The organism is Citrobacter sp. Cpo065 (genome assembly GCF_030332805.1).
GTDB lineage: Bacteria > Pseudomonadota > Gammaproteobacteria > Enterobacterales > Enterobacteriaceae > Citrobacter > Citrobacter portucalensis.
In genome coordinates this window covers 185,032-300,374 of the sequence record NZ_JAOWHC010000031.1, presented here as the reverse complement: position 1 = coordinate 300,374, position 115,343 = coordinate 185,032, and the positions used below count along the sequence as shown (strand labels likewise).

Below are 115,343 nucleotides of genomic sequence, written 5' to 3'. Positions count from 1 at the left end.
CCAGAATGCTATCCAGTTCAGATTCGTTAGATTCGGCAAACAGCACCACGTCCAGCGCGTGGTCAGAAACTTTACAGCCGTGAGCCGCGAAGTGATCCAGACGTTTGGTCAGTGCAGCTTGCAGATCGCTGAAGCGGCGGATATCCGTGTCAGACACTTCACCGAGCTTCGCCATGTAGTCATTAAAGGTCGCCAGCTCAATGTTAAAGGCTTTATCCGGACGCCAGCTCGGCAGCACTTTCACATCAAAGCTTCCGTCTTTAGCAACGGCCGCATGGTGCTCCAGAGAGTCGATCGGGTCATCGGTAGTGCCGACCATTTTCACATTCATCTGCTGCATGATGCCGCGCGCGGAGAATTTATCCTGCGCCAGCAGCTCGTTGCATTGGTTCCAGATTTCATCAGCAGTCGCAGGAGAAAGCAGCTTACCTGTAATACCAAACGGGCGGCGTAATTCGAGGTGGGTCCAGTGGTACAGCGGGTTACCGATAGTGTGCGGAACCGTGGCGGCCCATGCGTCAAACTTCTCGCGATCGGACGCATCGCCGGTACACAAGCGCTCAGCGACGCCATTGGTACGCATCGCACGCCATTTGTAGTGATCACCCTTCAGCCAGATGTCATACAGGTTATTAAAACGGTAGTTTTCAGCGATTTGTTGCGGTGGTAAATGGCAGTGGTAATCGAAGATCGGCTGGTCTTTGGCGTAATCATGGTACAGACGGCGGGCAAATTCGGTGTCCAGCAGGAAATCTTCAGTCATAAACGGGGTCATTATCGTCTTCCTCTCAACGAGTGCGTCAGATTGCTTATGTTTTGATGTTGACAAAGTTATCACACCAATTTCCATACACTGAAGATATTTTCGTGAGTTAGATCAACAAATGGTGACAAAAAAATTACTCTCAAAGAGGTAAATCACGCGTCAAGCCGCGCCAGTGCTGGCTTTGCTGAATCGAAATAATGACCACACGAAGATTCACACTTTTGTGATGGCACTCACCTTTTAAAGCTGTATGACAAGTTATCTTTTGGCCGTCGCGATACATAAGCCGACGGAATGCAAATTACCGATGTATCACCATCGGATTGACCGGTACGGAAACCGAATTAGCACAATTATTGACATGGCAAAGTTCGGGGAGTACCGGCTTTTTTTCGGTCCCCCCTCGTAAAAGAACATCCTCCGCCCTGAACTGGAAGATGACCGCTCGTTCGCGGACATAACAAAACGATGAGGTTTTACATGCGTAAAATTAAAGGGTTACGTTGGTACATGATTGCACTGGTGACGCTTGGCACCGTGCTGGGTTACCTGACACGTAACACTGTGGCGGCAGCTGCGCCAACTCTGATGGAAGAGTTACACATCTCCACTCAACAGTATTCCTATATCATCGCAGCGTATTCTGCTGCTTACACCGTAATGCAACCCGTTGCCGGCTACGTGCTCGATGTGCTCGGCACAAAAGTTGGTTACGCGATGTTCGCCGTTCTGTGGGCCGTCTTCTGCGGCGCGACCGCACTGGCTGGCAGTTGGGGTGGACTGGCGCTGGCGCGTGGCGCGGTAGGTGCCGCTGAAGCCGCAATGATCCCTGCGGGTTTGAAAGCCAGTTCTGAATGGTTCCCGGCAAAAGAACGTTCAATTGCCGTGGGGTACTTTAACGTCGGCTCTTCTATCGGTGCGATGATTGCTCCGCCGCTGGTCGTCTGGGCAATCGTCATGCACAGCTGGCAGATGGCATTCATTATTTCCGGTGCGCTGAGCTTCATCTGGGCGATGTGCTGGCTTGTGTTCTACAAACACCCGCGCGACCAGAAAAAACTGTCTGATGAAGAACGTGATTACATTCTGAATGGTCAGGAATCACAGCATAAAAACGCGACCTCGAAAAAAATGTCGCTCGGTCAGATCCTGCGTAACCGCCAGTTCTGGGGCATCGCGCTGCCGCGTTTCCTGGCAGAGCCAGCCTGGGGTACCTTCAACGCCTGGATCCCGCTGTTCATGTTTAAAGTCTACGGCTTTAACCTGAAAGAGATTGCGATGTTTGCCTGGATGCCGATGCTGTTTGCTGACCTGGGCTGTATCGTTGGGGGCTACTTACCGCCGCTGTTCCAGCGCTGGTTCGGCGTTAACCTGATCGTTTCACGTAAAATGGTCGTCACCATGGGCGCATTGCTGATGATTGGCCCAGGGATGATTGGTCTGTTCACCAGCCCGTACATTGCTATCGCCCTGCTGTGCGTCGGAGGCTTTGCTCACCAGGCGCTGTCCGGTGCGCTGATTACGCTTTCTTCTGACGTATTTGGTCGTAATGAAGTGGCAACGGCAAACGGCCTGACCGGTATGTCCGCCTGGCTTGCAAGTACGCTGTTTGCACTGGTTGTTGGCGCACTGGCTGACACTATCGGCTTTAGCCCGCTGTTCGCCGTACTGGCGGTATTCGACCTGCTCGGCGCACTCGTTATCTGGACGGTCTTGCAAAACAAATCGGCCAGCGAGGTCGACTCGGGATCACAGACTGGCGATCCCGCTCCGCAAAATTAACCCGCTGTTTTTCATCAAGGGTATATAATGCGAAGCCGCCAGTTATCTGGCGGCTTTTTTATCGCCGCGAGTGGAGCAGTAATCGCAAAAGTGGTATAACAAATATAGTCTGCCGTATCATGCCTGGAGCGCATATGGAAATCACCGAACCACGACGTTTGTACCAACAACTTGCAGCTGATCTGAAAGAACGCATTGAGCAAGGCGTCTATCTGGTGGGTGACAAACTCCCTGCCGAGCGCTTTATCGCCGATGAAAAAAATGTCAGCCGTACCGTGGTTCGTGAAGCAATTATCATGCTCGAGGTAGAGGGTTACGTTGAGGTGCGCAAAGGATCGGGGATCCACGTCATTTCCAACCAACCCAGACATTATGTTGCGCCAGATGAAAACCTGGAATTTGCCAGCTACGGTCCTTTCGAGCTGCTCCAGGCGCGTCAGCTCATTGAGAGTAACATTGCCGAGTTTGCCGCCACGCAGGTGACCAAACAGGACATCATGAAGCTGATGGAGATTCAGGAGAAATCACGTAACGAAAAAAGCTTTCGTGACTCCGAGTGGGATCTCCAGTTCCATGTGCAGGTCGCCCTGGCAACGCAGAACTCGGCTCTGGCCGCGATTGTTGAAAAAATGTGGACTCAGCGTATTCACAACCCCTACTGGAAGAAATTGCACGACCACATCGACCTGCGCACGGTTGATAACTGGTGTGATGACCATGACCAGATCCTTCGGGCGCTGATTCGCAAAGATCCTCATGCCGCCAAACTGGCGATGTGGCAGCATCTTGAGAACACGAAGCAGATGCTGTTTAACGAAACCAGCGATGATTTTGAGTTCAATGCGGACCGTTATCTATTTACCGAAAATCCGGTCGTTCACCTCGATACAGCGGCTAACAGCGCAAAATAAACAATCTTATCAATGCAGGCGCGACCACGCGCCTGTTTCTGACACTTGGTAAGCGTTAGGTATAAAGTGTCAGCCTGTGTAAATCCTCTCGCCTCCCTCCATTGCGATAAGCAAAATCACAGTTCAACAACCGTAATTTCTATAACGGACTACGTTGACCTTTGTTACAATTAGATGCTGTTTGAATTTTTGTGTTTAAGAGCTTGCTAACTTCACAACTTTACAGGGAATAGTTCAGGCCGTGAATTTGTATCAAACCGCGAGTCATGTAAAAAATATTAATAAAATCGTGGTGTTACAAAACCCAGAAAACCGGCATGACGATAACCGATTCTCCAGGAATATTGAATGGAACTACTGACTCAATTACTAAATGCTTTATGGGCTCAGGATTTTGAAACGCTGGCCAATCCTTCCATGATTGGCATGCTCTATTTTGTACTCTTTACCATTTTGTTTCTGGAAAACGGACTGCTGCCAGCAGCCTTTTTACCTGGCGACAGTTTGCTGGTACTGGTCGGCGTACTTATTGCCAAAGGCGCAATGGGTTTTCCGCAAACGGTGCTATTACTCACCACCGCAGCCAGCCTCGGTTGCTGGCTCAGCTATATACAAGGTCGATGGTTGGGCAATACCCGCACAGTGCAAAACTGGTTATCTCATCTTCCTGCACATTACCATCAGCGTGCGCATCATCTGTTCCATAAGCATGGCTTGTCTGCGCTGCTGGTCGGTCGCTTTATCGCGTTTGTCAGAACATTACTGCCGACCATCGCAGGATTGTCCGGCCTGAACAATGCGCGCTTTCAGTTCTTCAACTGGATGAGCGGACTGCTTTGGGTCCTTATTCTCACATCGTTGGGCTATCTGCTTGGCAAAACACCGGTGTTTCTCAAATATGAAGATCAACTGATGTCTTGCCTGATGCTGCTTCCTGTGGTGTTACTGGTGTTTGGTCTGGCAGGTTCACTGGTTGTTCTTTGGAAAAAGAAATACGGGAACCGAGGGTAAATTATGCTGAAATCATGCATAACGCTCCGACGACTTGCCTGGTCCACCACTTTTATGTTGTTCATCGGCGCATTGCTCCTGACCTGGTCGGTCATTCGCCAGCAGGAGTCAACGCTTGCCATTCGTGCCGTAAACCAGGGAGCCAGCATGCCTGATGGCTTCTCTATCTGGCATCACCTGGATGCCAACGGCATTCGTTTTAAAAGCATCACTCCGCAAAATGACGCCCTGCTGATTACCTTTGATTCCAGTGCACAGAGCGCAGCGGCAAAGGTCGTACTGGATCGAACGTTACCGCACGGTTTCGTTATCGCTCAGCAGGATGATAATAATCAGGCGGTTCAGTGGTTATCCCGCTTACGTGAGACCCCACACCGTTTTGGTTAATTTCCAGGAATCTGAATTAGATCACTCACTTTGGTGATTTCACCGTTTAGCGCCTATGATTAATAAACTGGGTTTATGACCCAACGCTTTATTATTCTGGAGCATCGACCCTAAACGACGAGGTCGAATCACAATGGAAGGTTCAAGAATGAAATACCGCATCGCTTTGGCAATTAACCTTTTCGCTCTCAGTGCCGGCAGCTACGCCACCACCCTCTGTCAGGAAAAAGAACAAGACATTCAGCGGGAGATTAGCTATGCCGAAAAACACAACAATCAGAGCCGTATCAATGGGCTGAACAAAGCGCTGAGCGAAGTCAGAGCAAACTGTACTGACAGCAAACTGCGCGCCAACCATCAGAAAAAAATCGCCGAGCAGAAAAATGAGATTGCCGAGCGTCAACGTGACTTAGCCGAAGCTAAGCAAAAAGGCGATGCGGATAAGGTAGCAAAGCGTGAACACAAGCTTGCTGAAGCCCAGCAAGAGCTAAAAGAACTCGAGACCCGCGATTACTAAGTACGGTAACTAGCCACTCAACTGGAGAAAACTATGTCGAAAGATAATGCTACGGAAAACCTGCGCGCTGAGCTGAAATCTCTTGCGGATACGCTTGAAGAAGTACTTAGCTCCTCTGGCGATAAGTCGAAGGAAGAGATGAGTAAAATTCGCAGCAAAGCCGAACATGCGCTGCGCGAGAGCCGCCATCGTCTGAGTGAAACCAGCGATGTAATCGCCAAACAGACCCGTGAGGCCGCGGCTAAAGCCGATAACTACGTGCGCGAAAACCCATGGACAGGCGTCGGCATTGGCGCTGCAGTCGGTGTGGTGCTTGGTGTACTGCTGTCGCGCCGTTAACAATGGCTGATTCTCAACACGCACAAGGTCCAGGCAAAGGCGTACTGGGTATTGGACAGCGGATCCTGACGATTCTCGTTGAGATCGTAGAAACACGGCTGCGGCTGGCCGTCGTTGAGCTGGAAGAGGAAAAAGCCAATCTCATCCAGATCCTGCTGATGCTTGGGCTGACTATGCTGTTCGCGGCGTTTGGCCTGATGAGCCTGATGGTGCTTATCATCTGGGCCATTGACCCTCAATACCGCCTGAACGCCATGATTGCCACCACCGTTGTGCTGTTGCTGTTAGCGCTGATTGGCGGGATATGGACGCTGCGTAAAGCACGTAAAACAACGCTGCTACGCCATACACGCCAGGAACTCGCTAATGACAGGCAAGCCCTGGAGGATGATGCATAATGAGCAGCAAAGTCGAACGTCAAAAGCGTAAGGCGCAACTGCTTGGACAGATCCAGCAGCAACGGCTGGATCTGTCTGCTACTCGCCGCGACTGGCTGGAAGCCACCGAGGTCTACGATCGTGGCTGGAAGACGCTACTGAACCTGCGTGGCTGGGTGTTGGTCGGGAGCAGTATTATGGCGGTTCGCACCATCCGCAACCCGAATCTGCTGGTACGCTGGGCTAAGCGCGGCTTTAGCGTCTGGAGTATCTGGCGTCTGGTGAAATCGACCATCAGACAGCAGCAACTGCGCGGCTAATCCTTTCCTTACCCCCAACCTCAAAAATTTTGAAAAATACTGACAGTTTTCCTTGCTAACAATTCTCATTAAGCACGTTTATGATTCTCTCCATCGACAGCAACGACGCGCTCTGCAGCGTCGATGCACAAAAAAACACAATAAGCCGCCTGAGTGGTTTCCTGGAGAGTATGATGAAGAAATTAGAAGATGTTGGTGTACTGGTAGCGCGCATTCTGATGCCAATCCTGTTTATTACCGCAGGTTGGGGAAAAATCACCGGATATGCGGGTACCCAACAGTACATGGAAGCCATGGGCGTCCCAGGATTTATGCTGCCGCTGGTGATTCTGCTTGAGTTTGGCGGCGGTCTGGCAATTCTGTTCGGTTTCCTGACTCGTACAACCGCGCTGTTCACCGCAGGCTTCACATTGCTGACGGCGTTCCTCTTCCACAGCAACTTTGCGGAAGGTGTGAACTCTCTGATGTTCATGAAAAACCTGACCATCGCAGGCGGTTTCCTGCTGCTGGCTATCACCGGTCCAGGCGCATTTAGTATCGACCGTGTACTGAATAAAAAGTGGTAATCAAACTATACCCGTCATTCTTCAAGTTGCAGGTGTGTTGGCTTCACTCAGAAACCCCAGTCACATAGTTATCTATGCTCCTGGGAGTTTCTTCCCTTGCCGCCTTCCTGCAACTCGAATTATTTAGGGTATATACTTATTAAAAGACGAGGGGGTTTACTCCTCGTTTTGCTATCCGGGAGAGAGATAATGGGACAACTGATTGACGGCGTCTGGCATGACACCTGGTACGATACCAAATCAACCGGTGGAAAATTTCAACGTTCAGCATCGGCTTTCCGTAACTGGCTCACCGCGGATGGCGCGCCTGGCCCTACCGGTGAAGGTGGCTTTGCTGCCGAAAAAGACCGCTATCATCTGTACGTTTCTCTGGCCTGTCCGTGGGCGCATCGCACGCTGATTTTGCGCAAACTCAAAGGGCTGGAACCGTTTATTTCCGTTTCTGTTGTGCATCCGCTGATGCTGGAAAACGGCTGGACCTTTGACGATAACTTCCCGGCGGCAACCGGCGATACCCTGTATCAACACGAATTTCTTTATCAGCTCTATTTACACGCCGATCCGCACTACAGTGGTCGGGTCACCGTTCCGGTGCTGTGGGATAAAAAGAACCACACCATTGTCAGCAACGAATCTGCAGAAATCATCCGCATGTTTAACACCGCGTTTGATGCGCTGGGCGCCAAAGCCGGAGATTACTATCCCCCAGCCCTGCAAAGCAAAATCGACGAGCTGAACGGCTGGATTTATGACAACGTTAATAACGGCGTGTATAAAGCCGGATTTGCCACCAGTCAGGAAGCCTACGACGACGCCGTGGATAACGTCTTTCAATCTCTGGCACGACTGGAGCAGATCCTTGGGCAACATCGCTACCTGACCGGCGACCAGTTAACCGAGGCCGACATTCGCCTGTGGACCACGCTGGTACGCTTTGATCCCGTGTATGTCACCCACTTCAAGTGCGACAAACACCGGATTAGCGACTATCTGAACCTGTACGGTTTCCTGCGTGATATCTACCAGATGCCGGGTATTGCGGAAACCGTCAATTTCGATCATATCCGCAATCACTACTTCCGTAGCCATAAAACCATTAACCCGACCGGCATTATTTCTGTTGGGCCGTGGCAGGACCTCAACGAACCTCATGGGCGTGACGAGCGTTTCGCATGATTTACACAGGCCCCCATTTGGGGGCTAAATAATTAATACCGTAAATATTTACCATCATTTCATTCACAGCTATTCTTAATTTGATTACTTTAAAAACAAGTAATTGAATGCAGAACGAGGCAAAAATGGATTGGTATTTAAACGTATTAAAGAATTACTTTGGTTTTGGTGGCCGCGCACGTCGTAAAGAATACTGGATGTTTGTGCTGGTCAACATCATCTTCACATTCGTGCTGGGTATTCTGGACAGAATGTTTGGCTGGGAGCGAGCCGGTGGAGAAGGCATATTAACGACGATTTACGGGGTTCTGGTCTTTATTCCGTGGTGGGCGGTACAGTTCCGGCGTTTACATGACACCGATCGTTCAGCCTGGTGGCTACTGGTGCTGCTGATCCCGATCGTAGGATGGCTGGTGATCATCATTTTCAACTGTCAAAACGGGACTCAGGGGAGTAACCGCTTCGGGCCCGATCCCAAACAGTTATCCTGACGTAGCATATGTAGATGCCTGATGGCGCTGCGCTTATCAGGCCTACAACATACTCCGTCTTCCAGGCCGGATAAGGTGCTTCGCACCGCATCCGGCGTAACAGTCAGGCTATTTACCCGCAAACAGCTTGGGGATTTCCCGCAGACACCAGGATTTCGCCTCGCCCATGCTGTCACGACGCCAGGCCATAATAATATCTATCTCGCTTGTCGATTCCGGACTAACGACCCGCAGCCGACCAGCCGCAATATCCTCTTCCACCAGCGGGTACGGCATCGTCGCCACGCCAAGTCCTGCCAACAGCGCCTGACGTTTATCTTCTATCGTACTCACCGTCAGACGCGGCTGCTTATCAAGCAGTTGAACCGTCAGCACCGGACGTTCACGGGCGGTATCCGCCACCGCGATCCCACGGTATTTAACGCGGGTGACTTCCGATAACGGTTCCGGCTCCTGATGGATGGGATGATCCGGGGCCGCTACATAGACGTTCATCAGCGAGTACAGCTTGCGCGAGTTGATTTCTGAGGATGAGCGAAAATGCATATCCGGCGCAATCACGATATCCGCCCGCCCCTGCTCAAGACGCTCCCACGCCCCCGCCAGAACTTCGGTAATAACGGAAAGCTGGGTATTGGCCTTCCCGGCAAGCCTGTCGATCAGCGGGAAAAACGCCGCCGTCGGCACCAGCGCTTCGGTAACGATAGTCAGATGCGTTTCCCAACCGCGAGCCAATGCTTCGGCATCGGTAGTCAGTTTATCCGCAGCTTCCAGCAGTACGCGCCCGCGCTCCAGCAACATACGCCCAACGTTAGTGAATTTTGTGCGGTGGCCTGAACGGTCAAACAGCACCACGTCCAGCTCTTCCTCCAGCTTCTGCATGGTATAGCTAAGTGCGGAAGGAACGCGTCCCAGTTCGTCTGCCGCAGCAGCAAAACTACCGCGTCTGTCTATTGCGTCCATGACGCGTAACGCTTCAAGCGTTAAAGCCCTTTCTTTGGCCATCTCGTTCTCATTCAGGAAATTTGAACATACCGGGCAGAATATCTGGCTAACAATGCAGCGTCTAGCCATTTAACATAAAAGGAAGTAAAGAGAGGTCAAGAACTATGATTACTACCCGTACAGCCAAACAATGCGGGCAAGCAGACTACGGCTGGCTGCAGGCCCGTTATACCTTCTCCTTTGGACACTATTTTGATCCTAAACTGCTGGGTTATGCCTCGCTGCGTGTTCTGAACCAGGAAGTTCTGGCACCGGGGGCCTCTTTCCAGCCACGGACCTATCCGAAGGTGGATATCGTCAATCTGATCCTCGAAGGGGAAGCGGAGTACCGAGACAGCGAAGGCAACCATATCAAGGCCAAAGCAGGTGAAGTTTTGCTGCTCGCGACACAGCCCGGGATTAGCTATAGCGAACACAATATCAGCAAAGACAAACCGTTAACCCGGATGCAGCTCTGGCTGGACGCCTGCCCGCAGCGTGAAAACGCCTGTGTACAGAAAGCCATGCTGAGCACCGGTAAGCATCAGTTGCTGGCCTCGCCGGACGGTGAACAAGGCAGCCTGCATCTGCGCCAACAGGTATGGGTACACCACGTTGAGCTGCAGCAAGGTGAATCGTTGAGTTTTCAGTTACATGGGCCACGTGCTTATTTACAGTCGATTCACGGCAGATTCCATGCGGTGACGTCTGGCGCCGAAAAAGAAGCGCTCACCTGTGGCGATGGGGCATTTATTCGTGACGAAACTAACATAACGTTAGTCGCCGATACCCCGCTGCGCGCTTTGCTGATAGATTTGCCCGTATAGTCAGGGAAAACAATGGAGTACGACTATTGAGCAAGAAATCATCAAAAAAACGCCAACCTCAGGTTGAGCCGAAAAAACAGGAAACAGTTACCTTCGGCTATGAAGAAATGTTGACAGAGCTGGAAGCGATTGTGGCCGATGCCGAACTACGGCTGGAAGACGAAGAAGCCGCCTGAACAGGCGGCTTAGACTTATGCCGGGTGGCGGCAATGCCTTACCCGGCCTACAGATTAATGTGCCTTACTGGCCATGATCTCAATAATCTGCTTGTCGGTTTCCTGCATTGAACGACACGCCAGCGCACACAGGTTAGCGATAGATTGCTCCACGTTATGTGCCACAATCCCTTCGTTGCCGGTTACAGCAGTATCATCCAGCGCCATCAGTACCGCTTTCCACGCCGCGGAAGCACTGGTTGAGACTTTCATCGCGCAGCTGTTTGAAGCGCCATCGCATATCATTCCGCTCACGTCACCAATCATGCTGCTGATCGCCATCGCGATGGTGTTGTAGCGACCATCTACGATCCATGCCATCCCCGCAGCTGCCCCCATCGCCGCCGTGGTTGCTGCACACAGTGCAGACAAACGCGGAAGCTGATGATGGATGTAGATAGCGCTCAGATGAGACAACATTAGCGCACGTGCCAGTTTCTCCTCATCCGCGCCAAAGTGCTCGGCCACCACCATCACCGGAACAGTCGCGGTAATGCCCTGATTACCGGAGCCGGAGTTGCTCATGGCCGGCAGCGTCGCCCCGCCCATTCGCGCATCCGACGCCGCACTGGTACGGATCAGAATAGAGGTGGAGAGATCGTTCGCCAGCAGGCCACGCGCACACTGCTTCTCAAGCGTGGTTCCGATGTGCAAGCCCCAGTTACCGCGCAGCCCTTCCTGAGACAGCGCACCGTTCAGTTTTGCCGCATCGAGGATAAAGCGGATCGACTCAAACGGTACCGCATTCACGAACGCCAGAATCTCTTCCAGCGAGGTGTGAGACAGTATCGCCAGCGGCGACTCCTGTTCCTCTTCCTGAGCATTCTGTTCTGTGGTGAACACTACGCCCTTATTGGTCTCGATGTGCACAATGTTGGTATGACCGCCCACAATCGTCACGCACGCCCATCCTTCAGCGCTGTAAACCTTCGCGCGGGAAAAGAGGATGTCCTCGCAAGGCTCCTGCAGCATCACCGCAACCTTGCCAGCGCTCAGCATCGCTTTCGCATCGGCGATCGCTTGTGGCGACGCATCTTTCAGTACCTCTAAACCGGCACGGGCATTTCCCCCCAGCGCACCCAGCGCCGCCGCGACAGGTAACCCGACCATTCCGGTACCCGGCACGGTAACACCCATGCCGTTTTTCATCAGGTTCGGTGAGACCCACGCGTCAATGCGTTCAACCGCGCCGTCCAGCTCAGAGGATGCAACCGCCGCCGCCAGAGCCAGAGAGATAGGTTCTGTACAGCCCAACGCAGGCTTAACTTCTTCCTGCACCGCGCGGATAAAACTATCCCATAATGGATTCAATGTAGTCTCAAACATAACAACAACCTTTGCTCAAATATCTCAGGAAAATGCCAGGAACGGAGAAACGCACAACAGCAGGCCCGTGAAAATAATCAGATACAGGGAAGCGCCTTTGTATTTGTGCAGTGCAGGAACTTTGTAGACCAGCCAGGCCGGGATCAGACAACCCACCATGCCGAAGATAGGGCTACAAATAGAGGTGAAGCTCAGCACCGGCGCGTTGAGCACAATTGCGCTCCAGGCCAGCAGGATGGCAAAAATCATAATGCCGCGCTGAACAAAGGTTTCGTTGATTTTCTCAGCAGGCATATAGCGGCGCAGAATGTTCATCACGATCCCTTGAGTCGCTTCACGGAAACCTAAGTAGACACCGAAGAAAGCGGTCATAACGGCGAATATGTTCAGAATAACGCTGACGATTTTCACCCAGCCAGCACCCGCACCATTGATAAATTGCGCGGCAATAGCCAGAGCGGAAATGTTCTGCTCATAAGCTTTAACCGCTTCGTCGTGGCCCATCGCCAACGTGAAGGAAACAGCGTAGAAAAAGACGGTAACAAACAGAATACCGAACGCGATGTTCATGGCACGCAGGGCTTTATGGCGCGCCACTTCGATGGATTTGTTGCGTGAACGGTATGAGATAACCATCGGGCTTAAGGTCTGAATAAACAGAATCGAGGTCAGCGTAAACGGCAGAGTGATGATCGCATTTTTGATCAGCAGCGCCATCGGCGGCAGTGAACCTGCGTTATGCAGATGCCACATCCCTACCATCGACACGCCAAGCGCTGCCACAACCAGCAGCTTGGTCATTACCATGCCGGTGGAGATTTTAAACAGCATTTGTTCCCCGCGTGACGAGATAGCCACCAGGATGCAAATCAGTACCAAGCCATAGAACGGGCTGTCGGACAGTAAACCTTCCGTCACACCAAACGTGTGCAGATAGGAGGCGCTGTCATTGGTGATGGCGGTGGAATAAACGAACATCCAGATAACCAGCATCACAAAATACAACGCACCTAACAGGATGCCCCAGTTCTTACCCAGATAGCCGCTGATCACGCTCGGGTAGTCTTTACACTCTGGGGACTCAGCCAGCGTGTTGATAAACAGGCGCTGGAACAGGTACATGGCAGGGTAGCCGATGATAGAGGAGAGCAAGAACACCCACAGCCCCATCAATCCTACCTGGACAGGAAGAAAAACAATCCCCGCGCCAATTGCCATACCGATACTCATAATGACCCAGCCGGTGTCCGTGCTGTCGAACTTAATGGCTTCACGCCATTCGCTTTCGGTCATTCCCGCCCGACGTGCCGGAGCAGATGCGTCGAGTATTACGCTACTATTCGTTGCCGTTTCCATAATTTCCCGCTCAATGTGTAGGTAGAGGTTTTTATATTTTTTTCTTACTGCATCAATGCGATACGCAGTACTTAGGTGCAGGTGAGCTATTGGAGTAATGAAGAAATCATACGCGCAGGATCAGAGAAAAACTTCACAAACAAACCCCTGTAATTTCTAAAAGTTAAGAAATATTTTCTCTTTTATATGCATATATAGTATTTAAATTCTATTTTTGAAGCAGATCACAACAAAAAATGCGCGCTAAAGTGCTAATGCTGATCAGTTAACACCTCACCTTCTGCGTTTTTTGTTAAAACAGCAAAACAGATTTAACTGGAAGTCAGAGGGTTGAAGCGATGACCCCGGTCCGGCTGAAAATCGATGAGGCGTTGACGGCTGACCGGGACTGCCCGCAGGGATGCGGGCAGAGGGGACGGCCTGCATGGATGCAGGCTCGGCCCCGACCCGACAGGCAGACGGAATAAGACGAATAGCTCGCGCAGCGACGATTTTCCCGCCGGGAGCCTGGGATGCAAGGGAGGCGGCGGCGCTTACGCCTTATCCGGCCTACAAACGCACCCTTTCATCTCAGGTACAGACCACTTTAATCGCCAGACCACCGCGTGACGTTTCGCGATATTTGTCGTTCATATCTTTGCCCGTTTCATACATGGTCTCGATCACTTTATCGAGCGAAACGCGTGGCTCAGATGTGCGACGTAGCGCCATACGCGCGGCGTTGACGGCTTTTACCGCGTTTATCGCATTACGTTCAATACACGGTATTTGCACCTGTCCAGCAACCGGATCGCAGGTCAGCCCCAGGTTATGCTCCATGGCGATTTCAGCCGCAATACAAACCTGCGACGGGCTACCGCCGAGCAACTCGGTCAGCCCGGCTGCCGCCATTGAACAGGCTACGCCAATTTCACCCTGGCAGCCGACTTCGGCACCAGAAATAGAGGCGTTCATTTTATACAGCGCCCCTATCGCCCCCGCGGCCAGCAAGTAGCGGGCAATGGAGTTTGCATTCACCGGACGGCGGAACTTGTCGTAATAGGCCAATACGGCAGGGATAATTCCACATGCGCCGTTGGTCGGTGCCGTCACAACCCGGCATCCGGCGGCGTTTTCTTCGCTCACGGCCAGCGCGAACATGTTGATCCAGTCGATAACGTTCATCGGGTCGCTGGACAGGTTATCGCTGGAAACCAGCAACCGGCGTAATGCCACGGCGCGGCGCGGGACGTTAAGCGGGCCAGGCAGAACGCCTTCGGTGTTCATGCCGCGCTCAATCCCGGCGTGCATGACATCCCAGATGGCGGCAAAACCAGCATCGATTTCTTCTTTACTGCGCATCGCCAGCTCGTTTTGCATCATCAGGCCGGAAACAGACAGCCCGTTGCGCTCACACAGTTTCAGCAGTTCGCTGGCGGAATGAAAATTGTAGGGCACGTGTGCTTCAACATCATGCGCCTGACCAAATTGCTCCTCTTCAACGATAAAACCACCGCCGACGGAGTAATAGGTTTTGCTTAATAGCGTCTCGGTGCCGTTCCATGCGGTGATACGCATGCCATTTTCATGGCGCGGCAGCGTTTCGGCGTGAAAGAGGATATTTTTGTCTGGGGAGAAATCGACAATATGCGTGCCCTCTGCAACCGGTAAACGTCCGGTACGGGCCACTTCCTGAGTAAAACCAGCGATAGAATCTATATTAACGTTTTGCGGACTGTTACCGGCCAGTCCCATCATGATGGCGACATCTGTCGCATGACCTTTTCCGGTCAGGGAAAGTGATCCATAAAGATCGACCACAATATGCGTAGCCTTGGGGAGTTCCCCGCTGCTGACCAACAGATCGATAAAGCTTTTACCTGCGTTCATTGGCCCCACGGTATGGGAGCTGGAAGGTCCAATGCCAATCTTAAAAATATCGAATGCGCTAATCATATCCACACCCTCGGATTGCCGTTCAGTGAAGACCAGGTTTCACACTCATTAAGGATCGGGGCGATCCTGAGATCGCCCCGCAAGGGATTACAGCGTGTCGCCACGTACGGCGATGGCTTCAATCTCCAGCTTCACATCCTTTGGTAAGCGGGCGACCTGCACGCAACTGCGCGTGGGGTAGATTGCCTTATGCTCATCAAAGAACTGCTGGTACACCTGATTAATGGTGGCGAAGTCGTTCAGGTCAGAAACGAAAACGGTCGTCTTCACGATATCGCTCACTTTCAAACCTGCGGACTCGACGATCGCTTTCACGTTTTCCAGGCTTTGACGCGCCTGATCGGCCACGTTTTCAGCCACTTCACCGGTCTGTGGACACACCGGGATTTGACCTGACGTCAACACCATGCTGCCCAGATCCACACCCTGTACGTAAGGCCCAATCGCCCCTGGCGCACATTCGGTTGCAATTACTTTTCTCATAGTCCCTCCGGCGTCAGAGCGCCTGGGTGAAAGTACGTGAAATAACATCCTGCTGCTGTTCGCGGGTCAGCGCGTTGAAGCGCACCGCATAACCAGATACGCGGATCGTCAGGTTCGGATAGTTTTCCGGGTGCTCAATGGCATCCATCAACATTTCACGGTTCATAACGTTAACGTTTAGATGCTGACCACCTTCCACATGTGCTTCATGGTGGAAGTAACCGTCCAGCAGACCGACCAGGTTGGTTTTACGCACTCCATCCTCTTTGCCCAGCGCTGCCGGCACAATGGAGAAGGTGTACGAGATACCGTCTTTGGCATAGGTGAACGGCAGTTTGGCAACCGAGGTTAACGACGCCACCGCACCTTTACGATCGCGGCCGTGCATCGGGTTCGCCCCTGGCGCAAACGGCGTACCTGCGCGACGTCCGTCAGGCGTGTTACCGGTTTTCTGTCCGTACACCACGTTGGAGGTAATGGTCAGAATGGACTGCGTCGGCACCGCGTTACGGTAGGTTGGCAACACCTTAATTTTCTTCATAAAGCGTTCGACCAGGTCGCAGGCAATGCTGTCTACGCGCTCGTCGTTGTTGCCGTATTGCGGATAGTCGCCTTCGATTTCGAAATCAACTGCCAGACCATTTTCATCACGAATCGGTTTCACGCGAGCATATTTGATAGCCGACAGAGAATCCGCCGCCACGGACAGACCCGCCATACCACAGGCCATCGTGCGATAGACATCACGATCGTGCAGCGCCATCAGAGAAGCTTCGTAGCTGTACTTGTCGTGCATGTAGTGGATGATGTTCAGCGCGCTGATGTACTGCACGGCCAGCCAGTCCATAAAGTGGTCCAGGCTCTCCATCACCGTGTCGTAGTCCAACACGTCACCCATCAGCGGTGCCGTTTTCGGCCCGACCTGGATTTTCAGCTTCTCATCCACGCCGCCGTTGATTGCATACAGCAACGTTTTGGCGAGGTTGGCACGCGCCCCGAAGAACTGCATTTGCTTGCCGATAACCATCGGGCTGACGCAGCAGGCAATGGCATAGTCATCGCTGTCAAAGTCGGCACGCATCAAATCGTCGTTTTCATACTGCAAAGACGAAGTGATGATAGACACCTGGGCGGCGTACTTTTTGAAGGCTATCGGTAGCTGCTCAGACCACAGCACCGTCAGGTTCGGCTCAGGTGCCGGGCCCATGGTGTGTAGCGTATGCAGGTAGCGGAACGAGTTTTTCGTCACCAGCGTGCGGCCATCCAGTCCCATACCGCCGATAACTTCGGTCGCCCAGATTGGGTCGCCTGAGAACAGGGTGTCGAATTCCGGCGTACGCAGGAAGCGCACCATACGGATCTTCATAATGAAGTGGTCGATCAGCTCCTGCGCCTGCTGCTCGTTTAAAATTCCCGCTTTGAAATCGCGCTCAATGTAGATGTCGAGGAACGATGCGGTACGGCCCAGCGACATAGCGCCACCGTTCTGAGATTTCACCGCAGCCAGGTAAGCAAAGTACACCCACTGCACCGCTTCCTGCGCATTACGCGCCGGACGGGAGATATCGCAGCCGTATTTCGCCGCCATTTCCTGCATTTGCAGCAGGGCGCGACGGTGTTCAGACAGCTCTTCGCGCAGACGAATCGTGGCTTCAAGATTCTGGCCCCACTCCAGGTTCGACTGGAGATCGGCAAACTGCAGTTCACGCTCACGCACCAGATAGCGGATACCGTACAGCGCGACGCGGCGGTAGTCACCGATGATACGGCCACGACCGTAACCATCCGGCAGACCGGTCAGCACGCCGGATTTACGGCAGCGCAGCATATCCGGAGAGTAGGCATCGAATACGCCCTGGTTATGGGTTTTACGCAGTTCAGTAAACTGGTATTCAAAATCAGCATCCATCTCACGACCATAAGCATCAAAAGAGCTTTTGATCATGTTGATGCCGCCAAACGGATGCAGAGCACGCTTGAGCGGCTTATCCGTTTGCAGACCGACGATTTTTTCCAGTTCTTGTTCAATATAACCCGCATCATGCGCGGTTATCGTGGTAGCAATATTGGTATCGAAATCAACCGGCGCGTGCGTCGAGTTTTCAATACGGATGCCCGCCATGACTTTTTCCCACAATGCAGTGGTCGCAGGCGTTGCTTCGGCGAGGAAAGATTCATCCCCTTCATAAGGCGTATAGTTGTGCTGAATAAAATCACGGACATTAATTTCTTCTTTCCAGTCCGTACCTTTAAAGCCATTCCAGGCTTCGGCATACAGCATATCGCTGGTATCGATATTTACCTTCATGAAAAATAATCTCTCTGCTGAAATTTAATTATGCAAATTCTACTGGTGTATTAATTTTGCCTAAGGCAATGGCATCACGCGCAATCATTTTCTCTTCATTTGTGGGAATAACCGCACAAATAACATGAGCATCTTTATTAGAGATAATTCTTTCGCCATGGGAATTTGGCAGGCTATTCATTTCGCTGTCGATATTCACCCCCAAAACGGCGAGATGTTCAATAACCAGACGACGAATTAATACCGAGTTCTCACCAATTCCGCCGGTGAAAATAATCCCATCAAGACGATGCAGCGATGCGGCATGTCCGGCGATATGGCGAGCAATACGATGCACAAACGTTTTAATCGCCAGCTGCGCACGCTCATGTCCTTCGTGCCAGGCTTTTTCTAACGTACGTAAGTCAGAGGACAAACCGGAAATACCCAGTAAACCGGACTCTTTATTCACTACGCGCTCAAGGTCGCTCAGCGTCTGGTTGGTTTCGCTGGCAATCCACGCCATCGCGCCGAAATCGACGTCGCCGCTGCGTGTGCCCATCATCAGCCCTTCCAGCGGCGTCATGCCCATTGAGGTATCAACGCTCTGTCCATTACGTACCGCACAGATTGACGCGCCGTTCCCCAGGTGCGCCACAACCAGACCGGAGTCATCATGTTGCAGCTCGAGAAGCTCATGCGCTCGCTGAGAAACATAGCGGTGCGACGTGCCGTGGAAGCCATAACGACGAACGCCCAACTCCTCAAAATATTTCCATGGTAAACCGTACAGATAGGCTTCTGGGGCCATCGTCTGGTGGAAGCTGGTATCAAATACCGCGACCTGCTGCACGCCTGGGAAAAGGTGCTGAGCAGATTCGATCCCACTCAGGTTCGCATAATTATGTAACGGAGCTAGCGGCGATACCCGACGAATATTATCGATAACTTCGTCAGTAATAATTGCTGATTCGGTAAAGATATTTCCGCCGTGGGCAATGCGGTGGCCAATTAAGGCCACACTGTCCATTAAATTACGTTTCTCTAGTTCAACGGCAATTGCTTTTAATGCGTCTTCGTAGCTGTGGTGAGCCAGCTTAGCTGGCTCTCCCCCATTAATTGCTATGAACGCATTTTCAGAGTTAATACCGTCTGCGATCCCCGCCATTAAAACTTCACAGTTTGCTGCATCCAACACTGAGAATTTAATGGAAGACGAACCACAGTTAATAACCAGTACTACCGGAAACTCATTCATTTCACTACTCCGCTCATCCTGAGCTTAAGGATTAAAACAGTTTGTAGACGATGTTCAGGATGGTCAGCAGACCAATCACGGTAACAAACACGTTATCCAGACGGCCACGGTATTTCGCCAGTGATGGCGCTTTACGGATGGCATACATCGGCAGCAGGCAGAGCAGAGAGGCAATAATCGGCGCGCCCATTGCTTCAATCAGGTCCAGGATGTTCGGGTTGGCGTAAGCCACAACCCAGGTGGATCCCATGATGAAGATCATGCTGATGGTATTAAGTTTGCCGGCAGAAACTTTCGTTTTATCGCCTTTGTAACCAAACTTCAGCACCAGACCGTTCAGACCTTCCAGCGTGCCCAGATAGTGGCCGAAGAAAGATTTGAAGATAGCAACCAGGGCGATGATTGAAGCACCGTACTCCAGAACAGTTGCGAAGGTGGACTTCGTACCGGACAGTGAAGCGAAGTGGTTTGCCAGGTAAGACAGCACAGGAATGTTTTGCGCTTTCGCATCCGCCATGTTTGCCGGAGAGAGCGTGAACAGGCAGCTAAAGGCGAAGAACATTACTACCGCAACCATCAGCATACTGGCGCGGGAGATGATTTTAGAACATTTCTGCTCGGTGAATTCGCGACCGTAATCTTTCTCATACTCTTCGCGTTTAGAGACGACGAAGGAAGAAACGATTGGCGAGAAGTTGAAAGAGAACACCATGATGGAAATACCCAGCCATACGGTAACCAGGATGCCGTCATGGCCAGTCAGGGCGATATTGCTGAGATCAACCTGATCGATAACCGCAGAGTTCCAGTAAGGGATCAGGGACAGAGAGATAAGCACCAGGCTGGCAATGAACGGCCATACCAGGTAGCTCATCACTTTAACCATCAGATCTTTACCAAACCAGATGACGAATGCCATCAGCAGCAGCAGGAACAACGCCACGAAGCCACGGTTCAGCGCGGGCATCTGCAGCTGGTTTTCCCAGAAGGTCATAAAGGTGTTGGTAATGGTGACGCCATAAATCCACAGCAGCGGACAAATCGCAAAGAAGTAGAGGAACGTGATAACCACGCCGCCCGTTTTACCAAAGTGCTCTTCAACCGTTTCTGTGATGTTGCCGGAAGGGTTAGAACCGGAAAGACACAGGCGTGCCAGCGCACGGTGGCAATAGAAAGCGATGGGGTATGCTAACACCAGCATGATCAGAATGGGGATCAGTCCGCCAAAACCTGCGCGGATAGGGAAGAACAGCACCCCAGCGCCGATGGCTGTACCAAATAAACCCAGTGTCCAGGTGGTGTCCGATTTGCGCCAGGACGACTGTTTTGTCTGGCTGGATACAATGCTATCAGTAGTACTCATATCCTATCCTCAACGAAGTATATTAAGCGTCAACTAAACCAGTAATTTGAGATACACGAGAAAGGTCGATATTACCGCCAGAAATAATGCTGACTGTTTTTCTGTTCTGGATATAGCTATCTAATTTCCCGCTTAATAATGCTGCGCATGCCAGCGCGCCGGCACCTTCAGTCACAACTTTATTTCGCTGAATTAATGCCACCATGCTGTTGCGAATTTCATCTTCGCTGACCAGGACAATGTCATCCACCAACTCACGAACAATTTCATACGTTAAAGTACCCGGGCGGGAAACGTCACAACCATCCGCCAGGGTGCCGGTCGTTCGGTGCGTGGTTATTTCTCCAGCGTGGAAAGAAGCCGCCATGCCGTGAACGTTTTCAGACTGTACGCCAATAATTTTAATGGTCGGGTTAATAGATTTAATTGCCACCGCAATACCAGCAATCAGTCCACCACCGCCAATTGGCACAATCACGTTATCGACATCGTACAAGTCTTCCAGAATTTCCAGACCAATAGTGCCCTGACCAGCAATAACTTTTGGGTCATCATAGGGTGGAATAAAGATGCGGCCTTCAGTTTCCACAATCTCGCTAACCTTAGCGATGGTGTCGTTGAAGTTGTCGCCGTGCAGCACAACTTCTGCGGAATAATCGCAGGTTGCCGCTACTTTAGACTTCGGTGCGCCTTTCGGCATCACCACTTTGCCGTCGATTCCGAGCATAGCGCAGGAGAGAGAGACACCTTGCGCATGGTTACCTGCAGAGCAAGCCACCACGCCCTTACATCTTTCAGCTTCGGTTAATGAACTGAGCTTGTTAAAAGCACCACGGATTTTAAATGAACCGGTACGCTGCATGTTTTCAAACTTGAGGAAAATTTCCCCTTTGCAACGTTCACTAAAATAGTTAGAGCGAGGCATTCCCGTTTTATAAATTTTCCCCGCAAGTCTTTTTTTCGCTTCGAGGATATCTTCAATTGCAACTGGGAGATCGTATGTAATGTGCATTAGAACCTCTTACCTGGGTATTAAAGTAAATAGATAGCCGTGACCATTGTCAGATATAGACAAATGGCGTTTATTTCGTGTTAAAACAAATTCAATCTTTAATCAATTTCAATTAATTGCCTTCGTCTCCGACAATTATATGATGAATACTCTTTGGCTAATTCCACCAAAATAGATGCTGCTTTTTTAATTCGATAATTTTTCGACCACACGGCGGCATAACGCGCGACGGGTAAGGTTTCTTCTACCGGGATAGTAATAAACTGGTTTGAGCCAAACGGTGTGGTCATATCGCAGGGAATTACTGTTAAGAAATCAGCATTGAGAACAAGATTATAAATCGTAACGACAGAGTCTGTTTTAACGATGTTTTCACTGCTGATGCCATTATTCTGTAACGTGGTAAGAAGTTCGCTGTAGTACCCCATATTCGTTTGTGGCAACACCCACTGTTCGTTTTTCAACGCGCTCAGCGAGGTGATGCCGGTGCATGTTCGGGACTTGCTGGCAACCAGGATAAAGTCTGACTCAAAGAGCGGCTCAACATGCAGATCGTGCAGTTTCATCTCATCACTCAGCGTACCGATGGCGAAATCCAGCCGTCCGTCACGAATCGCCGGTAAGAAGGAGGAGAGCTGAGCTTCATACATAGAAACCTGCGCTTTCGGGAACACTTCTTTGAATTTTTTAATCATGCCGGACATGATGGTGAAGGCAATCAGTGAAGGAAAGCCAAACGACACATCAACGACCGCATTGCTCGTCATACTGTTCATCTCATCAACCATGTTTTTCATTTCACGGGTAATAGATTCAGACCATGAGAGCATCACCTGACCTGCCTGAGTCAATGTCACACCAGTATTTTTACGTACAACTAACTCAATACCAAAATAAGCCTCAACATCATTGATGATTTTACTGACAGCGGGTTGGGTTAAACCTAATTCTTTTGCAGCTGAGCCGATAGAACCGCTTCTAATGACTTCCTGAAAGACCACTAAGTGCTGTGTTTTAGGGAGTGTAATAGTATTCATATCGACCTGCGTTAATTACTTTGTTGACGGCAGGAAGTGTACCAAATTAAGCGAACAAGGATATGTGCTACCCCTCACAAATCCCCTTGACTTACATTTTGTAAGACTATCGTTAAAATTTAAATCACTTAATAATCATATAGATATGAATTATCGATCTCACTTTATCCTGATTTTAGTCAAAAAAAGATGGGGGGGTAACGATTTTTTATGGCTATAACCCCCCCATTTTTCCCACTATTTTTTAAAACCATGAAAGGCTATATTTCAATCAATTACAGAACAATTATCAGGCAAGATGGCGCTTAAATTTAATAAACAACTTATCAAATTTAATTATATTTTAATGATTATGGCGATTAAATAACGTTATGCATCACATTTTTTCGCCATATTTGTTTGTAAAGAAACATTGCATTTATTAAAATTCAATCTAAAAAACACAAACAATTATCATATGCAACATTATATTAACACTGATTTTGTGCAATTTATTAGCAAGTAATTTTGTGACGGCGATCGATTGCGTTCGATTATTCTCGAGAAAAACGTATCGCACAGTGTTTTGTGTTGGTCGTCACAAAATTAGAAATATCCACCGACACATTCCCCTCAGATAAAAGAAATTCGGTGCATAAATAATAGGGATATAAAAATTAGATAAGAAGGAAATAAGCGCCTGCATCCTCGAAAACCAATCTCAATGCTCGCTGTAAAACCTCTGCCGGATGGCGGTGTAAACACCTTATCCGGCCTACAAAACCAGTCTCTCCCCCAGTAGGCCTGATAAGCGCAGCGCCATCAGGCATGGCAACCTGCCCAGAAAGCAAAAAAACCACCGAGGCGGAGTTTTATTAAAGAGTGAAGCTGACCGATAAGGCGCGTTCTTTTGAGCATAACGTCGTGGACAGTCATTCATCTGGCTTACCCAGAAAGCAAAAACCCCGCCGAAGCGGGGTTTTATAAAGAGTGAAGCTGACCGATAAGCCGGGTTCTGTCGTGGACAGTCATTCATCTAGGCCAGCAATCGCTCACTGGCTCAAGCAGCCTACCCGGGTTCAGTACGGGCCGTACCTTGTGAACCCCTATTTGGCCTTGCTCCGGGTGGAGTTTACCGTGCCACGGACTGTTACCAGCCGCGCGGTGCGCTCTTACCGCACCCTTTCACCCTTACCTGATCCCACTTGCGTGGGCCATCGGCGGTTTGCTCTCTGTTGCACTGGTCGTGGGTTTCCCCCCCAGGCGTTACCTGGCACCCTGCCCTATGGAGCCCGGACTTTCCTCCCCTCCGCCCGTCTCCCCCGAAGAGGACGACGACGAAGCGGCGACTGTCTGGTCAGCTTCGGCGCGCAGTATAGAGGGTTTGCGGGGCAATGTCACCCCGCACTGCGCATTCCTATCGCTAACGTGGCAGCGATGTTTCTTGAGGCGCGATAAATATTATCAAATGCCCCACGGAAGGCCTCTTCCAGCGTGCTGATGCTGGTCAATACGCTAAACACCGCATCGATACCATATTGATGCACTATCTCCACATCGCGCGTCAGGCTGCCGCCAATACCAATAACCGGCTTGTGGTACTTCTTCGCGACATTCGCCACGCCTACCGGCACTTTGCCGTGAATGCTCTGGCTGTCGATCCGCCCTTCGCCGGTCACCACCAGCGTACAGTCGTGAATATGCTCTTCCAGATTGAGCGCCTGGGTCACAATCTCGATACCGCTGCGTAGCTCGGCGCCTAAAAAAGCCATTAATGCCGCGCCCATTCCGCCTGCCGCACCGGAGCCTGGCACATCTTTCACATCAACCCGCAGAGACTTTTTAATAATGTCGGCATAATGAGACAGATTACGGTCCAGTTCGAGAATGCGTTCTTCCGTCGCCCCTTTCTGCGGGCCAAAAATGCGCGAAGCGCCAGAATCGCCGATGAGTGGATTAGTCACATCACAGGCCACGCGAATGGAACAGGTTTTTAAGCGCGGATCCAGACCCGAGATATCGATGGAGTTCAGACTCATCAGGCTTCCACCACCATAGCCAATTTCTGTCCCGTTGGCGTCGCAAAGTTTTGCCCCCAGCGCCTGCACCATACCCGCGCCACCGTCGTTGGTGGCACTGCCGCCGATGCCAATAATGATGCTCTGCGCACCGCTATCCAGCGCCTGTAAAATCAGCTCTCCGGTACCGCGTGACGTAGTGACTAAAGGGTTGCGCTTTTCAGGAGGCACCAACGCCAGACCGCTGGCTGCCGCCATTTCGATAAACGCAGTTTTACCATCTCCAGACATGCCCCAGCAGGCATTCACTTTTTCGCCCAGCGGCCCCGTTACTTGCGCTGAATGTTCACTCCCTTGCGTCGCGGCAATCATGGCTTCAACCGTTCCTTCGCCGCCATCGGCAACCGGAACAGAAACATATTGCGCATCGGGGAAAATTTCCCGAAATCCTTTTTCTATTGCCTGAGCTACCTCGGTGGCAGAAAGGCTTTCTTTATAAGAGTCTGGGGCAATTACGATTTTCATAGTTATGTAGCCTGACTGTGCCGCGCAAGGCAAGAAATACAGGGCGCACATCCGCGCCCTTCTTGTTAGCGAGTGACTTCCACTTTCGCCAGTTTTTCGTAGTAGCATGCGAGCGCACTGTGATCGGCAGTACCCAATCCATCTGCGCGTAGCGCCTGCATCATCTCCATGACTGCTGCAGTCAGCGGCAACTGAGCGCCAACGCCATGAGAGGTATCCAGCGCGTTCGCCAGGTCTTTGATATGCAGGTCAATACGGAAACCTGGTTTAAAGTTGCGATCCATCACCATCGGCGCTTTCGCATCCAGCACGGTGCTGCCTGCCAGCCCGCCACGGATCGCCTGATACACCAGATCCGGATTCACACCCGCTTTGGTCGCCAGCGTCAGCGCTTCAGACATCGCGGCAATGTTCAGCGCCACAATCACCTGATTCGCCAGCTTGGTGACGTTACCCGCGCCAATTTCACCGGTATGTACCACGGAGCCTGCCATCGCTTTCAGCAGATCGTAGTACTTGTCGAAAATCGCTTTATCGCCGCCGACCATCACCGACAACGTGCCGTCAATCGCTTTTGGCTCGCCGCCGCTGACCGGCGCATCCAGCATATCCACGCCTTTCGCTTTCAGCGCATCGCTAATTTCACGGCTGGCTAACGGCGCGATGGAGCTCATGTCGATAAGCACTGTGCCCGGTTTCGCCCCTTCAATAATGCCGCCTTCACCCAGTGCTACTTCCTTAACATGCGGAGAGTTCGGCAGCATGGTGATGATCACATCACACTGCTCAGCGATATCTTTCGCCGTGGCGGCAGTTTCAGCGCCTGCGGCAATCACTTCCGCAATGGATTCCGGGTTACGGTCAGCAACCACCAGCGAGTAACCTGCCTTGAGGAGGTTTTTACTCATTGGTTTACCCATAATACCGAGGCCAATAAAACCAACTTTCATTGTCATGTCTTTATCTCTCTCTACTGTCGATGGTGGTTATTTCTTAAAAGAATCAGCCAGTTTCTGCGTGGCTGAACGGAACACGCCAAGGTCGCTGCCAACGGCAACAAACGTCGCGCCCCACTCCAGATAACGACGCGCATCCGCCTCTACCGGGGCCAGAATGCCGCTTGGTTTGCCGTGTGCTTTCGCGCGGGCAAAAATGTGCTGGATAGCTTTCTGCACATCAGGATGTGACGCATTGCCGAGGTGACCTAGCGCCGCAGCCAGATCGCTTGGTCCGACGAAGACACCGTCAACGCCTTCTGTCGCCGCGATTGCGTCAACGTTATCAACGCCCTGCTGACTTTCGATCTGCACGATGATGGTGATGTTCTTATTCGACTGCGCAAAGTAGTCCGGTACGGTGCCAAACATATTGGCGCGATGGGATACGGACACGCCGCGAATACCTTCCGGCGGATAGCGGGTCGACGCCACAGCGTTAACCGCTTCTTCTTCCGTCTCAACGAACGGGATCAGGAAGTTGTAAAACCCGATATCCAGCAGGCGCTTGATAATCACCGGTTCGTTGGTTGGTACACGCACTACCGCCGCGCTGTCGCTGCCTTTCAGCGCCATCAATTGCGGAATAAACGTCGAGATATCATTCGGCGCATGTTCGCCATCCAGTACCAGCCAGTCAAAACCTGCCAGACCTAAAACTTCGGTACTGATTGGGCTGGCCAATGCAGACCAGCAGCCAATCTGAATTTGTTGCGCCGCAAGGGCCGCTTTAAACTTATTCGGGAAAATCGTGTTATTCATCGCCTATACCTTTGTTTATTTCTGCAATTCCATACGTTTAATGTCACCGACAATAAACAGGTAGCAAACCATTGCCATCAGTGCCGAGCACCCTACAAACATCAGCGCAGCATTAAATGAGTGCAGCTCGCTCACCAGATACCCAATCACCAGCGGGGTGACGATGGAAGCCACGTTGCCAAATACGTTAAATACCCCACCGCACAGACCGACAATCTCTTTCGGCGCGGTATCGGAAATCACCGGCCAACCCAGCGCGCCGAAACCTTTACCGAAGAACGCCAGCGCCATCAGCGCCACCACAAGAGCGGTATTATCGGTGTAGTTACACAGAATAATGGTCGATGCGAGCAACATGCCGAGCACTATCGGCAGCTTACGCGCCAGGGTAATGCTGAAACCACGTTTAATCAGATAATCAGAGAACACGCCGCCGAGCACGCCACCGAAAAACCCGCACAGTGCCGGAATCGAAGCCACCAGGCCCACTTTCAGAATCGACATACCTTTTTCCTGAACCAGGTAAATCGGGAACCAGGTGAGAAAAAACCAGGTAATTGTGTTGATAAAATACTGGCCAAAGAACACACCAAGCATCATACGATTTGTCAGCAACTGCTTGATATAATGCAGTTTAGGACCACCTGACTTCACATCGCCCGGTTTTTTATGGTCCATATCCACGACCGCGCCGTTTTCAGAGATAAACTTCAACTCTTCTTGCGACATGCGCGGGTGATCGGTTGGGTTATGAATAAACTTTACCCACAGTCCGGTAAGCACAAAACCAATCACGCCCATCACGGTAAAGACGTGCTCCCAGCCCCAGGCGAAGGTCAGCCAGCCGAGCAGCGGGGAAAACAGCGCCAGGGAGAAATACTGTGCGGAGTTAAAAATCGCGGATGCCGTGCCGCGCTCTTTCGTTGGGAACCAGGCTGCCACGATACGGGCATTAGCCGGGAAGGATGGCGCTTCCGAGAAGCCCAGCATAAAGCGCATGATGAACATTGAAATACCCGCCCAGGCCAGCGGGAACATGTCCACAAAGCCCTGCAGGAAGGTAAACAGTGACCAGAAGAACAAACTGTAGGTGTAGACTTTCTTCGAGCCGAATTTATCCAGCAGCCAGCCGCCGGGGATTTGCATCAACAGGTAAGCCCAGCCGAAGGCGGAGAAAATGTAACCCATTGAGATGGCGCTGAGATGTAACTCTTTCGCCACTTCAGTTCCGGCAATAGACAGCGTCGCACGGTCCGCATAGTTAACGGCTGTAACAATAAATATTATCAGCAATATTAAATAACGGGTGTGCGTACCTTTCTTTTTCTCGACAACTGTATCCAATATCATTCTATTTACCTCGGGCACATAAAAGGTTTTTATTATTATTTTGTGGGTATTTCTCGTGATAAATTACCGATAATAAAAATAGATAATAATTTATCAGACGTTATGAAACCGTGATTTAGTATAATCATCAGCACAACGTTAATCATTGTGCAAGCGCTCATTAAATACACGTTATTAAATTAATGTTTTGGGCATATGCACACAAGCATGGGCGCTAATGCACACATTTACGTATTGCTACCACTGGTGACGCGGCCTTGCTGAGTTTAAGTGATCATCGTCACATTCTTCACGTTAAACTCCTGACATTCTTATTTCACGATACCGAATCTTTATTACTTACAATTAGATTCAAAATATAAATATCCACACTATTATCACCACCTTGTTGGAGAATACTGGACAATGGCCGACATCGAAATCAGACAAGAATCGCCAACGGCGTTTTATATTAAAGTTCACGAAACAGATAATGTGGCGATAATTGTCAATGACAATGGTCTGAAAGCCGGAACGCGTTTTCCGGACGGACTGGAACTCATTGAACATATTCCCCAGGGTCATAAAGTGGCGCTATTGGATATTCCTGTTCATGGCGAAATCGTGCGTTATGGCGAAGTGATAGGCTATGCCGTTCGCGATATCCCACGCGGCAGCTGGATTGATGAATCAATGGTTGAGCTGCCCAAAGCCCCGCCGCTGGAGACGCTGCCGCTGGCAACTAAAGTACCAGAGCCGCTGCCGCCTCTTGAGGGTTATACCTTTGAAGGTTACCGCAATGCTGACGGTAGCGTAGGTACCAAAAATCTACTCGGTATCTCCACCAGCGTGCACTGCGTAGCGGGCGTGGTGGACTATGTGGTGAAAATCATTGAGCGCGATCTGCTGCCTAAATACCCGAACGTCGACGGTGTGGTGGGGCTCAATCATCTGTACGGCTGCGGCGTGGCGATCAATGCTCCAGCCGCCATCGTGCCGATTCGCACCATTCACAATATTGCGCTTAACCCAAATTTTGGCGGTGAAGTGATGGTCATCGGCCTCGGTTGCGAAAAACTGCAGCCTGAGCGGCTGCTGGAAGGCACGCACGATGTGAAAAGTATTCCGGTCGACAGCGCCAGTATCGTCAGCCTGCAGGATGAAAAGCACGTCGGCTTTCAATCGATGGTCACCGATATTCTGCAGGTGGCCGAACGTCATCTGGCAAAACTCAATCAGCGCCAACGTGAAACCTGCCCGGCTTCAGAACTGGTGGTCGGCATGCAGTGCGGCGGTAGCGATGCGTTCTCCGGCGTGACGGCCAACCCGGCGGTGGGTTATGCCTCCGACCTGTTAGTACGCTGCGGCGCGACCGTAATGTTCTCTGAAGTAACCGAAGTGCGCGATGCCATCCACCTTCTGACCCCACGTGCGATTAACGAAGAAGTAGGTAAACGCCTGCTCGAAGAGATGGCCTGGTACGATAACTACCTTGATATGGGCAAAACGGATCGCAGCGCTAACCCTTCTCCGGGCAACAAGAAAGGCGGTCTAGCAAACGTGGTGGAAAAGGCGCTGGGTTCGATTGCCAAGTCTGGCAAGAGCGCGATTGTCGAAGTATTGTCGCCGGGTCAGCGTCCAACCAAACGTGGCCTGATTTACGCTGCAACCCCCGCCAGTGATTTTGTTTGCGGTACACAACAGGTCGCTTCCGGGATCACCGTGCAGGTGTTCACTACCGGTCGCGGTACGCCATATGGCCTGATGGCCGTGCCGGTGATTAAAATGGCGACACGCACCGAGCTGGCCAACCGTTGGTTTGACCTGATGGACATTAACGCGGGCACCATCGCCACCGGAGAAGAAACCATTGAAGATGTGGGTCTGAAACTGTTCGAATTTATTCTCGACGTCGCCAGCGGGCGTAAGAAAACCTTCTCGGATCAGTGGGGACTGCATAATCAGCTGGCAGTGTTTAACCCGGCGCCAGTGACCTGATTATCGAAACGAAAGCCAACGAAAAAACGGGGATTTATCCCCGTTTGTTATGTCTATGTAACAACAAATAAAGTGATAACGTTCGCATTTTAAGAGGTTTTTTCAAACATCTGTTTTTTTCGATTCAAACCTACAAAATGAACCTAACAATATGAAATTAAACGAAATAATGTCACCATTGTTTTATGTTATATTTTCGTTTTGATAAAAGAGAAACCTACCGAAAGACGACCTTGTTTTAATGCGATAATCCCCTATTTTTTACCGCTTTGACTTTCTCCGATGTAAAACAGATTATTCATAGGCTCCTGTAATTTACCTCATAAGCATTCTGACCTGAATAAAGAGGGAAGTTATGTATACCCTGAATAAAAATAATGTCGCATTGGCCTGTCTTATTTCCTGTTTACTGGCAACTCCTGTCGTCGCGAGTGCTGAAGGCCAATCGGACGCAAAGCCTGTTAAATTACGCTACACGTTATGGGACCGTAATCAACTCCCTGGCGAACAACAGCTCGTTAATGAATTCGAAAAAAACAACCCTGGCATCAAAGTCGAAATTGAATTAACACCTTATGACCAATATTTTATCAAGCTAAGTTCAGCAGTCGGCGGAAATGTAGCACCGGATGTATTCTGGATGAATATGCCTAATTTCCAGCAATATGTTAAAAATGGCATGCTGGAACCACTGAGTAATTATCTGAAAGAGAAATCAGCGCCGAAACTGGATGATTTTGTTAAAAGTTCAGTCGATGCCTATCAATACCAGTCGCAGCAATATGCCATCCCAAGGGATATTGATGCAATTGCCGTCTGGTACAACAAAAAAATGTTCGATCAGGCTGGCGTGAGCTATCCCGATAAAAACTGGACATGGGACGATTTAAAACAAAAATCAGTGCAGTTGCGTAAAGGGCTGGATAAACAGTCTTATCCACTGGCAATGGAATTCAGCAGCGGACAGGACAGTTATTTTAACCTGCTATTACAGGCTGGCGATAAGATTGTCCTGCCTGAGGGCAAAACGGATGTTGCCAATGACAAAGCCATCGCCGTCTATCGCGATGTTCAAGGCATGCTGAACGCGGGACTAATCCAACCGCCAGGCGAGATGGAAGCCTCGGATGTCTTCCAGTCCAACCGAGTGGCCATGGTCTACGCAGGCTCATGGTGGGCATTACCCTTCTCTCAAAATGAGCTGATTAAGGATCACATCGGCGTGGTACCAATGCCTAAAATGGCAGAGCGGGCAGGTGTATCCCATAGCCTGGCATTTGCCATGTCAGCAAAAAGCCAGCATAAAGATGCGGCGTGGAAGTTCATTGAGTTCATGAGTTCTGAGCATGCGCAGCAGACACTGGCTACGGGAAAAGTCGTGATCCCCGCCAACCAAAAAGTGGCCAAAGAGTGGGCTGAAGGCTTTAAGGGTATTGATGTTTCAGCCTATATCGATTCATTGGCTTTCTCACATAAATATCCAACCGCAGGCTCCAATACCGCCAAGTGGAATAGCATCCTGAATGATGGCTTGAAAAAAGTCTGGACGGGTACTGACCCAGAAAAAGTCATGCCTGGTGTTGCAAAACGCGTTGAACGAGAAATGCAGAAATAATCCTGAGGGAGCCATGCTCCCTCTCGCTTTCGCCCACGCAATATATTTTGGTTGCACAGTTAGCATCCCGGAGTCTGTATGAGCTATTCAGATGAAGCTGCATCCCCACAATTACCAGCCAGGGAAGTGCACAAAAAATCCCTGACCAAGCTGGAAAAAGAAGAACGCTTCTGGGGATGGATAATGATTATGCCGTTACTGGCGGGGTTAATTGTTTTTTACTTTACTCCATTCTTCCAGAACGTTTTTTATAGTTTCACCGACCTCGGCGAGTTTCAGATCTGGACGACGATCAGCTTAGATAACTATATTAATTTATTCAGCGATGATGAGTTTCGTTCAGCAATATATAACACCCTGGCCTATGTTTTTATTTGTGTACCGATAATCACCATTTTGTCATTACTGCTCGCAATTGGCCTGAATCAGGCGATTCGCGGTCAGTGGTTGTTTCGCACACTGTTATTTCTACCCGCGGTCACTATGCCTGCGGCCATTGCTATGGTCTGGCAGTGGTTGATGAACCGAAACTTCGGCTTAATTAATCAGATCCTGGCTTTTTTCGATCTTCCGGCCATCGGTTGGTTATCCGATCCCGATGTCGTCCGCCTGAGCGCCTCGTTGGTTATCATCTGGTCGGCTATTGCGCTGAAGATGATCATTCTGCTCGCTGGATTGCAGGGGATCCCCAAACAAATTTATGAAGCGATGTCGCTGGATGGCATCAGCAAATTGCGTGGATTCTGGTCTATTACCTTACCGCTAATGATCCCAACGCTGTTTTTCGTACTGGTGATCTCTTTTATCGAAACGCTGCAAATTTTCGATGTGGTTTATCTGCTGTTTGGCAGTTCATCCATGGTGGACGATCAGACGATGACCATCGCCTATCTCTTCTATAAATACGCCTTTATCTACCATGAAAAAGGGTATGCCTCAGCAATCGCCGTGGTGATTTTCGTTATCACGATGGTCCTGACGCTGCTGCAAATATGGATTGGTAAACGACTTAAAGCACAGTGAGGCACCACGATGTTCATGACAAAACGTGAAAAATGGCTAATTTACGGCCTGATGATCCTCGCGACGCTGGTAACGGTGGTTCCGTTTATCTGGATGATCATCACCTCTTTTAAAACCCAGGCAGAAAGCATCGCCTTTCCGCCGATACTGCTACCCGCCAACCCAGGGTTTCAGGCTTACGGTAAAATCTTGCATGAAATGCCTTTTGGCAGCTTTTACTTTAACTCGATCGTCTCCACGCTGGTCATCGTCATTTTGCAGACGCTGATTGCGGCAATGGCAGCGTACGGTTTCTCCCGACTGCGTTTCAAAGGACGAGATGTCCTGTTTATGCTGTGTATTTCAATTCTGATGGTGCCCGGTCAGATCTTTTTAATCCCACAGTTTTTAACCGTTGAAAAAATCGGTTTGCTGAACTCAATTCCTGGACTGGTGTTACCGGGTTTATTCAGCATATATAGCGCCTTTTTATTACGTCAGTTTTTTCTGTCAGTACCTAAAGAACTGGAAGAGGCAGCCGTTATGGATGGGTATAACCATCTGACTATTTTCTTCAAAATTATGCTGCCATTAATTAAACCGGGACTGATTGCCTGCGTCATTATTAACGGACTGTGGAGCTGGAATAATTTAATGTGGCCACTGATCGTCAACACCTCCATGGATAAAATGACATTACCAGTAGGATTAGCCTCACTTTCTGGCCGTTCAGGCGTGGAATATCCGATGTTAATGGCGGGCGCATTGCTGGCGATTATCCCGATGTTGTTACTTTATATCTTCTTCCAGCGCTATTTTATTCGCGGCATCGCTGGTGCCGGAATTAAAGGATAAGGGGCAGTGTTATGTCAGGTATTCAATTACAGGCAGTAAGCAAAGTCTATCCCAATGGCTTTCAGGCGATCCATGGCGTTGATCTTGAAATCCACGACGGCGAATTCATGGTGTTTGTCGGGCCATCAGGCTGCGCCAAATCAACGCTGCTACGCATGATTGCAGGTCTGGAAGATATCACTCATGGCCATATCGCAATCGGAGAGAAGTGCGTCAACGACCTGCTACCAAAGGAGCGAGGCGTTGCCATGGTCTTCCAGAATTATGCCCTCTATCCCCACATGACGATTTATAAAAATATGGCATTCAGTCTGTTAGGGAAAATGAGCAAAGAAGAGATTGATATCCGCGTCCGGGAAGCTGCACACAAGCTGGAAATCGAAACATTGCTCGACAAAAAGCCCGGTCAGCTTTCAGGCGGTCAATGCCAGCGAGTAGCCGTTGGCAGGGCCATCGTGCGTAAGCCAGACGTTTTTTTGTTTGATGAGCCGCTGTCCAACCTGGATGCAAAACTGCGTGTTTCAATGCGCGTGCGGCTGACAGAACTGCATCGACAACTGCGTCACGAAGGCGTGAGCGCAACCATGGTGTACGTCACGCACGATCAGATTGAAGCAATGACGATGGGAGACAGGATTTGCGTTCTAAATGGCGGTCGTATTATGCAGGTGGATACCCCAGGGAATATTTACCATCACCCCAGGAACAAATTTGTTGCTGGTTTTATTGGTAATCCGGCAATGAATATTATGCTGCTTGATATTGACCCCAGCACTCGTGGCCTGCGCCTGGCTGATAATTTAATCCTGCCATTAAATACGCGCTTGAGTAACCTACTGGAGCAATATCCGCACTCCAGCGTCTGGTTTGGCATCCGCTCAGAGGCCATTCAGTTAGCCTCGCAGCATGATGCCTCTGCGTTCGATGCGCACATTACCAACGTAGAAAGGATGGGCAACGAAGACCTTCTGCATTTTGATATTGGTGAGCAACATATGATCTTACGTATTAACTCCTCACCCGACTGGACCCCACTTCCCGGTGAATCTATCAAAGTGAAATTTAATCTGGATGCCGCCTTTTTGTTTGATAAAAAACATGAAGAAAATTTGGCCTGACCGTTATTCAGGCTAAGTGAAAAATGAGAGGTTTATATGTGTGCGAATAAAGTGACCGTATTAGTGGTAGGGGCTGGTGCGCGCGGAGAAATATATTCTCGCTATGCGCTTGAACATCCAGACAGAATGCAGGTGGTAGGCGTTGCCGAGCCCAGAGAGGCATACCGCCAGCAGTTTGTCGCACAGCATAAGATTGACCCAAATAACGTGTTTTGCGACTGGCAAGAAGCTGCGGCCCAACCCAAAATGGCCGATGTGGTACTTATTTGCACGCAGGATAATATGCACAAAGATCCTGCCGTGGCGTTTGCTAATCTCGGCTATCACATTCTGCTGGAAAAACCGCTCGCCCCTACGCCAGAAGATTGCCGGATCATTATTGATGCGGTCAAACGCAACAACGTATTACTGGCCGTCGCGCACGTCCTGCGTTACACCCGCTATACGCAAAAGCTGAAATCACTGCTTGATGATGGCGTAATTGGCGATATTGTCAGCATGCAGCATCTCGAACCCGTAGGTTACTGGCATCAGGCGCACTCGTTTGTACGTGGTAACTGGCGCAATGAAGCAGAATCGTCATTTATGTTGTTACAGAAATCCTGTCATGATTTGGACTGGATCCGCTACATCATGAGCGACAACTGCCAGGACGTAGGATCATTTGGTAGCCTGAGTCACTTTGTGAAAGAGAATCAGCCTGCTGGTGCCGCCGACCGCTGCCTTGATTGTCAGGTTGAATCAACCTGTCCCTGGTCTGCCTGCAAAATTTATCTGGGTGAAAACCACAAATGCACTCCACACTTCCGTCGGGTGCTGACTGCAGATCCTAGCGAAGAGAATGTTCGCCAGGCGCTGCGCGATGGGCCTTATGGTCGTTGCGTTTATCGTTGTGATAATGATGTGGTGGATCATCAGGTTGTTAACTTACGTTTTGCCCACCAGCAGACAGTGACCTTTACCATGACCGCGTTTACCAAAATGGAAGATCGAAAAACGCGCCTGTTTGGTACCAGAGGTTATCTGGAAGGCGATGGCGAGCAGATCCGGGTGTTTGATTTCCTGACAGACAAAGAAACAGTGCATCAGATCGAGGAGATCGCCGCTGGCACACAAACCCAGATGGGGGGGCATGGTGGTGGCGATTACTACCTGATGGATCGCTTCATCCACGCAGTGATGGCCAACGATCAAAATATGATCCTTTCTGGCCCGGATGAATCACTGGAAAGTCACTTAATGGTCTTTGCCGCAGAGCGCGCTCGCAAGGAAAACTGTCTGGTTACGCTGTGAAGCCGGAGGAGATGAGGCATGTTTTACGGTGTTGATATTGGTGGAACCAAAACTGAAATTGTCGCTTTTGATAAGGAAATGCAGGTTTGCTGGCGTAAGCGCGTCGCCACGCCAGTGCAGGATTATGAACTCTTTCTTTCGACCTTTACTTCACTTATTGATACCGCCGACTGGGCGACTGGAACGCAAGGAAAAATTGGCATCGGCATGCCCGGTCTTATGGACAGACATACCGGAAAATTACTGTCATCTAACGTGCCTTGCCTCACAGGACGCCAGGTGATGAACGATCTGGCCCACCGCCTCAATCGTTCGGTTGAACTGGACAATGACTGCTGCTGTTTTGCACTCTCGGAAGCCCATACCCAGCAGGCTCGCCAGTTCTCCCGAATTTTTGGTGCCATTATTGGCACCGGCATGGGTGGAGGGTTAGTCATTGACGGTCAGTTGTATCGGGGTCGCAACCGAATGGCCAGTGAGTTCGGCCATTTACCGCTTCCGGCAACGTTTATGCGTCGTTATCACTTGCCGGAGTTGAAGTGCGGCTGTGGCTTACAAGGGTGTCTGGAACGCTATCAATCCGGTCCTGGTTTACTGTGGCTCCACAAACACTTCAGTGGAGAACAACTCAAAATGGAGACCCTGCTGGAGCATTATCGTCATGGCAATGCCAGCGCCGTTACTACCATAGAAGCATGGATTGATATGTTGGGTTGTACGCTGGCGCAATTGCAGTTGATTCTGGATGTCGATGCTTTTGTTCTCGGCGGTGGAGTTTCCAACATCGAGGAAATTTATACGTTACTGCCGCAGGCCATGTCACGTTACTTGTTCCCGGGATTAGAGCCTGCCCGCGTATTCCCGGCCATCCATGGTGCATCCAGCGGGGTTCGCGGTGCCGCATTGCTGCTGGTTGAACAGGGTACGCTGACCCACTAAAACACTGCTGGCGAGAAAATCTCGCCAGCAATTTCAGTTATTCATCCGCAATCACCACATCCACCCCAAGCTGGATTAACGTCCGGTGATAATTTTCAGGGATACCGCTGTCGGTAATCACCCGGTCAATCCCGCTGATTTCGCTAATCATACAGAAACTTTTGCGGCCAAACTTGCTGGAGTCAGCGACTACCGTGACCTCCTGTGCAACCTCACACATTACCTGATTCAGATGCGCTTCTCCCGGATGTGGCGTGGTTATCCCTGCTTCCAGGCAGAATCCATCAACGCCCAAAAAAAGCTTATCAAAACGGTATTGTCTGAGCTGGTGTTCTGCTGAAGGGCCATACAATGAATAGACGCTTTGCCTGACGTTCCCTCCCAGGATCATGACGTCTACGCGCTCAAAATTCGCCAGCTCCCACGCAATGTTGAGCGCATTGGTCATCACCACCAGATCGCGGCGATTCTTTAGCATTGGAGGAATGAGCGTGGTGGTCGAACCGGAATCGAGGATTAACGTGTCACCATCTTTCACAAAGCTGGCTGCTTTTTCGGCAATACGCGTTTTCACATCGCGATTCAGCCGGTCCTTATCCTGCAAAGGCCGGTCAAGGGCAAAGTGCTGATTGAGAACAGCCCCGCCGTAGGAGCGCATGACGCATCCTTTCTGCTCCAGATAACGTAAGTCGTTGCGGATCGTGACCGATGACACACCAAAATGGACGCTCAGTGGCTCGACACGAACGCTACCCTGATCGCACAGCAGATCAATTATTTGCTCGCGACGTCTTAAGTTATCCAGCATTTCTATTGCTCCATCAAATATTCATGTTGTTTTGTTTTAGCGCTTTAGCACTTTCGTTTTCTTTTGAATATATTACATCAGAAGCAATAAGGTGAATTTGTGCGCACAGACTCAGCGTTTAATTTAACCAAAACTGACTATTTTCTTTCGTTTTAGCAAACCGAAACGAAGAAAACCGAAAAAATGAAAAGACTCAAAACGGGTAAGATGTGAGAAAGAGACGGGAAGCATGCAAAAAAACGAAAGCGAGCTACTAAAAAAGCTCGCTTATGGTTTGTTTTTGTTTAATTGAATGGGATCACATTTTTGAATTTTAGAGCGGGACTACTCAACAATGATCACTTCAACACCGCTGCGGCGTAGTTCCTGCAAACTCTCCTCTGGGATACCTTCATCAACAATGATGGTATGGATCCTCTGAGTATCAATGATCTTATGCAGGCTGGAGCGGTTAAACTTCGTCGAGTCGGTAACAACAATAATACGTTCAGCCACTTCACACATCCGACGGTTGAGACGCGCTTCATCTTCGTTGTGCGTGCTAACACCACGCTCTAAATCAATAGCATCAACGCCAAGAAACAGCATGTCGAAGTGATAATTTTGTAGCGACTGCTCAGCCTGATCGCCATAAAACGATTGTGACTGACGACGCAAATGACCGCCGGTCATCAGCAGCTCAACCCCTTCGGCTTCCAGTAGCGCATTGGCGACATTCATACCGTTGGTCATAGCAATGACATTAGTATGCTGGCGCATAAGGCGGGCAATTTCATAGGTCGTGGTACCGGAGTCAAGGATCACGCGGTGTCCCGGTTGAATCAACTCTGCGGCGGCTCTGGCAATACTGCGTTTTACTGCCGTATTAAGTGAACTCTTATCTTCAACAGAAGGCTCCACAACAGGTGCATTGCTTTCGCAAATCAGCGCTCCGCCATAGGCACGTACCGCAATCCCCTGCTTTTCCAGAAAAGCGAGGTCGTTGCGAATAGTGACCGTGGAGACGCCAAAAAATAAGGAGAGATCGTTAACCTGAACGCTTCCCTGCTGCCGTAACCGCTGGATGATCTGCTCACGTCTTTCGCTGGTGCCAATAACGCGCTTGTCTGCAGAGGACTCGGTGTTACTCATAAGAAATCCTTTAGTTGAACCTTTCGTTTTATTTCGTTTTGTCTATTAACGCCTTTCTTTTGCGCGAATGCAAGCCCCGCAAGCAGGGAAGAGCCGGACGAACTTACGCTGAAACCTTTCATTGTGTTTCTTTTGTGAAACAGATCGGAAAACCATTATCTTTCGTTTTATTTTTATAACACCATGATGCAGTATTAAATGAAACAAAACGAAAGATTGATGTCGCAGTAATCTGACCTGGAGAGGAAAGTGAAACATCTAACTAAAATGGTCGAGCAGCATAAACGGGGGAAGGCAAATGGGATTTATGCCGTTTGTTCCGCGCATCCAATCGTACTGGAAGCCGCAATACGCTACGCCCATGCAAACCATACACCGCTGTTGATCGAAGCAACCTCTAATCAGGTTGACCAGTTTGGCGGCTATACAGGTATGACGCCAGCCGATTTTCGCAGTTTTGTCTGCCGATTAGCCGACTCGCTTGATTTTTCTCAGGATATGCTGATTCTCGGCGGAGACCATCTCGGGCCAAACCGTTGGCAAAATCTGCCTGCGGAACAGGCAATGGCCAATGCTGACGATCTGATCAAGAGCTATGTCGCCGCAGGCTTTAAAAAAATCCACCTCGATTGCAGCATGTCTTGTGCCAACGACCCGGTTCCACTGACGGATGAAATCGTCGCTGAGCGCGCCGCACGCCTGGCCAAAGTCGCCGAAGAAACCTGTATGGCACATTTTGGCGAGTCTGACCTGGTCTATGTGATTGGCACAGAAGTTCCGGTTCCTGGTGGCGCACACGAAGCGTTAACCGAACTGGCGGTAACAACGCCAGATGCCGCACGTGCAACGCTGCAGGCCCACTATCACGCCTTTGAAAAGCGCGGGCTGGAAGGTATATGGGCACGTATTATCGCCCTGGTCGTGCAACCTGGCGTTGAATTCGACCACACGCACATCATTGATTATCAACCGCAGAAAGCCGTGGCACTCAGCAAAATGGTGGAAGACTACGACACGCTGGTTTTTGAAGCGCATTCTACCGATTACCAAACGCCACAGTCCTTGCGCCAACTGGTGATAGACCACTTCGCTATTCTGAAAGTGGGACCCGCGCTTACCTTCGCCCTGCGCGAAGCGCTGTTTTCGTTAGCTGCCATTGAAGAAGAATTGCTGCCTGCAAAAGCCAGCTCAGGCCTGCGACATGTGCTGGAAAGCGTAATGCTTGATAGACCAGAGTACTGGCAGAGCCATTATCACGGTGATGGCAACGCACGCCGTCTGGCCCGTGGATACAGCTACTCTGATCGGGTTCGTTACTACTGGCCGGACAGCCAGATTGATGAAGCATTTGAACGTCTGGTACGTAACCTGGCGGACGACCCCATTCCACTACCGCTGATTAGCCAGTATTTACCTTTGCAGTACGTAAAAGTGCGCGAGGGAGATCTCAGCGCCACGCCGCGAGAACTCATCATTAACCATATTCAGGACATACTGCAGCAATATCACTGCGCCTGCCTGGGTGCTCCAGATCGTAACGCATAACAAAAAAGAGAAAAATACCATGCCAAACATTGTATTAAGTCGCATTGATGAACGTCTGATTCACGGTCAGGTTGGTGTGCAATGGGTCGGGTTTGCGGGGGCAAACCTGGTGCTGGTCGCTAATGATGAGGTGGCTGAAGATCCAGTGCAGCAAAACCTGATGGAAATGGTACTGGCAGAAGGGATCGCCGTACGCTTCTGGTCACTACAAAAAGTGATCGACAATATTCACCGTGCCGCCGATCGCCAGAAAATTCTGCTGGTCTGCAAATCGCCTGCGGATTTCTTCCGTCTGGTCGAAGGCGGTGTTCCTGTTAACCGTATCAACGTTGGCAATATGCACTACGCCAACGGCAAGCAACAAATCGCCAAAACGGTTTCTGTAGACGCTGCAGATATTACGGCGTTCAACGGGCTCAAAGCCGCTGGAGTGGAATGCTTCGTTCAGGGCGTTCCAACAGAACCCGCCCAGGACCTCTATAAACTTCTCTGAGGGATTCACAATGGAAATCAGTCTGTTGCAGGCTTTTGCGTTGGGTATTCTCGCCTTTATTGCAGGCCTGGATATGTTCAATGGGTTAACGCACATGCACCGCCCGGTTGTTCTCGGGCCGCTGGTCGGCCTGATTCTGGGCGATCTGCATACCGGTATTTTAACAGGTGGTACGCTGGAACTGGTGTGGATGGGTCTTGCCCCACTGGCGGGAGCTCAACCGCCAAACGTGATTATCGGCACTATTGTGGGAACCACGTTTGCCATAACGACCGGAGTGAAACCTGAAGTTGCCGTAGGTGTGGCGGTACCGTTCGCCGTAGCAGTACAGATGGGGATTACCTTCCTGTTCTCTGTGATGTCCGGGGTGATGGCTCGCTGCGATCGCATGGCAGCGAATGCCGATACCGCCGGGATTGAGAGGGTCAACTATCTGGCGTTGCTCGCGTTGGGGACCTTCTACTTTTTATGCGCGTTCCTGCCGATTTACTTTGGCGCGGAACATGCCAAAACCGCGATAGATGTTCTGCCGACGCGTCTAATTGACGGCCTGGGTGTGGCAGGCGGCATCATGCCAGCTATCGGCTTCGCCGTACTGCTGAAAATCATGATGAAAAACGTCTATATCCCCTACTTCATCCTGGGTTTTGTAGCAGCAGCCTGGCTCAAACTCCCTGTGCTGGCGATCGCCGCCGCAGCACTGGCAATGGCGCTGATCGATTTTCTGCGTAAATCACCTGAACCTACAGCTCCCGCAGCACAAAAAGAGGAATTCGAAGATGGCATCTAATCAAACGGCTCTGCCGAACGTTTCCGAAACCGAAGAAACGCTGCTGTCCGGCACCAATGAAAACGTCTACGAAGACCAGAATATCGGTGCCGAGCTGACGAAAAAAGATATCAACCGTGTTGCCTGGCGTTCAATGCTGTTGCAGGCCTCTTTTAACTACGAACGTATGCAGGCATCAGGATGGCTGTACGGCCTGTTACCTGCTCTGAAAAAGATCCATACCAATAAGCGCGATCTGGCGCGTTCGATGAAAGGCCATATGGGCTTCTTCAACACGCACCCGTTCCTGGTCACGTTTGTTATCGGGATTATCCTGGCGATGGAACGCTCCAAGCAGGATGTGAACAGTATTCAAAGCACCAAGATTGCCGTGGGTGCGCCGCTTGGCGGCATCGGCGATGCCATGTTCTGGTTAACGTTACTGCCTATTTGCGGCGGTATCGGGGCCAGCCTGGCGCTGCAAGGCTCTATTCTTGGTGCAGTTGTCTTTATTGTTATGTTCAACGTGGTTCATCTTGGTCTGCGCTTTGGGCTAGCACACTATGCTTATCGAATGGGCGTTGCTGCCATTCCGCTGATTAAAGCTAACACCAAAAAGGTTGGACATGCGGCATCCATCGTTGGGATGACGGTGATTGGTGCGCTGGTAGCGACCTATGTTCGCCTGAGCACTACGCTGGAAATCACTGCTGGCGATGCGGTAGTGAAACTGCAAACAGACGTGATAGACAAGCTGATGCCTGCTTTTTTGCCGCTGGTCTACACATTAACCATGTTCTGGCTGGTCCGCCGTGGCTGGAGTCCTCTGCGCCTTATCGCCATTACCGTGGTGCTCGGCGTCGTAGGTAAGTTCTGTCATTTCCTGTAAATATAAGGGGTTGTAGATGTTAGGTATTATTTTGACGGGTCATGGCGGGTTTGCCAGCGGAATGGAAAAAGCGATGAAACAGATTCTGGGTGAGCAGACTCAGTTCATTGCCATCGACTTTCCGGAAACCTCAACCACTGCCTTGCTCACCTCACAACTTGAACAGGCGGTGGGTGAACTGGATGCGCAGCAAGACATCGTGTTTCTGACTGATTTGTTGGGCGGAACACCATTTCGCGTCGCTTCCACACTAGCCATGCAAAGGCAAGGTACCGAAGTGATCACCGGTACCAATCTACAACTGCTACTGGAGATGGTGCTGGAGCGCGACGACCTGAGCAGCGAAGCGTTTCGTTTGCAGGCGCTGGAGTGCGGGCACCGGGGTTTAACCAGCCTGGTGGACGAGCTGGGACGCTGCCGTGAGGAAAAGCCCGTTGAGGAAGGGATATGACACTGCTACTGCGCGCCAGACGTCTACTGACCGAACAGGGCTGGCTGGACGATCATCAATTGCATATTGAAGACGGTATCATTGCGGCAATAGAGCCAATTCCTTCCGGCGTTATGGTCCGCGATGCTGAACTGCTCTGTCCGGCATACATTGATACCCACGTACACGGGGGCGCGGGTGCCGATGTGATGGATGAAGCACCGGATACGCTCGACAAACTGGCGATGCACAAAGCGCGTGAAGGGGTAGCCAACTGGCTACCCACTACCGTCACCGCTCCATTACCGGATATTCACAAGGCACTTGAGCGTATCGCCCATCGCTACCATTCCGGAGGGCCCGGCGCACAGGTGCTGGGCAGTTATCTTGAAGGCCCATACTTTACGCCGCAGAACAAAGGGGCGCACCCACCTGAGCTTTTCAGGGAACTGGAACTCAGTGAACTGGATGAACTGATTGCGATTTCCCAGCAAACATTGCGCGTCGTTGCGCTGGCACCAGAAAAACCCGGTGCATTGCAGGCCATCGAACATCTGAAGCAGCGCAACGTACGGGTGATGCTGGGACACAGCGCAGCTACCTGGGAACAAACCCGCGCAGCCTTTGACGCCGGCGCTGACGGACTGGTTCACTGCTACAACGGTATGACCGGCTTACATCATCGGGAGCCAGGCATGGTTGGCGCAGGATTAACCGACTCTCGCGCCTGGCTGGAACTTATCGCTGACGGACACCATGTCCACCCGGCAGCCATGAAACTCTGCTGCTGTTGCGCCAAAGACAGGCTGGTGCTGATCACCGATGCCATGCAGGCTGCAGGAATGCCAGACGGACGCTATACACTCTGCGGTGAGGAGGTGGAAATGCACAGTGGTATTGTGCGTACCGCTTCCGGTGGCCTGGCTGGTAGCACGCTCTCGGTTGACGCAGCCGTACGTAATATGGTCGAGCTCACCGGGATAACGGCAGAAGAGGCAATTCATATGGCCTCTCTCCACCCCGCACGTCTGTTGGGTATCGATCGCCAACTGGGATCGTTAGCAGCGGGAAAACGTGCAGACGCGATCGCGCTCAATAGCGGGCTACATTTACAACAGATCTGGATTCAGGGTCAGGCTCTCCCCCTTTGACCTTTCATTTTGTCTCGTGTTGGCCTGCGGTCTTCGATCGCAAGGCCTTTCTTTTCCTTTCGCTTGTGTAAATACCTAACCATCCTACAACAAGCCTACTTCTTATAGATCAATAAGATAGCCACACCTTTCGTTCTCACGATCACAAATTTCGTTTTATTTCCTTTTGGATTATTGCTCTTTCGATTTCTTTCCTATAGATTTTAATCAATCGACAAGATGAACAAGTGAAACGAAACGAAAGATAGCGACATTCTCGCCAGCGTCTTATGTGGAATTTACAAGACTAAGGACTTAAGTTATGCCAGAAACCTATACCCCTGTTACCGCGGTAACGGGCACCTGGACCGAAGAAGAGATCCGTCAACAACCTGCCAGTTGGATCCGTTCCCTTACGAATATCGACAACATTCGATCTGCCATTGACAGCTTTCTCGCACCATTACTGCGCAAAAACGATCTGCGGATCATACTGACCGGGGCTGGAACATCAGCATTCATTGGCGACATCATCGCCCCCTGGCTGGCAAGCTATACCGGTAAAAACATCAGCGCTGTGCCGACCACCGATCTGGTCACCAATCCGATGGATTACCTGAATCCCGCACATCCGCTGCTGCTCATTTCTTTCGCTCGCTCAGGTAACAGCCCTGAAAGCGTTGCGGCAGTGGAACTGGCTAATCAGTTTGTGCCTGAGTGTTATCACCTGCCGATCACCTGCAACGAAGCAGGTAGCCTCTATCAAAACGCAGTTGCAAGCGACAATGCCTTTGCTCTGTTAATGCCCGCAGAGACACATGACCGTGGCTTCGCGATGACCAGCAGCATTACCACCATGATGGCCAGCTGCCTGGCAGTATTTGCCCCAGAGAAAATCAACAGCCAGACCTTCCGTGACGTGGCCGATCGGTGCCAGACGATTCTGACTTCGCTGGGCGATTTCAGCGACGGTGTATTTGGCAATGAACCCTGGAAACGGATCGTTTACCTCGGTAGCGGTGGATTACAGGGAGCAGCGCGGGAATCAGCACTGAAAGTCCTGGAGCTGACTGCAGGCAAACTGGCCGCATTCTATGACTCCCCGACAGGCTTTCGTCACGGTCCAAAGTCACTGGTTGATAACGAAACGCTGGTAGTGGTCTTTGTTTCCAGCCATCCGTATACACGTCAATACGATCTCGATCTGCTGGCAGAGTTACGCCGCGATCGGCAGGCATTGCGGGTTGTCGCGATTACCGCACAAACCCATGAGGTGATTGAAGCAGGCCCACATATTCTGCTGCCACCAGCACGCTCTTTCATCGATATGGAATTGGCGTTCTGCTTCCTGATCTACGCCCAGGTTTTTGCTTTGACGCAATCCATCAATATCGGCAATACACCGGATACGCCTTCTGCCAGCGGCACTGTGAACCGCGTTGTACAGGGCGTTGTTATTCATCCCTGGAACGCCTAAAAGGATCGTTTTATGAGCATTATTTCCACGAAATACCTCCTGCTGGATGCCCAAAAAAAGGGTTATGCCGTACCTGCCTTTAACATTCATAACGCCGAGACGATCCAGGCGATCCTTGAAGTGTGCTATGAAATGCAATCGCCGGTGATCCTGGCAGGAACGCCGGGTACCTTTAAGCATATCGCGCTAGAAGAGATCTACGCGCTGTGCAGCGCTTATTCCACCAGCTACGGTATACCGCTGGCGCTGCACCTCGATCATCATGAGTCGCTGGACGACATTCGTCGTAAAGTGAATGCAGGAGTGCGCAGCGCAATGATTGACGGCAGCCACTTTCCGTTTGAAGAAAACGTGAAGCTGGTGAAATCCGTTGTGGATTTTTGCCATGCCAAAGATTGCAGCGTGGAAGCTGAGCTGGGTCGCCTCGGTGGCGTAGAAGATGATATGAGTGTGGATGCAGAAAGCGCCTTCCTCACCGATCCACAAGAAGCTAAACGGTTTGTTGAGCGTACTGGCGTAGATAGCCTTGCTGTTGCCATCGGCACAGCACACGGTTTGTACACCAAAACGCCCAAAATCGATTTTCAGCGGCTGGGTGAAATTCGTGAGGTAGTCGACGTTCCGCTGGTGCTGCATGGCGCAAGTGATGTCCCTGACGAATACGTCCGCCGCACGATCGAGCTTGGCGTTTGCAAAGTTAACGTCGCGACCGAACTGAAAATCGCTTTTGCCGATGCGGTCAAAGCGTGGTTTGCGGAGAATCCGCAGGGCAACGATCCCCGCTATTACATGCGGGTCGGTATGGATGCGATGAAAGAAGTGGTGCGTAGCAAAATCACTGTATGCGGGTCAGCAAACCGCTTATTAATCAGTGAAACTGCCGCTCAGTCTTAAGCACTGTGTTAGCTAATGGCCATACCCTTGTCGGTTTGGCCATCAGCAATCGGGCTTACTCTCCCTGCTGTTCAAGCGCGTGCTTATACAACGCATTCTTTTTCACGCCATGGATTTCAGCAGCCAGCGCGGCGGCCTTTTTCAGCGGCAGTTCTGCCTGCAATAAGGCCAACGTACGCAGCGCATCGGCAGGAAGATCGTCTTCCTGCGCCTTATGCCCTTCGACAATCAGCACCATTTCGCCTTTACGACGGTTTTCATCTTCCTTGACCCACGCCAGCAGTTCACCAACCGGTGCACCGTGAATAGTTTCCCAGGTTTTGGTCAGCTCGCGCGCCAGCACCACGTAGCGGGATTCGCCCCACACGGCAACCATGTCTTCCAGGCTATCCAGCAAGCGGTGGGTAGATTCATAAAAAATAAGCGTACGCGGCTCGGCCTCAATGGCTTTCATCGCATCACGACGCCCTTTCGATTTGGCAGGCAGAAATCCTTCATAGCAAAAACGGTCTGAAGGCAGACCTGCAGCGCTCAGGGCAGCAATCGCCGCACAAGGACCAGGCAGGGGAACAACGCGGATCCCCGCTTCACGACAGGTACGCACCAGATGGTAGCCAGGATCGTTAATCAGCGGCGTTCCGGCATCGGAAACCAGCGCAATGTTTTGTCCTTCTTTGAGCTTCGCGACCAGCGTTTCAGCCTTTTGCTGCTCGTTGTGGTCATGTAGCGCGAACAGACGCGCATTAATCGCGAAGTGTTGTAACAATAATCCTGTATGACGAGTGTCTTCAGCGGCAATCAAATCAACGGCTTGTAAAACTTCGAGCGCTCGTTGGGTAATATCAGCCAAATTTCCTATAGGAGTAGGTACAATAAAGAGTTGGCCTTGAGAATTATCCGCCGATTCGTGTTGTTTCATTGTGTCGTCCGTATTGCCGATTTAATATTGAGCATTGAGTAAAAAAATATCACTGGATACAGTATGGTACCCTCAACATTTTCTCGTTTGAAAGCCGCACGCGCGCTACCAGTCATTCTGGCAGCACTGATTTTCGCAGGCTGTGGCACCCAGGCGCCTGACCAGAGTGCAGCCCATATGCAGGGCACTGCGCAGGCTGATTCCGGCTTTTATCTGCAACAAATGCAGCAAAGCTCAGATGATAGCAAGACCAACTGGCAATTACTCGCCATTCGTGCACTGCTGAAAGAAGGCAAGAGCCAGCAGGCTATCGAACTGTTTAACCAGCTACCGCAGAAGCTAAGCGATACCCAGCAGCGTGAGCAGTCACTGCTGGCCGTCGAGATTAAGCTCGCGCAGAAGGATGTCGCTGGCGCACAGGCCCTGCTGGATAAGTTAACTCCCGCCGATTTTGATCAAAACCAACAGGCACGCTACTGGCAGGCGCAAATCGACGTCAACCAGGGTCGCCCATCTCTGACGCTGCTGCGCGCCCTGATCGCGCAGGAACCGCTGCTGGCCGCGAATGCTAAGCAGAAAAATATGGACGCCACCTGGCAGGCGCTGTCGTCCATGACCCAGGAGCAAGCGCAAGCGCTGGTCATCAATGCTGATGAAAACGTGCTGCAAGGCTGGCTGGATCTCCAGCGCGTCTGGTTCGATAACCGTAACGATCCGGACATGATGAAAGCTGGTATTGCGGACTGGCAGAAACGTTATCCGCAAAACCCAGGAGCAAAACTGTTACCAACACAGTTGGTTAACGTGCAGAGCTTTAAGCCCGCCTCCACCAGCAAAATCGCCCTGCTGTTACCACTGAACGGTCAGGCCGCTGTATTTGGCCGTACTATTCAGCAAGGCTTTGAAGCTGCGAAAAACATGGGCACTCAACCTGTCGCAGCCCCTGTTGCTGTCGCACCTGCCGCAGTTCCAGCTGCCGCGACCACTACAGAACAGCCGCAAACGACTGACGGCGTTGCCAGCCCGTCTCAGGCGTCAGTAAGCGATCTGACCAACGAGACGCCGGCTCAGCCAGAAACACCTGCTGTGCAGCCCGCAGCACCCGCTCAGCCAACAACCGCCAGCGCACCGGCGAATCCATCCGCTGAGCTGAAAATCTACGACACTTCATCACAGCCGCTGAACCAGATCCTGACTCAGGTTCAGCAGGATGGCGCCAGCATCGTGGTTGGCCCACTGTTGAAGAACAATGTTGAAGAGCTGATGAAAAGCAACACGCCATTGAACGTCCTGGCGCTTAACCAGCCGGAGTCGGTGAAAAATCTGCCGAATGTCTGCTACTTCGCCCTGTCGCCAGAAGATGAAGCGCGCGACGCCGCGCGCCACATCCGCGATCAGGGAAAACAGACGCCGCTGTTGTTGATTCCACGGAGTTCATTAGGCGATCGCGTTGCCAACGCCTTTGCACAGGAATGGCAAAAACTGGGTGGCGGCGTGGTATTGCAGCAGAAGTTCGGCTCCACCGCTGAACTGAAAATGGGCGTCAACGGCGGCTCAGGGATTTCCCTGACAGGCAGCCCTGTGGCCTCCTCTGTGACAGCCCAACCCGGCGTGACGATTGGCGGTCTGACCATCCCGGCAGCACCTACCGATGCGCAAATCACCAGCGGCAGCGGTCGTGTTGATGCCGTGTATATTCTGGCGACGCCGGAAGAAATTGCATTTATTAAGCCGATGATCGCCATGCGCAACGGCAGCCAGAGCGGAGCAACGCTGTACGCCAGCTCTCGTAGTGCGCAGGGCACTGCCGGCCCGGATTTCCGTCTGGAGATGGAAGGCTTGCAGTACAGCGAAATTCCGATGCTGGCAGGCGCTAACGCACCTCTTATGCAGCAGGCGCTTGGCGCGGTTCGTAACGACTACTCGCTGGCGCGTATGTATGCCATGGGTGTCGATGCCTGGTCGCTTGCCAACCACTTCTCGCAAATGCGTCAGGTGCAGGGTTTCGAAATTAACGGTAATACCGGGGCCTTAACCGCAACGCAGGATTGTGTGATTAACAGGAAGTTATCATGGCTCAAATACCAGCAAGGACAAGTCGTCCCCGCCAGTTAACGAGTAAACAGACCGGTGACGCGTGGGAATCCACCGCGCGTGACTGGCTGCTGAGCAAGGGACTGCATTTTATCGCCGCCAACGTGCGTGAACGTGGTGGCGAAATCGACCTGATAATGCGTGAAGGCAACACCACCGTATTTGTTGAGGTTCGCTACCGACGCTCAGCACAGTTCGGTGGTGCGGCGGCGAGTGTGACCCGGAGCAAACAACACAAATTATTACAGACCGCCCGCTTGTGGCTTGCGCGCCACAATGGGAGTTTTGATACTGTGGATTGCCGGTTCGATGTGTTAGCCTTCACCGGAAATGATGTTGAGTGGTTTAAGGACGCGTTCAACGACCGCTCATAGTTGAAGATTCAGAGCCTGGTTCTTAAGGATTAGCGTGTTAGATAGAATTAAAGTCTGCTTTACAGAAAGCATTCAAACTCAGATAGCTGCGGCTGAAGCACTTCCGGATGCAATCTCCCGTGCCGCCATGACGCTGGTTCAGTCCCTGCTCAATGGCAACAAAATTCTCTGTTGTGGTAATGGGACGTCCGCTGCCAACGCACAGCATTTTGCTGCCAGCATGATCAATCGTTTTGAAACAGAACGCCCAAGTTTACCTGCGATTGCACTAAACACTGATAATGTGGTCTTAACTGCGATTGCCAACGATCGCCTGCACGACGAAGTTTATGCAAAACAAGTCCGTGCGCTGGGACATGCAGGTGATGTTCTGCTGGCAATCTCTACGCGTGGTAATAGCCGCGATATCGTAAAAGCCGTTGAAGCCGCCGTGACACGCGACATGACAATCGTCGCGCTGACCGGGTATGACGGAGGGGAACTGGCCGGATTACTGGGGCCACAGGATGTTGAAATCCGTATACCCTCACACCACAGCGCCCGCGTTCAGGAAATGCACATGCTGACGGTTAACTGCCTTTGCGATCTCATCGATAACACGCTTTTCCCTCACCAGGATGATTAAGGAGTACACATGAAGGCATTTTCGCCGCTTGCTGTGATTATCGCTGCACTGCTGCTGCAAGGCTGTGTCGCTGCCGCCGTTGTTGGAACTGCAGCTGTCGGGACTAAAGCCGCGACGGATCCTCGTAGTGTCGGCACCCAGGTTGATGACAGTACCCTGGAATTACGCGTCAATACGGCGTTGTCGAAAGATGCCCAGATCAAGAAAGAAGCGCGAATCAACGTGAGCGCATATCAGGGTAAAGTGCTGCTGGTCGGCCAGTCGCCGAATAGCGAACTGTCTGCACGTGCAAAACAGATTGCGATGGGCGTAGAAGGTACGACTGAGGTCTTTAATGAGATCCGTCAGGGCCAGCCAATCGGTCTGGGCGATGCGTCCAACGATACCTGGATAACCACCAAAGTACGTTCCCAGTTACTGACCAGCGATCAGGTGAAATCCTCTAACGTGAAAGTAACGACTGAGAACGGAGAAGTGTTCCTGTTAGGTCTGGTGACCGAGCGTGAAGCGAAGGCGGCGGCGGATATCGCCAGCCGGGTAAGCGGCGTGAAACGCGTCACGACAGCCTTTACGTTTATTAAGTAACACGCCTGTAGATGGCATCTTATCCGGCCTACAGAACGTAATCGTTTGTAGGCCGGATAAGCGTCAGCGCCATTCGGCATTTTTTATTTAGCCCTTTCGCGTAGCTCGGAAGAGGTCAGGATCGAAACCCCTTCATGCCCAGGCGCCAACGCTTCTGCCAGCATTGCCCGAGCAACATCGCGCGCTTCAATCGACTTCCAGTTACCCGGCAGCAGCCTGAACAACGGCGCTAAAAACATCTCATTCGTCCGCTGTTTGTCCCTATCACCCAGTAGCATTGAAGGCCGGACAATCGTCAGCCGTGGCCAATTCTGCGCGATCAGCGCCTGCTCCATTTCACCTTTCACCCGATTATAAAAAAACGGTGAATTCGCATTGGCGCCCATCGAACTCACCACCAGCATATGCTGGGCGCCTAACCTACGTCCCGTCAGGGCTGTATCTACCACCAGCGTATAGTCAGCATGGATAAACGCCTCTTTGCTGCCCGCTTCACGCCGGGTAGTCCCCAAACAACAAAAGACAATATCGACCGGATCGGTGACCTGTGCCAGAGCATCGGTTAGCTGCGGATCATGGGGGTTATAGATACCAACCGTATCTGCCAGCGGTCGACGCGTTGGTGCCGTGATGGCATTGACCCGGGGTTCATTGAGCAGCATACGCAGCAAATGTCCGCCCACCAGCCCCGTGGCTCCCGTTATTAACACCTGACTCATCGCTTATCTTCCCCAGGTCTTCAATCACTGTTCTAACTATAGATCACGTAACCAATGCATCTTTTTACCAAAGCCCAGCGTGTTGTCCGTGAATTTGACTTCATCCAGTCGAATCTCCCATACGGGCGCTGGCAGCATTCTGGCGACGGGGAAACGGCGGTTGTAGGCTTTACGCGCAGCTTCGCTCTCCTGCCCTTCAAGACGCCGGATTTCCCCTTTAAACTGTACGCCACGAATCAGAGCGACGGTTTTAGGCTGACCGTTTACTGTACCGGCAATCGGTGCGCGTGGTCCGGACATCTGCGCATGCCGCGTTTTCTCTTCGGTCAGCACATAGAACACCATCTTCTGCGCATCAAACAGGTAAAACGCATTGGCGCACCATAATTCACCTTCATGATGTACGCACCAGGTCACGACGTGCTGCTTTGCCAGCCAGCGGGTCACCGCAGTCAGTGTTTCCATTTCTGTTCTCTTTTATACTGTAGGCCTGAAAATTATCACGTCGATAGTAACAATGACACCCTGGTATCTGTACCTGATCCGTACCGCTGACAACGCCTTATACACCGGAATAACCACCGATGTGCAGCGCCGCTATAAGCAGCATCAAAATGGGAAAGGCGCGAAGGCGCTACGCGGAAAGGGGGAACTCACGTTGGCATTTGCGGCGCAGGTCGGCGACCGTTCGCTGGCCCTGCGCATAGAGTATCGCGTTAAACAACTCACCAAGCGGCAGAAAGAGCGCCTTGTCGAAGGCGAAGGGTTTGAGGCGCTATTAAGCAGCCTGCAAACCCCGGAGCTTAAAAGCGATTGAAGTGGTCGTGGTATTCCACAAGCCCCGTCACGCCATCCAGCGCATCGTCCGCCAGGCGATGAACCTGGAACGCGCTTTCGGTGCCCGGCCAGCGGCAACGCAGGTCATGATGGGCCGCCAGCTCAAAGCCAAAGCGGCTGTACAGGGCCGGATCCCCCAGCGTAACCACCGCTGCGTAGCCAAACTCGTTCAGTGAATCGAGTCCTTCATAGACCAGCTGACGCGCCAGGCCCTGCCCCCGGTAGTTTTCATCCACCGCGAGCGGCGCCATGCCGACCCATTGCAGATCTTCACCTTGAACATCGACTGGGCTGAACGCGACGTAACCCACTACCTGACCTTCGTCATCGGTAGCAACCAGACCCAGCGTTAAGAAACCATCTTCACGCAGGTCGTGCACTAATTTCGCTTCCGCATCGCTCTCAAATGAACGGCGCAGCAGCGCATCAATACCAGGGGCATCAATGGGAATTTCAACTCGAATCAGCATGGCTCACCTACCGAGGTCTGTTTGGTTTCTGGCGACGTTTTCATCCCCGCCTCAACAAAATCCGCCAACTGCATCAGCATGACGCGCAACGCTTTAGGCATCTGCTCCAGTTCGATGGCATCCATCAGATTTTTTACGTATAGCCCTAATTCTGTATCACCTTCAATCACCAGGCGACGCTGGAAGAAAAGCGTATCTGGATCCTGCTTGCGGGCCACGATCATCAGGAGATCGCTGGCATCGGCGCTAAAACTTACATCCGCATCTGCATTCTGGCTGACGATAAGTTTATCGTTCTCAACAGAGGTATACCATTTGAGGTCAATGTCACGCACATGAATGCTCAGCCAGCGACCTTCGAGAAACTCCAGCTCCCCATCGGCCAGCGCCTGACTAAACTGCCAGCTCAGGACCTGTTCCAGAACCTGGCGCTTCAGCGCAAAGGGCGTCAGTTTAACTGGTACACTCATCAGAGAAGGACCAAATTGTACTAAGCGTGAACGCAGTTTATCCAACACGAGCTTTACTCCCTGTTTCAATAGTCCTGCTATTTTGCCATATCAAATAAACGACATAGCGGCATAAATCAACAATTCGCTACGAAATTGTTACCTCTTTATTGGTGCCACCAATACGACTTTAACTGCCTCAAATCAAAAATTGTCTCAGCAAGGTTAACTAAAATCCCTCTTCGTTAACATTTCTGCGCCCGTCACGGCGCAACGTTCAGGATAAATTATGGAGCTGCTCTGCCCTGCCGGAAACCTACCGGCGCTTAAGGCGGCCATCGAGAACGGCGCTGATGCTGTCTACATCGGGCTGAAAGATGATACCAACGCCCGTCATTTCGCCGGCCTTAATTTTACCGAGAAAAAATTGCAGGAAGCGGTGAGTTTTGTCCATCAGCACCGCCGTAAGCTGCACATTGCGATTAACACCTTTGCGCACCCGGATGGTTACGCGCGCTGGCAACGTGCCGTTGATATGGCAGCGCAACTGGGTGCAGACGCGCTGATCCTTGCCGACCTCGCCATGCTTGAGTATGCCGCAGAGCGCTACCCGCATATTGAGCGCCATGTCTCTGTTCAGGCATCTGCAACCAATGAAGAGGCAATTAATTTCTATCATCGCAACTTTGACGTCGCCCGCGTGGTGCTGCCGCGCGTGCTATCTATTCATCAGGTGAAACAGCTCGCTCGCGTCACGCCAGTTCCCCTGGAAGTGTTCGCCTTCGGTAGCCTGTGCATTATGGCGGAAGGCCGTTGCTATCTTTCGTCCTATCTGACGGGTGAGTCTCCTAATACGGTTGGTGCCTGCTCGCCTGCCCGTTTTGTCCGCTGGCAACAGACCCAACAAGGGCTGGAATCCCGTCTTAATGAAGTGCTGATCGACCGCTATCAGGACGGGGAAAACGCCGGTTATCCGACGCTATGCAAAGGCCGCTATCTGGTTGACGGCGAGCGTTACCATGCGCTGGAAGAACCCACCAGCCTGAACACGCTGGAGCTGCTGCCGGAACTACTGGCAGCCAATATTGCCTCGGTGAAAATCGAAGGTCGTCAGCGCAGCCCGGCCTATGTCAGTCAGGTTGCGAAAGTGTGGCGTCAGGCGATCGACCACTGTATGGCCGACCCGCAAAACTACGTCCCGCAGGCCGCGTGGATGGAAACACTCGGTTCTATGTCCGAAGGCACGCAGACCACGCTTGGCGCGTATCACCGTAAATGGCAGTGAGAGAAGCAATGAAATATTCCTTAGGGCCGGTGCTGTGGTACTGGCCGAAAGAAACGCTGGAAGATTTTTATCAGCAGGCTGCCGTAAGCCAGGCCGACGTTATCTATCTTGGTGAAGTGGTATGCAGTAAACGCCGCGCCACCAAAGTGGGCGACTGGCTCGATATGGCGAAATCGCTCGCCGGCAGCGGTAAACAGGTTGTGCTGTCAACACTGGCGCTGGTACAGGCTTCTTCTGAACTGGGAGAGCTGAAGCGCTATGTCGAAAACGGTGACTTCCTGCTGGAAGCCAGCGATCTCGGCGTAGTAAACATGTGCGCCGAGCGTAAGCTGCCGTTTGTCGCCGGGCATGCGCTCAACTGCTACAACGCGGTTACCCTGCGTATCCTGCTCAAACAAGGCATGGTGCGCTGGTGTATGCCGGTAGAGCTTTCCCGCGACTGGCTGGCAAACCTGCTCAACCAGTGTGATGAGCTGGGTATTCGCAATCAGTTTGAAGTTGAGGTGCTGAGCTACGGGCATCTGCCGCTGGCGTACTCTGCCCGCTGCTTTACCGCGCGCTCTGAAGACCGTCCAAAAGACGAGTGTGAAACCTGCTGCATCAAATATCCGAACGGGCGCGATGTGCTGTCGCAGGAGAATCAGCAGGTCTTTGTCCTCAACGGGATCCAGACCATGAGCGGCTATGTTTACAACCTCGGCAACGAACTGACATCGATGCAGGGGCTAGTTGATATTGTGCGTCTGTCCCCTTCAGGCACTGAAACATTCGCCATGCTCGACGCCTTCCGCGCCAATGAAAATGGCAGTGCTCCATTACCGCTTGCCGCCCACAGTGACTGTAACGGCTACTGGAAGCGACTGGCTGGACTGGAGCTGCAGGCCTAGCCGGATGCGGCATAAATGCCTTATCGGGCCTACAAATAGCGATCCCGTAGGCCCGATAAGCGCAGCGCCATCGGGCATGTTATATTCGGTGCCCGCCGTATAAAGCTCACTTTGTTAACAACATTCGCTAATCTTTAATGCAGTATTAAAAGATTAACCGGTAACAAAGTGAGCCGTTATGACTGACAAAACTATTCCGTTCTCGGTGCTGGATCTGGCGCCGATCCCTGAAGGATCCTCGGCAAAAGAGGCCTTCACATACTCGCTTGATCTCGCTCAACTGGCCGAAAAACGCGGCTACCACCGCTACTGGCTGGCGGAACATCACAACATGACCGGCATCGCCAGCGCAGCAACCTCAGTGCTGATTGGTTATCTGGCTGCCAATACCACCACGCTGCATCTCGGGTCTGGCGGCGTGATGTTGCCTAACCATTCGCCGCTGGTGATCGCCGAGCAGTTCGGTACCCTGAACACGCTATATCCGGGACGAATCGATCTCGGGCTTGGTCGCGCACCGGGCAGCGATCAACCAACCATGCGCGCACTGCGCCGCCATATGAGCGGTGATATCGATAACTTCCCACGCGACGTCGCTGAACTGGTGGACTGGTTCGACGCCCGCGATCCTAATCCCCATGTACGCCCGGTTCCCGGCTACGGCGAGCAGATCCCGGTCTGGTTATTAGGCTCCAGCCTGTACAGCGCACAACTGGCGGCCCAGCTTGGTCTGCCGTTTGCCTTCGCCTCGCACTTTGCCCCGGATATGCTGCATCAGGCGCTGCATTTGTATCGTACCCAGTTCAAACCCTCGGCGCGGCTGGCAAAACCGTATGCGATGGTGTGCATCAACATTATTGCCGCCGACAGCAATCGCGACGCCGAGTTTCTTTTCACCTCCATGCAGCAGGCATTTATGAAGCTGCGTCGTGGCGAAACCGGCCAGCTACCGCCGCCGGTAGAGAATATGCATCAGCTGTGGTCCGCTTCTGAGCAGTACGGCGTACAACAGGCGCTGAGCATGTCGCTGGTCGGTGATAAGGCAAAAGTGCGGCATGGTCTCGACGCCATTTTGCGTGAAACCCAGGCTGATGAGATTATGGTTAACGGTCAGATTTTTGATCATCAGGCACGCCTACATTCGTTTGATTTGGCGATGGATGTGAAGCAGGAATTATTGGGGTAGTGCGTTGCTTTGCCCGGTGGCGCTTCGCTTACCGGGCCTACTTGACCCTGTAGGCCGGATAAGGCGTAGCCGCCATCCGGCACAACAAAGTTACTGATAAACAGGCAACAGATTCACGCTCGAGAGAATATGGATAACCGCGTTGCCGATACCGAATACCAGGATCAGCGCAATCATCGGCTTACCGCCCCATACACGGAATTTCGGGCTACCGAAACGCTCGCGGGATTTACGTGCCAGCAGTGCCGGAACAATGGCGGCCCAGATGGTTGCCGCGAGTCCTGCATAGCCAATGGCGTACAGGAAACCGTTCGGCCACAGCAAGCCACCGATAATTGGCGGGACAAACGTCAGCAATGCCGTTTTGAAACGTCCCATTGCCGAGTCATCAAAGCCAAACAGATCCGCCAGATAGTCAAACAGACCGAGCGTAACGCCGAGGAATGAACTCGCCACCGCAAAGTTGGAGAACACCACCAGCAGCAGATCCAGACTGCGGCTGTTTAGTACACCGCTCAGCGCCTGTACCAGCACATCTATGTTACCGCCCTGCTGCGCAATACCGATAAACTCCGGACGCGGAATGTTACCCATCGTCCCCAGCAACCACACGGTATACAGCACCAGCGCCAGCAGCGTGCCGTACACCAGACACTTAACGATGGTCTTCGGATCTTTGCCGTAGTACTTCATCAGGCTCGGGACGTTGCCGTGATAGCCGAATGAGGCCAGACAGAACGGTAGCGTCATCAGCAGGTACGGCGTATACGAAGCATTGCTTTCCGCCACGTTAAACAACGTTGTGGGCTGAACGTGTCCCAATAAGCTGCCGAAGGTCAGGAAAAAGGTAATCACCTTCGCGCCCAGCACAATTGCCGTCATGCGGCTAACCGCTTTGGTACTTAACCACACCACAAACGCCACCAGCAACGCAAAGCCAAGACCTGCCGCACGCGCCGGAACGTTCAACGACATCTCGGAGAAGGTGTGATGCAGGATCGAACCGCTCGCCGAGATATACGCGTAGGTCAGAATATAGAGAACGAAAGCAATCGAGATGCCGTTCACCACGTTCCAGCCTTTGCCCAGCAGATCTTTCGTGATGGTGTCGAAACTGGAGCCAATGCGGTAATTGAGGTTAGCTTCAAGGATCATCAGCCCGGAGTGCAGCATGCAGAACCAGGTGAAGATCAGCGCTGCCATTGACCAGAAGAACCACGCCCCGGACATGACCACTGGCAGGGAAAACATCCCCGCGCCAATAATGGTGCCGCCGATGATCACCACGCCGCCGAGCAGCGAAGGTGACGTTTGGGTGGTGGTTAGTGTTGCCATTTAGCCATCTCTCCAGTCATTTATATTGTGACTACATCTCAATGTGCTGCACTGTACCAGTACACGAGTACAATTGAAATAAAAAAAGCCCCGATTGTTGAGATCGGGGCCGTATATTTTACTTTACAGCTATAAAGCTAAAAGGCTTATGCATCACCGCCGAAACGACGACGACCAGCAGAGTCATCACGACGCGGAGCAGAAGAATCGTCACGACGCGGACCACGGTTGCCTTCACGACGTTCGCCGCTGAAACGACGACCATCGCCACGACCGCCTTCACGACGTTCACCGCTAAAGTTACGACCTTCACCGCGACCACCTTCACGACGCTCACCGCTGAAACGACCACCGCCACGACGCTCACCACCAGTGTGCGGAACTGCATCGCCAACCAGCTGCATGTTCATCGGCTTGTTCAGGATGCGAGTACGGGTAAAGTGCTGCAGCACGTCGCCCGGCATACCTTTCGGCAGTTCGATGGTGGAGTGGGAAGCAAACAGCTTGATGTTACCGATGTAACGGCTGCTGATATCACCTTCGTTAGCAATCGCACCAACGATATGACGAACTTCAACACCGTCATCACGGCCCACTTCAATGCGGTACAGCTGCATGTCACCAACATCACGACGTTCACGACGCGGACGGTCTTCACCACCACGGTCATTACGGTCACGAGGGCCACGATCGTTACGGTCACGCGAACCACGGTCATCACGGTCGCGGAATTCGCGTTTCGGACGCATCGGCGCATCTGGCGGCAGGATCAGAGGACGTTCGCCCTGAGCCATTTTCAGCAGTGCAGCTGCCAGCGTTTCGATATCCAGTTCTTCTTCCGGCTGCATTTTCGCCAGCAGAGCACGGTACTGATCCAGATCGCTGCTTTCCAGCTGCTGCTGTACTTTAGCGGCGAATTTTTCCAGACGGCGTTTGCCCAGCAGATCTGCGTTCGGCAGTTCTACTTCCGGAATAGTCAGCTTCATGGTGCGTTCGATGTTACGCAGCAGACGACGCTCGCGGTTCTCAACGAACAGCAGCGCACGACCCGCACGACCCGCACGACCGGTACGGCCGATACGGTGAACGTAAGACTCGGAATCCATCGGGATGTCGTAGTTGACAACCAGACTGATACGCTCAACGTCCAGGCCACGGGCCGCAACGTCGGTTGCAATCAGAATATCCAGACGGCCATCTTTCAGACGCTCCAGAGTCTGCTCACGCAGGGACTGGTTCATGTCGCCGTTCAGTGCAGCGCTGCTATAACCGCTACGCTCCAGCGCTTCTGCTACTTCCAGGGTCGCATTTTTGGTACGTACGAAGATAATCGCCGCATCAAAGTCTTCTGCTTCCAGGAAACGCACCAGCGCTTCATTTTTACGCATGCCCCACACAGTCCAGTAGCTCTGGCTGATGTCAGGACGGGTAGTAACGCTGGACTGAATACGTACTTCCTGCGGCTCTTTCATAAAGCGGCGGGTAATACGACGAATCGCTTCCGGCATGGTTGCAGAGAACAGAGCGGTCTGATGACCTTCCGGGATCTGCGCCATGATGGTTTCAACGTCTTCGATGAAGCCCATACGCAGCATTTCGTCAGCTTCGTCCAGTACCAGACCGCTCAGTTTGGAAAGGTCCAGAGTACCGCGCTTCAGGTGATCCAGCAGACGACCCGGCGTACCGACGACGATCTGTGGCCCCTGACGCAGGGCACGTAATTGCACGTCATAACGCTGACCGCCGTACAGGGCAACCACGTTCACGCCGCGCATGTGTTTAGAGAAATCCGTCATGGCTTCTGCTACCTGAACCGCCAGTTCGCGGGTCGGTGCCAGCACCAGAATCTGAGGTGCCTTCAGCTCAGGATCAAGATTGTTGAGCAGCGGTAAAGAGAACGCTGCAGTTTTGCCGCTACCTGTCTGGGCCATACCCAGAACATCGCGGCCGCCCAGCAGATGCGGAATGCACTCTGCCTGGATTGGAGATGGTTTTTCGTAACCCAGATCGTTAAGGGCTTCAAGGATAGGAGCCTTCAGGCCCAGATCTGCAAAAGTGGTTTCGAATTCAGCCATGTAGTACGTGTGCCTCAAAATTAATGGCGGCCAGTCTACATAACTCATCATGAAATTGATCTGCAATTTTCATTGAAAAGTGTGAACCGGCTCAAAGTAGGTGTATTAACGAACAACAACGCCCTCACCCGTGAAGGTGATGGCAATCAAAAAAGATTACGGGCTGATGTGTACGTCAGCTATTGCTGGTCCGATTCTGCCAGGTCATCTTGGTCCTGGCCCAGGAGCGATAATTCCAACAATGCGTATCGGTGCTCAACAAAGTTATGAACGTTGTTAGCCACCGCCAGTTTGAACAATGCCGTAGCGTTGTCCAAATCCCCCAGACTTAGGTAGTACTTACCTAAATAGAAGTTGGTTTCACTGAGATGCTCAGCGAGCGAGGTGTTATCCGTTGCGTCCGCCTTCAGGCGTTCCATCAGCGTTGCTTCGCTAATGTTGCCCAGGTAGAACTCGACAATGTTCCATCCCCATTGCTCTTTATCCGATTTCTCAAAGCGTTGCTTCAACGCTTCTTTAGCCTGCTTCTCATCGAGCTTCTGCTCGGCAAGATAAAGCCACAGACTACGGAAAGGATCATTGGGATCGTCTTGATAAAACGCTAGCAGATCATCTTGCGCTAACTTGTCGCGACCGCCGTAATACAATGCGATACCGCGATTTAAGTGCGCGTAGTTGTAAGTTGGATCAAGCTCAAGTACAGAATCAAACGCTTCATAGGCAGCATCAAAATTGCCTGCCTGCGTTAAATATATACCTAAGTAATTGAATACTTCAGGCATATCTGGTCGGATTGCCAGCGCTTGTGAAAAATCATTTCGCGCCAATGCCCTCAGACCGAGACTATCATACAACACTCCGCGCTCATATAAAAGCTGTGCGCGTTCGTCATCGGTTAAAGCCCGACTGGCAAGAATTTGTTCCATACGTGCCAGAATCACTTCCTGCTGCAAAGTCGGTTGCAATGGTACTGCGAGGACTTCACTCTTTCGCCAGGCGGAATTACTGCATCCAGCCAGCGTGAGTGCTGTCGCAACGAAACACCAGCGCAAAAAAGGCTTCATTTCCCACTCCCGAAGACAACGATTGAATGAACGTCCAGGTTCCCCGGTTGCTAACAAGGCATCCTGCCGGGTTAAAGGCCCTCCGCTTTCACGGAGGGCAATGGCAACCTTACTCGCCCTGGCTTGCCGGAGCTTCCGGTTCGCCTGCAGGCTGAGACTGCTCAGTTGCTTCTTTAATGCTCAGACGCACACGGCCCTGGCGATCAACTTCCAGAACTTTGACCGGTACTTCCTGGCCCATCTGCAGGTAGTCGGTCACTTTCTCAACGCGCTTATCAGCGATCTGAGAGATGTGTACCAGACCTTCTTTACCGCCACCGATGGCAACGAATGCGCCAAAGTCAACGATACGGGTCACTTTACCATTGTAGATACGGCCTACTTCGATCTCTGCGGTGATCTCTTCGATACGACGGATAGCATATTTCGCTTTCTCACCGTCGGTCGCAGCAATCTTCACGGTGCCATCATCTTCGATTTCAATGGTGGTGCCGGTTTCTTCGGTCAGAGCACGGATAACAGAACCGCCTTTACCGATAACGTCTTTGATCTTGTCCGGGCTGATCTTGATAGTGTGGATACGCGGAGCGAACTGAGAAATATCGCCACGCGGAGCGTTGATCGCTTGTTCCATCACACCCAGGATGTGCAGACGCGCACCTTTAGCCTGGTTCAGAGCAACCTGCATGATTTCTTTGGTGATACCTTCAATTTTGATATCCATCTGCAGTGCAGAGATACCGTCGCGGGAACCCGCCACTTTGAAGTCCATATCGCCCAGGTGGTCTTCGTCGCCCAGAATGTCAGACAGAACAACAAAGTTGTCGCCTTCTTTCACCAGACCCATCGCGATACCCGCAACGGCTGCTTTGATCGGCACGCCTGCGTCCATCAGCGCCAGGGAAGCACCACATACGGAAGCCATGGAAGAAGAACCGTTAGATTCGGTGATTTCAGAAACCACACGCACGGTGTACGGGAATTTATCCAGTTCCGGCATTACTGCCAGTACGCCACGCTTCGCCAGACGGCCGTGACCAATCTCACGACGCTTCGGAGAACCGACCATACCGGTTTCACCTACGCAGTACGGAGGGAAGTTGTAGTGGAACAGGAAGTTGTCAGTACGCTCGCCCATCAGTTCGTCGAGGTTCTGCGCATCACGCGTGGTGCCCAGGGTCGCAGTAACCAGCGCCTGAGTTTCGCCACGGGTGAACAGTGCGGAACCGTGGGTACGCGGCAGAACGCCAGTACGCACGTCCAGGCCACGGATCATGTCTTTTTCACGGCCATCGATGCGCGGCTCGCCTGCCAGTACGCGGCTACGAACAACGTTTTTCTCGATAGCGTGCAGGATTTCACCCAGTTCGTTAGCGTCCAGGGTTTCGTCTTCAGCCACCAGAGTCGCGATGGTTTCAGATTTGATCACGTCAACCTGAGCATAACGCTCTTGTTTGTCAGTGATACGGTAAGCATCGCTCAGGCGAGCTTCCGCCAGTGCGGCAACGCGTGCGTTCAGCGCTTCGTTGACGGCTTCTGGCTGCCAGTCCCAACGCGGTTTGCCAGCTTCTTTCGCCAGCTCGTTGATCGCCTGAATCACAACCTGCTGCTGTTCGTGACCGAACACAACAGCGCCCAGCATCTGATCTTCGCTCAGCAGTTCAGCTTCTGATTCAACCATCAGTACGGCTGCTTCAGTACCTGCAACAACCAGGTCCAGCTTGCTTTCTTTCAGTTCGTCCTGAGTCGGGTTCAGTACATACTGGTCATTGATGTAACCAACACGTGCAGCACCGATCGGGCCGTTGAATGGGATACCAGACAGAGTCAGCGCAGCAGATGCACCAATCATTGCCACGATGTCCGGGTTAACCTGCGGGTTAACGGAAACAACGGTCGCGATAACCTGAACTTCGTTAACGAAGCCTTCCGGGAACAGCGGGCGAACCGGGCGGTCAATCAGACGCGCGATCAGAGTTTCGCCTTCGCTCGGACGGCCTTCACGACGGAAGAAGCTACCCGGGATACGGCCAGCAGCGTAGGTACGCTCCTGATAGTTAACGGTCAGCGGGAAAAAGTCCTGGCCTGGTTTCGCTTTTTTCTGACCAACAACGGTAACGAATACCGCGGTGTCATCCATGCTAACCATAACAGCGGCAGTCGCCTGACGCGCCATCATGCCGGTTTCCAGCGTAACGGTATGCTGACCGTACTGGAATTTACGAACGATCGGATTAAGCAAAATAATATCCTTTCTCTATTTTTTGACGGCACATTTTTGCGCCATCGTTAATACCCGATCTTCTGCGCATCCTCGCGACTAATGACAACCCTAACCCATAAGCATGAGTAAAGCCTCTCATTAGCCGCGCGAACCTCTGCAACGGAAGATCATTCATAGCAACAATACATTAGTTTCCAGCGAATTGCTGCCATCTGCTGGAAAAAAGGGGCCATGAAGGCCCCCTCTTTCTGAAACTCGAAAGAATTAGCGACGCAGGCCCAGACGCTCGATCAGCGCGGTGTAACGTGCAACATCTTTACGTTTCAGGTAGTCGAGCAGTTTACGACGCTGAGAAACCATGCGCAGCAGACCACGACGGCTGTGGTGATCTTTTTTGTGCTCTGCAAAGTGGCCCTGCAGGTGGTTAATCTGTGCAGTCAACAGAGCAACCTGAACATCGGTAGAACCGGTGTCATTTGCATCACGACCAAACTCAGAAACGATTTTAGCGGTAGCTTCAGTACTTAGAGACATTTTAAAACTCCAAAGTGTTAAGAATGAAAGGATGCCGATCTCTAATTCAGCTATCCCAGTGTATACACTTTATCCTTCAAACTGACTCTGCGTTGGCTGCGTCCGCTCACCTCAGTCACTTACCTAAGTAAGCTCCTGAGGATCCTCAGACTTGCCGCTTTGATGCAGCTCGAATGATTTTGTGTATACGCCACGCGGATTGTTAAACAATTCACGCGACGTTAAGCGGCAGTATTCTACTCGCAGCGCCCTTTTATCGCAAGACAGAGAGCTCTATGCAGGATACTCAACCACCAGGCGGCGGGGGGCGACACGACCTTCATCGTCCATCTCCCCCATGCCAATAAACTTGTCGTCATCGCCTTCCGTCACGCGTACCAGCCCTTCCAGCGGGGCGCCTGTCGTCCGTACCGGATTACCATTTTTAAAGTAAACCGACGATGTTAAAGGCAAATTAACAACAGGATAGTCCAATGCCGGACTGTCCATTGGCATCAGCAAAGGATCAAGCAACTGAGCCGCCAGAATGTTCTGCTGTTCTGCCTGTTCGACCAGCTCACGCAGGTGTTCCAGCGTGACCATACGATCCACCGGATACTTGCTGACCGTCAGACGACGCAGATACGTTACGTGCGCGCCGCAGCCCAGCTTCTCACCGAGATCGTCAACGATGGTACGAATGTAGGTGCCTTTGGAGCAGTGAACTTCCAGCTCCAGTTCGTTACCCTCGTGACGGATAAACAGCAGCTCATAGACGGTAATCGGGCGCGCTTCACGCGGCACTTCAATGCCCTGACGCGCATATTCGTACAGCTTCTTACCCTGATACTTCAGCGCCGAATACATCGACGGAATCTGCTCGATATCGCCGCGGAAAGTCTCCAGCGCACTCGCCAGTTGTTCTGCGGTGAAGGTTACCGGACGCTCCTGCACGATCTGCCCATCGGCATCGGAAGTGTCAGTACGCTGGCCCAGACGGGCAACCACGCGATAGCGTTTGTCAGAATCCAGCAAATACTGTGAAAACTTTGTCGCTTCACCAAGGCAGATAGGCAGCATACCTGTCGCCAGCGGATCCAACGCGCCGGTATGTCCCGCGCGGTTGGCATTGTAGATGCGCTTTACTTTTTGCAGCACGTCATTGCTGGACATGCCCTGCGGCTTATCCAGCAGCAGGACACCGTGAATATCGCGACCACGACGACGAGGACGACTCATCAGTCCTCCTTGCTGTCGTCCGCTGGGTTCACACGACGCTCATCGTCATGTTTCACCACGCTGGTCACCAGGTTGGACATGCGCATCCCTTCAACCAACGAGTTGTCGTAGAAGAAGGTCAGCTCAGGCACGATACGCAGACGCATTGCTTTACCCAGCAGAGAGCGGATAAAACCAGAGGCTTCCTGCAGTGCCTTAATGCCGTTTTTCACGGCAGCTTCGTCCTGATCGTTGAGGAAAGTCACGAATACTTTGGCATATGCCAGATCACGGGACATCTCAACACCCGATACGGTGGTCATCATGCCAACACGCGGGTCTTTGATTTCGCGTTGCAGGATGAGTGCGATTTCTTTCTGCATCTCCTGCGCGACACGCTGCGGGCGACCAAATTCTTTCGCCATAATAAATTCTCCAGACAAAAAAGGGGCATTCAGCCCCTTTTGAAAATAATTCGGTGATTAGGCTGTAGGCCTGATAAGCGTAGCGCCATCAGGCATTACATTGCCGGATGTCGGCGTAAACGCCTTATCCGGCCTACACCCGAACAACCTTAAGCAATTGTACGTTTGATCTCGATGATCTCGAACACTTCGATCATATCGCCAACGCGAACGTCGTTGTAGTTCTTAACGCCGATACCACATTCCATACCGTTACGGACTTCGTTAACGTCATCTTTGAAGCGGCGCAGGGATTCCAGCTCGCCTTCATAGATAACCACGTTGTCGCGCAGTACGCGGATTGGGTTGTGACGTTTAATAGTGCCTTCAGTAACCATACAGCCTGCGATAGCGCCGAATTTCGGTGATTTGAACACATCACGAACTTCAGCCAGACCAATAATCTGCTGTTTCAGTTCCGGAGACAGCATGCCGCTCATCGCTGCTTTCACTTCGTCGATCAGATGATAGATGACGGAGTAGTAACGCAGATCCAGGCTTTCTGATTCGATAACTTTACGTGCAGAGGCATCAGCACGTACGTTGAAGCCAACCAGAATCGCATTGGATGCCGCAGCCAGGGTCGCGTCGGTTTCGGTGATACCACCTACGCCAGAACCGATGATCTTCACTTTTACTTCGTCGGTAGACAGTTTCAGTAAAGAGTCGGAAATCGCTTCTACAGAACCCTGTACGTCAGCCTTCAGCACGATGTTCACTTCGTGAACTTCGCCTTCGGTCATGTTGGCGAACATGTTCTCAAGTTTAGATTTCTGCTGACGAGCCAGTTTAACTTCACGGAATTTGCCCTGACGGTACAGTGCAACTTCACGCGCTTTCTTCTCGTCACGAACAACAGTAACTTCGTCACCCGCAGCCGGAACACCGGACAGACCGAGGATTTCCACCGGAATGGACGGACCTGCTTCCAGTACTTCCTGACCCAGTTCGTTACGCATCGCACGAACGCGGCCGTATTCGAAACCACACAGAACGATATCGCCCTTGTTCAGGGTACCTTCGCGAACCAGGACGGTAGCAACCGGGCCACGACCTTTATCCAGGAAGGATTCGATAACCGCACCGCTCGCCATACCTTTACGCACAGCTTTCAGTTCCAGTACTTCGGCTTGCAGCAGGATAGCATCCAGCAGTTCGTCGATACCGGTGCCCGCTTTCGCAGAAACGTGAACGAACTGGCTCTCGCCGCCCCACTCTTCCGGCATGATGCCGTACTGGGACAGTTCGTTTTTAACGCGATCTGGATCCGCTTCCGGTTTATCGATTTTGTTGACTGCAACAACTACCGGCACACCTGCCGCTTTCGCGTGCTGGATAGCTTCGATAGTCTGCGGCATCACGCCGTCGTCTGCTGCAACAACCAGAACAACGATATCCGTTGCCTGAGCACCACGAGCACGCATGGAGGTAAACGCGGCGTGACCCGGGGTGTCCAGGAAGGTGATCATACCGTTGTCAGTTTCAACGTGGTACGCACCGATGTGCTGAGTAATGCCGCCCGCTTCGCCAGAGGCCACTTTCGTTGAACGAATGTAGTCCAGCAGAGACGTTTTACCGTGGTCAACGTGACCCATGATGGTCACTACCGGTGCGCGCGGTTCTGCCGCAGCGCCGGTGTCACGGTCGCTCATTACTGCTTCTTCCAGCTCGTTTTCACGACGCAGGATAACTTTGTGGCCCATCTCTTCGGCAACCAGCTGTGCGGTTTCCTGGTCGATGACCTGGTTGATGGTCGCCATTGCGCCCAGTTTCATCATTGCTTTGATGACCTGAGAGCCTTTGACCGCCATCTTGTTCGCCAGATCGCCAACGGTGATGGTTTCGCCGATCACAACGTCACGGTTAACGGCCTGAGCTGGCTTCTGGAAGCCCTGCTGCAGAGCGGAACCTTTACGCTGCTTGCCGCCTTTACCGCCGCGAACCGCTGCACGTGCTTCTTCACGGTCAGCTTTAGATTCAGCGTGTTTGTTACCTTTCTTCGCCGGACGCGCTGCTTTAGTGCTGCGAGTACGACCACGACCGCCTTCAACTTCACGATCGTTCTCGTCTTCAGCCTGGCGAGCATGCTGAGAGGTGGTGACGTGATAATCACTGGTGTCTTCGACAGGTTCAGCGTTATTCACACCATTTTTCTCGTTTTCTTCCGCCATACGGCGAGCTTCTTCCGCTACGCGGCGCGCTTCTTCTTCAAGCTTGCGACGTGCTTCTTCTTCCGCTTTACGCTTCAGTTCTGCGGCTTCATTTTCACGGCGGGCTTTTTCGGCCTGGGCGGTTTTAGTCATATCGTCGGTCTGTTGATTGCTCACTTTGTCTTTTTCCGCAGCTTCACGTTTCGCTTTATCAGCGGCTTCACGCTTAGCTTGTTCTGCGGCCTCACGTTCGGCTTTTTGTTGCGCCTCGCGTTTGGCAGCTTCTTCTGCCTCACGACGGGCTTGCTCTTCCGCTTCACGCTGCGCCTGCTCTTCCGCGGCAAGGCGTTCAGCCTCTTGCGGATCGCGTTTCACAAAGGTGCGTGTCTTGCGGACTTCGATTTGTACCGATTTGCTTTTTCCACCGGTACCTGGAATATTGAGAGTACTGCGCGTTTTACGCTGCAATGTCAACTTATCCGGCGCTGAGCCGTTTTCACGGTTCAAATGCGCCAGTAAGGTTTGTTTCTCTTGTGCGGACACAGAGTCGTCAGCAGACTTCGGGATACCGGCATCAGCAAATTGCTGTACCAGGCGATCTACGGAAGTCTGTATCTCTGCAGCCAGCGTTTTTACGGTTACATCTGTCATACTGTTCCTTCCTGCTACAGTTTATTACGCTTCGTCGCCGAACCAGCAAATATTACGGGCAGCCATAATCAGCTCACCGGCTTTTTCGTCGGTCAACCCTTCGATATCAGCCAGATCATCAATGCCCTGTTCAGCGAGATCTTCCAGCGTACAAACACCACGGGCCGCCAGTTTGAAGGCCATCTCACGATCCAATCCTTCCAGATTCAGCAGATCGTCAGCCGGTTTGTTATCACCGAGGCTTTCTTCCTGGGCCAGTGCCAGAGTGGTCAGTGCGTTTTTAGCACGCTCGCGCAGCGCTTCAACGGTCTGTTCATCCAGGCCGTCAATTTCCAGCAGCTCTTTCATTGGCACGTAGGCCAGTTCTTCCAGCGTCGCAAAACCTTCTTCCACCAGAACGGTCGCGAAATCTTCATCGATATCGAGATATTTGGTGAAGGTATCGATGGCTGCATGTGCTTCAGCCTGATGCTTCGCTTGCAGGTCATCAACGGTCATCACGTTGAGTTCCCAACCGCTCAGTTGTGAAGCCAGGCGGACGTTCTGACCATTACGTCCAATCGCCTGAGCCAGGTTACCGGCTTCAACCGCGATATCCATGGTGTGTTTGTCTTCATCCACCACGATAGAAGCGACGTCTGCTGGCGCCATTGCGTTAATCACGAACTGCGCCGGGTTATCATCCCACAGGACGATATCGATACGCTCGCCGCCCAGTTCGGTAGAAACCGCCTGAACGCGCGCACCGCGCATACCAACACAGGCGCCGACCGGATCAATACGCTTGTCGTTGGTCTTAACGGCGATTTTCGCACGCGATCCCGGATCGCGAGCAGCCGCTTTAATTTCGATAACTTCTTCGCCGATTTCCGGCACTTCAATGCGGAACAGCTCAATCAGCATTTCCGGCTTGGAACGGGTTACGAACAGCTGTGCACCGCGCGCTTCCGGGCGAACTGAGTACAGAACACCACGAATACGGTCACCAGGGCGGAAGTTTTCACGCGGCAGCATGTCTTCACGCAGGATCACAGCTTCAGCATTGCTGCCCAGATCCAGAGAAATGTTGTCGCGGTTTACTTTCTTCACCACACCGGTGACGATTTCGCCTTCGTGTTCGCGGAACTGATCAACAACCATTGCGCGTTCAGCTTCACGTACTTTCTGTACGATAACCTGCTTCGCAGTCTGGGTGGTGATACGGTCAAAGGTGACAGATTCAATCTGATCTTCAACATATTCGCCCACGTTCAGACTTTCGTCTTCGAAGCGTGCCGCTTCCAGCGTAATTTCTTTGGTCGGCTGAGTAACTTCTTCTACGATTACCCAACGACGGAAGGTATCGAAATCACCGCTTTTACGATCGATTTCTACGCGAACGTCGATCTCTTGCTCATATTTTTTCTTTGTTGCTGTAGCCAGCGCACTTTCCAGCGCTTCAAAAATTTTCTCGCGTGGCAGCGCTTTTTCGTTGGATACGGCTTCAACAACAGCCAAAATTTCTTTGTTCATCGCGGGCTTTTCACCTCAATCCAGACTGTTAAAAGTGGGGAACCAGGTTCGCCTTCTGGATATTACTCAGCGCGAACACTTCATCTTTGCCTTCGACTGTGACCGTGATCATCTCACCGTCCACCGCTTTGATAACGCCCTGCCATTTACGACGGTTTTGTACCGCCATACGAAGAACCAGCGTGACTTCTTCACCCAGGAAACGCACGTAGTGTTCAGCTGTGAACAGAGGACGGTCGAGACCCGGAGAGGAGACTTCCAGGTTATAGGCAACGGTGATTGGGTCTTCGACATCCATCACGGCGCTTACCTGATGGCTCACATCAGCACAATCATCAACATTGATGCCATCTTCACTATCAATATAGATGCGCAGTGTGGATGTGCGACCACGAATAAATTCGATGCCGACCAGTTCGTAGCCCAGGGCTTCAACTGGCGCTGTAATCATCTCTGTTAATTTTTGCTCTAATGTGGACAAGCCCACCCCCAAGACATAAAAAAAGGGCCTAAAGCCCAGTTATTCTGTAGTCAGATAACAAAAAACCCCGATAAATCGGGGCTTTAGATAACTGAACCCTATAACCGCACCTGCGGTTCGGAGAACCTTCCGAAAGAATTTTTTTCAAATCCAGCTACGAAGGCCTAAGTCTTCACAGTATATTTGAAAAAGAACTCTAAGGGAAAGTGGTTGCGGGGGCCGGATTTGAACCGACGACCTTCGGGTTATGAGCCCGACGAGCTACCAGGCTGCTCCACCCCGCGCCTGAAACGTGGCAAATTTTACTCGTTTTGGGTAAAAAATGCAAATACTGCTGGGATTTGGTACCGAGACGGGACGTAAAATCTGCGCACAGTATATTGATTCAATATGCGTTATGTCAACCTTGTTACGACTATGCAAATCAATGAATGCTGCCCAGCGCTAGCCCAGCAAGATAAATATGCCGCCCACGCCGTTATTTAACGAAATTATCACTAAACTCTTCCTGTCATCCAGAAAAGATGATTAAATGAAAACTCATTTATTTTGCATAAAAATGCAATTAGTATAATAAGCCGACCTCTTCACCAGTCTATCAAGCAGGGTTTTATTTTATGACGACGATTCTCAAGCATCTCCCGGTAGGTCAACGTATTGGTATCGCTTTTTCCGGCGGCCTGGACACCAGCGCAGCACTGCTGTGGATGCGACAAAAAGGGGCTGTCCCATATGCATATACTGCGAATTTGGGCCAGCCGGATGAGGATGACTATGACGCCATTCCTCGCCGTGCAATGGAATATGGTGCTGAGAATGCTCGCCTGGTAGATTGCCGTAAGCAGCTGGTTGCCGAAGGGATCGCTGCCATTCAGTGCGGTGCATTCCACAACACCACCGGCGGACTGACCTATTTCAATACCACCCCGCTGGGCCGTGCCGTGACCGGCACCATGCTGGTTGCCGCCATGAAAGAAGATGGTGTAAACATCTGGGGCGACGGTAGCACCTATAAAGGTAACGATATTGAACGTTTCTATCGTTACGGTCTGCTGACCAACGCCGAACTGCAGATTTACAAACCATGGCTGGATACCGATTTTATCGATGAACTCGGTGGTCGCCATGAGATGTCCGAATTTATGATTGCCTGTGGTTTCGACTACAAAATGTCCGTTGAGAAAGCGTACTCAACAGACTCCAATATGCTCGGGGCGACTCACGAAGCAAAAGATCTGGAATTCCTGAATTCCAGCGTCAAAATCGTCAACCCGATTATGGGCGTGAAGTTCTGGGATGAGAGCGTGAAGATCCCGGCAGAAGAAGTGACCGTGCGTTTTGAACAGGGTCATCCGGTTGCTCTTAACGGTAAAACCTTCAGCGACGACGTTGAGATGATGCTGGAAGCCAACCGTATCGGCGGCCGTCACGGTCTGGGTATGAGCGATCAGATTGAAAACCGTATCATTGAAGCGAAGAGCCGTGGCATCTACGAAGCCCCAGGGATGGCATTGCTGCATATCGCCTACGAGCGTCTGCTGACCGGTATTCACAACGAGGATACCATCGAGCAGTATCACGCGCACGGTCGCCAGCTGGGTCGTCTGCTGTATCAGGGCCGCTGGTTCGACTCTCAGGCGCTGATGCTGCGTGACGGTCTGCAGCGTTGGGTTGCCAGCCAGATTACCGGCGAAGTCACGCTGGAACTGCGTCGTGGTAATGACTACTCAATCCTCAACACCGTGTCTGACAATCTGACGTACAAACCAGAACGTCTGACGATGGAAAAAGGCGACTCCGTATTCTCTCCGGATGACCGTATCGGTCAGTTGACCATGCGTAATCTGGATATCACCGATACCCGCGAGAAGCTGTTCGGCTATGCGCAGTCTGGCCTACTGACAGCCTCTTCCGCAACCGGCCTGCCGCAGGTTGAGAATCTGGAAAATAAGGCGAAGTAAAGATTCACTATCTTAAGGCCGCGAAAGCGGCCTTTTTTATGCGCGAAATATAAGGTGTCTGTAGGCCTGATAAGCGTAGCGCCATCAGGCGTTGTAATAATGTCGGATGGCGGCGTTAACGCCTTATCCGACCTACAGGATAGCCATAAATAACAGACGAAAAAAAAGACGCTTTGCAGCGTCTTTTTTTTTGGAATTTGGTACCGAGGATGGGACTCGAACCCACAAGCCCGTTAGGGCACTACCACCTCAAGGTAGCGTGTCTACCAATTCCACCACCTCGGTACAGAATACTTAGCGTGGGATATCGCTGGTCGGCTGAGCCGGAGCAGCTGGCTGAGTTTGCTCGGTTTTCGCCGGTGCGCTCAGATTTTCCCACTCACTTCCTTTATTGGTCTTATTGCTGTTCATGTTACCCAGCACCAGACTGATGATGAAGAACAAGGTTCCCAATACAGCTGTCATACGGGTCATGAAGTTACCAGAACCACTTGAACCAAACAGAGTACCAGAAGCGCCTGCGCCAAAAGAGGCTCCCATATCAGCGCCTTTGCCTTGCTGCAGCATGATCAAGCCTACCAGGCCAATTGCCACAATAAGGAAAACTACTAAAAGAGCTTCGTGCATAATCAACCTGTTCCTTGCGGAGTTGCCGCGTACAATGCTTCGACCATTAAAGCGGGAATATTTACTGTTTCCCACTGAAGCGGGTGTGAATACTAACCAAAGCGAATAACCTTCGCAAGGGCAATTTGTTAGCATTGTATCAACTGCGGAAAAAATCGCCATATCAATCAAAAACGCAGCAATTTCTCCCAGCATCTCTGCATGACTGCGCGTTGATCGTCAAGGTTAGCCCATACCACAACGGGGATTTCACAAATCAGGTCTGTATTTTCTGGCCAGCAGTGAATAATTTGCTGATTCACCAACTCTTCCGCCACCATCGATTCAGGTAACCAGGCCATTCCCATATGGCGCAGTACCATTTCTCGTATCGTTTCGCTTAAACCACTCTCAAATACTTTTTTTAGCCGTGGGCGGACGCGTTGTTCTGCCGACTCAATAATACGTCTGACAAAGGTGTAGTCGCTGTAGCATAGCCACGGAATCGGAGCATGCGGATCATTAAGCGCATCAGCCAACTGGGCTGAAATAACCGGTATAAATCGCTCATACCGCCATAGTGAACGTTTTAACCCTCCGGCGATCTCCAGCCCCGGCTGGGCAGACGGTAAATCGTAGGTCACCAGTAAATCAATTTGCCGGTTCATCAGGGCATTGAAGTGGTTGTCTATCCCCTGGATACTGGCGTTGACCGTAAAGTTTAACTGCGGCTCACTCTGTCGCAGGTAGTTGATCATATCCGGCAGGATATTCACCGACAGCGTATGCAGGCTGACCATCACCAGCGTGTTATCCGTTGCTGGCGTCATCGCCGACAGCTCATGGCGTGCCTCTGTTAACGTGCTGAGAACGTGCCGGGCATAAGGTTCAAAGCGTTCACCATAGCGCGTCAGCGTGACAGGGGTCGTTGTCCGGTCAAACAAAGGCACGCCCAGCACCTCTTCCAGCGCCTTTATACGCCGACTCAACGCAGGTTGAGTAATATGCCGCTGCGCCGCGGCCTGAGAGTAGTTTCCATGCTGGCCCAAGGCCAGAAAATCTTCCAGCCACTTACAATCCACGTTGTGCTCTCCGCCATGCCATAACCGCATCCTCCAATAACAAATCGGTAATAGTCATAGTTATAGTAATGGCTTTATGGTGGGCATCATAACAACAATATTTCGTTTCACCTGCCGACTCTCACCCTCGACGTTTGACAGGACCGCTATGTTTACTTTATTGACCAATGCCCGTGTTTTTTCTCCTGAGGATTTAGGCCTCTGCTCCCTGCTCATTCATGCCGACCGAATTGTGGCGGTAGAAAAAGATATTTCGCTCTTTGATGGCGTCAAAGAGGTCATCGATTGTCGGGGTAAATGGGTTATCCCTGGTATCATCGATCAGCATGTCCATCTTACCGGTGGCGGCGGGGAAGCCGGGTTTGCCAGTCGGACGCCAGCCGTCAAGCTGCGCGATCTGATTCAGGCAGGTATTACCACGGTGGTTGGTGTGTTAGGCACCGATGCCATTTCTCGTTCACCCAAAGATCTCTACGCTAAAATGCAGTCTCTCAACCTTGAGGGATTACGCGCGTTTATGCACACGGGAGCCTACGCCGTTCCCAGCCCAACCATTACGCGATCCATCCGCGATGATATGGCCTTCATTCCGGCAATTCTTGGTGTAAAAATCGCCCTCGCCGATCACCGTGGCTCTTACCCCTCTTTCCAGGAGTTGCTGAGGATAGTGAGCGATATTCGCGTCGCTTCCCTGCTGGCTGGGAAAAAAGGCTTGCTGCATGTGCACCTGGGGAATCTGCCGGAAGGGATGTCGCAACTTATTGAGCTGTGTGATGCGGGTATTCCGATTCACCATATTTCACCGACGCATGTTGCGAGAACTGAGCCCTTGTTCGAACAGGCGATTGCTTTCGCCCATCGCGGCGGCCATATCGATGTTACGTCCGGTGGCAGTCGTTTTATGCCTCAGGAGCAAGCGATTCTCCACGCACTCGAAGCACAGGTTCCGGCGGAGCGCATCACGATCAGTTCTGACGGCAATGGCAGCGTTCCGCGCTTTAACGCTCAGGGTATCGTTGAAGGTTTAAGCGCGGCACCGGTCGCAGGCAATCTTAACCTGCTTCCTCGCCTGATTGATGTCGGGATTCCGGTGTCACAGGCCATCGCGATGCTGACGGCAAACGTTGCGCGCTCGCTGGGTATTTCCGGGGGCGTGCTCTGCGCCGGGGAACGTGCCGATATCTGTGTACTCAATGATGACCTCTCGCTGGCCCATCTGTTTGCCGCGGGTAAACCGTTGCTGCGGGATGGCGAGTGCCTGGTTACCGGCAACTTCGAGTAAGGGGGCAAGAATGTCATTGCTACTGGCGCTAATCGCCATCATTTTTGCCGGACGTCTGATCCTCAAAAAATATCACCCCCAGTCGGTACTGTTATTGACCGGGATTGTGCTGTTGCTTATCGCGCATTTTAGCGGAATGACCTCACTCAGTGGCCTGGTGAAAAAGAGCACCGGATTTGGCCCCTTTGACGCCTTTGAGTTTATTCGCGATACCCTGAGCGTGCGTCTCGGCGGCCTCGGACTGCAAATTATGCTGATTGGTGGTTTTGCCACCTACATGTCAGCCATTGGCGCAAGCCAGGTACTGGTTCGGGTGACGTCTCGTCCTTTGCAACGGCTGAACTCGCCATATCTGCTGCTGGGGCTGGCACTGCTATTGGGTCAATTCCTGTCGCTGTTTATCAGCAGCGCCACCGGATTGGGTCTGCTGCTGATGGCGACGCTTTACCCGCTGCTAACCCGTCTTGGCTGTAGCCGCGCCGCGGTTGCCGCCGTTATCGCCAGTACCTGTGCGGTTGAGTTTGGCCCCGGCTCCGGCAACTCTGTTCTCGCCGCCAAAACCGCAGGCATCGAGGTCGTGAACTATTTCGTGCAGGATCAGTTGCCGATCGTTGTGCCCGTCATTCTTTTCATCGCCCTGCTGCATATTGTTGTGCAACGCTTTTTTGACCGTCGGGAAAGTGGCGACAATGCAGCTCAGCAAATGCAGACATTAACGGCGACTGATGAAGCCGACGCACCTATCGCCTGGCTGTTTCTGCCCATGCTGCCGCTGGTATTGATGCTGGTGTGCAGCGATTTAGTATTCAGCTCTCTCAAGATCACGCTGGATACCGCCGTACTGATAAGCCTCGCTATTACGCTGGTTTGTGAGTACTGCCGTCATCGCAAGGCGCGCGAGGTGATGGCTGGCGTACAAAAGGTTTTCGACAGCATGGGCAGCGTTTTTGCCACCGTCGTGACGCTGATTATCGCCGGTGAAGTCTTTTCCGCCGGACTGAAAGCCATTGGTGCCGTTGACGCACTGTTGTCACTTTCCGGTGAATTTGGCCTCAGCGCCGCCTCTATTATCCTGCTGATGACCCTGATCACCTTCGCAATTTCAGCGCTGATGGGCTCCGGGAATGCGGCATTTTTCTCCTTCGCACCCATGGTGCCGGACATCAGCCGTCATATCGGTAGCGATATCGCTGTCATGATGTTGCCTATCCAGATCTCGGCGGGTATTGGTCGTACGCTATCGCCCATCGCCGGCGTAATCATTGCTATCGCAGGGATTGCAGGTGTCTCGCCTGTGGATATTGTTAAGCGTACCGCGATTCCGATGCTGGGCGGTTGGCTACTGATGATTGCGTTAACCTTTGCCCGGTCTGGGCATCTGCTGGCGGTTCTGCCGTGGCTGGCAGTCCTTGTGCTACTGATGGTCGGTGGTTACTTCTGGCAGCGCCGACGTAAACAGCCGCTTGCTGTACAGTAAAAAAAAGCCGGAGTCTCAGACTCCGGCTTTCACTTTCTTCGGAATTACGCCGCTTTCACAGCATCGGCAATACGGTGGGCGAATTCAGTCACCTGCGCTTCGTCTTCACCTTCAACCATCACACGAATTAACGGTTCGGTACCAGACTTACGCAGCAGGACGCGTCCACGGTTACCCAGCGCCGCTTCCACTTCCGCCATCACCGCTTTCACGTTTTCATGTTCCAGTGGATCGCCGCTACCTGCTGTGTATCGTACGTTAACCAGCAGCTGTGGGAACATTTTCATGCCGCTGCACAGGTCGTGCAAGCTCATATGGTTGCGTACCATCGCCGCCAGCACCTGCAGACCCGCCACGATACCGTCACCAGTGGTGGTTTTGTCCAGCAGGATCACATGACCTGAGTTTTCGGCACCGATACGCCAGCCTTTTTCCTGCATTTTTTCCAGCACATAGCGGTCGCCAACTTTTGCACGGGCAAACGGAATACCCAGCTGTTTCAGCGCCAGCTCGAGGCCCATGTTGCTCATCAGCGTACCTACCGCGCCACCGCGCAGCTGACCCTGACGCAGGGCTTCACGGGCGATGATGTACATGATCTGATCGCCATCGACCTTATTACCTTCGTGGTCAACCATAATGACACGGTCGCCATCGCCATCCAGCGCAATACCCAGATCGGCTTTTTCCGCAATCACGCGCGCCTGCAGAGCACGGACGTCGGTGGCGCCGACTTCTTCATTGATATTCACACCGTTTGGCTCACAGCCAATGGCAATCACGTTTGCACCCAGTTCACGCAGTACATTTGGCGCAATGTGGTACGTCGCACCGTTAGCGCAATCCACCACTATTTTAAGTTCATTCAGGCTCAGTTCGTTCGGGAAGGTGCCTTTGCAAAACTCGATATAGCGACCGGCAGCATCAACGATACGCGTGGCTTTACCCAGTTCAGCGGAATCCACGCAGGTGATCGCTTTTTCCATCTCGGCTTCAATGGCTTCTTCCACTGCATCCGGCAGTTTAGTCCCGTCGGTAGAGAAGAATTTAATCCCGTTGTCATAGTACGGGTTGTGCGAAGCGGAGATAACAATCCCGGCCTCAGCACGGAAGGCGCGCGTCAGATACGCAACGGCGGGTGTTGGCATTGGCCCTGTGAATGAGGCTGAGAGTCCGGCGGCAGCCAGGCCCGCTTCCAGCGCAGACTCCAGCATATAGCCGGAAATACGCGTATCTTTACCGATAATAATTTTACGTGAACCATGACGAGCAAGCACTTTCCCTGCAGCCCAGCCCAGCTTGAGCACAAAGTCAGGAGTAATTGGGGCATCGCCTACGCGACCGCGGATCCCATCAGTGCCAAAATATTTACGATTACTCATAGCGTTTTTTTTCCTTTGCAGACAATGTGGCTTCCACCACACGCATCGCTTCTACGGTTTCTTTGACGTCATGGACACGAACGATCTGCGCCCCCTGCATTGCGGCAATCACCGCGCACGCAAGGCTACCGCTCAGGCGTTCAGATGGCCCCACATTCAGTAACTGGCCAACCATTGATTTTCGTGACATCCCAACCAGCAATGGCAGATTAAAATGATGAAACTCAGACAAACGTGCCAGTAATGTGTAGTTGTGAGTGAGATTTTTACCGAATCCGAATCCGGGGTCGAGCAACAATTTATCTTTTGTGATTCCAGCCCGCTCGCAACGTGCTATTTGCTCAATAAAGTAATGGTTTACCTCAGCAAAAACATCCTCATACTTTGGCGCTTCCTGCATGGTTTTCGGCTGCCCCTGCATATGCATCAGGCAAACCGGTAATCCGGTCTCCGCTGCGGCTTCCAGCGCTCCAGGCTCCGAGAGTGAGCGAATATCATTGATGATATGCGCGCCAACTCTGGCGCATTCGCGAATCACTTCGGGTTTTGAGGTATCGACCGAAATCCACACTTCAAAACGCTGAGCAATCGCCTCGACCACTGGGATCACTCGCTGCAACTCTTCTTCCACGCTCACATCAGCCGCGCCCGGACGCGTGGACTCACCGCCCACATCAATGATAGTCGCCCCGGCGTTAATCATCAGGTTTGCGTGTTTTACCGCCTCAACCAGAGAGTTGTGCGCTCCACCATCGGAAAATGAGTCTGGCGTGACGTTCAAAATCCCCATGACGTGCGGATGGCTGAGATCCAGTGAAGAACCCTGAGCAAAGAGTTTCATAGTTTTATCCCTGGTAAAATCTTGAATATGCAGATAAGAAAAACCCCGGAGCAAGCCCCAGGGTTTTCAATTAAAACACGGTCATCATCAACGATAACTTATTTGTCGCCCAGTTGCTCTGACATAGTGCCAGAGTCCGGCGCACGCGGTTCATCAACCGGACGCGGTGCACTCGGCTTGCCGGTGCTGCCAGAGTTGTTGTTAGAAGAACCCGGTTCTTCCCAACCCGCTGGCGGACGCACGTCGCGGCGAGCCATTAGATCGTCAATCTGCGGCGCATCGATGGTCTCATATTTCATGAGCGCATCTTTCATCGAGTGCAGAATGTCCATGTTTTCGTTCAGCAAACGACGAGCACGGTCATAGTTACGCTCAATCAGCAGCTTAACTTCCTGATCGATAATGCGAGCGGTTTCATCGGACATGTGTTTCGCTTTCGCCACAGAACGTCCCAGGAACACTTCGCCTTCTTCTTCAGCGTACAGCAACGGACCGAGTTTATCGGAGAAGCCCCACTGAGTAACCATGTTACGCGCCAGGTTAGTCGCGACTTTAATGTCGTTCGACGCACCGGTAGAAACATGTTCAGCACCGTAGATGATCTCTTCCGCCAGACGGCCACCGTACAGTGTGGAGATCTGACTTTCCAGTTTCTGACGGCTGGCGCTGATTGCGTCGCCTTCAGGCAGGAAGAAGGTCACACCCAGCGCACGACCGCGCGGGATAATCGTTACTTTGTGCACCGGATCGTGTTCCGGTACCAGGCGACCGATAATCGCGTGGCCAGCTTCGTGATACGCGGTAGATTCTTTCTGCGCTTCCGTCATCACCATGGAGCGACGTTCCGCACCCATCATGATTTTGTCTTTCGCTTTTTCGAACTCAACCATCGACACTACGCGCTTGTTGCCACGAGCAGCAAACAGCGCCGCTTCGTTCACCAGGTTCGCGAGGTCCGCACCGGAGAAGCCAGGCGTGCCACGTGCAATGATTGCCGCATCGATATCCGGAGACAGCGGTACGCGACGCATATGCACTTTCAGGATCTGTTCACGACCGCGAACGTCTGGCAGACCAACCACAACCTGACGGTCGAAACGGCCTGGACGCAGCAGCGCAGGGTCAAGAACGTCCGGACGGTTAGTTGCTGCGATAACGATAATACCTTCGTTACCTTCGAAGCCGTCCATCTCAACCAGCATCTGGTTCAGCGTCTGTTCACGTTCATCGTGACCACCGCCCAGACCTGCGCCACGCTGGCGACCTACGGCGTCGATTTCATCGATGAAGATGATGCACGGTGCCGCTTTCTTGGCTTGTTCGAACATGTCACGCACACGAGATGCACCGACACCCACGAACATTTCCACGAAATCAGAACCGGAAATTGTGAAGAATGGAACCTTCGCTTCACCTGCGATAGCTTTCGCCAGCAGGGTTTTACCCGTACCCGGAGGACCAACCATCAGGACGCCTTTCGGGATTTTACCGCCCAGTTTCTGGAAACGGCTCGGTTCGCGCAGATACTCAACCAGCTCAGCGACTTCTTCTTTTGCTTCGTCACAACCCGCAACGTCAGCAAAAGTCGTTTTGATCTGATCTTCCGTTAGCATGCGCGCTTTGCTCTTGCCGAACGACATGGCACCTTTGCCACCACCGCCCTGCATCTGACGCATGAAGAAGATCCAGACACCAATCAGCAGCAGCATTGGGAACCAGGAAATGAAGATAGAAGCCAGCAGGCTCGGCTCTTCAGGTGGTTCGCCAACAACCTTGACGTTTTTGGTCAGCAGGTTATCAAGCAGCTTCGGATCGTTAACCGGGATGTAGGTCGTGTAACGGTTACTATCTTTCTTGGTAACGTTAATCTCACGTCCGTTGATCTTCGCTTCACGAACCTGGTCCTGATTGACCTCTTGCAGGAAGGTAGAGTAATCAACCTTACGGCCATTAGACTCGCTGGGCCCAAAGCTCTGGAATACTGACATCAGCACAACGGCAATGACCAGCCAGAGAATTAGGTTTTTCGCCATGTCACTCAAGGGATTAACCTCATATTACAACTGTGTTAAAAACAGCGTCAGGATACTCTATATCCAGTTTCTTTCAAACTTTCGTTTGAAATCTGCCGGTTATGGTTTACGCCCGGTCGCTACAATATACACTTCACGCGAACGGGCGCGAGAAGAGTCCGGCTTACGAACTTTGACCTTCGTAAACAGGGAGCGAATTTCTCTTAGATACTCATCGAAGCCTTCGCCCTGGAACACCTTCACTACAAAACTACCACCTGGCGCTAATACATCACGAGCCATTCCAAGCGCCAGCTCTACCAGATACATGGCCCGGGGAATATCCACCGCCGGTGTTCCACACATATTTGGCGCCATATCAGACATGACAACTTGTACTTTACTGTCACCTACGCGTTCAAGTAACGCTTTCAGGACTAATTCATCACGAAAGTCGCCCTGAAGGAAGTCCACACCAACGATTGGATCCATAGGTAAAAGATCGCAAGCGATAATGCGGCCGGTGTTACCGATCTGCGTAACTGCATATTGCGACCAGCCACCGGGTGCAGCACCGAGATCAACTATCGTCATCCCTGGTTTAAAAATTTTGTCACTTTGCTGTATTTCATCAAGTTTAAACCAGGCACGGGAACGTAACCCCTTTTTCTGCGCCTGTTGAACATATTTATCGCTAAAGTGTTCCTGAAGCCAGCGACTCGAGCTGGCAGAACGCTTTTTACCTGTCATTTCACATTCCCAAAGGGCAGTTCATCGTAACCAATGGTGTAAATTTCTACACAGCTATTTGGTGATATATGGGAGATGGCGGTAGAATGACCCGTTTTCAATCCCAACGTAAGCAAAAATATACGATGAATCTGAGTACTAAACAAAAACAGCACCTGAAAGGTCTGGCACATCCGCTCAAGCCTGTAGTTATGCTTGGCAATAATGGTTTGACCGAAGGGGTACTGGCCGAGATTGAACAAGCGTTAGAGCACCATGAACTTATCAAGGTGAAAATCGCCTCGGAAGATCGCGATACTAAAACCTTGATCGTGGAAGCTATCGTACGCGAAACCGGCGCCTGCAATGTACAGGTCATCGGCAAAACGCTGGTACTGTATCGCCCGACTAAAGAACGTAAAATCTCGCTGCCACGCTAAGAATATCCCAAAGTTGCACACGAAGTTTGTGTAAAACGCGGGGTTTTCCGCTAGCAGGAGAGCAAAATGCCACGCTCTCTTCGTTGATAAAAGGCCGCTATGCGGCCTTTTTCCTTTCTTTACAATGTATCAACATCTTAACCAAGATGCGAATTACAGGTATTCTACCTTCGTCACTTCATATTCCACTTCGCCGCCCGGCGTTTTGATAACTACGACGTCATCCTGCTCTTTACCGATCAGGCCACGAGCGATAGGCGAGTTCACTGAAATCAGGTTCTGTTTAAAATCGGCTTCATCATCGCCGACAATACGCCAGGTCTGCTCTTCATCGTTATCGAGATTCAGAACGGTAACCGTCGCACCGAAAACAACGCGGCCATTGTTCGGCATTTTAGTAACGTCGATTACCTGCGCGTTGGACAGTTTAGCTTCGATATCTTTAATGCGTCCTTCGCAGAAACCCTGCTGTTCGCGCGCCGCGTGATACTCCGCGTTCTCTTTCAGGTCACCGTGCTCACGCGCTTCAGCGATAGCGGCAATAATTTCAGGACGGCGCACAGATTTCAGAAAATCCAGCTCTTCGCGCAGTTTTTCAGCACCACGTAAGGTCATCGGGATAGCTTGCATTTGTTATACCTCTTGAACATTCCTGTAGGGGGTAGTTGCTCTCACCCCGGCTGCTAAGCCCACCCTGGCGTGTGTCATGCCAGAGTCAGAAGCAAAAAAATACCGACCCGGGGCTCAAGGTCCCAGGTCAGCTACAATTCTCTATTTGATGATCATTTTACCCTGGAGTTCCTTATGGGTCATCGTTTACTTTTTGGGGCGTTGCGCCGTAGTATGACGGCCTGTTTCCAGGTTGTTAGCGCGAGATTATGCGATTTTCCAGATTTACCATCGGATTGACTGCCAGTATAGCGTTCAGCGTTCAGGCTGCGAACGTCGACGAGTATATCAATCAGCTCCCTGCCGGGGCCAACCTCGCCCTTATGGTACAGAAGGTTGGCGCACCTGCACCCGCTATTGATTTTCATAGCCAGCAGATGGCGCTGCCCGCCAGTACCCAGAAAGTAATCACCGCGCTGGCGGCATTGATTCAGCTCGGGCCTGACTTTCGTTTTACCACCACGCTCGAGACCAAAGGCAGCGTGGAAGGCGGCGTATTGAAAGGTGACTTAGTGGCACGATTTGGTGCCGATCCGACGCTAAAACGCCAGGATATTCGCAATATGGTGGCAACCCTGAAAAAATCAGGTGTGACGCAAATTGCCGGAAATGTCCTGATCGACACCTCTATTTTTGCCAGTCATGATAAAGCGCCCGGCTGGCCCTGGAACGACATGACGCAGTGTTTTAGCGCACCGCCCGCAGCGGCTATTGTCGATAGAAACTGTTTCTCGGTTTCACTCTACAGCGCGCAAAAACCCAACGATCTCGCCTTTATTCGCGTGGCATCTTATTACCCGGTCACCATGTTCAGTCAGGTGCGAACTCTCGCCCGAGGTTCTGCGGAAGCGCAATATTGTGAACTGGATGTGGTTCCCGGTGATCTCAACCGCTATACGCTGACTGGATGCCTGCCACAACGTGCCGATCCGCTGCCGCTGGCGTTCGCCATTCAGGACGGTGCCAGCTATGCCGGGGCAATTATCAAAGATGAGCTAAAACAAGCAGGTATCACCTACAGCGGTACACTGCTGCGCCAGACGTTGGTCAACGAACCAGGAACGGTGGTCGCCAGTAAGCAGTCGGCACCGCTGCACGACCTGCTTAAGATTATGCTGAAAAAATCGGACAACATGATTGCCGATACCGTTTTCCGTATGATTGGTCATGCCCGATTTAACGTGCCGGGCACCTGGCGGGCGGGTTCTGACGCCGTGCGCCAGATTTTGCGTCAGCAGGCAGGCGTCGATATCGGCAACACTATTATTGCCGACGGTTCTGGCCTCTCCCGCCATAACCTGATTGCCCCAGCGACCATGATGCAGGTGCTGCAATATATCGCTCAACACGATAACGAGCTGAACTTTATCACTATGCTGCCGCTGGCGGGCCACGACGGCTCTCTGCAATACCGTGCGGGTCTGCATCAGGCTGGTGTGGATGGCAAAGTATCGGCGAAGACAGGCTCGCTGCAGGGGGTTTATAACCTCGCAGGTTTCATCACCACGGTAAGCGGCCAACGCATGGCATTCGTGCAGTATTTATCTGGTTATGCGGTAGAGCCAGCTGACCAGCGTAATCGCCGTATTCCGTTGGTGCGCTTCGAGAGCCGGTTGTACAAGGATATTTATCAGAACAACTAAATGGGTAATTTGATTGCCGGATGGCGGCATTAACGTGCCTTATCCGGCCTACAGTGAGACCTGGAAACAAAAACCCCGGCAACATGGCCGGGGTTTTTAATGCGATTAACGCTTGTAGATGAACTCAACGCCTTCTTCGTCGTCTTCGTCCCAATCGTCATCCCAGTCATCTTCCGCTTCGTCTTCGACTTCAGCGAGCTGCTGGCGGTGATAATCATCCCACATGAACTCAACTTTCTCTGGCTGTTTCGCTTCTTCAGCCTGAACAATCGGGTTCTCGATGATAAAGGTCATCACATCCCAGCAGAGATCTTTCACGCCCAGCTGGCTGGCGGCAGAGATCAGGTAATATTTACCTTCCCAACCCAACTCTTCGGCGATCGCTTTCGCTTTCTCTTCCGCTTCAGCCTTGTCCATCAAATCAATTTTGTTGAACACTAACCAGCGCGGTTTAGATGCCAAATCCTGACTGTATTTTTCCAGTTCGCCAATAATGATACGGGCGTTTTCAACTGGATCAGAGCCATCAATCGGATCGATATCGATGAGGTGAAGCAGTACACGGCAACGTTCCAGGTGTTTCAGGAAGCGGATGCCCAGGCCTGCGCCTTCAGCCGCGCCTTCAATCAGTCCCGGAATGTCGGCAACCACGAAGCTCTTTTCGTTGTCCATACGCACCACGCCCAGGCTCGGCACCAGGGTGGTAAACGGATAATCAGCGACTTTCGGCTTCGCCGCGGACACCGCACGGATAAACGTCGATTTCCCGGCGTTTGGCATGCCCAGCATACCCACGTCCGCCAGCAGCATCAGCTCCAGCATCAAATCGCGCTTATCACCCGGCGTACCCATTGTTTTCTGACGCGGAGTACGGTTAACCGAGGATTTGAAACGGGTGTTGCCCAGACCGTGCCAGCCACCTTTAGCGACCATCAGACGCTGACCGTGTTTGGTCATGTCGCCCATGGTTTCGCCCGTGCCCTGATCGATAACACGCGTACCAACAGGTACTTTAATGGTAACGTCTTTGCCACGCTTACCGGTGCAATCACGGCTCGCGCCATTCTGACCACGTTCCGCACGGAATGATTTTTCAAAACGGTAATCGATCAGTGTGTTCAGGTTTTCGTCGGCTTCCAGCCAAACGTCACCACCGTCACCACCATCACCACCGTCCGGACCGCCTTTTGGGATGTACTTTTCGCGGCGGAAGCTGACGCAACCATTACCGCCATCACCTGCAACGACCAGAATCGATGCTTCATCAACAAACTTCATTTTACTCTCCGTAAATCATTCGCCTGAGCGGGGTTGCGAAACCACCGTTTCATGCTTACGTAAACCGCCCCAAATTCGATGACCAATGGCGGAATACATCGCGCCCGCAACCACGATAAACGCACCGAGATAACCTAATAGGTTTAGCATCGGTCTGGCGAAGAAATCGGGCCAGGCCAGTGATAATAAATCTGAAAATAACAACGTAAACAGCGGTGTGAGCGTGATAAGAGCGCTCACCTGCGCCGCCTGCCAACGCGCCATCGCTTCCGCGAGAGCGCCATATCCTACCAGCGTATTCAGGCCGCAGAATATCAGGCATGCCAGTTGCCAGTCGCTGAGCTGCGTGATGACACCGGGTTTAGCCAGCGGCAACAACGCGATCGTACATAAAGTGTACAGTAAAAACAGGATCTGCGGTGATGCCAGGCGGCGCAATAACACCTTTTGCGCGACCCCATAGCTCACCCAGACCATCGCCGCACCGACACCAAAGATAACGCCCCAGGTGTAATCGGTGAGTCGGGTAAAAATTTCGATCAGACTGGTATTAAAAAACAGGACCAGGCCGCTCAGAAGCATAATGGCGCCAATCACCTGCGTGCCGCGCATCTTTTCTTTCAGGATAAAGACGCTGGCGATCATCATACCAACCGGTGACAGCTGACCGATAACCTGCGAAGCCGTTGGGCTCAAATACTGCAAGGATGAACTAAACAGAATGAAGTTACCGAACAGCCCACCGGTTGCGATAGCCAGCAACACCAGCCAACGCGCTTTGCGAAAAATACGCAACGGAGGGAGCTTTTTTTTAACCGCAAGAATAGCGCCAAGACCAACGCTTGCCATTAAAAAACGGTAGAACACCACGGTAGGAGGCTCCATCACCTCCAGCACTTGCTTCATTGCTATTGGCAAAGCGCCCCAACATACTGCCGTTGTGAGTGCTAACAGAATACCAATGCCTGCCTGCTGCTTCATGCCGTATTCCCTGCAAGGGCTCGTTTCCGGGTTGTCACGGCGCGACGAGCGTATTTACCGGCCGTCGAATGTAAAAAGCCCCGCAACGTGTTGCGGGGCTTTTATCCGTTACCGGGACGCGAAAAACTTATTCAGCAACGATGCTGATGAATTTACGGTTTTTCGGGCCTTTCACTTCAAATTTCACTTTACCGTCTGCTTTAGCAAACAGAGTGTGGTCTTTGCCGCAACCAACGTTAGAGCCAGCGTGGAATTTAGTACCACGTTGACGAACGATGATGCTACCAGCCAGAACTGTTTCACCGCCGAAGCGTTTTACGCCCAGACGTTTAGCTTCTGAATCGCGACCGTTACGAGTCGAGCCGCCAGCCTTTTTATGTGCCATTTAATCTGCTCCCCTTAACTTAAGCGCTGATGCCAGTGATTTTCACATCAGTGAACCACTGACGATGGCCCTGCTGCTTACGGTAGTGTTTACGACGACGAAACTTAACAATTTTAACTTTCTCGCCACGACCGTGAGCAACGACTTCAGCTTTGATAACGCCGCCATCAACGAAAGGAACGCCGATTTTGACTTCTTCACCGTTTGCGATCATCAGAACTTCTGCGAATTCAACAGATTCGCCAGTTGCGATGTCCAGCTTTTCCAGGCGAACGGTCTGACCTTCGCTTACTCGGTGTTGTTTACCACCACTTTGGAAAACCGCGTACATAAAAAACTCCGCTTCCGCGCACACCTTTTTGATGATTCAGAGTGCGCTATAAATATTCACAATAGGGCGCGAATATTACGCAAAACGCGAGCCTTTGACAAGTGCTACCGTCAATACATGAAGAAAAAAAACACAACACGTACGGTAACGTTTATCTACGGCGTTTTTTCAGTACAATCAGCATATATTTATAACCCTAAACCCGACGTTACCTTCCCACACAGTAAGGTAATCGGGGCGAGAAGCCCGGCTTTTGCGATGAATTTAGAAAAAATCAATGAGTTAACCGCGCAAGATATGGCGGGGGTCAATGCGACAATCCTTGAACAGCTCAATTCCGACGTTCAGTTGATTAATCAACTGGGGTACTACATCGTTAGCGGCGGCGGAAAACGCATTCGCCCAATGATCGCCGTCCTCGCAGCGCGGGCCGTTGGCTACCAGGAAAATGCGCACGTTACGATTGCGGCCCTCATCGAGTTTATCCACACAGCGACCCTGCTGCACGACGATGTTGTGGATGAGTCAGACATGCGCCGTGGGAAAGCTACGGCAAATGCGGCGTTTGGTAATGCGGCCAGCGTGCTGGTTGGCGATTTTATCTATACCCGTGCATTTCAGATGATGACCAGCCTTGGCTCGTTGAAAGTGCTGGAAGTCATGTCGAAAGCAGTCAACGTCATTGCCGAAGGTGAAGTCTTGCAGTTGATGAACGTCAACGACCCGGACATCACCGAAGAAAACTATATGCGCGTCATCTACAGTAAGACCGCGCGTTTGTTTGAAGCGGCAGCCCAATGTTCAGGTATTCTGGCTGGCTGTAGCGAAGAACAAGAAAAAGGGTTGCAGGATTATGGCCGTTATCTCGGTACCGCTTTCCAGTTAATTGACGATTTGCTGGATTACAGCGCAGATGGCGAGCAGCTGGGTAAAAACGTCGGTGATGACCTCAACGAGGGTAAACCAACGCTACCACTGCTGCATGCCATGCGCCACGGCACCCCAGAACAAGCGCTAATGATCCGCCAGGCCATTGAGCAAGGTAATGGTCGTCACCTTCTGGAACCGGTTCTGGAAGCGATGAACGCCTGTGGTTCTCTGGAATGGACCCGTCAGCGGGCAGAAGAAGAGGCTGATAAAGCCATCGCTGCGCTGCAGGTGCTGCCCGATACACCGTGGAGAGAAGCGCTGATTGGTCTGGCACATATTGCCGTACAGCGCGATCGTTAATTCCCTACAGCATCCTCCCTCATCCCGTGCCTTGCACGGGATTTTCTTATAAGTTCCTGTAAGCATTTACCCCTTCCAGATAATCACGCATAACCTTGGCATATTCTGAATATACACACACTTTACATGAACATTTTAGAACATTCATTCTTCGGGCGTTATAGTGTCGGCACAACCGATCGTGAAACCGTAAGCCGTTAACCAAAGGAGAGATGAATTGATGGAAAGCAAGCTGATTGACTGGCATCCGGCCGACATCATCGCCGGACTGCGCAAGAAAGGGACCTCAATGGCCGCTGAATCACGTAAAAATGGATTGAGTTCATCAACGCTGGCCAATGCGTTAACGAGACCATGGCCAAAAGGTGAGTTGATTATCGCCCGGGCACTGGGAACTGACCCCTGGGTGATTTGGCCGTCACGCTATCACGATGCCAAAACGCATGAGTTCATCGACAGAACGCGGATGATGAGGAGTCGCAGAGAGAAAAAGAATCCGGAATGAACATTGAGCTGTAACCCCCGGCCAACTGAACTGGGGGTTACAAGAGACGTTGACGATTACTCGCCTTTCACGCGCTCAATGTTTGCGCCCAGCGCACGCAGTTTATCTTCGATGCGCTCATAGCCGCGATCGATGTGATAAATACGGTCGACTACCGTAGTACCTTCAGCAATACACCCTGCCAGCACCAGGCTTGCAGATGCGCGCAGATCGGTCGCCATAACCTGTGCGCCAGAGAGCGTTTCCACGCCGTGGCAAATCACGGTATTGCTTTCGATTTCTGCGTGAGCGCCCATACGGCTCAGCTCAGGAACGTGCATAAAGCGGTTCTCAAACACGGTTTCCGTGATGAAGCCGGTCCCTTCAGCTACCAGGTTCAGCAACGTGAACTGGGCCTGCATGTCGGTAGGGAACGCCGGATGCGGTGCAGTACGCACATTGACCGCTTTCGGACGTTTACCGTGCATATCAAGGCTGATCCAATCATCACCCACTTCAATATCCGCACCCGCATCACGCAGCTTCGCCAGAACGGCATCCAGCGTGTCCGGCTGTGCATTACGGCAGATAATTTTGCCGCGAGAAATTGCCGCCGCCACCAGGAAAGTACCGGTTTCGATACGATCTGGCAGAACGCGATAAACACCACCGCCAAGACGCTCAACGCCTTCGATGGTAATACGATCGGTGCCCTGACCCGTGATCTTCGCGCCCAGCGCAATCAGGAAGTTCGCGGTATCCACAATCTCCGGCTCGCGCGCAGCGTTTTCGATGATGGTGGTGCCTTCGGCAAGCGTTGCTGCGCACATGATGGTGACCGTCGCGCCGACGCTCACTTTGTCCATGACGATATGCGCGCCTTTCAGACGGCCATCAACGGACGCCTTCACATAGCCTTCTTCCAGCTTAATTGTCGCGCCTAACTGCTCCAGACCGGTAATGTGCAGGTCAACCGGACGCGCGCCAATGGTACAGCCACCCGGCAGTGAAACCTGGCCCTGACCAAAGCGGGCAACCAGCGGCCCGAGCGCCCAAATGGATGCACGCATGGTTTTCACCAAATCGTACGGCGCACAGAAGACGTTCACATCACGCGCATCGATGTGCACAGAACCATTACGCTCAACTTTCGCACCCAGCTGGCTCAGCAGCTTCATTGATGTGTCAACGTCCTTCAGTTTCGGGACGTTTTGGATCTCTACAGGTTCTTCAGCCAGCAGCGCCGCAAACAGGATCGGCAGTGCGGCGTTTTTAGCGCCTGAAATTGTGACTTCGCCCTGGAGCTTAGTTGGCCCCTGAACACGAAATTTATCCATTATTCTGTTCTCTGTTAAGAATTTATCTTCGCTACCGGCACATCACCCGTAGCTCAAAAACCGTTAAGTTTGCGATCGCGCGCCCATTCCGCTGGGGTAAACGCCTTAATCGACACGGCATGAATGCGGTTGTCCGCAATGTACTCCATCAACGGGCCATAGACCGATTGCTGCTTCTTGACCCGGCTCATGCCTTCAAACATCTCACCCACGGCAATAACCTGAAAGTGACTGCCGTCGCCAGAAACGTGGACTTCCTGGAGGGAGAGTGCATTCATCAGCACGCTCTGAATTTCATTATTTTCCATGGGCTCTTCATTCGTCAGATAGTGAAAACAGCCCAACATCTTAGAGCAAAGTGGCGCTGTCATAAATAAGCAAAAAGCCTCGCTGATAAATCAGACAAGGCTTTAGTGGCAGATCCCCCTCAGGGGTTTTGCCGGATAGCGGCACAAGACCTTATCCGGCCTGGAAAAATTAACGCGGAAGGACGTCGTCAGGCAGATTGTAAAGCTGCGCCAGCGTGTACACTTTATCGTTAACACCAGTGAGTGAAACGCTGTTTCCCTGCTGCTTGCCCTGATTAATCAGATGCAACAGTAACGCCAGACCGCCGGTATCTACCCGGGATACCTGGTTCAGGTCGATGCAGGATACCCCTTTCATCGCCTCAATTCGCGCATCCCATAATGGGTTTAACACGTCCTGATCCAGCTCCCCCACCAGCACCAGCTTGTCGCCTTCACGCGTCCAGGTGAGTGACTGCGTCATTATTTTTTCTCTTCCAGCGTGATTTTCTGCTGAGCAATAGATTTCAGCTGCGCCGTCAGGCCATCAATACCTTTGGTACGCAGCAGGTCGCTCCACTCATTTTGTTTGGTGGTGATCATACTTACGCCTTCAGCAATCATGTCATAAGCCTGCCAGTTACCGGTCTGGGAGTTTTTACGCCACTGGAAATCCAAACGTACCGGAGGACGACCGTTTGGATCGATGATGGTTACGCGGATAGGCACGATGGTCGCATCACCCAGCGGTTGCTCTGGTGCAATTTCATAAGTCTGGCCATGGTACATCGCCAGAGCCTGGCCGTAGGCCTGCTTCAGATATTCACGAAATGCGGCAAAATAGGCTTCACGCTGAGCAGGGGTCGCATCTTTGTAGTAGCGACCCAGTACCAGCGCACCCGCATATTTAACCTGCACGTATGGCAACAGTTCCTGATCGACAACCTGGCGCAGGTAATCCGGGTTTGCGCGGATTTTAGGTTGTTCATTCTTCAGACGGTCAAATGTCTTCTGCGCCGCCTCATTCATCTGTTTGTACGGGTTCGTTTGGTCGGCTGCAGTTGCTGCGCTAAGCGGGGCAATCACCAGCATAGCCACCATCATCAATCGTTTAAACATACGTCGATTCTCCTGAGATTATTTCGTTGCGCCCGCAGGCGTAGTGGCTTCATTATTGCCGTCAGTTGCGGCTGGCGCATCGCCAGAATTCTTATTGTCATCACCTTTACTGTTGCTGTTGTAAAGGAACTGACCAATCATATCTTCCAGCACCATCGCGGATTTCGTGTCCTGAATCGTACCGCCATCTTTGAGGATAGACGTTCCCAGCTCAGGATCTTCAAAACCCACATTCAATGCCAGATACTGTTCGCCCAGCAGACCGGAAGTACGGATGCTCAGAGAACTGGTGTCAGGAATATGGTTAAAACGCGATTCGATTTCCAGCGTCACGCGCGGCAGGTACGTTTTCGGATCTAACGAGATGTCCGATACGCGTCCAACTACCACCCCGCCAATCCGCACCGGAGAACGCTCTCTCAGGCCGCCGATATTATCAAAGGTCGCATAAATCGTGTAAGTCGGCTCAGTACGCATTGAGGTAACGTTCGCCGCCTTCAGGCAAACAAACAGCGCTGCCAGCAGCGCAACCAGCAGGAATAACCCGACCCAAATTTCATTTTTTTTCGTTTGCATGAACTCAATTCCCAAACATCAGTGCGGTCAGCACAAAATCCAGCCCCAGAACGGCAAGAGAGGCGTGCACAACGGTGCGTGTCGTTGCCCGGCTAATCCCGGCAGAGGTCGGGATCGCATCATAACCATTGAACAATGCAATCCAGGTGACCGTAATGGCGAACACCACGCTCTTAATCAGACAGTTAACCAGGTCCAGACGCCAGTCGACGGCATTTTGCATAGCCGACCAGAAGAAGCCTGCATCAATACCCTTCCAGCTTACGCCAACCAGTGAACCACCCCAGATACCCACTGCGACAAAAATAATCGTCAGCAGCGGCAATGAAATGACGCCAGCCCAAAAACGTGGGGAAATCACCCGGCGCAGTGGATCGACGGCCATCATCTCCAGACTGGAAAGCTGTTCGGTCGCCCGCATCAGGCCAATTTCTGCGGTTAAGGCCGACCCGGCCCGCCCGGCAAACAGCAGCGCCGCAACAACCGGTCCCAACTCACGTAACAATGACAGTGCCACCAGCATACCGAGGCTGGTTTCCGCGCTGTAGGTGGTCAGCACCAGGTATCCCTGCAACCCCAGCACCATACCGATGAACACGCCAGAAACAATAATGATCAGCATCGATAAGACACCGACATTATAGAGCTGGCGGATCAGCAGCGGCGCATGTTTGCGAAACTCCGGCTTGCCGACAACCGCATTGAACAACATTAATCCGGCTCGCCCGAACGTCCTGAGGGTTTTTATTCCCCGATGTCCGAGTGATGCCAGCGCATTTAACAACATGGGTGGCTTAACTCCCTGTTTTGAGTAAATCGATGTGGTAGTCGCCCGCCGGGTAACGGAACGGAACCGGTCCATCGGCAATGCCGTCAAGGAACTGGCGTACGCGCGGATCGGCATTTTCTTGTAGTGCCTGAGCACTACCGTAGGCCACTATTTTTTTGTCCGCCATTATATAGGCGTAATCCGCAATACTCAGTACCTCAGGCACATCATGGGATACCACCACACAGGTGACGCCCAGCGCGCTGTTCAGTTCTGAAATCAGCTTCACCAGAACGCCCATGGTGATGGGATCCTGGCCGACGAACGGCTCATCAAACATGATGAGGTCTGGCTCCAGCGCGATAGCACGTGCTAACGCGGCGCGACGCGCCATCCCACCGGATAATTCAGAAGGCATTAATTTGGCCGCACCCCGCAGGCCGACGGCCTCGAGCTTCATCATCACCGTGCTCTTCAGCAACGGCGCTGGCAACGTCGTATGCTCGCGCAGAGGGTACGCGACGTTGTCAAACACATTCATGTCGGTAAATAGCGCACCAGACTGAAACAGCATACTCATGCGCTTACGCACGGTAAATAAACGCGAACGGGACATGGCCGGGACGTTCTCACCGTCAAACAGGATCTCGCCCTTATCCGGGGGGATCTGTCCGCCAATCAGACGCAACAGCGTCGTTTTGCCGATGCCTGATGGCCCCATGATCGCCGTCACCTTACCGCGCGGTACCGTCAGGGAAATATTATCAAAGATGCAGCGGTCACCCCGGGAAAAGCTGACATCGCGCATATCGACTAGATTCGCCACAGACTGCCCCATTGATTCATCCTTTACTATTGCCTCGTTGATCGAAGAGTTTGGCGCTCAATTTAGCCATGAACTCAACATATTTACAGATTATTGCCTGTCCTGGTTAGCGAAAGCTGGCATTTGTTTTACTTTTTAGCCGCATAAAGTCAAAATTAAGACTTCGTTACGGCTTCCAGAAGATCCTTCAAGTGGACCGGCGAGTATACCTGAAGAAAGGACTTTAGATGCTTTTAGCGACGGCGCTGTTAATAATTGGTTTACTTCTGGTGGTCTACGGTGCCGACCGTCTGGTATTTGCTGCATCCATTTTATGTCGAAACTTCGGTATTCCTCCCATTATCATCGGAATGACCGTGGTCAGCATGGGTACGTCGTTACCCGAGATAATTGTCTCCGTTGCCGCATCGATGAATGGGCAACTCGATCTGGCTGTCGGGACCGCTATAGGTTCTAACATCACCAACATTCTGCTTATTTTAGGCCTGTCGGCGCTGATTCATCCTTTTACCGTGCATTCTGATGTTCTGCGTCGTGAATTACCGCTAATGTTGCTGGTAAGTATTTTAGCTGCATCCGTCCTGTATGACGGGCAGTTAAGCCGCAGCGACGGTTTCTTTCTTCTGCTTCTGGCCGTGCTATGGCTGCTATTCATTGTTAAAATCGCCCGTCTGGCCGAGCGACAAGGCAATGACAGCCTGACACGTGAGCAGATAGCTGAGCTGCCGCGCGAAGGCGGATTACCGGTCGCATTTTTGTGGTTGGGCATTGCGCTGATTATCATGCCAATGGCAACACGTATGGTGGTGGATAACGCTACCGTACTGGCGAACTATTTCGCCATGAGCGAACTTACTATCGGGCTGACAGTGGTCGCCATTGGTACCAGCCTGCCTGAGCTGGCAACAGCGATTGCGGGTCTGCGTAAAGGTGAAAACGATATTGCCGTCGGTAACATTATCGGCGCAAACATTTTTAATATCGTTATCGTCCTCGGGCTACCGGCGCTGATTACGCCGGGTGAAGTCAATCCGATGGCCTTCACCCGTGACTATAGCGTCATGCTGCTGGTGAGCGTGATTTTTGCACTACTCTGCTGGCGACGTCCGCGCCAGATTGGTCGCGGCGCAGGTGCGCTGCTGACCGGCGGTTTTATCATATGGCTGGCGATGCTGTATTGGTTATCGCCACTTCTCGTTGGATAACTGGAAACGCATTATGTCGCACTTAGAGTTGCAACCGGGTTTTGACTTTCAGCAAGCAGGCAAGGAAGTCCTGGCAATTGAACGTGAAGGCCTGGCGGAGCTTGATCAGTACATCAACCAAAATTTTACCCTCGCATGCGAGAAAATATTCAGCTGCCCGGGCAAAGTGGTGGTGATGGGAATGGGGAAATCCGGCCATATTGGGCGGAAAATGGCAGCCACATTTGCCAGCACCGGCACCCCCTCATTTTTTGTACACCCAGGCGAAGCCGCACATGGCGATCTGGGTATGGTCTCGCCGCAGGATGTGGTCATCGCCATCTCTAACTCCGGTGAATCCAATGAGATAGCGGCGCTGATCCCGGTATTAAAACGTCTTCATGTACCGCTTATCTGCATGACCGGTCGTCCTGAAAGCAGTATGGCGCGTGCGGCAGATGTGCATCTGTGTGTTAAAGTGCCCAAGGAAGCTTGTCCGTTAGGCCTGGCGCCGACCAGCAGTACGACAGCAACACTGGTGATGGGCGATGCCCTAGCGGTGGCATTATTAAAAGCGCGCGGCTTTACCGCGGAAGATTTTGCGTTGTCTCATCCCGGTGGCGCACTGGGCCGTAAGCTTTTACTGCGCGTTAACGATATTATGCATACGGGCGACGAGATCCCGCATGTGACCAAAAACGCCAGCCTGCGTGACGCCTTAATTGAGATCACGCGTAAAAATCTCGGCATGACCGTCATTTGCGATGATGCCATGAAGATTGACGGTATTTTCACCGATGGCGATTTACGTCGTGTCTTCGATATGGGCGTTGATGTACGCCAGTTAGGCATTGCCGATGTGATGACCCCTGGAGGCATTCGCGTGCGTCCGGGTATTCTTGCCGTCGATGCCCTGAACTTAATGCAGTCCCGCCATATCACCTCGGTAATGGTTGCTGATGGCGACCAATTACTCGGTGTGTTACATATGCATGATCTGCTGCGTGCAGGTGTAGTGTAAGAAACTCAAGGATAACGAAAATGAGTAAAGCAGGTGCGTCGCTTGCGACCTGTTATGGACCCGTCAGCGCAGACGTTATCACCCGGGCAGAAAACATCCGTTTGCTGATCCTGGATGTGGATGGCGTACTGTCTGATGGTCTGATTTATATGGGCAACAACGGTGAAGAGCTGAAGGCTTTTAACGTCCGTGATGGTTACGGAATTCGCTGTGCGCTCACTTCCGGTATTGAGGTTGCCATTATTACCGGACGAAAGGCTAAACTTGTAGAAGATCGCTGTGCCACTTTGGGGATCACCCACCTGTATCAGGGACAGTCAGACAAACTGGTTGCCTTTGGCGATCTCATTAGCAAACTGGCGATCGCGCCGGAGAATGTCGCCTACGTTGGCGATGACCTGATCGACTGGCCGGTGATGGCTAAAGTGGGATTAAGCGTCGCGGTGGCAGATGCCCACCCTTTGCTGATCCCGCGAGCTGATTATGTCACCCACATTGATGGGGGACGTGGCGCTGTGCGTGAAGTCTGCGATTTATTACTCCTGGCGCAGGGCAAACTGGACGAGGCCAAAGGGCAATCGATATGAGCAAAACCAGACGTTGGGTTATCATTCTACTGTCGCTGGCTGTCCTTGTGATGATTGGTATTAATCTGGCAGACAAAGATGACACCACTCAGGTCGTCGTCAATAACAACGAGCCAACCTATAAGAGCGAACATACTGATACCGTCGTGTATAGTCCGGAAGGCGCGCTGAGCTATCACTTGATCGCACAACACGTTGAATATTATTCGGAACAAGCGGTTTCGTGGTTTACTCAACCAGTATTAACCACGTTTGATAAGGATAAAGTACCGACCTGGACGATCAAGGCCGACAAAGCCAAATTGACCAACGATCGGATGCTGTATCTGTACGGCCATGTTGAGGTTAACGCCCTGGTGCCTGACTCTCAACTACGCAGAATTACGACCGATAACGCGCAGATTAACCTGGTGACACAAGACGTCACTTCCGATGATCTGGTGACGTTGTATGGCACAACATTTAACTCCAGCGGACTGAAGATGCGCGGCAACTTACGCAGCAAGAACGCCGAGCTGATTGAAAAGGTTAGAACCTCATATGAAATCCAAAACAAACAAACTCAGCCTTAATCTTGTACTTGCCAGCTCACTTCTGGCCGCCAGCATTCCGGCATTTGCCGTCACCGGCGATACCGAGCAGCCGATTCACATTGAATCGGACCAGCAGTCCCTGGATATGCAGGGCAACGTGGTGACGTTTACTGGCAACGTGATTGTGACTCAGGGCACCATCAAAATTAACGCCGATAAAGTCGTCGTGACCCGCCCTGGCGGTGAAGACGGCAAAGAAGTGATTGATGGCTATGGCAATCCAGCGACGTTTTACCAGATGCAGGACAACGGTAAACCGGTTAAAGGCCACGCCTCTCAGATGCACTATGAACTGGCGAAAGACTTTGTCGTTCTCACCGGCAAGGCGTATCTGGAACAGCTCGATAGCAACATCACGGGCGATAAGATCACTTATCTGGTAAAAGAGCAGAAAATGCAGGCCTTCAGCGATAAAGGCAAACGCGTCACCACCGTTCTGGTTCCATCGCAGTTGCAGGACAAAAACAAGGCTCCGGCAGAGAAAAAAGGTAACTGATTCGTTATGGCAACATTAACTGCAAAGAACCTTGCAAAAGCCTATAAAGGCCGTCGTGTGGTTGAAGATGTCAGTCTGACCGTCAACTCCGGGGAGATCGTCGGTCTGCTCGGTCCTAACGGTGCAGGCAAGACAACAACCTTTTACATGGTAGTCGGAATTGTCCCGCGCGATGCGGGCAACATTATCATTGATGACGAAGACATCAGTCTGCTGCCTCTGCATGCGCGCGCGCGTCGCGGCATCGGCTACTTACCGCAGGAAGCGTCTATTTTCCGTCGCCTGAGCGTGTTTGATAACCTGATGGCGGTGCTGCAAATTCGTGACGATCTGACCAGCGAGCAGCGGGAAGATCGCGCCAACGAGCTGATGGAAGAATTCCACATCGAGCACCTGCGTGACAGCTTAGGTCAGTCGCTCTCCGGTGGTGAACGACGCCGCGTGGAGATCGCTCGCGCACTGGCCGCTAATCCGAAATTTATCCTGCTGGATGAACCGTTTGCCGGTGTTGACCCGATTTCTGTTATTGATATTAAACGGATCATCGAACACCTGCGCGACAGCGGCCTTGGCGTGCTGATTACCGACCATAACGTCCGCGAAACGCTGGCAGTGTGTGAGCGCGCCTATATCGTAAGTCAGGGGCACCTGATCGCGCACGGCACGCCAACAGAAATACTGCAGGATGAGCACGTTAAGCGCGTATACCTTGGGGAAGACTTCAGACTCTGATAGGGTAGAAGACTTCACGTCACTGCAGGAGAAAACAACTCTGAACATGAAGCAAGGTTTGCAACTCAGGCTTAGCCAACAACTGGCGATGACGCCTCAGCTACAACAGGCTATCCGTCTGTTGCAGCTGTCCACGCTGGAACTTCAGCAAGAACTTCAGCAAGCGCTGGAAAGTAACCCACTGCTAGAGCAAACCGATCTTCACGACGAAATTGATACCCAGGAAAAACAGGACAGCGAAACCCTCGACACCGCAGATGCACTCGAACAAAAAGAGATGCCTGAGGAGTTACCGCTTGACGCCAGTTGGGATGAAATATACACCGCCGGGACGCCTTCGGGCACCAGCGGGGATTACATCGACGACGAACTGCCTGTGTATCAGGGTGAGACCACGCAATCACTACAGGATTACCTGATGTGGCAAGTGGAACTGACCCCGTTCTCGGATACCGATCGCGCCATTGCGACATCCATTGTGGATGCGGTAGACGAAACCGGTTATCTCACCGTGACCCTGGACGATATTCTCGAAAGCATGGGCGATGACGACGTCGGTATGGACGAAATCGAAGCCGTGCTTAAACGCGTTCAGCGCTTTGATCCCGTTGGCGTGGCCGCCAAAGATCTCCGTGACTGCTTACTGATCCAACTTTCGCAGTTTGATAAAGCCACGCCGTGGCTGGAAGAAGCGCGTCTGATCATCAGCGATCACCTCGATCTGTTAGCCAACCATGACTTCCGCACCCTGATGCGCGTGACCCGGCTGAAAGAAGACGTGCTGAAAGAAGCCGTCAATCTTATTCAGTCGCTGGATCCAAGACCTGGACAATCGATCCAGACCGGCGAGCCGGAGTACGTTATTCCGGATGTGCTGGTGCGTAAGCATAACGATCGCTGGGTGGTCGAACTCAACGGCGACAGCATTCCGCGCTTACAGATTAACCAGCACTACGCCGCGATGTGCAATAGCGCGCGCAACGATGCCGACAGCCAGTTTATTCGTAGCAATCTGCAAGATGCGAAGTGGCTGATTAAAAGCCTGGAAAGCCGCAATGATACGTTGCTGCGCGTCAGCCGCTGCATCGTTGAGCAGCAGCAAGCTTTCTTTGAGCAAGGCGAAGAGTATATGAAACCGATGGTGCTGGCGGATATCGCCCAGGCCGTCGAGATGCACGAATCGACCATTTCCCGTGTGACCACGCAAAAGTATCTGCACAGTCCGCGCGGCATTTTTGAATTGAAGTATTTCTTTTCCAGTCACGTTAACACTGAAGGCGGAGGTGAAGCCTCATCCACAGCTATCCGTGCGCTGGTGAAGAAATTAATTGCTGCGGAAAACCCCGCGAAACCGCTGAGTGACAGCAAGTTAACCTCTATGCTGTCAGAACAGGGTATCATGGTGGCACGCCGCACCGTTGCGAAGTACCGAGAGTCTTTATCCATTCCGCCGTCTAACCAGCGCAAACAGCTGGTGTGACCCAACCGATAAGGAAGACACTATGCAGCTCAACATCACTGGAAACAACGTCGAAATCACCGAAGCCCTGCGCGATTTTGTGAATACAAAATTTGCCAAGCTCGAACAATATTTCGACCGGATTAATCAGGTCTATATTGTGTTGAAAGTGGAGAAGGTTACACATATCTCGGATGCAACACTGCATGTGAACGGTGGCGAAATTCATGCCAGCGCGGAAGGTCAGGATATGTACGCCGCCATTGACGGTTTAATTGATAAACTGGCTCGGCAGTTAACAAAACATAAAGATAAACTGAAACAGCACTAACTTGTCCGGGCAGTTAGCGGGTGCAGGACGGCCTGTTGTGTAGCACAACGGGCCATTTGTACAGTTAGCGCTTAGGTGAAATTATGACAAATAACGATACGACTCTACAACTGAGCACTGTTCTTAACCAGGAATGTACACGCGCAGGCGTTCACTGCCAAAGCAAAAAACGCGCACTGGAAATCATCAGCGAACTTGCGGCAAAACAGCTTAGCTTGCCTTCTCAGGTGGTATTTGAAGCCATTCTGACGCGTGAAAAAATGGGCAGTACCGGCATCGGTAATGGTATTGCTATCCCGCACGGAAAGCTGGAAGAAGACACGATGCGCGCGGTTGGTGTGTTTGTTCAACTCGAAACACCCATCGCCTTCGACGCCATTGATAATCAACCTGTCGATCTGCTTTTCGCCCTGCTGGTCCCGGCAGACCAAACCAAGACGCATTTGCATACGTTGTCACTGGTCGCAAAACGTCTGGCAGATAAAACCATCTGTCGTCGTCTGCGCGCCGCGCAGAGTGACCAGGAGTTGTATCAAATCATCACGGACACCGAAGGTGGACAGGATGAAGCATAACAACCCAATGGCATCCTTTTTTGTCGTTGTGAGGAGAAACAGTACATGGTACTGATGATCGTCAGCGGCCGTTCAGGGTCAGGTAAATCTGTCGCCCTGCGTGCGCTGGAAGATATGGGTTTTTACTGCGTGGATAACCTTCCCGTAGTGCTGTTGCCCGATCTGGCTCGTACACTGGCCGATCGCCAGATTTCTGCGGCCGTCAGCATTGATGTGCGCAACATGCCTGAGTCCCCGGAAATTTTTGAGCAGGCAATGAATAATCTGCCTGAGGGTTTCTCACCACAGCTGCTGTTCCTTGATGCAGACCGTAACACGCTGATTCGTCGCTACAGCGACACGCGCCGTTTACACCCGCTCTCCAGCAAGAACTTGTCTCTGGAAAGCGCTATCGATAAGGAAAGCGATTTGCTGGAGCCACTGCGCTCTCGCGCTGACCTGATCGTTGATACCTCCGAAATGTCCGTACACGAACTGGCGGAAATGTTACGTACCCGACTGCTGGGTAAACGTGAACGTGAATTGACGATGGTATTCGAATCCTTTGGTTTCAAACACGGTATCCCGATTGATGCGGATTACGTCTTTGACGTGCGCTTTCTGCCTAACCCACACTGGGATCCGAAGCTGCGCCCAATGACCGGTCTTGACCGCCCCGTCGCCGCATTCCTCGACAGGCACACAGAAGTACACAATTTTATCTACCAGACTCGCAGCTATCTTGAGCTATGGTTACCCATGCTGGAGACCAACAACCGTAGCTACCTTACCGTAGCCATCGGCTGTACCGGCGGGAAACACCGTTCGGTGTATATTGCAGAGCAGCTGGCAGACTACTTCCGCTCACGCGGTAAAAACGTGCAGTCACGCCATCGTACGCTGGAAAAACGTAAATCATGACCGTGAAGCAAACCGTTGAAATCACCAATAAGCTGGGCATGCATGCCCGCCCAGCGATGAAACTGTTTGAATTGATGCAGGGTTTCGAAGCAGAAGTTTTGCTGCGCAATGATGAAGGAACGGAAGCCGAGGCCAACAGCGTTATCGCTCTGCTGATGCTGGATTCAGCCAAAGGGCGTCAGATAGAAGTCGAAGCCACGGGACCACAGGAAGTAGAAGCCCTGGCCGCAGTGATTGCCCTGTTTAATTCAGGGTTTGATGAAGATTAATCGAGTACACAGAACGTAGCCAGTAGGCCGGATAAGGCGTTTACGCCGCATCCGGCAATAACTACGCTAATACAGCTTATTTTCCCGCATAAACGACTCACCACCTAACTGGCGCATTTGGCGCATAATCCAGGCCTGGCGGTTACGCACATAACCAGAAGGCGCATTCGCCTTAAAACGCAAAGGATTGGGCAATACTGCCGCCAGCAAGGCCGCTTCAGACAGGCTCAACCGACTGGCCGGTTTATGAAAATACCGTTGCGCCGCCGCCTCCACGCCAAATACTCCATCGCCAAACTCGGCGATATTCAAATAGACGGTCAGAATACGTTTCTTACTCCAGACTGTTTCCATGCCCAGCGTTAGCCCGGCTTCGAGACCTTTACGCACCCAGCTACGTCCATCCCACAAAAAGAGGTTTTTCGCCGTCTGTTGCGATAACGTTGACGCCCCGCGAATGCGGTTTTCATTGCGTTCATTGTGCGCCAGCGCTTTCTCTATGGCGGTGACGTCAAACCCCCAGTGGTCTGGAAACTTCTGGTCCTCTGCAGCAATCACCGCCAGTCCCATCCACGGTGAGATCTCATCCATACTCACCCAGTCCGAGTGCGCCACATAGCCGAAATCACCGGACAGCCATGCGCCCAGCTGTCGCTCGACCATTACCGCCGAGAAAGGCACAGGCATCACGCTGAAAAGTGCGATGCCCCCGCCCCAGAATACGGCGAGGACAACCACCACCCGCAGAAAAATACGTCGCAGAAAGGCGGTTACTCCTTTTCTCATTCAGTCAGCACCAGCACACGCGATACCAGTTTATCGATGCCACTCGCAGCCTGAGCGATGTCCTGCGCCAGCATATAGGCAGGCGTGGTGACGATTTTGTTGTCTTCATCGACGACAATGTCATCAACCGGACAAGGCACATGCTCAGCGCCCATCTCTTCCAGCACCTCTGCCGTGTCGATATCAGTGCCGATGGTCAGACGCAGCGGGAAGTCAAAAATTTTAGGTAACATGGCAGGCGCAATGCACATAAACCCCAACGGCTTACCCGCCTGATGCATGGCCACCGCCAGCGCGGCTAAATCGCTGTCAACCCGGCATTCGCTGCCCTGACTGGCAAAATTGCTCAGATTTTTGGCCGCACCAAACCCACCCGGCACGATCAACGCATCCAGTTCCGATGAGACTGCCTGCGCAAGTGGGCGAATATCACCACGTGTGATACGCGCGGCTTCAATCAGCACATTGCGAGTTTCCAGCATCGACTCGCCGGTCAGATGATTAATCACATCCGCTTGTTGTTTATCAGGTGCGAAACAGACAGCCTGAGCACCGTTGCGAGCAATGGCCAGAAGCGTGAGAACAGTTTCATGGATCTCTGCACCGTCATACACGCCGCATCCGCTGAGCACTACACCCACTTTTTTCATCGCAATACTCCTTTCTCAACTGGCTGAAACATATTAGTTATTATGATTTAAATGCTACGCTTCACACATTTAACTGATTCATGTAACAAATTATTTAAGATTTGCTATCTTAACTGCGTGCGGCCTGAAAATTAGGGCTGCGCCCTTGTAAACAATGATAATAATTTACGGCGCAGCCACGATTTCCCTGGTGTTGGCGCAGTATTCGCGCACCCCGGTCAAGCCGGGGTCATTTTTTTTCCACACTCGCCACCCAGGCTTTTAATACTGCCACGTCGTGCTGCCACTCCTGCTTCATCTCTTCAATCCATTCAGCAACGTTATCTTCCCAGGCAGGAAGATCCGGCGACTGGATTTGCTGACCAAGCTGTTGCAGGTGACGCAGCCCCACTGAACCTGCTGCGCCTTTAATTTTATGGCCTTCCTCAACAACACCTTTTTTATCCCGTGCCGTCAGGTTGGACTCCAGCACGCTCAAATATCCCGGCATCATCTTCTCAAACACCGCCAGCCCGTCGGTAATTAACTTCGGTCCCACCAGCTCGAGGTATTGTTCCAACATAGGAATATCTAACAGCGCTTGCGATTTACTGCTTTCTTCAGATGTCACAGTGCTCTCCTCTTCGTTTCGGGTATCCCAGTATTTTTTGATCATGGCGGTTAGCGCCGGAACCGACAGCGGCTTACTCAGCACGTCGTCCATGCCTGCGTCCAGATACTCTTTTTTATCTTTCAGTACGTTGGCGGTGAGTGCAACCAGCGGTGGCAGATCTTCACGGGCATATTTTTGCGTGAGCTCCCGCGAGATATCCAGACCGGTCATATCCGGTAGCTGAATATCCAGCAGCACCAGGTCATATTCACCCGGCGTAAACATTTCCAGCGCGGCTTTCCCGGTCATCGCGACATCCACGCTGTTGCCTAATTTTTCCAGCACGGAGCGCGCAACAATAACGTTCAGCTCAATGTCTTCTACCAGCAGCACATTCAGGGCTGGCAGCGGCATTTCATCGTCTTCAAAAGCATCTTCAATCTCTTCCGCTACCGCGGGGGCATGCACGGTTAGCGTAAAGATGGACCCTTTTCCTGCCTGGCTGGAAACCGTAATATCACCGCCCATGTTTTTCGCCAGACGCTTCGACACGGCCAAACCAATCCCTGTCCCCGTAGCCGGTTTACCGCCGTTACTGTCCTTCACCTGATAATACATAGCGAAGATTTTATCCTGCTCATCCTGCGGAATGCCGATGCCGGAATCTTCAACTTCGAAATGCAGCATATTCCCCTGGTCATAGCGCGCCCGCACGGTCACCTGCCCCTGCTGGGTAAACTTCACGGCGTTGCTGATCAGATTCCACAGGATCTGACGCAGACGCGTTCCGTCGGTAATGACCTTATGCGGCAGCGGTAACGTCGGCTCAAGCACAAAGCGCAGCCCCTTTTGCTGCGCCTGTAGGCCAGAGAGGTTTTCCAGATCCGCCATAAAGCTGGTGAAATCGATTGGCTGGTTATCGAGCTGGACTTTACGTCGCTCCATCTTATCCATGTCGATAATATCGTTGAAAATATTCCCCAGCGTCACAGCAGAGACGTGGATTGTTTTCAGATATTTTTCCTGCTCCGCGGTCAGATCCGTATCCAGCAGGATCCGGCTTAAGCCGACAATGCCGTTAAGCGGGGTGCGCAACTCGTGGCTGATGGTAGAAATAAAGGTGGTCTTATCGCGGCTGGCGCGCTCAAGCGCATCCTGATAACGCTTACGCTCGGTAATATCGCGCCCAAAGCCCATCAGACCATGTCGTTTACCTACGCGGTCATAGTAAGGCACTTTGCGAATTTCAAAGCAGGCTTTGCGCCCGTCCGGGTAGTCCAGCCACTGTTCGTAGGTGAGCGAAACATTATGACGGAACACCTTCTCGTCGGTCTCAATCACCTTTTCAGCCGCTTCAGGAGAGTAAACGTCAGCCGGTTTTAAGTTCACCAGCTGCTTTTCGCTTTTGCCGGTCAGCAGCTCCATAGCACGGTTACAGCCGGAAAACTCTTTATCTTCATTGCGATAAAAAACCAGATCCGGCGAGGCATCAAGGAAAGAGCGTAAAAAGGAAGACTGTTGCTCAAGCTGGATCTGCGCCTCTTCGCGCTCTTTGATTTCAACCTTCAGTTGCTCGAATGTTTCCTGGCGCTCTGCTTCGGCTTTTTCACGCTCAACAATTTCCTGATTGAGCTGGGCAATATTATCTTTCAGCTGCACATTGAGCTTGAGATCGCGCTCGCGCATCTCTTCCAGCTTTTGTACCAGTCGTGACAGGCGTTGCCGGGACTCCTCAAGTTGCTCCACCACCACAGACAAGAAATAGACGGCCCAGGGGGTAATTAACAGACCAAAAAAGATAGAACGGATGACATCAATGCTTTCTACCTGGCCATGCAGCACCATGGTGACAGCCATCTGCACCACAATTGCCAACACGACCAGAGCCAGCGCCAACAGCAGCGAAAAGCGCACCAGACCTAACTTCATCATCAGGTCGACGTAATATTGCGCCAGCATACGGATTTGCTTCATAGAGGGTTCCTTCACGACAACTTGGCACAATAATACTCAATTCTCAGCGTGACGTTGAAGATTGTGCAAGAAATGCGGAGGTTATCGGTGAAATGACCGCGGAGAGGCCATCAGGCAAGCAGGCGCAGATTGCCGGATGTCGGCTTTGCCTTATCCGGCCTACGGAGAGTTAGTTCTCAGGCTGTACCCATGGCGTACCGAGCGCCGAGCCTTGCACACCGTACTTGTTAAGGTACTTATCCAGTTCGACCATGCCGGTCCAGCGGTTTTCACACCATAGCGGTGCCAACAGCGTTGGGCGGCGCGCGCTGGCGGAAATTCGATGATAAATCACCTCTGGCGGCGTATGACGGATCATCTCCCCGGCGGTAACCGTATAGTCGTCCAGTTCAATTCCGTTCAGCCGCCCGGCTTCCCAGGCTTTCGCCATCGTACTGCCTTTCACAATATGCAGCGGGTGCAGCTTAATACCGTCAACACCCGTCTCCACTACACGTTCCATGGTTTGCAGGCATTCTGCCTGCCCTTCTCCCGGCAGACCGACAATCAGGTGCGAGCACACTTTCAGCCCACGCTCGCGTGCCAGTCGCGTAGTGCGTTGGTAGCAGGCAAAATCATGGCCGCGGTTAATACGATGCAGGGTTTTGTCATGCGCGGTTTGCAAACCGAGCTCCAGCCATACCTCATAGCCGAGGTCTTTATACTCGCAAAGCAGATCGAGTACCGCATCCGGCACGCAGTCGGGGCGCGTCCCAACGCATAACCCGACGATACTGGCCTGGCTAACCGCCTGCTGATACATCGAACGCAGCACCTGCACTTCAGCAAAGGTGCTGGTATAGGCCTGGAAATAGGCCAGATAGCGTTTCGCGCGATTGACCAGATGCGCCTGATGCTCAAGCTGCTCGGCAATAGAATGGTGCTGCTGTGCTTCATCGGCAAACGAGGCGACATTGCAGAAAGTACACCCGCCACGTCCGATGGTGCCATCACGATTTGGACAGCTAAAGCCGCCGTGAAGCGTGAGTTTATGAACCTTTTGCCCGTAACGGCGAGAAAGATCCCCACCAAACATATTGACTAATTTCTGTAACTGCATAATCTGGTAGACCGCGCCTTGAAAAGAGGCCAAAGCCTGCCATTTTTTGCCCCAGTCGGCGATGACCTGGATCAATCGCCCTGGCGTGCTTTTATTCATTGCATAACAAATCAAAATAATCGAAATTTCATTCATTCAAAATGAAATTACTTTTCCTTATATCCGACAGTTTTTTTTATCTTCTTATACTCTCAGCATAAAAACAGTATCTTTAAGACGCCAAAACTCTAAAAACCAGCATAAAATGCCAAGCATAGCGATAAACAAAGGGAGGACGGGGGATATACAGCCTTTCTGACAGTGAGACAGATCACACTTCGCTCTCCATTCTCCTTGCGTTAAATCAATGTAAAAAAGCCTTAAATTTCAATATATTCATAAAGTTAATCGCCCTATAGCACATTTTTGCATAAATAAGATTGCCATTTGACCTGTGTGTGGATTCCCGATAACGTGGAAATCCGCTGGAAGCTTTCTGGATGAGCAGCCTGCTCATCATATTTATGCAGTAATTGAGATTCCCTCTGAAGCAAGTCCTCAAACTTGTTTGACCTATGCGAAAAGGATAAAGAGGGCGAATGCGAGGTAAGCGTATGACACGCAAACCCCGTCGCCATGCTCTTGGTGTGCCCGTGCGCAACGGTCCAGATGGGAATCCCGCAGAGCCTGGGGAGGTTCACTGATATGTTGTACGATAAATCCCTTGAGAGGGATAACTGTGGTTTCGGCCTGATCGCCCACATAGAAGGCGAACCTAGCCACAAGGTAGTGCGTACCGCCATACACGCACTGGCCCGCATGCAGCACCGTGGCGCAATTCTAGCCGATGGTAAAACCGGCGATGGTTGCGGTTTGCTGTTACAAAAACCTGACCGCTTTTTCCGCATCGTGGCGCAAGAGCGCGGCTGGCGTTTAGCTAAAAACTACGCCGTCGGCATGATCTTTTTAAATAAAGACGCTGAACTGGCTGCGGCTTCTCGTCGCATTGTCGAAGAAGAATTACAGCAGGAGACCCTGTCGATTGTCGGCTGGCGCGACGTGCCGACCAACGAAGGTGTTCTCGGTGAAATCGCCCTCTCCTCCCTGCCTCGTATCGAGCAAATTTTTGTCAACGCCCCTGCGGGCTGGCGTCCGCGTGATATGGAGCGCCGCCTGTTCATCGCGCGCCGTCGCATCGAAAAACGCCTCCAGGACGATAAAGACTTCTACGTCTGTAGCTTGTCGAACCTGGTCAATATCTATAAAGGTCTGTGTATGCCGGCGGATCTGCCGCGCTTTTACCTGGACCTGGCGGACCTGCGTCTGGAATCGGCCATCTGCCTGTTCCACCAGCGCTTCTCCACCAATACCGTACCGCGCTGGCCGCTGGCGCAACCGTTCCGCTACCTGGCGCATAACGGTGAAATCAACACCATCACCGGCAACCGCCAGTGGGCACGCGCACGTACCTATAAATTCCAGACACCGCTGATCCCTGACCTGCACGACGCCGCACCGTTCGTTAACGAAACCGGCTCCGACTCCAGCTCAATGGATAACATGCTGGAACTGCTGCTGGCTGGCGGGATGGACATTATCCGTGCCATGCGTTTACTGGTGCCGCCGGCCTGGCAGAACAACCCGGATATGGACCCGGAGCTGCGCGCGTTCTTTGACTTTAACTCCATGCACATGGAGCCGTGGGATGGCCCGGCGGGCATTGTTATGTCCGACGGCCGCTTTGCCGCCTGTAACCTTGACCGTAACGGCCTGCGTCCGGCGCGCTACGTCATCACCAAAGACAAGCTGATTACCTGCGCCTCTGAAGTTGGGATCTGGGATTATCAGCCGGATGAAGTCGTCGAGAAAGGTCGCGTCGGCCCTGGCGAGCTGATGGTTATCGATACCCGCAGCGGGCGCATTCTGCACTCCGCCGAAACCGATGACGATCTGAAAAGCCGTCATCCGTACAAAGAGTGGATGGAGAAGAACGTCCGCCGTCTGGTGCCGTTCGAAGACCTCGCAGACGATCAGGTCGGCAGCCGCGAACTGGACGATGACACGCTCGCCAGCTATCAGAAACAGTTTAACTACAGCGCCGAAGAGCTGGATTCCGTGATCCGCGTGCTCGGTGAAAACGGTCAGGAAGCGGTCGGCTCAATGGGTGATGATACCCCGTTTGCCGTGCTGTCCAGCCAGCCGCGCATCATTTATGACTACTTCCGCCAGCAGTTCGCGCAGGTGACTAACCCGCCGATCGACCCGCTGCGTGAAGCGCACGTTATGTCGCTGGCCACCAGCATCGGTCGTGAGATGAACGTCTTCTGCGAAGCCGAAGGTCAGGCACACCGCCTGAGCTTTAAATCGCCGATCCTGCTGTACTCCGATTTTACCCAGCTCACCACCATGAAAGAGGAGCATTACCGCGCCGACCGCCTGGATATCACCTTCGACGTGACCGAAACCACGCTCGAAGAGACCGTCAAAGCATTGTGCGATAAGGCGGAACAGATGGTGCGTAACGGTACTGTGCTGCTGGTGCTCTCTGACCGTAACATCGCGAAAAACCGCCTGCCGGTTCCGGCACCGATGGCCGTAGGCGCAGTGCAAACGCGTCTGGTAGAACAAAGCCTGCGTTGCGACGCCAACATCATCGTTGAAACCGCCAGTGCCCGCGACCCGCACCATTTTGCTGTCCTGCTTGGCTTTGGCGCGACGGCCATTTATCCGTATCTCGCGTATGAAACGCTGGGACGACTGATCGACACTCAGGCGATTGCCAAAGATTACCGGACCGTGATGCTGAATTACCGTAACGGCATCAACAAAGGTCTGTACAAAATCATGTCCAAAATGGGCATCTCGACCATTGCCTCTTACCGCTGCTCGAAGCTGTTTGAAGCCGTTGGTCTGCACGATGATGTCGTGGCGCTGTGCTTCCAGGGCGTGGTCAGCCGCATCAGCGGCGCAGGGTTTAGCGACTTCCAGCAGGATCTGCTGAACCTCTCCAAACATGCATGGCTGGCACGTAAACCTATCAGCCAGGGCGGCTTGCTCAAATACGTCCACGGCGGCGAATACCATGCCTACAACCCGGACGTGGTGCGCACGCTGCAACAGGCGGTACAAAGCGGCGAGTACAGCGACTATCAGGAATATGCCAAGCTGGTCAATGAGCGTCCGGCGGCCACGCTGCGCGATCTGCTGGCGATAACGCCTGGCGATGAAGCCGTAAGCATTAGCGAAGTAGAACCCGCGACCGAACTGTTTAAACGCTTTGATACCGCAGCTATGTCCATCGGCGCATTAAGCCCCGAAGCACACGAAGCGCTGGCCGAAGCCATGAACAGCATCGGCGGCAACTCGAACTCCGGTGAAGGCGGTGAAGACCCGGCGCGCTATGGCACCAATAAAGTGTCGCGCATTAAGCAGGTTGCTTCCGGTCGCTTTGGCGTAACCCCGGCGTATCTGGTCAACGCCGATGTCATCCAGATTAAAGTCGCTCAGGGCGCGAAACCTGGCGAAGGCGGTCAGTTACCGGGTGATAAAGTCACCCCGTACATCGCCAAACTGCGCTATTCGGTACCGGGCGTGACGCTGATCTCCCCGCCGCCGCACCACGATATTTACTCTATCGAAGACTTAGCGCAGCTGATTTTCGACCTCAAACAGGTCAACCCGAAAGCGATGATCTCCGTGAAGCTGGTTTCCGAACCAGGCGTTGGCACCATCGCCACAGGCGTGGCGAAAGCCTATGCGGATCTGATCACCATTGCTGGCTACGATGGCGGTACCGGCGCAAGCCCGCTCTCCTCGGTGAAATATGCGGGCTGCCCGTGGGAACTCGGTCTGGTGGAAACCCAGCAGGCGCTGGTCGCTAACGGTCTGCGTCACAAGATTCGCCTGCAGGTTGATGGCGGTCTGAAAACCGGTGTCGATATCATTAAAGCGGCGATTCTGGGTGCGGAAAGCTTCGGCTTCGGTACCGGTCCAATGGTGGCGCTGGGCTGTAAATACCTGCGTATTTGCCACCTGAACAACTGCGCAACCGGCGTGGCGACTCAGGATGACAAACTGCGTAAGAATCACTATCACGGCCTGCCGTTCAAAGTGACTAACTACTTTGAATTTATCGCCCGCGAAGTCCGTGAGCTGATGGCGCAACTGGGTGTGAAGCGTCTGGTGGATCTGATTGGTCGTACCGACCTGCTCAAAGAGCTGGAAGGGTTTACCGCCAAGCAACAGAAACTGGAACTGTCTCGTCTGCTGGAAACCGCCGAACCGCATCCGGGTAAAGCGCTGCATTGCACCGAGAACAACCCGCCGTTTGATAACGGCGTGCTGAACGCCCAGTTGTTACAGCAAGCGAAACCGTTTGTCGACGAGCGCCAGAGCAAAACCTTCTGGTTCGATATCCGCAACACCGACCGTTCCGTTGGCGCGTCGTTGTCGGGCTATATCGCGCAAACGCATGGCGATCAGGGGCTGGCGTCTGACCCAATCAAAGCGCACTTCAGCGGTACCGCAGGCCAGAGCTTCGGCGTGTGGAACGCGGGCGGCGTGGAGTTGTATCTGACCGGTGATGCCAACGACTATGTCGGTAAAGGTATGGCGGGCGGTCTGCTGGCAGTGCGTCCTCCGGTTGGCTCTGCTTTCCGTAGCCATGAGGCGAGCATCATTGGTAACACCTGTCTGTATGGCGCCACCGGTGGCCGCCTGTTTGCCGCGGGTCGTGCAGGTGAGCGCTTTGCAGTACGTAACTCCGGCGCAATCACCGTGGTTGAAGGTATTGGCGACAACGGCTGCGAATATATGACCGGCGGCATCGTCTGTATTCTCGGAAAAACGGGCGTCAATTTCGGAGCGGGTATGACGGGTGGATTCGCCTACGTGCTCGACGAAGACGGTGAGTTCCGCAAACGCGTGAACCCGGAACTGGTAGAAGTGCTGAACGTGGACTCGCTGGCTATCCACGAGGAACACCTGCGCGGTTTGATTACCGAGCACGTACAGCATACCGGCTCTTCACACGGCGAAGAGATCCTGGCTAACTGGCCAGCATTCTCGGCGAAATTCGCGCTGGTAAAACCAAAATCCAGTGATGTGAAAGCACTGTTGGGTCACCGTAGTCGTAGCGCAGCAGAGCTGCGTGTGCAGGCGCAGTAAGGGGTAGCAGCAATGAGTCAGAACGTATACCAATTTATCGACCTGCAGCGCGTTGATCCGCCTAAGAAGCCGCTGAAGATCCGTAAGATCGAGTTTATCGAGATCTACGAGCCGTTTTCCGAAGGTCAGGCCAAAGCACAGGCAGACCGCTGCCTGTCCTGCGGTAACCCGTACTGCGAGTGGAAGTGCCCGGTGCATAACTACATCCCGAACTGGCTGAAACTGGCGAACGAGGGGCGTATTTTTGAAGCAGCAGAACTGTCGCACCAGACCAACACTCTGCCGGAAGTCTGTGGCCGCGTGTGCCCGCAGGATCGTCTGTGTGAAGGATCCTGTACGCTGAACGATGAGTTCGGCGCAGTGACTATCGGTAACATCGAGCGCTATATCAACGATAAAGCATTCGAAATGGGCTGGCGCCCGGATATGACCGGCGTGCGTCAAACCGACAAGCGCGTGGCGATCATCGGTGCCGGTCCGGCAGGCCTGGCCTGTGCTGATGTGCTGACCCGTAACGGCGTGAAGGCGGTGGTGTTTGATCGTCATCCGGAGATCGGTGGTCTGCTGACCTTCGGCATCCCGGCTTTCAAGCTGGAGAAAGAGGTCATGACCCGCCGTCGTGAGATCTTCACCGGCATGGGTATTGAGTTCAAACTCAACGTCGAAGTGGGCCGTGACGTCCAGCTCGACGACCTGCTGAAGGATTACGACGCGGTATTCCTTGGCGTAGGTACTTATCAGTCGATGCGCGGCGGACTGGAAAACGAAGACGCTTCCGGTGTGTTTGATGCCCTGCCGTTCCTGATCGCCAATACCAAACAGTTGATGGGCTTTGGCGAAAGCAGCGACGAGCCGTACATCAGCATGGAAGGCAAACGCGTCGTCGTTCTCGGCGGCGGCGATACCGCGATGGACTGCGTGCGGACCTCGGTTCGCCAGAACGCAGCACATGTCATCTGCGCTTATCGTCGTGACGAAGAGAACATGCCGGGTTCCAAACGCGAAGTGAAAAATGCGCGTGAAGAAGGCGTCGAATTCCAGTTCAACGTCCAGCCTTTAGGCGTGGAAGTGAACGCCAACGGTAAGGTATGCGGTGTGAAAATGGCGCGTACCGAAATGGGTGAACCGGATGCGAAGGGCCGTCGCCGTGCGGAGATCGTCGCCGGTTCCGAACACGTTGTTCCGGCAGATGCGGTGGTACTGGCGTTTGGCTTCCGTCCGCACAGTATGGAGTGGCTGGCAAAACACAGCGTCGAACTGGATTCTCAGGGCCGCATTATTGCTCCAGAGCGCAGCGACAACGCCTTCCAGACCAGCAACCCGAAAATCTTCGCCGGTGGCGACATCGTGCGCGGTTCGGATCTGGTGGTCACCGCGATTGCCGAAGGTCGTAAAGCGGCAGACGGTATCCTGAACTACCTGGAAGTGTAATACAGCCTCTTAAGGCATCTCATCTGCCCTGGTGGGTGAGATGCCAAATTCCTGCCGCAATACCGCCAAACCTGCCGATTAAGCCAGTCTGACAACACGTTTAGTAAACAGGGCAAATAACCTTAACACCCCAAACAGATCGACATCATGAATAATAACCATGTAAAAATCAGACGAAAACGTTTGCTTTACGTTGAGAACTGTATATTATGCGGCGGATTTTTTGGGCAAAATTCATGGAGGCGTTGTGTCGCAAGACAACAATTATAGCCAGGGCCCCGTCCCTCTGGCGGCGCGAAAAGGCGTAGTTCCACTAACATTTGTCATGTTGGGACTCACATTCTTTTCCGCCAGTATGTGGACCGGTGGCACACTCGGAACCGGTCTTTCTTATAATGATTTCTTCCTGGCAGTTCTCTTCGGTAATCTTCTCCTCGGTATTTACACTGCATTTCTCGGTTTTATCGGCGCAAAAACAGGGCTCTCAACCCACCTTCTGGCGCGTTACTCATTTGGTGTGAAAGGTTCATGGCTTCCCTCTCTGCTGTTAGGCGGCACACAGGTAGGCTGGTTTGGCGTTGGTGTGGCCATGTTTGCTATCCCGGTTGGCAAAGCGACGGGAATTGACGTCAATATCCTGATTGCGATTTCCGGTCTGTTGATGACCCTGACCATCTTTTTTGGCATCTCAGCGCTGACCGTTTTATCTATCATCGCCGTGCCTGCCATCGTCGTACTTGGCAGCTACTCCGTCTGGCTGGCAGTGAGCGATGTCGGCGGTTTGGAGCATTTAAAAGCGATAGTGCCGCAAACGCCGCTGGATTTCTCCACCGCACTGGCGCTGGTAGTCGGCTCGTTTGTCAGCGCAGGGACGTTAACCGCTGACTTCGTCCGTTTTGGCCGCAACGCCAAAGGCGCGGTGCTGATCGCCATGGTGGCGTTTTTCCTTGGCAAT

Annotated in this window: 112 protein-coding genes, 2 tRNA genes and 1 other RNA gene (2 of these 115 only partly in view); 57 read left to right on the top strand and 58 right to left on the bottom strand. The window is 52.2% G+C overall.

Annotated elements, in window-relative coordinates:
* Positions 1 to 775: the 5' portion of a glucuronate isomerase gene (uxaC, locus tag OGY68_RS12550; protein WP_003024811.1), read on the bottom strand. It extends 638 nt beyond the left edge of the window; 775 of the gene's 1,413 nt are visible here — the first part of the coding sequence; the start codon lies at positions 773 to 775; its stop codon lies beyond the left edge, outside the window.
* A gap of 471 nt (positions 776 to 1,246) precedes the next feature.
* Between uxaC and OGY68_RS12545 the strand changes: the two genes are divergently transcribed.
* The 11 genes from OGY68_RS12545 (at position 1,247) to OGY68_RS12495 (ending at position 8,643) form a co-directional block, all read left to right on the top strand.
* Positions 1,247 to 2,548 (top strand): MFS transporter, encoded by a 1,302-nt coding sequence (locus OGY68_RS12545; RefSeq protein ID WP_003828557.1) that lies wholly within the window; start codon positions 1,247 to 1,249, stop codon positions 2,546 to 2,548.
* Between the two features lie 134 nt (positions 2,549 to 2,682).
* Complete coding sequence (gene exuR / locus OGY68_RS12540) at positions 2,683 to 3,459, top strand: transcriptional regulator ExuR (RefSeq protein WP_003828559.1); 777 nt, start codon at positions 2,683 to 2,685, stop codon at positions 3,457 to 3,459.
* A gap of 348 nt (positions 3,460 to 3,807) precedes the next feature.
* Positions 3,808 to 4,470, top strand: a complete 663-nt coding sequence (gene yqjA, locus OGY68_RS12535) for a DedA family general envelope maintenance protein YqjA (protein WP_003828561.1) — start codon at positions 3,808 to 3,810, stop codon at positions 4,468 to 4,470.
* An 18-nt stretch (positions 4,471 to 4,488) separates the two neighbouring features.
* A complete protein-coding gene (gene mzrA / locus OGY68_RS12530; RefSeq protein ID WP_162623447.1) occupies positions 4,489 to 4,857 on the top strand; it encodes an EnvZ/OmpR regulon moderator MzrA in 369 nt (122 codons plus the stop codon).
* 148 nt (positions 4,858 to 5,005) lie between these two features.
* On the top strand, positions 5,006 to 5,374 hold the full coding sequence (locus OGY68_RS12525; RefSeq protein WP_286617082.1) for a DUF1090 domain-containing protein: 369 nt from the start codon (positions 5,006 to 5,008) through the stop codon (positions 5,372 to 5,374).
* 33 nt (positions 5,375 to 5,407) lie between these two features.
* Positions 5,408 to 5,713, top strand: coding sequence for an ElaB/YgaM/YqjD family protein (locus OGY68_RS12520; RefSeq protein ID WP_003024832.1), 306 nt, complete (start codon positions 5,408 to 5,410; stop codon positions 5,711 to 5,713).
* A gap of 2 nt (positions 5,714 to 5,715) precedes the next feature.
* Entirely contained in the window at positions 5,716 to 6,111 is a 396-nt protein-coding gene (locus OGY68_RS12515; RefSeq protein ID WP_003828567.1) for a phage holin family protein, read from the top strand.
* Positions 6,111 to 6,410, top strand: a complete 300-nt coding sequence (locus tag OGY68_RS12510) for a YqjK-like family protein (protein WP_003828569.1) — start codon at positions 6,111 to 6,113, stop codon at positions 6,408 to 6,410. Before OGY68_RS12515 ends, OGY68_RS12510 begins: the two co-directional genes overlap by 1 nt.
* A 173-nt stretch (positions 6,411 to 6,583) precedes the next feature.
* Positions 6,584 to 6,976: a DoxX family protein gene (locus OGY68_RS12505; RefSeq protein ID WP_003024847.1), complete on the top strand. Its 393-nt coding sequence runs from the start codon at positions 6,584 to 6,586 to the stop codon at positions 6,974 to 6,976.
* Between the two features lie 189 nt (positions 6,977 to 7,165).
* Complete coding sequence (gene yqjG / locus OGY68_RS12500) at positions 7,166 to 8,152, top strand: glutathionyl-hydroquinone reductase YqjG (protein WP_008785878.1); 987 nt, start codon at positions 7,166 to 7,168, stop codon at positions 8,150 to 8,152.
* A gap of 125 nt (positions 8,153 to 8,277) precedes the next feature.
* Complete coding sequence (locus OGY68_RS12495) at positions 8,278 to 8,643, top strand: DUF805 domain-containing protein (RefSeq protein WP_008785879.1); 366 nt, start codon at positions 8,278 to 8,280, stop codon at positions 8,641 to 8,643.
* A gap of 108 nt (positions 8,644 to 8,751) precedes the next feature.
* Here the strand turns inward: OGY68_RS12495 and yhaJ are convergent, their stop codons facing one another.
* Entirely contained in the window at positions 8,752 to 9,648 is an 897-nt protein-coding gene (yhaJ, locus tag OGY68_RS12490) for a DNA-binding transcriptional regulator YhaJ (protein ID WP_003024855.1), read from the bottom strand.
* 104 nt (positions 9,649 to 9,752) lie between these two features.
* Here yhaJ and OGY68_RS12485 point away from each other — a divergent pair, with 104 nt between their 5' ends.
* Positions 9,753 to 10,454 (top strand): pirin family protein, encoded by a 702-nt coding sequence (locus OGY68_RS12485; RefSeq protein WP_057067547.1) that lies wholly within the window; start codon positions 9,753 to 9,755, stop codon positions 10,452 to 10,454.
* A gap of 26 nt (positions 10,455 to 10,480) precedes the next feature.
* Positions 10,481 to 10,630, top strand: coding sequence for a protein YhaL (locus tag OGY68_RS12480; RefSeq protein ID WP_003828578.1), 150 nt, complete (start codon positions 10,481 to 10,483; stop codon positions 10,628 to 10,630).
* Positions 10,631 to 10,684: 54 nt separating this feature from the next.
* On the opposite strand, the gene OGY68_RS12475 is transcribed toward OGY68_RS12480, so the two are convergent.
* The 14 genes from OGY68_RS12475 to garP all read right to left on the bottom strand — a co-directional run bounded on the left by OGY68_RS12475 (position 10,685) and on the right by garP (position 28,355).
* Positions 10,685 to 11,995, bottom strand: a complete 1,311-nt coding sequence (locus tag OGY68_RS12475; protein ID WP_057067548.1) for an L-cysteine desulfidase family protein — start codon at positions 11,993 to 11,995, stop codon at positions 10,685 to 10,687.
* 24 nt (positions 11,996 to 12,019) lie between these two features.
* Complete coding sequence (locus tag OGY68_RS12470; protein WP_020996346.1) at positions 12,020 to 13,351, bottom strand: SLC5/6 family protein; 1,332 nt, start codon at positions 13,349 to 13,351, stop codon at positions 12,020 to 12,022.
* Positions 13,352 to 13,921: 570 nt separating this feature from the next.
* Complete coding sequence (gene tdcG, locus OGY68_RS12465) at positions 13,922 to 15,286, bottom strand: L-serine ammonia-lyase (protein ID WP_008785882.1); 1,365 nt, start codon at positions 15,284 to 15,286, stop codon at positions 13,922 to 13,924.
* Positions 15,287 to 15,373: 87 nt separating this feature from the next.
* On the bottom strand, positions 15,374 to 15,769 hold the full coding sequence (locus tag OGY68_RS12460) for an enamine/imine deaminase (RefSeq protein ID WP_003828585.1): 396 nt from the start codon (positions 15,767 to 15,769) through the stop codon (positions 15,374 to 15,376).
* A gap of 13 nt (positions 15,770 to 15,782) precedes the next feature.
* Entirely contained in the window at positions 15,783 to 18,077 is a 2,295-nt protein-coding gene (pflB, locus tag OGY68_RS12455; RefSeq protein ID WP_057067549.1) for a formate C-acetyltransferase, read from the bottom strand.
* Between the two features lie 28 nt (positions 18,078 to 18,105).
* Complete coding sequence (gene tdcD, locus OGY68_RS12450) at positions 18,106 to 19,314, bottom strand: propionate kinase (protein ID WP_057067550.1); 1,209 nt, start codon at positions 19,312 to 19,314, stop codon at positions 18,106 to 18,108.
* Between the two features lie 31 nt (positions 19,315 to 19,345).
* Entirely contained in the window at positions 19,346 to 20,677 is a 1,332-nt protein-coding gene (gene tdcC, locus OGY68_RS12445; protein ID WP_057067551.1) for a threonine/serine transporter TdcC, read from the bottom strand.
* Between the two features lie 22 nt (positions 20,678 to 20,699).
* Positions 20,700 to 21,689: a bifunctional threonine ammonia-lyase/L-serine ammonia-lyase TdcB gene (tdcB, locus tag OGY68_RS12440; protein WP_003828594.1), complete on the bottom strand. Its 990-nt coding sequence runs from the start codon at positions 21,687 to 21,689 to the stop codon at positions 20,700 to 20,702.
* 98 nt (positions 21,690 to 21,787) lie between these two features.
* Positions 21,788 to 22,726 carry a transcriptional regulator TdcA gene (tdcA, locus tag OGY68_RS12435; RefSeq protein WP_003828596.1) on the bottom strand — a complete coding sequence of 313 codons (939 nt, stop codon included), beginning with the start codon at positions 22,724 to 22,726 and terminating at the stop codon, positions 21,788 to 21,790.
* A gap of 967 nt (positions 22,727 to 23,693) precedes the next feature.
* Positions 23,694 to 24,070: RNase P RNA component class A (gene rnpB, locus OGY68_RS12430), an RNA gene on the bottom strand.
* 32 nt (positions 24,071 to 24,102) lie between these two features.
* Positions 24,103 to 25,248 (bottom strand): glycerate 2-kinase, encoded by a 1,146-nt coding sequence (gene garK / locus OGY68_RS12425; protein ID WP_032941740.1) that lies wholly within the window; start codon positions 25,246 to 25,248, stop codon positions 24,103 to 24,105.
* Positions 25,249 to 25,313: 65 nt separating this feature from the next.
* On the bottom strand, positions 25,314 to 26,204 hold the full coding sequence (gene garR, locus OGY68_RS12420; protein WP_003828600.1) for a 2-hydroxy-3-oxopropionate reductase: 891 nt from the start codon (positions 26,202 to 26,204) through the stop codon (positions 25,314 to 25,316).
* 30 nt (positions 26,205 to 26,234) lie between these two features.
* Positions 26,235 to 27,005, bottom strand: a complete 771-nt coding sequence (garL, locus tag OGY68_RS12415; RefSeq protein ID WP_008785889.1) for a 2-dehydro-3-deoxyglucarate aldolase — start codon at positions 27,003 to 27,005, stop codon at positions 26,235 to 26,237.
* A 15-nt stretch (positions 27,006 to 27,020) separates the two neighbouring features.
* Positions 27,021 to 28,355, bottom strand: coding sequence for a galactarate/glucarate/glycerate transporter GarP (gene garP / locus OGY68_RS12410; protein WP_008785890.1), 1,335 nt, complete (start codon positions 28,353 to 28,355; stop codon positions 27,021 to 27,023).
* Between the two features lie 405 nt (positions 28,356 to 28,760).
* On the opposite strand from garP, the gene garD reads away from it, so the two are divergent.
* The 7 genes from garD to OGY68_RS12375 all read left to right on the top strand — a co-directional run bounded on the left by garD (position 28,761) and on the right by OGY68_RS12375 (position 37,154).
* Positions 28,761 to 30,332 (top strand): galactarate dehydratase, encoded by a 1,572-nt coding sequence (gene garD, locus OGY68_RS12405; protein WP_057067637.1) that lies wholly within the window; start codon positions 28,761 to 28,763, stop codon positions 30,330 to 30,332.
* A gap of 355 nt (positions 30,333 to 30,687) precedes the next feature.
* Positions 30,688 to 31,947 carry an ABC transporter substrate-binding protein gene (locus OGY68_RS12400; protein ID WP_057067636.1) on the top strand — a complete coding sequence of 420 codons (1,260 nt, stop codon included), beginning with the start codon at positions 30,688 to 30,690 and terminating at the stop codon, positions 31,945 to 31,947.
* Between the two features lie 78 nt (positions 31,948 to 32,025).
* Positions 32,026 to 32,970: a carbohydrate ABC transporter permease gene (locus OGY68_RS12395; RefSeq protein WP_048215478.1), complete on the top strand. Its 945-nt coding sequence runs from the start codon at positions 32,026 to 32,028 to the stop codon at positions 32,968 to 32,970.
* A gap of 9 nt (positions 32,971 to 32,979) precedes the next feature.
* A complete protein-coding gene (locus OGY68_RS12390) occupies positions 32,980 to 33,804 on the top strand; it encodes a carbohydrate ABC transporter permease (protein WP_081305658.1) in 825 nt (274 codons plus the stop codon).
* A gap of 11 nt (positions 33,805 to 33,815) precedes the next feature.
* A complete protein-coding gene (locus OGY68_RS12385) occupies positions 33,816 to 34,922 on the top strand; it encodes an ABC transporter ATP-binding protein (RefSeq protein ID WP_008785894.1) in 1,107 nt (368 codons plus the stop codon).
* A 36-nt stretch (positions 34,923 to 34,958) separates the two neighbouring features.
* Positions 34,959 to 36,215 carry a Gfo/Idh/MocA family protein gene (locus OGY68_RS12380; RefSeq protein WP_048236827.1) on the top strand — a complete coding sequence of 419 codons (1,257 nt, stop codon included), beginning with the start codon at positions 34,959 to 34,961 and terminating at the stop codon, positions 36,213 to 36,215.
* An 18-nt stretch (positions 36,216 to 36,233) separates the two neighbouring features.
* Positions 36,234 to 37,154: an ROK family protein gene (locus OGY68_RS12375; RefSeq protein WP_008785896.1), complete on the top strand. Its 921-nt coding sequence runs from the start codon at positions 36,234 to 36,236 to the stop codon at positions 37,152 to 37,154.
* Between the two features lie 37 nt (positions 37,155 to 37,191).
* On the opposite strand, the gene agaR is transcribed toward OGY68_RS12375, so the two are convergent.
* Positions 37,192 to 37,962: a transcriptional repressor AgaR gene (gene agaR / locus OGY68_RS12370; protein ID WP_003024920.1), complete on the bottom strand. Its 771-nt coding sequence runs from the start codon at positions 37,960 to 37,962 to the stop codon at positions 37,192 to 37,194.
* 324 nt (positions 37,963 to 38,286) lie between these two features.
* Positions 38,287 to 39,093: a DeoR family transcriptional regulator gene (locus tag OGY68_RS12365; protein WP_003024922.1), complete on the bottom strand. Its 807-nt coding sequence runs from the start codon at positions 39,091 to 39,093 to the stop codon at positions 38,287 to 38,289.
* Between the two features lie 249 nt (positions 39,094 to 39,342).
* Between OGY68_RS12365 and kbaZ the strand changes: the two genes are divergently transcribed.
* From kbaZ to kbaY, 8 genes are all read left to right on the top strand, one after another.
* Positions 39,343 to 40,638, top strand: coding sequence for a tagatose-bisphosphate aldolase subunit KbaZ (kbaZ, locus tag OGY68_RS12360; protein WP_020996349.1), 1,296 nt, complete (start codon positions 39,343 to 39,345; stop codon positions 40,636 to 40,638).
* A 19-nt stretch (positions 40,639 to 40,657) separates the two neighbouring features.
* Positions 40,658 to 41,131, top strand: coding sequence for a PTS N-acetylgalactosamine transporter subunit IIB (gene agaV / locus OGY68_RS12355; protein WP_003024925.1), 474 nt, complete (start codon positions 40,658 to 40,660; stop codon positions 41,129 to 41,131).
* A gap of 10 nt (positions 41,132 to 41,141) precedes the next feature.
* Entirely contained in the window at positions 41,142 to 41,921 is a 780-nt protein-coding gene (agaW, locus tag OGY68_RS12350; protein ID WP_003839998.1) for a PTS N-acetylgalactosamine transporter subunit IIC, read from the top strand.
* Positions 41,911 to 42,789: a PTS N-acetylgalactosamine transporter subunit IID gene (gene agaE, locus OGY68_RS12345; protein WP_003024929.1), complete on the top strand. Its 879-nt coding sequence runs from the start codon at positions 41,911 to 41,913 to the stop codon at positions 42,787 to 42,789. The genes agaW and agaE overlap by 11 nt, the downstream gene beginning before the upstream one ends.
* Positions 42,790 to 42,805: 16 nt before the next feature.
* Positions 42,806 to 43,240, top strand: coding sequence for a PTS galactosamine/N-acetylgalactosamine transporter subunit IIA (agaF, locus tag OGY68_RS12340; protein WP_008785899.1), 435 nt, complete (start codon positions 42,806 to 42,808; stop codon positions 43,238 to 43,240).
* On the top strand, positions 43,237 to 44,370 hold the full coding sequence (gene nagA, locus OGY68_RS12335; RefSeq protein ID WP_057067635.1) for an N-acetylglucosamine-6-phosphate deacetylase: 1,134 nt from the start codon (positions 43,237 to 43,239) through the stop codon (positions 44,368 to 44,370). The genes agaF and nagA overlap by 4 nt, the downstream gene beginning before the upstream one ends.
* 301 nt (positions 44,371 to 44,671) lie before the next feature.
* Positions 44,672 to 45,826, top strand: a complete 1,155-nt coding sequence (locus OGY68_RS12330) for an AgaS family sugar isomerase (RefSeq protein ID WP_286617080.1) — start codon at positions 44,672 to 44,674, stop codon at positions 45,824 to 45,826.
* Between the two features lie 12 nt (positions 45,827 to 45,838).
* Positions 45,839 to 46,720: a tagatose-bisphosphate aldolase subunit KbaY gene (gene kbaY / locus OGY68_RS12325; RefSeq protein WP_016151042.1), complete on the top strand. Its 882-nt coding sequence runs from the start codon at positions 45,839 to 45,841 to the stop codon at positions 46,718 to 46,720.
* 55 nt (positions 46,721 to 46,775) lie between these two features.
* Here the strand turns inward: kbaY and rsmI are convergent, their stop codons facing one another.
* Positions 46,776 to 47,639 carry a 16S rRNA (cytidine(1402)-2'-O)-methyltransferase gene (gene rsmI / locus OGY68_RS12320; protein ID WP_003024942.1) on the bottom strand — a complete coding sequence of 288 codons (864 nt, stop codon included), beginning with the start codon at positions 47,637 to 47,639 and terminating at the stop codon, positions 46,776 to 46,778.
* A 63-nt stretch (positions 47,640 to 47,702) separates the two neighbouring features.
* Between rsmI and OGY68_RS12315 the strand changes: the two genes are divergently transcribed.
* The 4 genes from OGY68_RS12315 to dolP are packed head-to-tail and all read left to right on the top strand — an operon-like array spanning position 47,703 to position 51,317.
* Positions 47,703 to 49,754, top strand: coding sequence for a penicillin-binding protein activator (locus tag OGY68_RS12315; protein WP_057067634.1), 2,052 nt, complete (start codon positions 47,703 to 47,705; stop codon positions 49,752 to 49,754).
* Positions 49,712 to 50,107, top strand: coding sequence for a YraN family protein (locus OGY68_RS12310; protein ID WP_003828625.1), 396 nt, complete (start codon positions 49,712 to 49,714; stop codon positions 50,105 to 50,107). The genes OGY68_RS12315 and OGY68_RS12310 overlap by 43 nt, the downstream gene beginning before the upstream one ends.
* A gap of 34 nt (positions 50,108 to 50,141) precedes the next feature.
* On the top strand, positions 50,142 to 50,732 hold the full coding sequence (gene diaA, locus OGY68_RS12305) for a DnaA initiator-associating protein DiaA (RefSeq protein ID WP_003024948.1): 591 nt from the start codon (positions 50,142 to 50,144) through the stop codon (positions 50,730 to 50,732).
* Positions 50,733 to 50,741: 9 nt separating this feature from the next.
* A complete protein-coding gene (gene dolP / locus OGY68_RS12300) occupies positions 50,742 to 51,317 on the top strand; it encodes a division/outer membrane stress-associated lipid-binding lipoprotein (RefSeq protein ID WP_008785904.1) in 576 nt (191 codons plus the stop codon).
* Positions 51,318 to 51,400: 83 nt separating this feature from the next.
* Here dolP and OGY68_RS12295 read toward each other — a convergent pair whose 3' ends face one another.
* Positions 51,401 to 52,036 carry an NAD(P)H-binding protein gene (locus OGY68_RS12295; protein ID WP_003828632.1) on the bottom strand — a complete coding sequence of 212 codons (636 nt, stop codon included), beginning with the start codon at positions 52,034 to 52,036 and terminating at the stop codon, positions 51,401 to 51,403.
* Between the two features lie 36 nt (positions 52,037 to 52,072).
* Positions 52,073 to 52,501 (bottom strand): YhbP family protein, encoded by a 429-nt coding sequence (locus OGY68_RS12290; protein WP_008785905.1) that lies wholly within the window; start codon positions 52,499 to 52,501, stop codon positions 52,073 to 52,075.
* A 52-nt stretch (positions 52,502 to 52,553) separates the two neighbouring features.
* Between OGY68_RS12290 and OGY68_RS12285 the strand changes: the two genes are divergently transcribed.
* On the top strand, positions 52,554 to 52,853 hold the full coding sequence (locus OGY68_RS12285) for a GIY-YIG nuclease family protein (RefSeq protein WP_057067632.1): 300 nt from the start codon (positions 52,554 to 52,556) through the stop codon (positions 52,851 to 52,853).
* Here OGY68_RS12285 and OGY68_RS12280 read toward each other — a convergent pair.
* Together OGY68_RS12280 and ubiT are read right to left on the bottom strand one after the other, a co-directional pair.
* On the bottom strand, positions 52,840 to 53,343 hold the full coding sequence (locus OGY68_RS12280) for a GNAT family N-acetyltransferase (protein WP_008785907.1): 504 nt from the start codon (positions 53,341 to 53,343) through the stop codon (positions 52,840 to 52,842). The genes OGY68_RS12285 and OGY68_RS12280 overlap by 14 nt on opposite strands.
* Positions 53,337 to 53,861, bottom strand: coding sequence for a ubiquinone anaerobic biosynthesis accessory factor UbiT (gene ubiT / locus OGY68_RS12275; protein WP_003828637.1), 525 nt, complete (start codon positions 53,859 to 53,861; stop codon positions 53,337 to 53,339). The genes OGY68_RS12280 and ubiT overlap by 7 nt, the downstream gene beginning before the upstream one ends.
* A gap of 220 nt (positions 53,862 to 54,081) precedes the next feature.
* Here ubiT and ubiU point away from each other — a divergent pair, with 220 nt between their 5' ends.
* From ubiU to OGY68_RS12260, 3 genes are all read left to right on the top strand, one after another.
* The gene (gene ubiU, locus OGY68_RS12270) at positions 54,082 to 55,077 is read left to right on the top strand and encodes a ubiquinone anaerobic biosynthesis protein UbiU (protein WP_057067631.1); all 996 of its coding nucleotides are present in this window, start codon (positions 54,082 to 54,084) and stop codon (positions 55,075 to 55,077) included.
* 8 nt (positions 55,078 to 55,085) lie between these two features.
* Positions 55,086 to 55,964 carry a U32 family peptidase gene (locus OGY68_RS12265; protein ID WP_057067639.1) on the top strand — a complete coding sequence of 293 codons (879 nt, stop codon included), beginning with the start codon at positions 55,086 to 55,088 and terminating at the stop codon, positions 55,962 to 55,964.
* A 178-nt stretch (positions 55,965 to 56,142) separates the two neighbouring features.
* A complete protein-coding gene (locus tag OGY68_RS12260; RefSeq protein ID WP_057067630.1) occupies positions 56,143 to 57,150 on the top strand; it encodes a luciferase-like monooxygenase in 1,008 nt (335 codons plus the stop codon).
* A 90-nt stretch (positions 57,151 to 57,240) separates the two neighbouring features.
* Here the strand turns inward: OGY68_RS12260 and mtr are convergent, their stop codons facing one another.
* The 12 genes from mtr to OGY68_RS12200 all read right to left on the bottom strand — a co-directional run bounded on the left by mtr (position 57,241) and on the right by OGY68_RS12200 (position 71,121).
* Positions 57,241 to 58,485 carry a tryptophan permease gene (mtr, locus tag OGY68_RS12255; protein WP_003828642.1) on the bottom strand — a complete coding sequence of 415 codons (1,245 nt, stop codon included), beginning with the start codon at positions 58,483 to 58,485 and terminating at the stop codon, positions 57,241 to 57,243.
* 146 nt (positions 58,486 to 58,631) lie between these two features.
* Complete coding sequence (locus tag OGY68_RS12250; protein ID WP_057067629.1) at positions 58,632 to 60,560, bottom strand: DEAD/DEAH family ATP-dependent RNA helicase; 1,929 nt, start codon at positions 60,558 to 60,560, stop codon at positions 58,632 to 58,634.
* Positions 60,553 to 60,633, bottom strand: a complete 81-nt coding sequence (yrbN, locus tag OGY68_RS12245) for a protein YrbN (protein ID WP_010723222.1) — start codon at positions 60,631 to 60,633, stop codon at positions 60,553 to 60,555. The genes OGY68_RS12250 and yrbN overlap by 8 nt, the downstream gene beginning before the upstream one ends.
* 106 nt (positions 60,634 to 60,739) lie before the next feature.
* On the bottom strand, positions 60,740 to 61,624 hold the full coding sequence (gene nlpI / locus OGY68_RS12240; protein ID WP_003024982.1) for a lipoprotein NlpI: 885 nt from the start codon (positions 61,622 to 61,624) through the stop codon (positions 60,740 to 60,742).
* 109 nt (positions 61,625 to 61,733) lie between these two features.
* Positions 61,734 to 63,866, bottom strand: a complete 2,133-nt coding sequence (pnp, locus tag OGY68_RS12235; RefSeq protein ID WP_008785911.1) for a polyribonucleotide nucleotidyltransferase — start codon at positions 63,864 to 63,866, stop codon at positions 61,734 to 61,736.
* Positions 63,867 to 64,112: 246 nt separating this feature from the next.
* Positions 64,113 to 64,382 (bottom strand): 30S ribosomal protein S15, encoded by a 270-nt coding sequence (gene rpsO / locus OGY68_RS12230; RefSeq protein WP_000059465.1) that lies wholly within the window; start codon positions 64,380 to 64,382, stop codon positions 64,113 to 64,115.
* Positions 64,383 to 64,655: 273 nt separating this feature from the next.
* Entirely contained in the window at positions 64,656 to 65,600 is a 945-nt protein-coding gene (gene truB, locus OGY68_RS12225; RefSeq protein WP_057067628.1) for a tRNA pseudouridine(55) synthase TruB, read from the bottom strand.
* Positions 65,600 to 66,004 (bottom strand): 30S ribosome-binding factor RbfA, encoded by a 405-nt coding sequence (gene rbfA / locus OGY68_RS12220; RefSeq protein ID WP_003024988.1) that lies wholly within the window; start codon positions 66,002 to 66,004, stop codon positions 65,600 to 65,602. The genes truB and rbfA overlap by 1 nt, the downstream gene beginning before the upstream one ends.
* A gap of 149 nt (positions 66,005 to 66,153) precedes the next feature.
* Positions 66,154 to 68,844 (bottom strand): translation initiation factor IF-2, encoded by a 2,691-nt coding sequence (infB, locus tag OGY68_RS12215; protein ID WP_003828710.1) that lies wholly within the window; start codon positions 68,842 to 68,844, stop codon positions 66,154 to 66,156.
* A gap of 24 nt (positions 68,845 to 68,868) precedes the next feature.
* Positions 68,869 to 70,356, bottom strand: a complete 1,488-nt coding sequence (gene nusA / locus OGY68_RS12210) for a transcription termination factor NusA (RefSeq protein ID WP_003024992.1) — start codon at positions 70,354 to 70,356, stop codon at positions 68,869 to 68,871.
* Between the two features lie 28 nt (positions 70,357 to 70,384).
* Positions 70,385 to 70,837, bottom strand: a complete 453-nt coding sequence (gene rimP / locus OGY68_RS12205; protein ID WP_003024996.1) for a ribosome maturation factor RimP — start codon at positions 70,835 to 70,837, stop codon at positions 70,385 to 70,387.
* Positions 70,838 to 71,044: 207 nt separating this feature from the next.
* Positions 71,045 to 71,121: transfer RNA gene (locus OGY68_RS12200), tRNA-Met, on the bottom strand.
* 333 nt (positions 71,122 to 71,454) lie between these two features.
* Between OGY68_RS12200 and argG the strand changes: the two genes are divergently transcribed.
* Positions 71,455 to 72,798, top strand: a complete 1,344-nt coding sequence (gene argG, locus OGY68_RS12195) for an argininosuccinate synthase (RefSeq protein ID WP_005131837.1) — start codon at positions 71,455 to 71,457, stop codon at positions 72,796 to 72,798.
* A 198-nt stretch (positions 72,799 to 72,996) separates the two neighbouring features.
* On the opposite strand, the gene OGY68_RS12190 is transcribed toward argG, so the two are convergent.
* From OGY68_RS12190 to OGY68_RS12180, 3 genes are all read right to left on the bottom strand, one after another.
* A tRNA-Leu gene (locus OGY68_RS12190) sits at positions 72,997 to 73,083 on the bottom strand.
* A 9-nt stretch (positions 73,084 to 73,092) separates the two neighbouring features.
* Complete coding sequence (secG, locus tag OGY68_RS12185; protein ID WP_003025000.1) at positions 73,093 to 73,425, bottom strand: preprotein translocase subunit SecG; 333 nt, start codon at positions 73,423 to 73,425, stop codon at positions 73,093 to 73,095.
* A gap of 167 nt (positions 73,426 to 73,592) precedes the next feature.
* The gene (locus OGY68_RS12180) at positions 73,593 to 74,486 is read right to left on the bottom strand and encodes a LysR family transcriptional regulator (RefSeq protein ID WP_057067627.1); all 894 of its coding nucleotides are present in this window, start codon (positions 74,484 to 74,486) and stop codon (positions 73,593 to 73,595) included.
* Positions 74,487 to 74,634: 148 nt separating this feature from the next.
* Here OGY68_RS12180 and iadA point away from each other — a divergent pair, with 148 nt between their 5' ends.
* Positions 74,635 to 75,768, top strand: a complete 1,134-nt coding sequence (gene iadA, locus OGY68_RS12175) for a beta-aspartyl-peptidase (protein ID WP_057067626.1) — start codon at positions 74,635 to 74,637, stop codon at positions 75,766 to 75,768.
* Between the two features lie 10 nt (positions 75,769 to 75,778).
* Positions 75,779 to 77,245, top strand: a complete 1,467-nt coding sequence (gene dcuC, locus OGY68_RS12170; RefSeq protein ID WP_003025006.1) for a C4-dicarboxylate transporter DcuC — start codon at positions 75,779 to 75,781, stop codon at positions 77,243 to 77,245.
* 44 nt (positions 77,246 to 77,289) lie between these two features.
* Here dcuC and glmM read toward each other — a convergent pair whose 3' ends face one another.
* The 4 genes from glmM to rlmE all read right to left on the bottom strand — a co-directional run bounded on the left by glmM (position 77,290) and on the right by rlmE (position 82,230).
* Entirely contained in the window at positions 77,290 to 78,627 is a 1,338-nt protein-coding gene (gene glmM, locus OGY68_RS12165) for a phosphoglucosamine mutase (RefSeq protein WP_008785919.1), read from the bottom strand.
* Positions 78,620 to 79,468 (bottom strand): dihydropteroate synthase, encoded by an 849-nt coding sequence (gene folP / locus OGY68_RS12160; protein ID WP_057067625.1) that lies wholly within the window; start codon positions 79,466 to 79,468, stop codon positions 78,620 to 78,622. The genes glmM and folP overlap by 8 nt, the downstream gene beginning before the upstream one ends.
* Before the next feature lie 98 nt (positions 79,469 to 79,566).
* The gene (gene ftsH, locus OGY68_RS12155) at positions 79,567 to 81,501 is read right to left on the bottom strand and encodes an ATP-dependent zinc metalloprotease FtsH (RefSeq protein WP_003025013.1); all 1,935 of its coding nucleotides are present in this window, start codon (positions 81,499 to 81,501) and stop codon (positions 79,567 to 79,569) included.
* Positions 81,502 to 81,600: 99 nt separating this feature from the next.
* The gene (gene rlmE, locus OGY68_RS12150) at positions 81,601 to 82,230 is read right to left on the bottom strand and encodes a 23S rRNA (uridine(2552)-2'-O)-methyltransferase RlmE (protein ID WP_003025015.1); all 630 of its coding nucleotides are present in this window, start codon (positions 82,228 to 82,230) and stop codon (positions 81,601 to 81,603) included.
* Between the two features lie 125 nt (positions 82,231 to 82,355).
* Here rlmE and yhbY point away from each other — a divergent pair, with 125 nt between their 5' ends.
* Entirely contained in the window at positions 82,356 to 82,649 is a 294-nt protein-coding gene (gene yhbY, locus OGY68_RS12145; RefSeq protein WP_003025016.1) for a ribosome assembly RNA-binding protein YhbY, read from the top strand.
* Positions 82,650 to 82,802: 153 nt separating this feature from the next.
* On the opposite strand, the gene greA is transcribed toward yhbY, so the two are convergent.
* Entirely contained in the window at positions 82,803 to 83,279 is a 477-nt protein-coding gene (gene greA, locus OGY68_RS12140) for a transcription elongation factor GreA (RefSeq protein ID WP_003025019.1), read from the bottom strand.
* 248 nt (positions 83,280 to 83,527) lie between these two features.
* Here greA and dacB point away from each other — a divergent pair, with 248 nt between their 5' ends.
* A complete protein-coding gene (dacB, locus tag OGY68_RS12135) occupies positions 83,528 to 84,961 on the top strand; it encodes a serine-type D-Ala-D-Ala carboxypeptidase (protein ID WP_057067624.1) in 1,434 nt (477 codons plus the stop codon).
* 105 nt (positions 84,962 to 85,066) lie between these two features.
* Here the strand turns inward: dacB and cgtA are convergent, their stop codons facing one another.
* The 4 genes from cgtA to rplU form a co-directional block, all read right to left on the bottom strand.
* Entirely contained in the window at positions 85,067 to 86,239 is a 1,173-nt protein-coding gene (gene cgtA / locus OGY68_RS12130; protein WP_057067623.1) for an Obg family GTPase CgtA, read from the bottom strand.
* A 15-nt stretch (positions 86,240 to 86,254) separates the two neighbouring features.
* On the bottom strand, positions 86,255 to 87,220 hold the full coding sequence (locus OGY68_RS12125) for a DMT family transporter (protein WP_008785922.1): 966 nt from the start codon (positions 87,218 to 87,220) through the stop codon (positions 86,255 to 86,257).
* A 127-nt stretch (positions 87,221 to 87,347) separates the two neighbouring features.
* Positions 87,348 to 87,605 (bottom strand): 50S ribosomal protein L27, encoded by a 258-nt coding sequence (gene rpmA, locus OGY68_RS12120; protein WP_003025030.1) that lies wholly within the window; start codon positions 87,603 to 87,605, stop codon positions 87,348 to 87,350.
* 19 nt (positions 87,606 to 87,624) lie between these two features.
* Positions 87,625 to 87,936, bottom strand: a complete 312-nt coding sequence (gene rplU, locus OGY68_RS12115) for a 50S ribosomal protein L21 (protein ID WP_003025032.1) — start codon at positions 87,934 to 87,936, stop codon at positions 87,625 to 87,627.
* A gap of 258 nt (positions 87,937 to 88,194) precedes the next feature.
* On the opposite strand from rplU, the gene ispB reads away from it, so the two are divergent.
* Complete coding sequence (gene ispB, locus OGY68_RS12110; protein WP_003839953.1) at positions 88,195 to 89,166, top strand: octaprenyl diphosphate synthase; 972 nt, start codon at positions 88,195 to 88,197, stop codon at positions 89,164 to 89,166.
* 220 nt (positions 89,167 to 89,386) lie between these two features.
* The gene (gene sfsB / locus OGY68_RS12105; protein ID WP_003025035.1) at positions 89,387 to 89,671 is read left to right on the top strand and encodes a DNA-binding transcriptional regulator SfsB; all 285 of its coding nucleotides are present in this window, start codon (positions 89,387 to 89,389) and stop codon (positions 89,669 to 89,671) included.
* A 56-nt stretch (positions 89,672 to 89,727) separates the two neighbouring features.
* Here the strand turns inward: sfsB and murA are convergent, their stop codons facing one another.
* The 7 genes from murA to mlaF all read right to left on the bottom strand — a co-directional run bounded on the left by murA (position 89,728) and on the right by mlaF (position 94,576).
* Positions 89,728 to 90,987, bottom strand: a complete 1,260-nt coding sequence (gene murA, locus OGY68_RS12100; RefSeq protein WP_003839949.1) for a UDP-N-acetylglucosamine 1-carboxyvinyltransferase — start codon at positions 90,985 to 90,987, stop codon at positions 89,728 to 89,730.
* 53 nt (positions 90,988 to 91,040) lie between these two features.
* Positions 91,041 to 91,295 (bottom strand): BolA family iron metabolism protein IbaG, encoded by a 255-nt coding sequence (gene ibaG / locus OGY68_RS12095; protein WP_003025040.1) that lies wholly within the window; start codon positions 91,293 to 91,295, stop codon positions 91,041 to 91,043.
* Positions 91,296 to 91,464: 169 nt separating this feature from the next.
* Positions 91,465 to 91,758 carry a lipid asymmetry maintenance protein MlaB gene (gene mlaB, locus OGY68_RS12090; RefSeq protein ID WP_003025045.1) on the bottom strand — a complete coding sequence of 98 codons (294 nt, stop codon included), beginning with the start codon at positions 91,756 to 91,758 and terminating at the stop codon, positions 91,465 to 91,467.
* A complete protein-coding gene (gene mlaC, locus OGY68_RS12085) occupies positions 91,758 to 92,393 on the bottom strand; it encodes a phospholipid-binding protein MlaC (RefSeq protein WP_008785928.1) in 636 nt (211 codons plus the stop codon). The genes mlaB and mlaC overlap by 1 nt, the downstream gene beginning before the upstream one ends.
* Before the next feature lie 18 nt (positions 92,394 to 92,411).
* Positions 92,412 to 92,969 carry an outer membrane lipid asymmetry maintenance protein MlaD gene (gene mlaD / locus OGY68_RS12080; RefSeq protein ID WP_003828747.1) on the bottom strand — a complete coding sequence of 186 codons (558 nt, stop codon included), beginning with the start codon at positions 92,967 to 92,969 and terminating at the stop codon, positions 92,412 to 92,414.
* 4 nt (positions 92,970 to 92,973) lie between these two features.
* On the bottom strand, positions 92,974 to 93,756 hold the full coding sequence (gene mlaE / locus OGY68_RS12075; RefSeq protein WP_003025053.1) for a lipid asymmetry maintenance ABC transporter permease subunit MlaE: 783 nt from the start codon (positions 93,754 to 93,756) through the stop codon (positions 92,974 to 92,976).
* Between the two features lie 7 nt (positions 93,757 to 93,763).
* Complete coding sequence (mlaF, locus tag OGY68_RS12070) at positions 93,764 to 94,576, bottom strand: phospholipid ABC transporter ATP-binding protein MlaF (RefSeq protein ID WP_003828749.1); 813 nt, start codon at positions 94,574 to 94,576, stop codon at positions 93,764 to 93,766.
* A 215-nt stretch (positions 94,577 to 94,791) separates the two neighbouring features.
* On the opposite strand from mlaF, the gene OGY68_RS12065 reads away from it, so the two are divergent.
* From OGY68_RS12065 to npr, 11 genes are all read left to right on the top strand, one after another.
* Positions 94,792 to 95,769 carry a calcium/sodium antiporter gene (locus OGY68_RS12065; RefSeq protein ID WP_003828751.1) on the top strand — a complete coding sequence of 326 codons (978 nt, stop codon included), beginning with the start codon at positions 94,792 to 94,794 and terminating at the stop codon, positions 95,767 to 95,769.
* A gap of 13 nt (positions 95,770 to 95,782) precedes the next feature.
* A complete protein-coding gene (gene kdsD, locus OGY68_RS12060; RefSeq protein WP_003025063.1) occupies positions 95,783 to 96,769 on the top strand; it encodes an arabinose-5-phosphate isomerase KdsD in 987 nt (328 codons plus the stop codon).
* Between the two features lie 20 nt (positions 96,770 to 96,789).
* Complete coding sequence (kdsC, locus tag OGY68_RS12055) at positions 96,790 to 97,356, top strand: 3-deoxy-manno-octulosonate-8-phosphatase KdsC (protein WP_057067622.1); 567 nt, start codon at positions 96,790 to 96,792, stop codon at positions 97,354 to 97,356.
* Entirely contained in the window at positions 97,353 to 97,928 is a 576-nt protein-coding gene (gene lptC, locus OGY68_RS12050) for an LPS export ABC transporter periplasmic protein LptC (RefSeq protein WP_008785932.1), read from the top strand. The genes kdsC and lptC overlap by 4 nt, the downstream gene beginning before the upstream one ends.
* Complete coding sequence (lptA, locus tag OGY68_RS12045) at positions 97,897 to 98,445, top strand: lipopolysaccharide ABC transporter substrate-binding protein LptA (protein WP_003828759.1); 549 nt, start codon at positions 97,897 to 97,899, stop codon at positions 98,443 to 98,445. The genes lptC and lptA overlap by 32 nt, the downstream gene beginning before the upstream one ends.
* 6 nt (positions 98,446 to 98,451) lie before the next feature.
* Positions 98,452 to 99,177 (top strand): LPS export ABC transporter ATP-binding protein, encoded by a 726-nt coding sequence (gene lptB, locus OGY68_RS12040; RefSeq protein WP_003828761.1) that lies wholly within the window; start codon positions 98,452 to 98,454, stop codon positions 99,175 to 99,177.
* 46 nt (positions 99,178 to 99,223) lie between these two features.
* Positions 99,224 to 100,657, top strand: coding sequence for an RNA polymerase factor sigma-54 (gene rpoN / locus OGY68_RS12035; RefSeq protein WP_008785934.1), 1,434 nt, complete (start codon positions 99,224 to 99,226; stop codon positions 100,655 to 100,657).
* A gap of 22 nt (positions 100,658 to 100,679) precedes the next feature.
* On the top strand, positions 100,680 to 100,967 hold the full coding sequence (gene hpf, locus OGY68_RS12030; RefSeq protein WP_003025078.1) for a ribosome hibernation promoting factor: 288 nt from the start codon (positions 100,680 to 100,682) through the stop codon (positions 100,965 to 100,967).
* Between the two features lie 83 nt (positions 100,968 to 101,050).
* Positions 101,051 to 101,542, top strand: coding sequence for a PTS IIA-like nitrogen regulatory protein PtsN (gene ptsN / locus OGY68_RS12025; RefSeq protein WP_003025083.1), 492 nt, complete (start codon positions 101,051 to 101,053; stop codon positions 101,540 to 101,542).
* Between the two features lie 45 nt (positions 101,543 to 101,587).
* Entirely contained in the window at positions 101,588 to 102,442 is an 855-nt protein-coding gene (rapZ, locus tag OGY68_RS12020) for an RNase adapter RapZ (protein WP_003025085.1), read from the top strand.
* Positions 102,439 to 102,711, top strand: a complete 273-nt coding sequence (gene npr / locus OGY68_RS12015) for a PTS phosphocarrier protein NPr (RefSeq protein WP_003828770.1) — start codon at positions 102,439 to 102,441, stop codon at positions 102,709 to 102,711. The genes rapZ and npr overlap by 4 nt, the downstream gene beginning before the upstream one ends.
* 66 nt (positions 102,712 to 102,777) lie before the next feature.
* Here npr and mtgA read toward each other — a convergent pair whose 3' ends face one another.
* From mtgA to mnmL, 4 genes are all read right to left on the bottom strand, one after another.
* Positions 102,778 to 103,497, bottom strand: coding sequence for a monofunctional biosynthetic peptidoglycan transglycosylase (gene mtgA, locus OGY68_RS12010; protein ID WP_057067621.1), 720 nt, complete (start codon positions 103,495 to 103,497; stop codon positions 102,778 to 102,780).
* Complete coding sequence (elbB, locus tag OGY68_RS12005) at positions 103,494 to 104,147, bottom strand: isoprenoid biosynthesis glyoxalase ElbB (RefSeq protein ID WP_048236855.1); 654 nt, start codon at positions 104,145 to 104,147, stop codon at positions 103,494 to 103,496. The genes mtgA and elbB overlap by 4 nt, the downstream gene beginning before the upstream one ends.
* A 229-nt stretch (positions 104,148 to 104,376) precedes the next feature.
* Positions 104,377 to 106,713 carry an aerobic respiration two-component sensor histidine kinase ArcB gene (arcB, locus tag OGY68_RS12000; RefSeq protein ID WP_020996355.1) on the bottom strand — a complete coding sequence of 779 codons (2,337 nt, stop codon included), beginning with the start codon at positions 106,711 to 106,713 and terminating at the stop codon, positions 104,377 to 104,379.
* Between the two features lie 169 nt (positions 106,714 to 106,882).
* Positions 106,883 to 107,812: a tRNA modification radical SAM protein MnmL/YtqA gene (gene mnmL, locus OGY68_RS11995; protein WP_103014945.1), complete on the bottom strand. Its 930-nt coding sequence runs from the start codon at positions 107,810 to 107,812 to the stop codon at positions 106,883 to 106,885.
* Between the two features lie 684 nt (positions 107,813 to 108,496).
* Between mnmL and gltB the strand changes: the two genes are divergently transcribed.
* The 3 genes from gltB to codB form a co-directional block, all read left to right on the top strand.
* Positions 108,497 to 112,957, top strand: a complete 4,461-nt coding sequence (gene gltB, locus OGY68_RS11990; protein ID WP_020996357.1) for a glutamate synthase large subunit — start codon at positions 108,497 to 108,499, stop codon at positions 112,955 to 112,957.
* Between the two features lie 12 nt (positions 112,958 to 112,969).
* A complete protein-coding gene (locus tag OGY68_RS11985; RefSeq protein WP_008785940.1) occupies positions 112,970 to 114,388 on the top strand; it encodes a glutamate synthase small subunit in 1,419 nt (472 codons plus the stop codon).
* A gap of 247 nt (positions 114,389 to 114,635) precedes the next feature.
* Positions 114,636 to 115,343: the 5' portion of a cytosine permease gene (gene codB, locus OGY68_RS11980; RefSeq protein ID WP_048225726.1), read on the top strand. Its footprint extends 543 nt past the window's final position; 708 of the gene's 1,251 nt are visible here — the first part of the coding sequence; the start codon lies at positions 114,636 to 114,638; its stop codon lies beyond the right edge, outside the window.

Bases quoted from the DNA above. Each gene is read 5' to 3' on its own strand.
- OGY68_RS12545 (WP_003828557.1), top strand. From the start codon at position 1,247: ATGCGTAAAATTAAAGGGTTACGTTGGTACATGATTGCACTGGTGACG.
- exuR (WP_003828559.1), top strand. From the start codon at position 2,683: ATGGAAATCACCGAACCACGACGTTTGTACCAACAACTTGCAGCTGAT.
- yqjA (WP_003828561.1), top strand. From the start codon at position 3,808: ATGGAACTACTGACTCAATTACTAAATGCTTTATGGGCTCAGGATTTT.
- OGY68_RS12525 (WP_286617082.1), top strand. From the start codon at position 5,006: ATGAAATACCGCATCGCTTTGGCAATTAACCTTTTCGCTCTCAGTGCC.
- OGY68_RS12520 (WP_003024832.1), top strand. From the start codon at position 5,408: ATGTCGAAAGATAATGCTACGGAAAACCTGCGCGCTGAGCTGAAATCT.
- OGY68_RS12515 (WP_003828567.1), top strand. From the start codon at position 5,716: ATGGCTGATTCTCAACACGCACAAGGTCCAGGCAAAGGCGTACTGGGT.
- OGY68_RS12510 (WP_003828569.1), top strand. From the start codon at position 6,111: ATGAGCAGCAAAGTCGAACGTCAAAAGCGTAAGGCGCAACTGCTTGGA.
- OGY68_RS12505 (WP_003024847.1), top strand. From the start codon at position 6,584: ATGAAGAAATTAGAAGATGTTGGTGTACTGGTAGCGCGCATTCTGATG.
- yqjG (WP_008785878.1), top strand. From the start codon at position 7,166: ATGGGACAACTGATTGACGGCGTCTGGCATGACACCTGGTACGATACC.
- OGY68_RS12495 (WP_008785879.1), top strand. From the start codon at position 8,278: ATGGATTGGTATTTAAACGTATTAAAGAATTACTTTGGTTTTGGTGGC.
- yhaJ (WP_003024855.1), bottom strand. From the start codon at position 9,648: ATGGCCAAAGAAAGGGCTTTAACGCTTGAAGCGTTACGCGTCATGGAC.
- OGY68_RS12485 (WP_057067547.1), top strand. From the start codon at position 9,753: ATGATTACTACCCGTACAGCCAAACAATGCGGGCAAGCAGACTACGGC.
- OGY68_RS12475 (WP_057067548.1), bottom strand. From the start codon at position 11,995: ATGTTTGAGACTACATTGAATCCATTATGGGATAGTTTTATCCGCGCG.
- OGY68_RS12470 (WP_020996346.1), bottom strand. From the start codon at position 13,351: ATGGAAACGGCAACGAATAGTAGCGTAATACTCGACGCATCTGCTCCG.
- tdcG (WP_008785882.1), bottom strand. From the start codon at position 15,286: ATGATTAGCGCATTCGATATTTTTAAGATTGGCATTGGACCTTCCAGC.
- OGY68_RS12460 (WP_003828585.1), bottom strand. From the start codon at position 15,769: ATGAGAAAAGTAATTGCAACCGAATGTGCGCCAGGGGCGATTGGGCCT.
- pflB (WP_057067549.1), bottom strand. From the start codon at position 18,077: ATGAAGGTAAATATCGATACCAGCGATATGCTGTATGCCGAAGCCTGG.
- tdcD (WP_057067550.1), bottom strand. From the start codon at position 19,314: ATGAATGAGTTTCCGGTAGTACTGGTTATTAACTGTGGTTCGTCTTCC.
- tdcC (WP_057067551.1), bottom strand. From the start codon at position 20,677: ATGAGTACTACTGATAGCATTGTATCCAGCCAGACAAAACAGTCGTCC.
- tdcB (WP_003828594.1), bottom strand. From the start codon at position 21,689: ATGCACATTACATACGATCTCCCAGTTGCAATTGAAGATATCCTCGAA.
- tdcA (WP_003828596.1), bottom strand. From the start codon at position 22,726: ATGAATACTATTACACTCCCTAAAACACAGCACTTAGTGGTCTTTCAG.
- garK (WP_032941740.1), bottom strand. From the start codon at position 25,248: ATGAAAATCGTAATTGCCCCAGACTCTTATAAAGAAAGCCTTTCTGCC.
- garR (WP_003828600.1), bottom strand. From the start codon at position 26,204: ATGACAATGAAAGTTGGTTTTATTGGCCTCGGTATTATGGGTAAACCA.
- garL (WP_008785889.1), bottom strand. From the start codon at position 27,005: ATGAATAACACGATTTTCCCGAATAAGTTTAAAGCGGCCCTTGCGGCG.
- garP (WP_008785890.1), bottom strand. From the start codon at position 28,355: ATGATATTGGATACAGTTGTCGAGAAAAAGAAAGGTACGCACACCCGT.
- garD (WP_057067637.1), top strand. From the start codon at position 28,761: ATGGCCGACATCGAAATCAGACAAGAATCGCCAACGGCGTTTTATATT.
- OGY68_RS12400 (WP_057067636.1), top strand. From the start codon at position 30,688: ATGTATACCCTGAATAAAAATAATGTCGCATTGGCCTGTCTTATTTCC.
- OGY68_RS12395 (WP_048215478.1), top strand. From the start codon at position 32,026: ATGAGCTATTCAGATGAAGCTGCATCCCCACAATTACCAGCCAGGGAA.
- OGY68_RS12390 (WP_081305658.1), top strand. From the start codon at position 32,980: ATGTTCATGACAAAACGTGAAAAATGGCTAATTTACGGCCTGATGATC.
- OGY68_RS12385 (WP_008785894.1), top strand. From the start codon at position 33,816: ATGTCAGGTATTCAATTACAGGCAGTAAGCAAAGTCTATCCCAATGGC.
- OGY68_RS12380 (WP_048236827.1), top strand. From the start codon at position 34,959: ATGTGTGCGAATAAAGTGACCGTATTAGTGGTAGGGGCTGGTGCGCGC.
- OGY68_RS12375 (WP_008785896.1), top strand. From the start codon at position 36,234: ATGTTTTACGGTGTTGATATTGGTGGAACCAAAACTGAAATTGTCGCT.
- agaR (WP_003024920.1), bottom strand. From the start codon at position 37,962: ATGCTGGATAACTTAAGACGTCGCGAGCAAATAATTGATCTGCTGTGC.
- OGY68_RS12365 (WP_003024922.1), bottom strand. From the start codon at position 39,093: ATGAGTAACACCGAGTCCTCTGCAGACAAGCGCGTTATTGGCACCAGC.
- agaV (WP_003024925.1), top strand. From the start codon at position 40,658: ATGCCAAACATTGTATTAAGTCGCATTGATGAACGTCTGATTCACGGT.
- agaW (WP_003839998.1), top strand. From the start codon at position 41,142: ATGGAAATCAGTCTGTTGCAGGCTTTTGCGTTGGGTATTCTCGCCTTT.
- agaE (WP_003024929.1), top strand. From the start codon at position 41,911: ATGGCATCTAATCAAACGGCTCTGCCGAACGTTTCCGAAACCGAAGAA.
- agaF (WP_008785899.1), top strand. From the start codon at position 42,806: ATGTTAGGTATTATTTTGACGGGTCATGGCGGGTTTGCCAGCGGAATG.
- nagA (WP_057067635.1), top strand. From the start codon at position 43,237: ATGACACTGCTACTGCGCGCCAGACGTCTACTGACCGAACAGGGCTGG.
- OGY68_RS12330 (WP_286617080.1), top strand. From the start codon at position 44,672: ATGCCAGAAACCTATACCCCTGTTACCGCGGTAACGGGCACCTGGACC.
- kbaY (WP_016151042.1), top strand. From the start codon at position 45,839: ATGAGCATTATTTCCACGAAATACCTCCTGCTGGATGCCCAAAAAAAG.
- rsmI (WP_003024942.1), bottom strand. From the start codon at position 47,639: ATGAAACAACACGAATCGGCGGATAATTCTCAAGGCCAACTCTTTATT.
- OGY68_RS12315 (WP_057067634.1), top strand. From the start codon at position 47,703: ATGGTACCCTCAACATTTTCTCGTTTGAAAGCCGCACGCGCGCTACCA.
- OGY68_RS12310 (WP_003828625.1), top strand. From the start codon at position 49,712: ATGGCTCAAATACCAGCAAGGACAAGTCGTCCCCGCCAGTTAACGAGT.
- dolP (WP_008785904.1), top strand. From the start codon at position 50,742: ATGAAGGCATTTTCGCCGCTTGCTGTGATTATCGCTGCACTGCTGCTG.
- OGY68_RS12295 (WP_003828632.1), bottom strand. From the start codon at position 52,036: ATGAGTCAGGTGTTAATAACGGGAGCCACGGGGCTGGTGGGCGGACAT.
- OGY68_RS12290 (WP_008785905.1), bottom strand. From the start codon at position 52,501: ATGGAAACACTGACTGCGGTGACCCGCTGGCTGGCAAAGCAGCACGTC.
- OGY68_RS12285 (WP_057067632.1), top strand. From the start codon at position 52,554: ATGACACCCTGGTATCTGTACCTGATCCGTACCGCTGACAACGCCTTA.
- OGY68_RS12280 (WP_008785907.1), bottom strand. From the start codon at position 53,343: ATGCTGATTCGAGTTGAAATTCCCATTGATGCCCCTGGTATTGATGCG.
- ubiU (WP_057067631.1), top strand. From the start codon at position 54,082: ATGGAGCTGCTCTGCCCTGCCGGAAACCTACCGGCGCTTAAGGCGGCC.
- OGY68_RS12265 (WP_057067639.1), top strand. From the start codon at position 55,086: ATGAAATATTCCTTAGGGCCGGTGCTGTGGTACTGGCCGAAAGAAACG.
- OGY68_RS12260 (WP_057067630.1), top strand. From the start codon at position 56,143: ATGACTGACAAAACTATTCCGTTCTCGGTGCTGGATCTGGCGCCGATC.
- mtr (WP_003828642.1), bottom strand. From the start codon at position 58,485: ATGGCAACACTAACCACCACCCAAACGTCACCTTCGCTGCTCGGCGGC.
- OGY68_RS12250 (WP_057067629.1), bottom strand. From the start codon at position 60,560: ATGGCTGAATTCGAAACCACTTTTGCAGATCTGGGCCTGAAGGCTCCT.
- yrbN (WP_010723222.1), bottom strand. From the start codon at position 60,633: ATGAAAATTGCAGATCAATTTCATGATGAGTTATGTAGACTGGCCGCC.
- nlpI (WP_003024982.1), bottom strand. From the start codon at position 61,624: ATGAAGCCTTTTTTGCGCTGGTGTTTCGTTGCGACAGCACTCACGCTG.
- rpsO (WP_000059465.1), bottom strand. From the start codon at position 64,382: ATGTCTCTAAGTACTGAAGCTACCGCTAAAATCGTTTCTGAGTTTGGT.
- truB (WP_057067628.1), bottom strand. From the start codon at position 65,600: ATGAGTCGTCCTCGTCGTCGTGGTCGCGATATTCACGGTGTCCTGCTG.
- rbfA (WP_003024988.1), bottom strand. From the start codon at position 66,004: ATGGCGAAAGAATTTGGTCGCCCGCAGCGTGTCGCGCAGGAGATGCAG.
- infB (WP_003828710.1), bottom strand. From the start codon at position 68,844: ATGACAGATGTAACCGTAAAAACGCTGGCTGCAGAGATACAGACTTCC.
- nusA (WP_003024992.1), bottom strand. From the start codon at position 70,356: ATGAACAAAGAAATTTTGGCTGTTGTTGAAGCCGTATCCAACGAAAAA.
- argG (WP_005131837.1), top strand. From the start codon at position 71,455: ATGACGACGATTCTCAAGCATCTCCCGGTAGGTCAACGTATTGGTATC.
- secG (WP_003025000.1), bottom strand. From the start codon at position 73,425: ATGCACGAAGCTCTTTTAGTAGTTTTCCTTATTGTGGCAATTGGCCTG.
- iadA (WP_057067626.1), top strand. From the start codon at position 74,635: ATGTTTACTTTATTGACCAATGCCCGTGTTTTTTCTCCTGAGGATTTA.
- dcuC (WP_003025006.1), top strand. From the start codon at position 75,779: ATGTCATTGCTACTGGCGCTAATCGCCATCATTTTTGCCGGACGTCTG.
- glmM (WP_008785919.1), bottom strand. From the start codon at position 78,627: ATGAGTAATCGTAAATATTTTGGCACTGATGGGATCCGCGGTCGCGTA.
- folP (WP_057067625.1), bottom strand. From the start codon at position 79,468: ATGAAACTCTTTGCTCAGGGTTCTTCACTGGATCTCAGCCATCCGCAC.
- ftsH (WP_003025013.1), bottom strand. From the start codon at position 81,501: ATGGCGAAAAACCTAATTCTCTGGCTGGTCATTGCCGTTGTGCTGATG.
- rlmE (WP_003025015.1), bottom strand. From the start codon at position 82,230: ATGACAGGTAAAAAGCGTTCTGCCAGCTCGAGTCGCTGGCTTCAGGAA.
- yhbY (WP_003025016.1), top strand. From the start codon at position 82,356: ATGAATCTGAGTACTAAACAAAAACAGCACCTGAAAGGTCTGGCACAT.
- greA (WP_003025019.1), bottom strand. From the start codon at position 83,279: ATGCAAGCTATCCCGATGACCTTACGTGGTGCTGAAAAACTGCGCGAA.
- dacB (WP_057067624.1), top strand. From the start codon at position 83,528: ATGCGATTTTCCAGATTTACCATCGGATTGACTGCCAGTATAGCGTTC.
- cgtA (WP_057067623.1), bottom strand. From the start codon at position 86,239: ATGAAGTTTGTTGATGAAGCATCGATTCTGGTCGTTGCAGGTGATGGC.
- OGY68_RS12125 (WP_008785922.1), bottom strand. From the start codon at position 87,220: ATGAAGCAGCAGGCAGGCATTGGTATTCTGTTAGCACTCACAACGGCA.
- rpmA (WP_003025030.1), bottom strand. From the start codon at position 87,605: ATGGCACATAAAAAGGCTGGCGGCTCGACTCGTAACGGTCGCGATTCA.
- rplU (WP_003025032.1), bottom strand. From the start codon at position 87,936: ATGTACGCGGTTTTCCAAAGTGGTGGTAAACAACACCGAGTAAGCGAA.
- ispB (WP_003839953.1), top strand. From the start codon at position 88,195: ATGAATTTAGAAAAAATCAATGAGTTAACCGCGCAAGATATGGCGGGG.
- sfsB (WP_003025035.1), top strand. From the start codon at position 89,387: ATGGAAAGCAAGCTGATTGACTGGCATCCGGCCGACATCATCGCCGGA.
- murA (WP_003839949.1), bottom strand. From the start codon at position 90,987: ATGGATAAATTTCGTGTTCAGGGGCCAACTAAGCTCCAGGGCGAAGTC.
- ibaG (WP_003025040.1), bottom strand. From the start codon at position 91,295: ATGGAAAATAATGAAATTCAGAGCGTGCTGATGAATGCACTCTCCCTC.
- mlaB (WP_003025045.1), bottom strand. From the start codon at position 91,758: ATGACGCAGTCACTCACCTGGACGCGTGAAGGCGACAAGCTGGTGCTG.
- mlaC (WP_008785928.1), bottom strand. From the start codon at position 92,393: ATGTTTAAACGATTGATGATGGTGGCTATGCTGGTGATTGCCCCGCTT.
- mlaD (WP_003828747.1), bottom strand. From the start codon at position 92,969: ATGCAAACGAAAAAAAATGAAATTTGGGTCGGGTTATTCCTGCTGGTT.
- mlaE (WP_003025053.1), bottom strand. From the start codon at position 93,756: ATGTTGTTAAATGCGCTGGCATCACTCGGACATCGGGGAATAAAAACC.
- mlaF (WP_003828749.1), bottom strand. From the start codon at position 94,576: ATGGGGCAGTCTGTGGCGAATCTAGTCGATATGCGCGATGTCAGCTTT.
- OGY68_RS12065 (WP_003828751.1), top strand. From the start codon at position 94,792: ATGCTTTTAGCGACGGCGCTGTTAATAATTGGTTTACTTCTGGTGGTC.
- kdsD (WP_003025063.1), top strand. From the start codon at position 95,783: ATGTCGCACTTAGAGTTGCAACCGGGTTTTGACTTTCAGCAAGCAGGC.
- kdsC (WP_057067622.1), top strand. From the start codon at position 96,790: ATGAGTAAAGCAGGTGCGTCGCTTGCGACCTGTTATGGACCCGTCAGC.
- lptC (WP_008785932.1), top strand. From the start codon at position 97,353: ATGAGCAAAACCAGACGTTGGGTTATCATTCTACTGTCGCTGGCTGTC.
- lptA (WP_003828759.1), top strand. From the start codon at position 97,897: ATGAAATCCAAAACAAACAAACTCAGCCTTAATCTTGTACTTGCCAGC.
- lptB (WP_003828761.1), top strand. From the start codon at position 98,452: ATGGCAACATTAACTGCAAAGAACCTTGCAAAAGCCTATAAAGGCCGT.
- rpoN (WP_008785934.1), top strand. From the start codon at position 99,224: ATGAAGCAAGGTTTGCAACTCAGGCTTAGCCAACAACTGGCGATGACG.
- hpf (WP_003025078.1), top strand. From the start codon at position 100,680: ATGCAGCTCAACATCACTGGAAACAACGTCGAAATCACCGAAGCCCTG.
- ptsN (WP_003025083.1), top strand. From the start codon at position 101,051: ATGACAAATAACGATACGACTCTACAACTGAGCACTGTTCTTAACCAG.
- rapZ (WP_003025085.1), top strand. From the start codon at position 101,588: ATGGTACTGATGATCGTCAGCGGCCGTTCAGGGTCAGGTAAATCTGTC.
- npr (WP_003828770.1), top strand. From the start codon at position 102,439: ATGACCGTGAAGCAAACCGTTGAAATCACCAATAAGCTGGGCATGCAT.
- mtgA (WP_057067621.1), bottom strand. From the start codon at position 103,497: ATGAGAAAAGGAGTAACCGCCTTTCTGCGACGTATTTTTCTGCGGGTG.
- elbB (WP_048236855.1), bottom strand. From the start codon at position 104,147: ATGAAAAAAGTGGGTGTAGTGCTCAGCGGATGCGGCGTGTATGACGGT.
- arcB (WP_020996355.1), bottom strand. From the start codon at position 106,713: ATGAAGCAAATCCGTATGCTGGCGCAATATTACGTCGACCTGATGATG.
- mnmL (WP_103014945.1), bottom strand. From the start codon at position 107,812: ATGCAGTTACAGAAATTAGTCAATATGTTTGGTGGGGATCTTTCTCGC.
- gltB (WP_020996357.1), top strand. From the start codon at position 108,497: ATGTTGTACGATAAATCCCTTGAGAGGGATAACTGTGGTTTCGGCCTG.
- OGY68_RS11985 (WP_008785940.1), top strand. From the start codon at position 112,970: ATGAGTCAGAACGTATACCAATTTATCGACCTGCAGCGCGTTGATCCG.